Source organism: Candidatus Nucleicultrix amoebiphila FS5, assembly GCF_002117145.1.
Taxonomy (GTDB): Bacteria; Pseudomonadota; Alphaproteobacteria; order Caedimonadales; family Nucleicultricaceae; genus Nucleicultrix; species Nucleicultrix amoebiphila.
In genome coordinates this window covers 230,687-346,029 of record NZ_CP008743.1, presented here as the reverse complement: position 1 = coordinate 346,029, position 115,343 = coordinate 230,687, and the positions used below count along the sequence as shown (strand labels likewise).

The 115,343-nt window shown below is 39.0% G+C and carries 105 protein-coding genes, 4 tRNA genes and 1 pseudogene (2 of these 110 running past the window's edge); 76 read left to right on the top strand and 34 right to left on the bottom strand.

The genetic code is table 11. The features are described 5' to 3' along the window. Window positions 1–324, top strand: the 3' end of a protein-coding gene (locus GQ61_RS01570) for a glycosyltransferase family 4 protein (RefSeq protein WP_085783612.1). It extends 786 nt beyond the left edge of the window; the window shows 324 of its 1,110 coding nt (coding positions 787–1,110); its start codon lies beyond the left edge, outside the window; its stop codon occupies window positions 322–324. A gap of 10 nt (window positions 325–334) precedes the next feature. Further along, entirely contained in the window at window positions 335–1,192 is an 858-nt protein-coding gene (locus GQ61_RS01565) for a class I SAM-dependent methyltransferase (protein ID WP_085783611.1), read from the top strand. A gap of 9 nt (window positions 1,193–1,201) precedes the next feature. On the opposite strand, the gene uvrA is transcribed toward GQ61_RS01565, so the two are convergent. Further along, the gene (uvrA, locus tag GQ61_RS01560) at window positions 1,202–4,033 is read right to left on the bottom strand and encodes an excinuclease ABC subunit UvrA (protein WP_085783610.1); all 2,832 of its coding nucleotides are present in this window, start codon (window positions 4,031–4,033) and stop codon (window positions 1,202–1,204) included. 139 nt (window positions 4,034–4,172) lie between these two features. Between uvrA and GQ61_RS01555 the strand changes: the two genes are divergently transcribed. The 12 genes from GQ61_RS01555 (at window position 4,173) to rfaH (ending at window position 17,560) form a co-directional block, all read left to right on the top strand. Beyond that, complete coding sequence (locus GQ61_RS01555; protein ID WP_085783609.1) at window positions 4,173–5,084, top strand: lytic transglycosylase domain-containing protein; 912 nt, start codon at window positions 4,173–4,175, stop codon at window positions 5,082–5,084. A 161-nt stretch (window positions 5,085–5,245) separates the two neighbouring features. After that, window positions 5,246–6,319 (top strand): hypothetical protein, encoded by a 1,074-nt coding sequence (locus GQ61_RS01550; protein WP_085783608.1) that lies wholly within the window; start codon window positions 5,246–5,248, stop codon window positions 6,317–6,319. A 21-nt stretch (window positions 6,320–6,340) separates the two neighbouring features. Beyond that, window positions 6,341–7,564, top strand: coding sequence for an alpha/beta fold hydrolase (locus GQ61_RS01545; RefSeq protein ID WP_085783607.1), 1,224 nt, complete (start codon window positions 6,341–6,343; stop codon window positions 7,562–7,564). A gap of 119 nt (window positions 7,565–7,683) precedes the next feature. Beyond that, the gene (locus GQ61_RS01540) at window positions 7,684–8,613 is read left to right on the top strand and encodes an NADH-quinone oxidoreductase subunit J (protein WP_085783606.1); all 930 of its coding nucleotides are present in this window, start codon (window positions 7,684–7,686) and stop codon (window positions 8,611–8,613) included. Between the two features lies 1 nt (window position 8,614). After that, window positions 8,615–8,923, top strand: coding sequence for an NADH-quinone oxidoreductase subunit NuoK (gene nuoK / locus GQ61_RS01535; RefSeq protein ID WP_085783605.1), 309 nt, complete (start codon window positions 8,615–8,617; stop codon window positions 8,921–8,923). 4 nt (window positions 8,924–8,927) lie between these two features. Further along, window positions 8,928–10,823, top strand: coding sequence for an NADH-quinone oxidoreductase subunit L (gene nuoL, locus GQ61_RS01530; protein WP_085785046.1), 1,896 nt, complete (start codon window positions 8,928–8,930; stop codon window positions 10,821–10,823). 27 nt (window positions 10,824–10,850) lie between these two features. Then, the gene (locus tag GQ61_RS01525; RefSeq protein WP_085783604.1) at window positions 10,851–12,374 is read left to right on the top strand and encodes an NADH-quinone oxidoreductase subunit M; all 1,524 of its coding nucleotides are present in this window, start codon (window positions 10,851–10,853) and stop codon (window positions 12,372–12,374) included. Between the two features lie 11 nt (window positions 12,375–12,385). Beyond that, complete coding sequence (gene nuoN, locus GQ61_RS01520) at window positions 12,386–13,840, top strand: NADH-quinone oxidoreductase subunit NuoN (RefSeq protein ID WP_085783603.1); 1,455 nt, start codon at window positions 12,386–12,388, stop codon at window positions 13,838–13,840. A gap of 13 nt (window positions 13,841–13,853) precedes the next feature. After that, on the top strand, window positions 13,854–14,609 hold the full coding sequence (locus tag GQ61_RS01515; protein WP_085783602.1) for a biotin--[acetyl-CoA-carboxylase] ligase: 756 nt from the start codon (window positions 13,854–13,856) through the stop codon (window positions 14,607–14,609). 18 nt (window positions 14,610–14,627) lie between these two features. Continuing rightward, window positions 14,628–16,277, top strand: coding sequence for a ribonuclease J (locus GQ61_RS01510; RefSeq protein WP_085783601.1), 1,650 nt, complete (start codon window positions 14,628–14,630; stop codon window positions 16,275–16,277). Between the two features lie 147 nt (window positions 16,278–16,424). Continuing rightward, entirely contained in the window at window positions 16,425–17,063 is a 639-nt protein-coding gene (locus tag GQ61_RS01505; RefSeq protein ID WP_232317330.1) for a winged helix-turn-helix transcriptional regulator, read from the top strand. Then, a complete protein-coding gene (gene rfaH, locus GQ61_RS01500; RefSeq protein ID WP_085783600.1) occupies window positions 17,060–17,560 on the top strand; it encodes a transcription/translation regulatory transformer protein RfaH in 501 nt (166 codons plus the stop codon). The genes GQ61_RS01505 and rfaH overlap by 4 nt, the downstream gene beginning before the upstream one ends. 42 nt (window positions 17,561–17,602) lie before the next feature. Here the strand turns inward: rfaH and crcB are convergent, their stop codons facing one another. Continuing rightward, window positions 17,603–17,983, bottom strand: coding sequence for a fluoride efflux transporter CrcB (gene crcB / locus GQ61_RS01495; protein WP_085783599.1), 381 nt, complete (start codon window positions 17,981–17,983; stop codon window positions 17,603–17,605). Window positions 17,984–18,221: 238 nt separating this feature from the next. After that, window positions 18,222–18,977 carry a COG4705 family protein gene (locus GQ61_RS01490; RefSeq protein ID WP_085783598.1) on the bottom strand — a complete coding sequence of 252 codons (756 nt, stop codon included), beginning with the start codon at window positions 18,975–18,977 and terminating at the stop codon, window positions 18,222–18,224. Between the two features lie 525 nt (window positions 18,978–19,502). Between GQ61_RS01490 and GQ61_RS01485 the strand changes: the two genes are divergently transcribed. From GQ61_RS01485 to GQ61_RS01475, 3 genes are read left to right on the top strand one after another with little or no spacing between them, the layout of a single operon-like run. Continuing rightward, window positions 19,503–20,723, top strand: coding sequence for an efflux RND transporter periplasmic adaptor subunit (locus tag GQ61_RS01485; RefSeq protein WP_232317329.1), 1,221 nt, complete (start codon window positions 19,503–19,505; stop codon window positions 20,721–20,723). Window positions 20,724–20,735: 12 nt separating this feature from the next. Continuing rightward, the gene (locus GQ61_RS01480; RefSeq protein ID WP_085783597.1) at window positions 20,736–23,954 is read left to right on the top strand and encodes an efflux RND transporter permease subunit; all 3,219 of its coding nucleotides are present in this window, start codon (window positions 20,736–20,738) and stop codon (window positions 23,952–23,954) included. Between the two features lie 50 nt (window positions 23,955–24,004). After that, window positions 24,005–24,886: a cation diffusion facilitator family transporter gene (locus GQ61_RS01475; RefSeq protein ID WP_085783596.1), complete on the top strand. Its 882-nt coding sequence runs from the start codon at window positions 24,005–24,007 to the stop codon at window positions 24,884–24,886. Window positions 24,887–25,469: 583 nt separating this feature from the next. On the opposite strand, the gene GQ61_RS01470 is transcribed toward GQ61_RS01475, so the two are convergent. After that, the gene (locus tag GQ61_RS01470) at window positions 25,470–26,225 is read right to left on the bottom strand and encodes a COG4705 family protein (protein WP_085783598.1); all 756 of its coding nucleotides are present in this window, start codon (window positions 26,223–26,225) and stop codon (window positions 25,470–25,472) included. A gap of 525 nt (window positions 26,226–26,750) precedes the next feature. On the opposite strand from GQ61_RS01470, the gene GQ61_RS01465 reads away from it, so the two are divergent. From GQ61_RS01465 to GQ61_RS09130, 4 genes are all read left to right on the top strand, one after another. After that, entirely contained in the window at window positions 26,751–27,971 is a 1,221-nt protein-coding gene (locus GQ61_RS01465) for an efflux RND transporter periplasmic adaptor subunit (protein ID WP_232317329.1), read from the top strand. A gap of 12 nt (window positions 27,972–27,983) precedes the next feature. Next, a complete protein-coding gene (locus tag GQ61_RS01460) occupies window positions 27,984–31,202 on the top strand; it encodes an efflux RND transporter permease subunit (protein WP_085783597.1) in 3,219 nt (1,072 codons plus the stop codon). Window positions 31,203–31,252: 50 nt separating this feature from the next. Further along, window positions 31,253–32,134 carry a cation diffusion facilitator family transporter gene (locus GQ61_RS01455; protein WP_085783596.1) on the top strand — a complete coding sequence of 294 codons (882 nt, stop codon included), beginning with the start codon at window positions 31,253–31,255 and terminating at the stop codon, window positions 32,132–32,134. Window positions 32,135–32,519: 385 nt separating this feature from the next. Continuing rightward, window positions 32,520–32,693, top strand: a complete 174-nt coding sequence (locus tag GQ61_RS09130) for a hypothetical protein (protein ID WP_157111108.1) — start codon at window positions 32,520–32,522, stop codon at window positions 32,691–32,693. Window positions 32,694–32,767: 74 nt separating this feature from the next. Here GQ61_RS09130 and GQ61_RS01450 read toward each other — a convergent pair whose 3' ends face one another. The 5 genes from GQ61_RS01450 to GQ61_RS01440 all read right to left on the bottom strand — a co-directional run bounded on the left by GQ61_RS01450 (window position 32,768) and on the right by GQ61_RS01440 (window position 34,996). Further along, the gene (locus tag GQ61_RS01450; RefSeq protein ID WP_085783595.1) at window positions 32,768–33,616 is read right to left on the bottom strand and encodes an AraC family transcriptional regulator; all 849 of its coding nucleotides are present in this window, start codon (window positions 33,614–33,616) and stop codon (window positions 32,768–32,770) included. 111 nt (window positions 33,617–33,727) lie between these two features. Continuing rightward, the gene (locus GQ61_RS09380) at window positions 33,728–34,081 is read right to left on the bottom strand and encodes an IS1 family transposase (RefSeq protein WP_198157280.1); all 354 of its coding nucleotides are present in this window, start codon (window positions 34,079–34,081) and stop codon (window positions 33,728–33,730) included. After that, on the bottom strand, window positions 33,997–34,272 hold the full coding sequence (locus GQ61_RS09220; RefSeq protein WP_198157290.1) for a hypothetical protein: 276 nt from the start codon (window positions 34,270–34,272) through the stop codon (window positions 33,997–33,999). The genes GQ61_RS09380 and GQ61_RS09220 overlap by 85 nt, the downstream gene beginning before the upstream one ends. A gap of 78 nt (window positions 34,273–34,350) precedes the next feature. Then, a complete protein-coding gene (locus GQ61_RS09375; protein WP_157111104.1) occupies window positions 34,351–34,440 on the bottom strand; it encodes a transposase-like zinc-binding domain-containing protein in 90 nt (29 codons plus the stop codon). Window positions 34,441–34,516: 76 nt separating this feature from the next. Further along, on the bottom strand, window positions 34,517–34,996 hold the full coding sequence (locus GQ61_RS01440) for a TspO/MBR family protein (protein WP_198157366.1): 480 nt from the start codon (window positions 34,994–34,996) through the stop codon (window positions 34,517–34,519). 458 nt (window positions 34,997–35,454) lie between these two features. On the opposite strand from GQ61_RS01440, the gene GQ61_RS01435 reads away from it, so the two are divergent. Beyond that, window positions 35,455–35,841, top strand: coding sequence for an SMI1/KNR4 family protein (locus GQ61_RS01435; protein WP_085783593.1), 387 nt, complete (start codon window positions 35,455–35,457; stop codon window positions 35,839–35,841). 346 nt (window positions 35,842–36,187) lie between these two features. Here GQ61_RS01435 and GQ61_RS01430 read toward each other — a convergent pair. Next, a tRNA-Ser gene (locus tag GQ61_RS01430) sits at window positions 36,188–36,277 on the bottom strand. A 140-nt stretch (window positions 36,278–36,417) separates the two neighbouring features. Here GQ61_RS01430 and GQ61_RS01425 point away from each other — a divergent pair. Further along, a tRNA-His gene (locus tag GQ61_RS01425) sits at window positions 36,418–36,494 on the top strand. A 33-nt stretch (window positions 36,495–36,527) separates the two neighbouring features. On the opposite strand, the gene GQ61_RS01420 is transcribed toward GQ61_RS01425, so the two are convergent. The 3 genes from GQ61_RS01420 to GQ61_RS01410 form a co-directional block, all read right to left on the bottom strand. Next, on the bottom strand, window positions 36,528–37,211 hold the full coding sequence (locus GQ61_RS01420; RefSeq protein ID WP_198157365.1) for a DsbA family protein: 684 nt from the start codon (window positions 37,209–37,211) through the stop codon (window positions 36,528–36,530). 74 nt (window positions 37,212–37,285) lie between these two features. Then, complete coding sequence (locus GQ61_RS01415) at window positions 37,286–38,728, bottom strand: M48 family metalloprotease (protein ID WP_085783591.1); 1,443 nt, start codon at window positions 38,726–38,728, stop codon at window positions 37,286–37,288. Next, window positions 38,715–40,997, bottom strand: coding sequence for an Rne/Rng family ribonuclease (locus GQ61_RS01410; RefSeq protein WP_085783590.1), 2,283 nt, complete (start codon window positions 40,995–40,997; stop codon window positions 38,715–38,717). The genes GQ61_RS01415 and GQ61_RS01410 overlap by 14 nt, the downstream gene beginning before the upstream one ends. Before the next feature lie 490 nt (window positions 40,998–41,487). On the opposite strand from GQ61_RS01410, the gene GQ61_RS01405 reads away from it, so the two are divergent. The 4 genes from GQ61_RS01405 (at window position 41,488) to ruvX (ending at window position 46,079) form a co-directional block, all read left to right on the top strand. Next, window positions 41,488–43,968 carry a penicillin-binding protein 1A gene (locus GQ61_RS01405; protein WP_085783589.1) on the top strand — a complete coding sequence of 827 codons (2,481 nt, stop codon included), beginning with the start codon at window positions 41,488–41,490 and terminating at the stop codon, window positions 43,966–43,968. Between the two features lie 108 nt (window positions 43,969–44,076). Further along, a protein-coding gene (gene prfB / locus GQ61_RS01400; RefSeq protein ID WP_157111106.1) for a peptide chain release factor 2 occupies window positions 44,077–45,193 on the top strand; the annotation gives its coding sequence in 2 pieces (ribosomal slippage) (window positions 44,077–44,145 and window positions 44,147–45,193; 1,116 coding nt in all). Beyond that, window positions 45,193–45,609 (top strand): cupin domain-containing protein, encoded by a 417-nt coding sequence (locus tag GQ61_RS01395; protein ID WP_085783588.1) that lies wholly within the window; start codon window positions 45,193–45,195, stop codon window positions 45,607–45,609. The genes prfB and GQ61_RS01395 overlap by 1 nt, the downstream gene beginning before the upstream one ends. After that, entirely contained in the window at window positions 45,606–46,079 is a 474-nt protein-coding gene (gene ruvX, locus GQ61_RS01390; RefSeq protein ID WP_085783587.1) for a Holliday junction resolvase RuvX, read from the top strand. Before GQ61_RS01395 ends, ruvX begins: the two co-directional genes overlap by 4 nt. Here ruvX and GQ61_RS09370 read toward each other — a convergent pair. The 3 genes from GQ61_RS09370 to GQ61_RS09365 all read right to left on the bottom strand — a co-directional run bounded on the left by GQ61_RS09370 (window position 46,069) and on the right by GQ61_RS09365 (window position 46,781). Beyond that, on the bottom strand, window positions 46,069–46,422 hold the full coding sequence (locus GQ61_RS09370) for an IS1 family transposase (protein WP_198157364.1): 354 nt from the start codon (window positions 46,420–46,422) through the stop codon (window positions 46,069–46,071). The two genes, ruvX and GQ61_RS09370, sit on opposite strands and share 11 nt — an antisense overlap. Then, window positions 46,338–46,613, bottom strand: coding sequence for a hypothetical protein (locus GQ61_RS09215; protein WP_198157290.1), 276 nt, complete (start codon window positions 46,611–46,613; stop codon window positions 46,338–46,340). Before GQ61_RS09215 ends, GQ61_RS09370 begins: the two co-directional genes overlap by 85 nt. Window positions 46,614–46,691: 78 nt before the next feature. After that, on the bottom strand, window positions 46,692–46,781 hold the full coding sequence (locus GQ61_RS09365) for a transposase-like zinc-binding domain-containing protein (RefSeq protein ID WP_157111104.1): 90 nt from the start codon (window positions 46,779–46,781) through the stop codon (window positions 46,692–46,694). A 143-nt stretch (window positions 46,782–46,924) separates the two neighbouring features. Between GQ61_RS09365 and GQ61_RS01380 the strand changes: the two genes are divergently transcribed. From GQ61_RS01380 to GQ61_RS01370, 3 genes are all read left to right on the top strand, one after another. Continuing rightward, window positions 46,925–48,058, top strand: coding sequence for a patatin-like phospholipase family protein (locus GQ61_RS01380; RefSeq protein ID WP_085783586.1), 1,134 nt, complete (start codon window positions 46,925–46,927; stop codon window positions 48,056–48,058). A 105-nt stretch (window positions 48,059–48,163) separates the two neighbouring features. After that, window positions 48,164–49,711 carry a transporter substrate-binding domain-containing protein gene (locus GQ61_RS01375; RefSeq protein WP_085783585.1) on the top strand — a complete coding sequence of 516 codons (1,548 nt, stop codon included), beginning with the start codon at window positions 48,164–48,166 and terminating at the stop codon, window positions 49,709–49,711. Between the two features lie 172 nt (window positions 49,712–49,883). Next, a complete protein-coding gene (locus tag GQ61_RS01370; RefSeq protein ID WP_085783584.1) occupies window positions 49,884–50,555 on the top strand; it encodes a hemerythrin domain-containing protein in 672 nt (223 codons plus the stop codon). A gap of 36 nt (window positions 50,556–50,591) precedes the next feature. On the opposite strand, the gene GQ61_RS01365 is transcribed toward GQ61_RS01370, so the two are convergent. Both GQ61_RS01365 and GQ61_RS01360 read right to left on the bottom strand, forming a co-directional pair. Next, window positions 50,592–51,551 (bottom strand): hypothetical protein, encoded by a 960-nt coding sequence (locus GQ61_RS01365; protein WP_085783583.1) that lies wholly within the window; start codon window positions 51,549–51,551, stop codon window positions 50,592–50,594. A 119-nt stretch (window positions 51,552–51,670) separates the two neighbouring features. Beyond that, window positions 51,671–52,237: a DUF2147 domain-containing protein gene (locus GQ61_RS01360; protein WP_085783582.1), complete on the bottom strand. Its 567-nt coding sequence runs from the start codon at window positions 52,235–52,237 to the stop codon at window positions 51,671–51,673. Window positions 52,238–52,410: 173 nt separating this feature from the next. Between GQ61_RS01360 and GQ61_RS01355 the strand changes: the two genes are divergently transcribed. The 10 genes from GQ61_RS01355 (at window position 52,411) to GQ61_RS01315 (ending at window position 65,298) form a co-directional block, all read left to right on the top strand. Further along, window positions 52,411–53,772, top strand: a complete 1,362-nt coding sequence (locus GQ61_RS01355; protein WP_085783581.1) for an OmpP1/FadL family transporter — start codon at window positions 52,411–52,413, stop codon at window positions 53,770–53,772. Between the two features lie 62 nt (window positions 53,773–53,834). Continuing rightward, a complete protein-coding gene (locus GQ61_RS01350; RefSeq protein ID WP_232317328.1) occupies window positions 53,835–55,631 on the top strand; it encodes a long-chain-fatty-acid--CoA ligase in 1,797 nt (598 codons plus the stop codon). 30 nt (window positions 55,632–55,661) lie between these two features. Continuing rightward, window positions 55,662–56,807 (top strand): thiolase family protein, encoded by a 1,146-nt coding sequence (locus GQ61_RS01345; RefSeq protein ID WP_085783580.1) that lies wholly within the window; start codon window positions 55,662–55,664, stop codon window positions 56,805–56,807. Between the two features lie 2 nt (window positions 56,808–56,809). Continuing rightward, window positions 56,810–59,134, top strand: coding sequence for a 3-hydroxyacyl-CoA dehydrogenase/enoyl-CoA hydratase family protein (locus GQ61_RS01340; protein ID WP_085783579.1), 2,325 nt, complete (start codon window positions 56,810–56,812; stop codon window positions 59,132–59,134). A gap of 3 nt (window positions 59,135–59,137) precedes the next feature. After that, window positions 59,138–60,931 carry an acyl-CoA dehydrogenase C-terminal domain-containing protein gene (locus GQ61_RS01335; protein WP_085783578.1) on the top strand — a complete coding sequence of 598 codons (1,794 nt, stop codon included), beginning with the start codon at window positions 59,138–59,140 and terminating at the stop codon, window positions 60,929–60,931. Window positions 60,932–60,991: 60 nt separating this feature from the next. Beyond that, a complete protein-coding gene (locus tag GQ61_RS01330; RefSeq protein WP_085783577.1) occupies window positions 60,992–61,549 on the top strand; it encodes a thioesterase family protein in 558 nt (185 codons plus the stop codon). Next, window positions 61,542–62,342, top strand: coding sequence for an enoyl-CoA hydratase/isomerase family protein (locus GQ61_RS01325; protein WP_085783576.1), 801 nt, complete (start codon window positions 61,542–61,544; stop codon window positions 62,340–62,342). The genes GQ61_RS01330 and GQ61_RS01325 overlap by 8 nt, the downstream gene beginning before the upstream one ends. Then, window positions 62,342–63,163, top strand: coding sequence for an SDR family oxidoreductase (locus tag GQ61_RS01320; RefSeq protein WP_085783575.1), 822 nt, complete (start codon window positions 62,342–62,344; stop codon window positions 63,161–63,163). The genes GQ61_RS01325 and GQ61_RS01320 overlap by 1 nt, the downstream gene beginning before the upstream one ends. Window positions 63,164–63,281: 118 nt before the next feature. After that, entirely contained in the window at window positions 63,282–63,443 is a 162-nt protein-coding gene (locus GQ61_RS09115) for a hypothetical protein (protein WP_157111103.1), read from the top strand. A 106-nt stretch (window positions 63,444–63,549) separates the two neighbouring features. Further along, window positions 63,550–65,298: a hypothetical protein gene (locus GQ61_RS01315; protein WP_085783574.1), complete on the top strand. Its 1,749-nt coding sequence runs from the start codon at window positions 63,550–63,552 to the stop codon at window positions 65,296–65,298. A gap of 20 nt (window positions 65,299–65,318) precedes the next feature. On the opposite strand, the gene GQ61_RS01310 is transcribed toward GQ61_RS01315, so the two are convergent. Further along, window positions 65,319–66,095: a DUF599 domain-containing protein gene (locus tag GQ61_RS01310; RefSeq protein WP_085783573.1), complete on the bottom strand. Its 777-nt coding sequence runs from the start codon at window positions 66,093–66,095 to the stop codon at window positions 65,319–65,321. Window positions 66,096–66,224: 129 nt separating this feature from the next. Here GQ61_RS01310 and infA point away from each other — a divergent pair, with 129 nt between their 5' ends. The 11 genes from infA (at window position 66,225) to lpxB (ending at window position 75,271) form a co-directional block, all read left to right on the top strand. Then, window positions 66,225–66,443: a translation initiation factor IF-1 gene (gene infA, locus GQ61_RS01305; protein ID WP_085783572.1), complete on the top strand. Its 219-nt coding sequence runs from the start codon at window positions 66,225–66,227 to the stop codon at window positions 66,441–66,443. Between the two features lie 5 nt (window positions 66,444–66,448). Continuing rightward, window positions 66,449–66,646 carry a DNA gyrase inhibitor YacG gene (locus GQ61_RS01300; RefSeq protein ID WP_157111102.1) on the top strand — a complete coding sequence of 66 codons (198 nt, stop codon included), beginning with the start codon at window positions 66,449–66,451 and terminating at the stop codon, window positions 66,644–66,646. An 84-nt stretch (window positions 66,647–66,730) separates the two neighbouring features. Further along, window positions 66,731–66,806 (top strand) — tRNA-Phe (locus GQ61_RS01295). A gap of 105 nt (window positions 66,807–66,911) precedes the next feature. Beyond that, window positions 66,912–68,036 carry an RIP metalloprotease RseP gene (gene rseP, locus GQ61_RS01290; protein ID WP_085783571.1) on the top strand — a complete coding sequence of 375 codons (1,125 nt, stop codon included), beginning with the start codon at window positions 66,912–66,914 and terminating at the stop codon, window positions 68,034–68,036. 15 nt (window positions 68,037–68,051) lie between these two features. Further along, window positions 68,052–70,340 (top strand): outer membrane protein assembly factor BamA, encoded by a 2,289-nt coding sequence (bamA, locus tag GQ61_RS01285; RefSeq protein WP_085783570.1) that lies wholly within the window; start codon window positions 68,052–68,054, stop codon window positions 70,338–70,340. Between the two features lie 20 nt (window positions 70,341–70,360). Then, window positions 70,361–70,924, top strand: a complete 564-nt coding sequence (locus GQ61_RS01280; RefSeq protein WP_198157363.1) for an OmpH/Skp family outer membrane protein — start codon at window positions 70,361–70,363, stop codon at window positions 70,922–70,924. Between the two features lie 12 nt (window positions 70,925–70,936). Next, window positions 70,937–71,977: a UDP-3-O-(3-hydroxymyristoyl)glucosamine N-acyltransferase gene (gene lpxD / locus GQ61_RS01275; protein WP_085783568.1), complete on the top strand. Its 1,041-nt coding sequence runs from the start codon at window positions 70,937–70,939 to the stop codon at window positions 71,975–71,977. Then, window positions 71,974–72,450 carry a 3-hydroxyacyl-ACP dehydratase FabZ gene (gene fabZ, locus GQ61_RS01270; protein WP_085783567.1) on the top strand — a complete coding sequence of 159 codons (477 nt, stop codon included), beginning with the start codon at window positions 71,974–71,976 and terminating at the stop codon, window positions 72,448–72,450. The genes lpxD and fabZ overlap by 4 nt, the downstream gene beginning before the upstream one ends. Then, complete coding sequence (gene lpxA, locus GQ61_RS01265) at window positions 72,447–73,259, top strand: acyl-ACP--UDP-N-acetylglucosamine O-acyltransferase (protein WP_085783566.1); 813 nt, start codon at window positions 72,447–72,449, stop codon at window positions 73,257–73,259. The genes fabZ and lpxA overlap by 4 nt, the downstream gene beginning before the upstream one ends. Further along, entirely contained in the window at window positions 73,240–74,085 is an 846-nt protein-coding gene (locus tag GQ61_RS01260; protein WP_198157361.1) for an LpxI family protein, read from the top strand. Before lpxA ends, GQ61_RS01260 begins: the two co-directional genes overlap by 20 nt. Continuing rightward, a complete protein-coding gene (lpxB, locus tag GQ61_RS01255) occupies window positions 74,066–75,271 on the top strand; it encodes a lipid-A-disaccharide synthase (protein ID WP_085783564.1) in 1,206 nt (401 codons plus the stop codon). Before GQ61_RS01260 ends, lpxB begins: the two co-directional genes overlap by 20 nt. Here lpxB and GQ61_RS01250 read toward each other — a convergent pair. Next, complete coding sequence (locus GQ61_RS01250) at window positions 75,204–75,656, bottom strand: 23S rRNA (pseudouridine(1915)-N(3))-methyltransferase RlmH (protein ID WP_085783563.1); 453 nt, start codon at window positions 75,654–75,656, stop codon at window positions 75,204–75,206. The two genes, lpxB and GQ61_RS01250, sit on opposite strands and share 68 nt — an antisense overlap. A gap of 7 nt (window positions 75,657–75,663) precedes the next feature. Further along, complete coding sequence (locus GQ61_RS01245; RefSeq protein WP_085783562.1) at window positions 75,664–76,566, bottom strand: EamA family transporter; 903 nt, start codon at window positions 76,564–76,566, stop codon at window positions 75,664–75,666. Window positions 76,567–77,547: 981 nt separating this feature from the next. On the opposite strand from GQ61_RS01245, the gene GQ61_RS09110 reads away from it, so the two are divergent. From GQ61_RS09110 to phbB, 3 genes are all read left to right on the top strand, one after another. After that, window positions 77,548–77,718: a hypothetical protein gene (locus tag GQ61_RS09110; RefSeq protein WP_157111101.1), complete on the top strand. Its 171-nt coding sequence runs from the start codon at window positions 77,548–77,550 to the stop codon at window positions 77,716–77,718. 144 nt (window positions 77,719–77,862) lie between these two features. Next, window positions 77,863–79,032, top strand: a complete 1,170-nt coding sequence (locus GQ61_RS01230; protein ID WP_198157360.1) for an alpha/beta fold hydrolase — start codon at window positions 77,863–77,865, stop codon at window positions 79,030–79,032. Continuing rightward, window positions 79,025–79,750 (top strand): acetoacetyl-CoA reductase, encoded by a 726-nt coding sequence (gene phbB / locus GQ61_RS01225; RefSeq protein WP_085783558.1) that lies wholly within the window; start codon window positions 79,025–79,027, stop codon window positions 79,748–79,750. Before GQ61_RS01230 ends, phbB begins: the two co-directional genes overlap by 8 nt. A gap of 5 nt (window positions 79,751–79,755) precedes the next feature. On the opposite strand, the gene GQ61_RS01220 is transcribed toward phbB, so the two are convergent. Continuing rightward, window positions 79,756–80,256, bottom strand: a complete 501-nt coding sequence (locus GQ61_RS01220) for a TlpA family protein disulfide reductase (RefSeq protein WP_085783557.1) — start codon at window positions 80,254–80,256, stop codon at window positions 79,756–79,758. 143 nt (window positions 80,257–80,399) lie between these two features. Between GQ61_RS01220 and GQ61_RS01215 the strand changes: the two genes are divergently transcribed. The 6 genes from GQ61_RS01215 (at window position 80,400) to GQ61_RS01190 (ending at window position 87,229) form a co-directional block, all read left to right on the top strand. Beyond that, window positions 80,400–81,167, top strand: coding sequence for a hypothetical protein (locus GQ61_RS01215; RefSeq protein WP_085783556.1), 768 nt, complete (start codon window positions 80,400–80,402; stop codon window positions 81,165–81,167). 67 nt (window positions 81,168–81,234) lie between these two features. Further along, entirely contained in the window at window positions 81,235–82,515 is a 1,281-nt protein-coding gene (locus GQ61_RS01210; protein WP_085783555.1) for a DUF3570 domain-containing protein, read from the top strand. Between the two features lie 14 nt (window positions 82,516–82,529). Further along, complete coding sequence (locus GQ61_RS01205; RefSeq protein ID WP_232317341.1) at window positions 82,530–82,790, top strand: DUF4266 domain-containing protein; 261 nt, start codon at window positions 82,530–82,532, stop codon at window positions 82,788–82,790. An 18-nt stretch (window positions 82,791–82,808) separates the two neighbouring features. After that, a complete protein-coding gene (locus GQ61_RS01200; RefSeq protein ID WP_085783554.1) occupies window positions 82,809–83,717 on the top strand; it encodes an FAD:protein FMN transferase in 909 nt (302 codons plus the stop codon). A 45-nt stretch (window positions 83,718–83,762) separates the two neighbouring features. Continuing rightward, window positions 83,763–85,061: a DUF3570 domain-containing protein gene (locus GQ61_RS01195; protein ID WP_085783553.1), complete on the top strand. Its 1,299-nt coding sequence runs from the start codon at window positions 83,763–83,765 to the stop codon at window positions 85,059–85,061. An 11-nt stretch (window positions 85,062–85,072) separates the two neighbouring features. Beyond that, a complete protein-coding gene (locus GQ61_RS01190; RefSeq protein ID WP_085783552.1) occupies window positions 85,073–87,229 on the top strand; it encodes a protein-disulfide reductase DsbD family protein in 2,157 nt (718 codons plus the stop codon). On the opposite strand, the gene GQ61_RS01185 is transcribed toward GQ61_RS01190, so the two are convergent. Together GQ61_RS01185 and GQ61_RS01180 are read right to left on the bottom strand one after the other, a co-directional pair. Further along, window positions 87,222–87,968 carry a 3-deoxy-manno-octulosonate cytidylyltransferase gene (locus GQ61_RS01185; RefSeq protein ID WP_157111099.1) on the bottom strand — a complete coding sequence of 249 codons (747 nt, stop codon included), beginning with the start codon at window positions 87,966–87,968 and terminating at the stop codon, window positions 87,222–87,224. The two genes, GQ61_RS01190 and GQ61_RS01185, sit on opposite strands and share 8 nt — an antisense overlap. Window positions 87,969–88,020: 52 nt before the next feature. Then, complete coding sequence (locus GQ61_RS01180; RefSeq protein WP_085783550.1) at window positions 88,021–88,272, bottom strand: hypothetical protein; 252 nt, start codon at window positions 88,270–88,272, stop codon at window positions 88,021–88,023. Window positions 88,273–88,751: 479 nt separating this feature from the next. On the opposite strand from GQ61_RS01180, the gene gpt reads away from it, so the two are divergent. Further along, the gene (gene gpt, locus GQ61_RS01175; protein ID WP_085783549.1) at window positions 88,752–89,303 is read left to right on the top strand and encodes a xanthine phosphoribosyltransferase; all 552 of its coding nucleotides are present in this window, start codon (window positions 88,752–88,754) and stop codon (window positions 89,301–89,303) included. 32 nt (window positions 89,304–89,335) lie between these two features. Here gpt and GQ61_RS09105 read toward each other — a convergent pair whose 3' ends face one another. Continuing rightward, complete coding sequence (locus GQ61_RS09105; RefSeq protein ID WP_157111098.1) at window positions 89,336–89,488, bottom strand: hypothetical protein; 153 nt, start codon at window positions 89,486–89,488, stop codon at window positions 89,336–89,338. 59 nt (window positions 89,489–89,547) lie between these two features. Between GQ61_RS09105 and GQ61_RS01170 the strand changes: the two genes are divergently transcribed. Next, a tRNA-Thr gene (locus tag GQ61_RS01170) sits at window positions 89,548–89,622 on the top strand. A gap of 121 nt (window positions 89,623–89,743) precedes the next feature. Here the strand turns inward: GQ61_RS01170 and GQ61_RS09360 are convergent. Both GQ61_RS09360 and GQ61_RS01160 read right to left on the bottom strand, forming a co-directional pair. Then, window positions 89,744–89,995 (bottom strand): annotated as a pseudogene (locus GQ61_RS09360) (MazG nucleotide pyrophosphohydrolase domain-containing protein); the annotation flags it as partial. 22 nt (window positions 89,996–90,017) lie between these two features. Then, the gene (locus tag GQ61_RS01160; protein ID WP_085783548.1) at window positions 90,018–92,603 is read right to left on the bottom strand and encodes a PAS domain-containing sensor histidine kinase; all 2,586 of its coding nucleotides are present in this window, start codon (window positions 92,601–92,603) and stop codon (window positions 90,018–90,020) included. A gap of 291 nt (window positions 92,604–92,894) precedes the next feature. On the opposite strand from GQ61_RS01160, the gene GQ61_RS01155 reads away from it, so the two are divergent. The 5 genes from GQ61_RS01155 to GQ61_RS01135 all read left to right on the top strand — a co-directional run bounded on the left by GQ61_RS01155 (window position 92,895) and on the right by GQ61_RS01135 (window position 99,525). Beyond that, window positions 92,895–93,701, top strand: a complete 807-nt coding sequence (locus tag GQ61_RS01155; RefSeq protein ID WP_085783547.1) for a TatD family hydrolase — start codon at window positions 92,895–92,897, stop codon at window positions 93,699–93,701. Further along, window positions 93,691–94,470: an MBL fold metallo-hydrolase gene (locus tag GQ61_RS01150; protein WP_085783546.1), complete on the top strand. Its 780-nt coding sequence runs from the start codon at window positions 93,691–93,693 to the stop codon at window positions 94,468–94,470. Before GQ61_RS01155 ends, GQ61_RS01150 begins: the two co-directional genes overlap by 11 nt. 85 nt (window positions 94,471–94,555) lie before the next feature. Next, on the top strand, window positions 94,556–95,341 hold the full coding sequence (locus tag GQ61_RS01145; protein ID WP_157111097.1) for a rhomboid family intramembrane serine protease: 786 nt from the start codon (window positions 94,556–94,558) through the stop codon (window positions 95,339–95,341). Window positions 95,342–95,464: 123 nt separating this feature from the next. Then, a complete protein-coding gene (locus tag GQ61_RS01140) occupies window positions 95,465–98,251 on the top strand; it encodes an AMP-binding protein (protein WP_085783544.1) in 2,787 nt (928 codons plus the stop codon). Between the two features lie 2 nt (window positions 98,252–98,253). Further along, the gene (locus tag GQ61_RS01135; protein ID WP_085783543.1) at window positions 98,254–99,525 is read left to right on the top strand and encodes an MFS transporter; all 1,272 of its coding nucleotides are present in this window, start codon (window positions 98,254–98,256) and stop codon (window positions 99,523–99,525) included. On the opposite strand, the gene GQ61_RS01130 is transcribed toward GQ61_RS01135, so the two are convergent. Continuing rightward, window positions 99,522–101,081, bottom strand: coding sequence for an MFS transporter (locus GQ61_RS01130; RefSeq protein WP_085783542.1), 1,560 nt, complete (start codon window positions 101,079–101,081; stop codon window positions 99,522–99,524). The two genes, GQ61_RS01135 and GQ61_RS01130, sit on opposite strands and share 4 nt — an antisense overlap. A gap of 114 nt (window positions 101,082–101,195) precedes the next feature. Next, window positions 101,196–101,843, bottom strand: coding sequence for a phosphoribosyltransferase (locus tag GQ61_RS01125; RefSeq protein WP_085783541.1), 648 nt, complete (start codon window positions 101,841–101,843; stop codon window positions 101,196–101,198). Between the two features lie 177 nt (window positions 101,844–102,020). Between GQ61_RS01125 and GQ61_RS01120 the strand changes: the two genes are divergently transcribed. From GQ61_RS01120 to GQ61_RS01110, 3 genes are all read left to right on the top strand, one after another. Beyond that, window positions 102,021–102,206 (top strand): DUF1059 domain-containing protein, encoded by a 186-nt coding sequence (locus GQ61_RS01120; RefSeq protein ID WP_232317326.1) that lies wholly within the window; start codon window positions 102,021–102,023, stop codon window positions 102,204–102,206. 22 nt (window positions 102,207–102,228) lie between these two features. Then, window positions 102,229–104,241, top strand: a complete 2,013-nt coding sequence (locus GQ61_RS01115; RefSeq protein ID WP_198157358.1) for a copper-translocating P-type ATPase — start codon at window positions 102,229–102,231, stop codon at window positions 104,239–104,241. Between the two features lie 102 nt (window positions 104,242–104,343). Then, window positions 104,344–104,538: a hypothetical protein gene (locus tag GQ61_RS01110; RefSeq protein ID WP_085783538.1), complete on the top strand. Its 195-nt coding sequence runs from the start codon at window positions 104,344–104,346 to the stop codon at window positions 104,536–104,538. A 70-nt stretch (window positions 104,539–104,608) separates the two neighbouring features. Here the strand turns inward: GQ61_RS01110 and GQ61_RS01105 are convergent, their stop codons facing one another. Next, on the bottom strand, window positions 104,609–105,418 hold the full coding sequence (locus GQ61_RS01105) for a pentapeptide repeat-containing protein (protein WP_085783537.1): 810 nt from the start codon (window positions 105,416–105,418) through the stop codon (window positions 104,609–104,611). A 270-nt stretch (window positions 105,419–105,688) separates the two neighbouring features. On the opposite strand from GQ61_RS01105, the gene acs reads away from it, so the two are divergent. Beyond that, window positions 105,689–107,644, top strand: a complete 1,956-nt coding sequence (acs, locus tag GQ61_RS01100; protein WP_085783536.1) for an acetate--CoA ligase — start codon at window positions 105,689–105,691, stop codon at window positions 107,642–107,644. Here acs and GQ61_RS09210 read toward each other — a convergent pair. Next, complete coding sequence (locus GQ61_RS09210; RefSeq protein ID WP_198157357.1) at window positions 107,627–108,940, bottom strand: anhydro-N-acetylmuramic acid kinase; 1,314 nt, start codon at window positions 108,938–108,940, stop codon at window positions 107,627–107,629. The two genes, acs and GQ61_RS09210, sit on opposite strands and share 18 nt — an antisense overlap. Before the next feature lie 55 nt (window positions 108,941–108,995). On the opposite strand from GQ61_RS09210, the gene GQ61_RS01090 reads away from it, so the two are divergent. Then, complete coding sequence (locus GQ61_RS01090; RefSeq protein ID WP_085783534.1) at window positions 108,996–109,382, top strand: hypothetical protein; 387 nt, start codon at window positions 108,996–108,998, stop codon at window positions 109,380–109,382. A gap of 31 nt (window positions 109,383–109,413) precedes the next feature. Here GQ61_RS01090 and upp read toward each other — a convergent pair whose 3' ends face one another. The 3 genes from upp to GQ61_RS01075 are packed head-to-tail and all read right to left on the bottom strand — an operon-like array spanning window position 109,414 to window position 112,166. Continuing rightward, window positions 109,414–110,136 carry a uracil phosphoribosyltransferase gene (gene upp / locus GQ61_RS01085; protein ID WP_320408933.1) on the bottom strand — a complete coding sequence of 241 codons (723 nt, stop codon included), beginning with the start codon at window positions 110,134–110,136 and terminating at the stop codon, window positions 109,414–109,416. 60 nt (window positions 110,137–110,196) lie between these two features. Then, the gene (locus GQ61_RS01080; protein ID WP_085783533.1) at window positions 110,197–110,937 is read right to left on the bottom strand and encodes a hypothetical protein; all 741 of its coding nucleotides are present in this window, start codon (window positions 110,935–110,937) and stop codon (window positions 110,197–110,199) included. Window positions 110,938–110,993: 56 nt separating this feature from the next. Then, complete coding sequence (locus GQ61_RS01075) at window positions 110,994–112,166, bottom strand: multidrug effflux MFS transporter (protein WP_198157356.1); 1,173 nt, start codon at window positions 112,164–112,166, stop codon at window positions 110,994–110,996. A 390-nt stretch (window positions 112,167–112,556) separates the two neighbouring features. Here GQ61_RS01075 and GQ61_RS01070 point away from each other — a divergent pair, with 390 nt between their 5' ends. The 4 genes from GQ61_RS01070 to GQ61_RS01055 form a co-directional block, all read left to right on the top strand. Beyond that, window positions 112,557–113,861: an MFS transporter gene (locus GQ61_RS01070; protein ID WP_085783532.1), complete on the top strand. Its 1,305-nt coding sequence runs from the start codon at window positions 112,557–112,559 to the stop codon at window positions 113,859–113,861. Between the two features lie 129 nt (window positions 113,862–113,990). Further along, complete coding sequence (locus GQ61_RS01065) at window positions 113,991–114,743, top strand: glucose 1-dehydrogenase (protein ID WP_085783531.1); 753 nt, start codon at window positions 113,991–113,993, stop codon at window positions 114,741–114,743. A gap of 118 nt (window positions 114,744–114,861) precedes the next feature. Next, window positions 114,862–115,041 carry a hypothetical protein gene (locus GQ61_RS01060; RefSeq protein WP_085783530.1) on the top strand — a complete coding sequence of 60 codons (180 nt, stop codon included), beginning with the start codon at window positions 114,862–114,864 and terminating at the stop codon, window positions 115,039–115,041. A 75-nt stretch (window positions 115,042–115,116) separates the two neighbouring features. Next, on the top strand, window positions 115,117–115,343 hold the start of the coding sequence (locus GQ61_RS01055) for a hypothetical protein (RefSeq protein ID WP_085783529.1). Its footprint extends 877 nt past the window's final position; 227 of the gene's 1,104 nt are visible here — the first part of the coding sequence; the start codon lies at window positions 115,117–115,119; its stop codon lies off the right edge, out of view.

Sequence of the window (115,343 nt, the reverse complement as noted above, 5' to 3'; positions counted from 1 at the left end):
TTGAAAAACGCAGATATTTTCGCCTTTCCTTCATACTTTGAAGGATTTCCTAATGCGTTAGCCGAAGCTATGTCAGTTGGTCTTGCGGTAGCGTGCACTGATTGTTTGGGAAATCGAGACCTTGTTCAACATCAAAAAAATGGTTTAATTTCTAAAGTTGGTGATGTTGAGAGCCTGGCAAAAAATTTGCAGATGCTTATGAATGATCCAAAGTTAAGGGAAAATCTAGGTATAGAGGCACAAAAAATCTTAAAAACTTATAATGAAAAAGATGTTTTTCAAAAATGGTTGAGTTTAGTAAAAGAGAACCTGAACGAAAAGTAATAGGAATGTGATGGCTAAAGAATGCACTGCAAGAAATCAAGAAACCCTTCAGAATGATGAGTATCGTTTTGGGTTTGGTGAGAATTGGTCTCACTATCTTTCTTTACTTTCTGAAGAGAGAATCCTCAGAGCTGAAAAGTCATTGAAGGATTTTCTGGGCCTAGAAACTCTTCAAGGACTAAAATTTTTGGATGTAGGATGCGGAAGTGGCCTTTTTTCCTTAGCAGCAAAACGATTAGGGGCTCATGTTTATTCCTTTGATTATGATCAAAAGTCGGTTGCGTGCACTCAATATTTAAAAAGTAAATTTTTAAAAAACGATGAAAATTGGGTGATCGAACAAGGATCTGCTCTAGACAAAGACTACCTCAAAAAATTTAAAGGGTTTGATATTGTTTATTCTTGGGGCGTATTACATCACACTGGAAATATGTGGCAAGCTTTAGAAAATGTTGCTCAATTGCCCGCAAAAAATGGTTATCTGTTTATTGCGCTCTATAATGATCAAGGTCGCGGAAGCAAATTGTGGTCATGGATTAAAAGGCTCTATAATAAACATAATCGTTTCATCAAATATTTAATTTTATCTTTGTGTTTTTTACGACTTTGGGGGCCAAGAACCTTGATAGATTTTATGACAACAGGCAATCCTTTGAAGACATGGAAAGAGTATAAAAAACAGTCGCGCGGTATGTCAGCTTGGTATGATCTTATTGATTGGGTAGGAGGTTATCCTTTTGAAGTCTCAACGCCCCATGAAATTTTTGAGTTCTATTATAACAAAGGATATGGGCTCATAAAACTTGTCACTATGGGAGGTGGACACGGTTGTAACGAATTTGTCTTTAAAAGACAATCTAGTCTGTAAGATCCTCTATTACTTTTTTAAATAATTTTTTAAATAATAGCCCGTATGACTAGCTTTAATCCTGGTGATATTTTCAGGAGTTCCTTCAGCTACAATCTGACCGCCACCATCACCACCTTCAGGACCTAAATCAATGACCCAATCAGCAGTCTTGATAACTTCTAGGTTATGTTCAATGACGATAACTGTGTTGCCTTGATCAACTAAGGAATGCAGAACTTCAAGTAGCTTACGAACATCTTCAAAATGTAGGCCTGTTGTTGGTTCATCCAAAATATAGATAGTTCGTCCAGTAGCGCGCCTTGAAAGCTCTTTTGAAAGTTTAATACGTTGTGCTTCGCCACCTGATAGAGTCGTAGCGCGTTGACCAATATGGATATAACCTAATCCTACTCTATTTAAAGTTTCTAATTTATCTCGAAGGCTCGGCATGGCTGAAAAAAATTCTAAGCCTTCTTCTACGGTCATTTCCAGGACGTCAGCTATTGATTTATCTTTATGTTTGACTTCCAGAGTTTCACGATTATAGCGCTTGCCCTTACATTGATCACACTCAACATATACATCAGGTAAGAAGTGCATCTCAATTTTAATGACGCCATCTCCTTCACAGGCTTCGCATCGTCCTCCTTTCACGTTAAACGAGAAGCGCCCAGCTTTATAACCTCTTGCTTTTGCTTCGGGAAGACCAGCAAACCATTCTCGTATAGGAGTAAAGGCACCTGTATAAGTAGCTGGATTTGAACGCGGTGTTCGACCGATAGGGGATTGGTCAATATCAATAATTTTATCGATATGTTGAATCCCTTCTAAATGATCATACTCTCCAGGAGCTTCGCTTGCTTTATTGAGTTCACGTGCCAAAGCTTTATACAGAGTTTCAATCACAAGAGAAGATTTTCCACCACCTGAGACACCCGTAACGCACGTTAAAGTTCCTAAAGGAAAGTTGACGGTCAAATTTTTTAAGTTATTAATTTTCGCGCCGATTAGCTTCAATGTCTTTTTTTTATCAATCGCGCGCCTCTGTTGTGGAACAGAAATAGATCGTAGACCATTAAGGTATTTTCCCGTTAAACTGTTTTTAGATTTCATAATTTCTTGTGGAGTACCCTCAGCCACAATTATGCCACCATGGATTCCTGCACCAGGCCCCATATCGATTACATAATCCGAAGCACGTATAGTGTCTTCATCGTGCTCTACAACAATCACTGTATTTCCGAGATCGCGTAGATGTCTTAGTGTGTCGAGGAGTTTGTCGTTGTCTCGTTGATGAAGACCAATGGATGGTTCATCAAGAACGTAAAGAACGCCTGTTAACCCTGAACCAATTTGCGAGGCAAGGCGAATTCTTTGGCTTTCGCCTCCAGATAGAGTGCCTGCAGATCGTGCAAGAGTTAAGTATTTTAAGCCTACATTTTCAAGAAACCCTAAACGCAAATTTAATTCTTTGAGAATGCGAAAGCTGATGTTTTTTTCTTTTGGAGTAAGCTTATCCGAAAGTTCTCTAAACCAAGAAGCTGCAGTTTCTATCGAAAGGGCTGTAATCTCACCAATATGTTTTTTATTAATCTTAACTGCTAATGCTTCAGGTTTAAGACGATAGCCATTACATGCTTGGCAAGGACTGGACATTTGATAGCGCCCTAACTCTTCTCGCTTCGAATCACTTTCACTTTCTTTCCAACGTCTTTCAAGATTAGGAATCACACCTTCAAATGGTTTGTGACTCCGATAAGTCCGCGATTCATCGGAGATCACCATTGAAATTTCTTCATCTCCTGATCCATAAAGTATCATCTCTCGGCATTTTTTCGAAAGTTGATTGAAAGGTTTATTGACATCTTCACGACAATAGTCTGCGACTCCTGCGAGTGCTTGCAAATAATAAGGAAAAAATCCTCCGGCCCAAGGTTGAATAGCGCCTTCCTTTAAGCTTTTAGTAGGGTCAGGTACTATAAGGTTAGGGTCAAAAACAATTTTCACGCCCAAACCATCGCATTCAGGACAAGCACCAAAAGGACTATTAAAAGAAAAGAGACGTGGCTCAATCTCATCAATCGTAAAACCTGAAACAGGACAAGCGAATTTTGCGGAGAAAGTTGTTTGTTCTGCAGTATCTGCGTTTTCTGCATAAAGCAAACCATCACTTAAACCAAGGACCGTTTCGATACTATCCGCTAAACGTGTTTTAATCTCTGATTTAATGACAACACGATCAACGACTACCTCAATGGAATGCTTGAGTTTTTTATCGATATTTGGCAAGTCTTCATAAATATAAAATTTACCATCAACTTTAAAACGTTGAAATCCACGCTTGTGAAGATCGGACAATTCTTTACGATACTCTCCTTTGCGGCCGCGTACAATTGGAGCTAATAAGTAAAGACGTGTTCCTTCTGCCATAGAGAGAAGGCGATCGACCATTTCTGAAACTGTTTGTGATTGGATGGGGAGGCCGGTTGCAGGAGAATGAGGAACACCAATGCGAGCATAAAGAAGCCTTAAATAATCATAAATTTCAGTAACGGTACCCACGGTTGAGCGAGGATTTTTAGAAGTGGTTTTTTGTTCAATAGAAATTGCTGGAGAAAGGCCTTCAATGGTGTCGACATCTGGCTTTTGCATCAATTCAAGAAATTGACGTGCATAAGCTGATAGGCTTTCCACATAGCGACGTTGACCTTCTGCGTAAATTGTATCAAAAGCTAAAGAAGATTTACCAGAGCCGCTGAGGCCGGTAATCACAACAAGTTTTTCACGGGGGATCTCAACGTTAATATTCTTGAGATTGTGTTCTCTGGCCCCTTTAATAATAAGACTATTCTGTGTCATAGGATTCCTTAAGCTCGATAGTTATAAAAGGTTTAACCTAAAAAGGTCAATTTTAAAACAGAAGCAACGATAATAAGACTTTATTAAGCTTTGTCTCTTAAATTTGTTGAGTTGGTATAAAGGTTGCATATAATAAATTATGATGAAAATAATAAATCGATCCTTAATATTTATTTTGTTGTTCCTTGCAGGAAATCAAGAGCTTGTAGCGTTTCGTCCAGTGTCTGATTATTTGCCTCACAAGGCATGTAACTATCATATTGAGCGTATTGAACGCACCCAAGGTATTCCCCAAAGATTATTAGCGGCGATTGCAAAAGTTGAATCAGGGCGTCCTTTGCCTGGAACTAAAGCAAAGGTAGCCTGGCCATGGACAATTAATGCCGAAGGAAAGGGGCAATTTTTCCCTACAAAGGAAGCCGCTATTAAAGAGGTAAGGAGATTGCAAGCAAAAGGTATTAAGAGCATTGATGTAGGCTGCATGCAGGTTAACTTAAATTATCACGGAGAGGCTTTTAATAATCTTGAAGAAGCGTTTGATCCAAGAGCCAACGTCGAATATGCCGCGCAGTTTCTTAAAGACTTAAAGGATGCTCATACGTCCTGGAACAAGGCTGTAGCCCATTATCACTCAGCTACTCCTGAATTTCATAATCCTTACAGACAAAGAGTTTACAACGCTTGGATAAAAGAACGTCAACAAATTGGAGAACCTTATTTTCAAAATGCTGTATGGGGATCCCCTGGTATTGAACCTTGGTCAAATCGAGTGCGTACGTTCTCTTATAGAAATCCTCTCCATAATCGTTATGGTCGGCCAAATGTTTATAAAGGGGTGAAAGTTGTAAGACCACAGTCTTCAAGACTACTTAAAGACACGGGGCCTGTTCCTTCAAAGATTATGGATGTACCAGCGCGTAATTCGTTAAAGTTACAACCTCATCTCGTACGCTTTACATCTCCAAAGAATTATCGCAATCAATTTAAACCGCGTGTCTTTCGTCTTGCCCAACTTGGAGCATCGTCTAAAGGATCACGATTAATGCGCTAAATGCTTTGATTAAAGGCTCTTCATATAAAATTTTAGTTTTCAGTGTTGCTTGTTTTGCAAAAATGATACGGGTGTTACATTATTGCTAAACCTTTTGCCTTAAATGTTGACGTGAACCTCACGATCTAACAAATATCATAGAAAAACATATATGGAAAAAAATGCGTCGCTTTTTTTGTTTGATGTTAGGGTTAACACCTCCTGTTTTCGCTGAAGAGGCAATGGTTCCCATTCAAATAACCATTGATTTTTGCGAAAGCCTAAATATTGCAAAGCACAAGAAAACTAAGGCTCTTGATATCAGCAATGAGGAGGGGAACGAAATTATTGTTCCTTCAGATTTTGGAGACGATGTTTCTACGGAACTTCCAAAAGTTATGACTTTTCCTTTGAAATTGGATTTGAAAAAGTATTTTGGGATACCCGTCACTCAATCCGAAGAAAATCATCGTACCATTGAGACTAATTTAAAGCTAATTGATGAAATTTTGCGATCTTTTCAGGTGACCTTTCAAGAAATTTCAATGAAATGGGCTCAAATTACAGAGAATATTAAAAAGCTACAAACGAATTTGAATCATAAAAATCATAATCATCAAGAAATTCGTTCTATTTTTTTGATGCTGATAAAAGATATTCAAGTAGCTTTTGATGGCTTTGAAACTCATCCAGCAAATTTAGAAGATGGTCTCGACCTTTTAAGTAAAAATTTGAGTATATTGACGCAGCAATATACTGCCTATGAAGATAATGCTGAAATTATGAATAAAAACAATCAGCTGCGTACAGAAACAATTGCTGCAACAGATAAGATGCAAGATAATTTAGAGCAGTCAGTGAGGACGTTTCCTGAAATAAAGCGTATGATGGACGAATCTCGCAATCTTCTTTTAAAGCATCCTTCTTCTGTAGCCAAAGAATTTGATTTATTTTTGCGCAAATTTGAAGAGCTTGAAAGTGAATATATGCAAACTTTCAGCGAATTTACGCAACTTGAAGTGTTGCCGAGTCCTAACATTGAACATCTTGAAGATGAAGGGATTATGAAAAAGGACATGCTCTCGGATATCCGAGATGATCTTGAGAAGCTCAATTTTAATAAAGGTCGGTTTGTTGATACTTTAGAAATTGGCGATATTGAGATTGTTGATGGTAAACTTTATTTCAATAGTGAACCCCTTGGTCTAGATCAAGAGAAAGTCATCCGTCAGAATTGCAAAAAGTTAATGTCTTAAAAACTTCAAGGATTAAGAAGAATGGCGACCATTACGGATCGTGTTTCTTTTAAGGCGAGGGACGGAAAATCTATAGCTGGTCGACTCGATCGGCCCTTGGGACCAATCAGGTGCTTTGCACTGTACGCCCATTGTTTTACGTGTACCAAGGATATTTTATCAGCAACTCGGATATGTCGATTTTTAGCTGAAAATGGCATAGCCACTTTACGTTTTGACTTTAGAGGCCTCGGTGATAGCGAGGGCGATTTTTCTCAAACAACTTTTACAGACAATGTCGAAGATATTTTATCTGCCTACGATTTTATGCAGAGAGAGTATAAGGTTCCTGAGATATTGATTGGTCATAGTCTTGGAGGCACCACCGCGTTGGTAGCGGCTTCAAAATTCAAAGAGATTAAAGCTGTAGTGACTATTAATTCTCCGTGTCATCCTATTCATGTGAAAAGACATTTTGTTGATGTAGAAGATGAAATTCTCTGGAGTGGCGCAGGAGATGTAATGATCCAAGGTCGGCCGTTTAAGCTACAGCGTGAATTTTTTGATGATCTTGAAAAACAAGACATGAAGGAAGTTTTTAAGAATTTGGATGCAGCTTTATTAGTTCTTCATTCACCGAACGATGAAACAGTTAATGTTAAAAACGCAAATTATATATTTTCAATGGCACGCCATCCTAAAAGTTTTATTGCTCTCGATGGCGTTGATCATCTTATTACAAAAGAACCTGATGCACGTTATGTTGCACAAGTGATTCATGCTTGGGCATCTCGGTATGCTTTACTTTATAACGATAAGAAAATGCCCAATATTGAAGGTCAAGTTATGGTTTTAGAATCAGGTGAAGGAAAATTTCGTGAAGAAATTTACATGGGCGTTCATAAAATGATTGCGGATGAGCCGCCGAGTGTTGAGGGAGGACAGGGGTTGGGGCCTTCTCCTTATGATATTTTGTTAGCTTCACTCGGTGCTTGTACAGCGATGACAATGCGCATGTATGCTGACTATAAAAAGTTGCCGGCCTATCATGCACGCGTCAATCTTACCCATCGCAAAATCCATGGAGAAGATTGTGCCGATTGTGAACATAAAGAAGGTAAGATCGATATCATTGATCGTGAAATTGTATTGGAAGGCGATTTATCTGCGGCTCAAAGACAATCTCTTCTCGAGATTGCGAAAAAATGTCCTATTCATAGGACGCTTCTTGGTGAAGTGAAAATAAAGTCATATTTGAAAGGTTAATGGAGAGGAGTGTGTCTTCATTTCAACACTTAAGTTAATGTCCATAACTTAAAGGCAGAACCGTTGGAAACCAGCATTAACCCTGATACACTTACTAAAACATAATTAAGATCGGGTCGATGATAGCACCATTTTTTTATTTATTTTCAATACTCCTATTGAGCTCTGGCCTTATGGTAGTCTTTTCGAGGAATTCTGTGCACTCAGTTTTGTTCTTAATTTTTGCATTTTTTAATGCAGCAGGCTTATTTCTCTTAATGGGGGCTGAGCTCTTGGCTATGTTACTGGTGATTGTCTACGTTGGTGCAGTAGCAGTCCTCTTTTTATTCGTTGTGATGTTGCTGGATGTTAATCCCATGCGCATGCGTTCTTTTATTGCAAGAAATCGTTTAAAATCTGCTTTTATACAATTGATGAAGTTCTTGCGGTATCTTATGGTCTTTACTGCCGTTCTTTTTGTAGCTGTTTATCTTTTTAGTTACACTGGACATTGGGCTCTAAAGTTCATGCATATTCAAGACGATTTCCTTATATATAATCATAGCCCTCAGTTATTGTCCGATCTTTTTCGTGGAATTTTACCCCATGTCACATGGAAATTATTGGTGGCTTTGTCTATTTTTGCGCTAGGACTTTTTTTAGCAAGATACTATGCAAGGCGGATTACACAGATTTTGTTTATGGATACGGTCTCAGAAGTAATGGCTTCTCCTCCTATTTTGCTTGCAATTTCTGTCTTATTGCTGACAGGTCTAATGCAAGTTATGAAGAAATGGCAATCGTCTCCCGCAGCCCTTAATTTAAGGCTCAATGCTATGCCTAAAGCACCAATAACCAACACAGAGGTAATTGGGAATGTTTTATATACGGATTATTTTTTGATTTTTCAGCTTTCTGGCTTGGTTTTATTGATTGCGATGATTGGTGCAATTGTTTTGACATTACGTAAACGTGAAGTAGTCAAGCGTCAGGACATTAATAAACAATTGCTCCGAACAAAAGAAAATAGTCTTGAAATTCGTAAAATTCCCATAGGAAAAGGAATTTAAGATGGAAGTGAGTTTGATCCACTATTTAAGTGTTGCAGCGCTTTTATTTGTCATAGGTGTTTTTGGGCTTTTTGGGGGACGTCGTAATGTGATCACGATTCTTATGTCCATTGAGCTGATGCTTCTCGCAGTGAATATTAATTTTGTGGCTTTTTCGAATTTTCTCCATGATTTAACAGGGCAAATATTTGCTATTTTTGTTCTAACAATTGCAGCAGCAGAAGCTGCTATCGGTCTAGCGATCCTTGTTGTGTATTACCGCAATAAGGGGGGCATCGATATTGAAGATATGAGCTCTATGAATGGATAGTTCCATGATTCAAATTTTAACTGTTTTTCTTCCTCTGCTTAGTTTTATTCTCGTAGGGACTCTAGGACAGCACTTATCGAAGAAAGCGATGAATATTTTGTCCTGTGGTTTACTTGGACTTTCAGCGCTTTGTGGATCCCTCACATATGTGGAAGTTGTGCTGCAAGGGAAGAGTCAAGTGATTAATTTATTTTCTTGGATTGCGGTTGGAAAGTTGACTGCAAACTGGTCTATTGTTCTCAATCCTCTTACAGCGACGATGGTAGGGATGGTGACATTAATTTCATTTCTGATTCACGTTTATTCTGTGGGTTATATGGAACATGATAAAACCCCTGCTCGTTTTATGGCTTATCTTGGTCTCTTTACTTTTATGATGTTAATTTTAGTAGTTGCTCAAGACTTAATCCAGTTATTCTTTGGATGGGAAGGAGTAGGGTTAGCTTCATATTTACTTATTGGTTATTGGTATGAACGCCCCTCAGCGAACAATGCTGCAATAAAAGCTTTTGTTGTCAATCGCGTAGGAGATTTAGGATTAATCTTGGGGATAGGGTGCATCTTTTATCTTTTTCAAACTGTGAATATCGATAAATTGCTGACAATGGCTCAATTTCAACCAAAACCTTTCTTCAATTTCTATGATTTATCAATTCCAGCATATGAAGTCGTAGCGTTACTGCTGTTTTTTGGTGCTATGGGAAAATCTGCTCAACTCGGTCTTCATACGTGGCTTCCCGATGCTATGGAAGGTCCGACACCGGTATCTGCATTAATTCATGCTGCAACAATGGTGACAGCAGGGGTTTTTCTTTTGGCGCGTCTTTCACCATTGTATGAATTGGCACCTTTTGCACGCTCTGTTGTAGTTGTGATTGGTGCAAGTACAGCGCTCTTTGCTGGAACTGTAGCTCTTACACAAAATGATATCAAACGTGTTATTGCTTATTCTACATGTAGTCAGCTGGGCTATATGTTTTTTGCAGCAGGTCTTTCGGCTTATAACGCAGCTATCTTTCATCTTGTGACCCATGCATTCTTTAAAGCGTTACTCTTTTTGGGAGCAGGCGCAGTTATTCATGCCATGTCTGACGAACAAAACATGCAACGCATGGGAGGGCTCGCCAAATATATTCCAGTTACTTTTTCCATGATGATTATCGGCAGTCTTGCATTGGGAGGTACGCCTTTCTTTTCTGGTTATTTTTCAAAAGAAGCTATCTTAGAAGCTGCATTACACACAGAAGGATTGATTGGCAATTTTGCTTATACGATGGGCTTAGTCGCCGCATTTTTAACCGCTCTCTATTCTTGGCGTTTAATTTTTCTAACTTTTACAGGAAAATCTAGAGCTGATGAAAAAGTGCAAAGTCATGTACATGAACCTTCTCTGATTATGTTAACACCGTTGCTCTTTTTATCTGTTGGTGCTGTGTTTGTGGGTTTTATTGCGAATTCTGCATTCTTGTCTAAAGAATATTGGATGCAATCTATTGTAGTTAATCTTACACATGAAGAGAGTTCTTCAATTATTCAACAGTTGCCAATTCTCGTGAGTTTCTTAGGCATAGGTGTTAGTTTTCTTTTATATGTGCGTTTAACGAGATTACCTCAGCTTCTCGCTCAAAAATTATCAGGATTATATACGTTCCTTTATAATAAATGGTACTTTGACGAACTCTATAATTGGATTTTTGTTTCTCCCGTTAAAAAAATTGGACTGATCTTTTGGCGCCGAGGCGATGAAATAACCATCGATGGTTATGGACCTGATGGTGCGGCAGATATGGTGGGACGCATAGCGCATCGTTTGCGTTATATGCAAACGGGGTTTGTGTATCACTATGCATTTGGCATGGTGATAGGTGTTGTTGGCATTTTGTGGTGGTGCTTGAAATGAAGTGTTGTGTTTTTATAGGAAAAAGTCATGAGTGATTTACCGTTGCTCTCTATCACGACTTTTCTGCCGCTTTTAGGGGCGTTTTTTATTTTGCTGATTCGCGGTGAAGAGCAGATGGTTATGAGAAATGCACGTGCGGTAGCGATCTTAACATCTTTCGGTACCTTCATCAGTAACTTGGTTGTTCTTTTCTTTTTTGATTCTTCCAAAGCAGACTTTCAGCTCGTCGAAAAACATATGTGGATAGAGCGCTTTAATATTTCCTATCATTTAGGCATTGATGGAGTTTCTCTGCTCTTTGTTTTGCTTACAACTTTTCTTACCCCTCTCGCTATACTCTCAAGTTTTCGTGCAATTGATAAACGTGTGAAAGAATATATGATTGCATTTCTCGTGCTTGAGACTTTAATGGTTGGAACTTTTGTCGCTCTTGATTTTGTTCTTTTTTATCTCTTTTTCGAAGCAGTGTTAATCCCAATGTTTTTGATTATAGGCATTTGGGGAGGAGAGAACCGAGTATATTCGGCATTTAAATTTTTTCTTTATACATTTGCGGGATCAGTGTTAAGTCTCATCGCTATTTTAACCATTTATTTTTCTGTTGGATCAACGAGCATTGAAGCTGCGCAAGCGCATAGCTTTTCGCATACGATGCAAATTTGGCTTTGGTTAGCTTTCTTTGCGTCGTTTGCGATCAAAATTCCTATGTGGCCTGTTCACACCTGGTTGCCTTATGCTCACGTTGAAGCGCCAACAGCAGGGTCAGTCGTTCTTGCAGCGATTCTATTAAAAATGGGTGGTTATGGTTTTTTGCGATTTTCCTTGCCCATGTTTCCCGAAGCAAGTCAGTTTTTTGCACCGTTTGTTTTTATTCTTAGTATCGTGGCTGTTGTGTACACCTCTCTCGTTGCTTTAGTGCAGTCTGATATGAAAAAACTTATCGCTTATTCCTCTATAGCTCATATGGGATTTGTTACGTTTGGATTGTTCACTTTTTCATTACAGGGGCTTCAAGGGGCTATGTTTCAAATGATTAGTCATGGAATAATTTCGGGAGCGCTTTTCTTGTGTGTTGGTGTTTTGTACGACCGTTTGCATACACGACTTATTGACCAATACGGCGGTGTTGTGCATGTGATGCCTTATTTTAGTGTTCTTTTTATGATTTTCATTCTAGGCGCTGTTGGATTACCTGGAACGAGTGGGTTTATCGGAGAACTGCTAGTGATGATTGCTGCTTTTAAAACTAATGGTTGGTTAGCTGCCGGTATGGGATTGGGAATAATTTTAGCTGCAGCCTATGCTTTGGGACTTTATAAGAGGCTTTTTTATGGAAAACCCAATGGTGAGAAAGTAAAGAAACTTTTTGATCTTTGTTGGCAAGAAAAAATTGCTCTCGTGCCATTAGCTGTTCTTACGATAATTTTAGGTATATGGCCAAAACCTTTACTTAGTCTGAGTGAAGAAAGCTTAAAACGTATTGTGATGCTCTATAAATCACAAAGAGATACAGTTCAAAAGAGCCATATTCAACACGAACAGGTTCTTTAAAGAGGATATATATGTTGTTTGCACTCAATCCTGGACTTCCTGAAATTTTTCTAGCTGTAATGGCTCCAGCTCTATTAATGATGGGGGTCATGAGAAGCAATGAAACTTTAAAGATCATTAGTTATGGTGCTCTTTCAACTCTCATATTGACTGCAGTAATGTCATTTTTTGTTGTCGTTGAAGGACAGCTTTCTTTCAATGGGCATTTTCTGACCAACAGTTTTACACAGTTTACCAAGATCATCGTTCTCATTTCTGTTGTATTAGTGCTTCTGATGTCTTTCCGGCATTTGGAACGCGAAGAAATTGGTCGGTTTGAATATCCAGTGCTTATTCTTTTTGCAACTCTCGGTATGCTTGTGTTCATGTCTGCAGCTGATTTTATGACAGTTTTTGTTGGACTTGAGATGCAAAGTTTAACGTTATACATAATTGTTGCTTTACAGCGTGACAAGCTCTCATCTAGCGAGGCTGGTCTTAAGTATTTTATTCTAGGTGCTTTATCAACAGCTTTTCTTCTCTATGGTATCAGTATGATCTATGGATACGCAGGTACAACCGATTTCCATGGTGTTGCGCGAGCAATGACTTTGGATCCTGAGTCTCAACCGATCGCTGTAGCTGTGGGGTTAGCTTTTATTCTTGCTGCCATGGCTTTTAAAATTTCTTTAGCGCCTTTTCACATGTGGACACCTGATGTTTATGAGGGGAGTCCCACACCAGTCACCGCTTTTTTGACATCGGCACCTAAAATCGCAGCTTTTGTATTATGGATTCGTCTCCTTATTGAAGTGTTTGGAGAATATGTAGCTCTTTGGCAACCATTGATAATGCTTCTCTCTATTGCTTCTATGCTGTTGGGAGCTTTTTTCGCTTTATGGCAAAGCAATATTAAACGTCTTTTAGCGTACAGTACAATTTCACATATGGGGTTTGCATTACTAGGAATGCTTACTGGTACTCCCCAGTCTATACCAAGTGTTCTTGTTTATTTAATGATTTACGCAATTCTTTCGATAGGTGTCTTTGCGACGCTTCTTAACATGAGAAGGCATGGAGTATTAGTTGAGGATGTAAAGGATTTATCTGGATTATCCAAAGACGCTCCAAAAGTAGCAGCATGCCTTGCAATTTTTCTATTTGCACTATCGGGTATTCCTCCTTTAGCTGGCTTCTTTGCTAAGTTTAATGTGTTTATGATTGCTATTGAAGGAAAGTTTTATAAAACAGCGATTATTGGTTTAATCGCGAGCATCATTGCTTCTGCTTATTATCTACGCATTATTAAAGTGATGTATTTTAATAACGCAGTGCGTGAAGGAACATTTCGAATGGATCGCGTGATGCGGCGTGAAACTGTTTGGGTGATGCTTGCAGCGGCTGTTTTTGCTTTAGCGTATATGATTTTTCCCGATACTTTCTTAAATCTCGCTGAAGATGCTTGCCAAAGTCTAATAAAGAATTGAAGAGGTTCTTCGGATGACATCTTACAGAGATTGGCAAATTAAAGAATATCAAGCGATTGATTCGACAATGACTGAGGCTCATTTATTATTAGAGAAGACAGAAGTTGCTTCCAAAACAGTTTTAATAGCTGAAACTCAAACAAAAGGTCGTGGTCGTGAGAGCAGATCTTGGATTTCATTAAAGGGAAATTTTCATGCTTCTTTAATGATTCGTCCTGATATCTCAGAAAATGACTGGCCTTTATTATCATTCGTTTCTGCCCTCTCGGTTGGAAGAACCCTGCAAAAATATATAGGTTCAAACAATATATTAAATTATAAGTGGCCTAATGATGTTCTTTTGAATAGCAAAAAGATTGCAGGCATTTTATTAGAGGCTGAAAAATCATCTCTTAATAATCAAAATTGGCTGATTATTGGTATAGGTGTGAACTTAATTGCTGCGCCACAAGAAACAAGCTATCCAGCAAGTCATATGCAAGCTGAAACGGGACACGCATTGCAACCGCTTCAGTTATTGCGAGAACTTTTGGCAAACTTTGATATTGTTGAAAGGATCTTGAAGACTCAAGGGTTTGAGCCCATATGTAAAGAATGGCTCGCCTCAGCTGCTCATGTAGGGAAAGATATTCGTGTGAATATAAAAACTTCTCACGGCTCACAGGAAATCCTAGGACGTTTTCTTGACTTGGATAATCTAGGACGATTATTGATAGAAACCCCCGAAGGTGTGCGTCATGCACTGACTGCTGGAGATGTCTATTTTTAAGGATGATTAAAGAATACTATGATTAAAAAAACAAAGCACAATACTCCTCTTTATTTTTTGCCTCTTGGAGGCTCTAACGAAATTGGGATGAATTTGAATCTCTATGGTTACAATGACCAATGGATTATGGTTGATTTAGGCGTCACCTTTGGAAGTGATCTCGGCGTTGAAGTTTTAATGCCTGATCCAGCTTTTATTGTCGAACGCCGCAAAAAGCTTCTTGGACTTGTTCTCACCCATGCTCATGAAGATCACATCGGGGCCGTTCCTTATCTTTGGGAACGATTGAAATGTCCGATTTATGCTACCCCATTTACGCTTTGGCTAGTCAAAGAAAAGCTCAAAGAGGTCGGTCTACATAAAGAAGTTCCTTTAATAGAAATACCTTTGGGAGGCTCATTACAGCTGAGAGAATTTAATATTGAATTTATTGATATTACCCATTCTATCCCAGAACCAAATGTTTTAGCCATAAAAACTCCTTATGGAACGATCGTACATACAGGCGACTGGAAAGTAGACCCAGCACCTATGTTGGGAAAATCAACAGACATTAAAGCTCTAAAAAATCTTGGAGATGAGGGAGTTTTAGCGCTTGTGTGTGATTCTACGAATGTATTTGTTGAAGGCAGATCTGGTTCAGAAGCCGACGTACGCGAAAAACTCATAGACTTGGTTGCAAAACAAACAGGGCGTGTTTTTATTGCTTGTTTTGCGAGCAATGTGGCACGTCTCGAAACATGCGCGTTGGCCGCAAAAAAATCTGGCCGTAAAGCCGCATTGGTTGGACGTTCCTTAAGTCGTATGGATCAAGCAGCAAGGCAGAGCGGTTATTTAAAAGATATTGATAGTTTCTTCGGAGAAGAAGACGTCAAAAAAATTGAACGTTCCAAGTCATTGGTTATTTGTACAGGTTCTCAAGGCGAACCTCGGTCTGCTCTGGCCCGTATTGCGAGTGGCCAGCATCCGCGTGTAAAGATTGAGGAAGGCGATTCCGTCATATTTTCCTCTAGAATGATTCCTGGCAACGAAGATGCGATCAAGCGTTTGCAGGAAAATTTGATCGAAGCGGGTGCTTTTGTTATTAACGCGTCTTATGAAGACGATATCCACGTTTCTGGTCATCCAGCACGTGATGAACTCAAAGATATGTATAAATGGGTGAAGCCAGAAATTCTTGTTCCTGTGCATGGTGAGCAAGCTCATTTAAGAGAACATGCTGCCTTCGGACATGAAAATGGTATTAAAAATACCATTGTTCCTCACAATGGTTCTTTGATTCAGCTTGCTCCAGGCAAACCAAAAATTGTTGATGATATAGGCGCTGCTCGTTTGGCGCTTGATGGTGAAGTCATCGTACCCTTCAGTGGAATCCAAATGAGAGATCGCCATCGTCTCATGAATTCGGGGGTTGTTTTTGTCTCAGCCACATTGTCGCGGTCTCATATGCTGAAAGGCATACCAGAAATTACAGTGCTGGGTGTCGTTGAAGAGGGAAGTGAAGAATCAACGATCGAGGTTATCCAAGACGCTCTTCAACATGCTTTTACAAAAGCTGAAAATATCGAAGATAGAGAAGATGCTCAGGAACTGATTCGTATAACAACCCGTCGTGTAATTAATAGTTTAAGAGGCAAAAAACCACCCGTGGTGGTCCATTTGCTTTAATATATAGTAATTTATAATACTTAAACTGACCATTATTGAACTGTTGCGAAGATTTAATTCTATCATTTACGCGTTGTACGCTCTGAAATTAAGAATCTTTCATCAACTCCCTTGACGGACCATCCCATGGGGTGTAGTGTTCTTATTATGAACGCAATGAAAAAAGAGCAAAAGCTAGAGAAAGAAATGGCTGCCTTTCAGAAGAATAAAGAAAATACTGAAAATAAGGTAATGTTACGCCTTATGTCTCATATTGAAGCGAATCCTTCTGTTTCTCAAAGGGCGCTCGCTTCAGAACTAGGGATAGCTCTAGGACTCATGAATAATTACATTAAACGCTGCATTAAAAAGGGATGGCTCAGGGCAAGCCAAGTTCCTGCAAAGCGTTTTGCTTACTATCTAACACCTGAGGGTTTTCGAGAAAAAAGTCGGATGGTGGCCCATTATGTTTCCAATTCCCTAAGCTTTTTCCGTGATGCAAGATCTCAATGCCAGTCTGTTTTCGAACAGTGTAAAAATCATGGCTGGGAAAAAATTGCATTGGTTGGCGATGGGGATTTATCAGAAATCGCCCGATTAGTGGCCCATGGATTTTCTCTCCAGTTATCCCTTGAGGCACTTTCGGGCGATTTCAATAAATATGATGCTGTTCTTATCACAGATATTATGGATCCACAAGATACCTACGATTGTCTGAAGGATGTCATAGACGACCAAAGGCTTTTGACTCTAAACGTTCTTCATATTTCCCGCGCCGAAATAGGCGCAATGGAGAAGGCTTCATGAAGAAATGGTATTTAGTCTATTGCCAACCTTCAAAAGAATTACAAGCGAAACAAAATCTTGAGCAGCAAACATATGAAGTCTATTTGCCACGTTTTAAGCGTACACGCCGTCATGCGCGTCGAGTCGAAACAATATTAGCTCCTCTTTTCCCAAGATATTTATTTGTTCGTATGGATTTGGAAATCGATCGATGGCGGAGCGTTAATGGTACGCGGGGAGTCTCTTATCTTTTAGTCAATGAAGAGCGTCCCATGGAAGTTCCTGAATTCATTATTCAATCCCTTAAGAACCGTGAAACTGCTGAAGGAGGGGTTGCTCTCGATACTTTATGCATGTTCATCAAAGGAGATGCCGTTCAAATCACTGATGGGGCTTTTCAAGGATACAAGGCGATTTTTGAACGGATGGGAGACCAGGAACGTGTTCATTTGCTCTTAAACTTCCTTGGCCGTGACCTCAATATAGCTCTACCCGCGTATGCAATAGAAGCAGCATAAAACAAACGACTCATACAAAGCCTGTTCTTCTTTTTTATGAGGTTAATGAAAGAATTTTATGAGTTTCATCCCTGAGAAAAATCCGAGGAGGCTAAAGATAACGCTGAGACCAGCATAAAGAGTTGCCCAAATCATTAATCCCCGATCAACAAGCAGGGCAAATTCTAAAGCAAAAGCTGAAAAAGTAGTAAATCCCCCAAGAAATCCAACGGTGAGAAAAGTTTGGAACGTAGAGGAGGGAGGCCAATAAAAAGCAAAAATCTCCGCTAAGAGACCCATCATAAAGCAACCAATGACATTGATAGCCAACATTTGAAACGGTAAATGTATTAAAAATGTTGCTGGAAGAGCTTTACTAATTGCCACTCTTGAAACTGCGCCTAACGCGCCCCCAATGGCGACTGCCGTGTATGTTAAGATCATGGGCTTCCCGTTTTAATTTTTTATTTTAGCAGCATAAACAATGAAAAGCCTGCTTATCAAGAGGGATGACACAAAAAATATGAACAATATAGTTGATAAGATGATAGCCGGTTCTGAGTCTTTTTCCGACAAGCGTCAAGTCTTTATCAATAAAGCAGTTGATTATCGAGGGTTTTAATTATCTGTTGAATTAGCTGACAGACAAGCGCGCAGCACCCCAATGGAGCAAGAGGAATCTTTAATGAGCCTTTCCAGCTCTTTGTTTAAAGACAAAAGTGCAAACGATTATTGCGATCAATAATAAAATCGAAGCGGTATAGCGGCTCAATTCAAGGCCTCCGTGATCTATTGGTTTATCAAGAAAATCGCCTACAACTGCACCCAAGGGGCGCGTTAGAATGAAGGCTGTCCAAAAAAGCGCCGTACGTGAGATATTAGTTTTAAAATAGATTAAGACAATGATAGCCAAGAGACCGCTAAATATGCCGGCAGCGGCAGTATAGCCAAGCCCAGCTGTATCAGCTGTCCAATCTCCTAATGCTGTGCCTAATGTTTGGGAAAACATAATAGTTACCCAGTAAAATATCTCTGCTTTGTATGTCGTAATGCTTTGAACAGAAATCGTTCCCAAAGCGCGATGCCATATAAATAGAGATAAGAGCAATAAAGTCAGAAGAAGCAAAGATCCTCCAGGGTATCCGATACCTAGAGATCTATCAGCAAAATCAGCCAAAGTTGTGCCGATTGTGGTCGTAGCGATGATAGTTGTCCAATATGTAAAAGGAGAAAAATGCGTGGCTTTTATTTGTACCCAGACGACCGTAAGAAAAATGATTGCAAAAATAGCAGTACCTGCAAGATATCCAAATCCCATAGACATTGAAACTGCATCACCGCCCGTTTCACCTAATGTCGTTGCAAGAATTTTTATAATCCAAAACCCTAAAGTAACTTCAGGAACCTTACTTAAGGCCTTTTCCAGATCCGTATTCATAACAATGACTCTTCTTACTCAATTTTTTATTTCACCTTAACAAATAAAGATCAACATGTCATTCTACGAAATCCGTTTTCAAGGTTATATAACCTATAGCGTGATGGGCGAGCTGGCCTTTTCCACACCCATCATTGTCAAGATCTCCGGCTACGAACAGCGAAATATCAACTGGTCGTCGACACACCAAGTAGCGCCTTCAGCCGACAGCCTAAATTACATAGATCGAAAGACATTTCTATATGACCTTTTATTCGAATAACATCGCGGATAGGTTGGGCGAGGAGTACAATCCTATCTAATCTGATCGGACGCCCCATCAAGCTCTATGCGAATCCAGAAATCAAAGTATGGGGAAAATTCATCAAGGATTAGTTTGTAGTAATAGTGGCGGAGATCAGTTAACCGTTGACTAACCGCCTCCAAACTGAGTTGTTTAACAAAACCATTAGTAAATTCTTAATGCTTTGCAAGCTAATTATGTATAGAAGTGGGGCTTAAATTAAATGATTGTTAGGATCGAATATGATGAATAAAAGGAGGCTACTCATTGCTATTAGTGTAGCGCTTGTGCTAGTAAGCTTTGCGGGAGGCTTTTTCTTAAAAAATTCGATTTCTTATTTTAGTAAAAGCATTGAAAAATATCCTCAAGATGATAAGTCTAAAAAAGAAAATAATCACGAAGAAAGAAAAGTGATTAAATTAACAAATGAGCAAATAAAACGCTTTGATCTTCAAACAATAACTCTCAAAAAAAATCATTTTCAGCATCGCATCACCTTTCCTGGACAAATTGCATTGAATGAAAACAAGATCACTCACGTGGTTGCATCTGTACCTGGTGTTGTGAAAGAAATATTTAAGGGGCTAGGAGAGGTAGCAAAATCTGGTGAACCTCTAGTCACGTTACAAAGTCGAGATATGGCTGAAGCAAAATCATCTTATATTTCAGCTTATAAAAACTTAGGTTTACAAAAAGATTTACTTGGAAGAGAAGAAAAACTTTGGAAACTAAAAGTTAGAGCTGAAGTCCAGTTTATTCAAACAAGAAACAATTACGAAAATGCTAAAATTAACCTTGAAAAAGCTAAACAAAATCTTTTAGCTCTCAGTATGACGGAGAAACAGATACAAAAACTTCCCACACAAGAATCCCCCCTTAATATATACACAATTGATTCCCCAATTGATGGAAAAATTATTGAACGTCATATCACCCTTGGTGAGGTTATTTCCAGCGATAAACAAATCTTTGTAATTGCAAACTTAGATACGGTTTGGATCAATCTCGCAATTTCTGCAGAAGAGTTACCAAAAATTAAAAAAGATCAAAAGGTAGATGTATTTGCTCATCAAGGAGAGCTTATCAATTCTGGTCTTATTATGTATGTTAGTCCCGTAATTAATGAAGAAAGTCGAACGGGGCGTGCTGTTATTCAAATGAGTAATCCTCAGCATGCATTACATCCAGGAGATTTTATAAAAGCCCAAGTGGTTATAGATGAGAATTCAGCCCTCTTGAGCTTACCCAGTTCAGCCATACAACGTATTGATGGAAAAATTGTAGTATTTATAAAAACCAATGAACATTCCTTTGAAGCAAAATTGATTAACATAAAAGGATCAGAAAAAGGTGAATTTTTAGAAATTATTGATGGATTAAAAGAAGGAGATGAAGTGGTTATCAAAAATTCTTTTCTTCTTAAAGCTGAATTTGGAAAAAGTGAATCTGAAGATTCCCATTGAGAGAGGTAATTTATGCTTGAGAAGATCGTTCAATGGGTAACAAAAAAACGTTTTTTTGTTGTGTTTTTGGTTTTTATTACCTCTATCTTTGGTATCATTAGTCTTAAGTATCTGCCCATTGATGCAGTTCCTGATATTACAAATAACCAAGTTCAAATTAATACTATTGTTTCTGGATTCTCTCCTTTTCAAATTGAAAAGCAAGTTACCTTTCCTATTGAAACCGCTCTTTCTGGAATTCCTGGCCTTCAATCAACCCGGTCATTATCTCGGAATGGTTTTTCTCAAGTTACGGCTATTTTTAATGATGATGTTAATATCTACTTTGCAAGACAACAAGTCAGCGAAAAATTGACCGAAGCAAAAGAAAATCTGCCTGCGAATGTTGCTCCTAAAATGGGGGCTATATCAACAGGCCTTGGCGAAATATACATGTGGACTTTACAATATGAACATCCAAAGACAGCTAAAATCGTAGATGGAAAGCCAGGATTTCAATCAGATGGTAGCTATTTGACACCTGAAGGCTATATTCTGAAGAAAGATTATGAAAAATCTGGCTACTTAAGAACTATTCAAGATTGGATTATTAAACCTCAGCTAAAAACGGTTCCTGGTGTTGCAGGTATAGATTCCATAGGAGGTTATGTAAAACAGTATCACGTTCAGCCAGATCCCTATAAATTGATTGCCTTAGGGCTAAGTTTTACAGATATTCAAGAAATTGTAGAACGAAATAATCTTAGTCTGGGCGCTGGATATATCGAGAAAAATGGAGAGTCTTTAACTGTTCGCGCAGATGGCAGAACAGAAACAATTGAACAAATTCAAAATATTGTTGTTTCATCGAAAAACAGCACTCCGGTTTACTTAAAAGATGTGGCGAGTGTAGAAATTGGTAGAGAGCTGCGGACGGGAAGTGGTAGCGAAAATGGATCAGACGCGGTAGTGGGAACAGCGCTTATGTTGATTGGTTCAAATAGTCGGATTGTTGCCGATGCAGTTGATCAAAAATTTAATGAGATTGTTAAAACATTACCTCCAGGTATTAGTGCACAAACAGTTCTAAATAGAACAAAATTAGTCGAAGCAACTGTTAAAACTGTGGCTAAAAATTTAAGCGAAGGCGCTTTACTTGTTATTGTTATCTTATTTCTCATGCTCAAAAATTTTAGAGCAGCTCTTATTACAGCATCTGTCATACCTATTACTATGCTGATGACGTCCATGGGTATGCTGGGAACACGAACAAGCGCAAATTTAATGAGTTTAGGAGCTTTGGATTTTGGTCTTTTGGTAGATGGATCGGTCATCATTATTGAAAATTTTTTAAGAAGATTAAATGAGAAATCCCATGAATTAAAACGCCCTCTCAATTTAGCCGAAAGGCTAAAAGAGGTTGTCGATGCTACAAAAGAGATGAGTCGTCCTACCCTCTATGGACAAGCCATTTTAGTCTTAGTCTATATCCCACTTTTAACTTTTACAGGTGTTGAGGGGAAAATGTTTCAACCTATGGCCATTACGGTCATCATGGCCCTTATTAGCGCTTTTATTCTATCGATCACTTTTATTCCTGCTATGACTGCTCTTTTTGTAAAAGGGGGGCATGATGAAACGCAAGGTTCATTTATGACACGAGCAACTCAATATTATGAAAAAGCTCTTGATTATGCGCTAGAAAAGCCGAAAAATGTCTTATTATCCACAATTGTCGCATTTGTTTTTTCTGCCATAATCTTTTCACAGTTGGGGCAAGAATTTGTGCCAACGCTCGATGAGAAAGATTTAGCTATGAATGCTATGCGCATACCAAGCACTTCTTTAACGACTTCTCAAGTTATACAATTTGAAATAGAAAGAACAGTGGCCTCCTTTCCAGAAGTTTCATTTGTTTTTTCAAAGACTGGTACTGCTGAAATGGCTGCTGATCCTATGCCTCCTAATATTTCAGATACTTTTATTATTTTTAAATCTCGATCTGAATGGCCCAATCCAGAACTTAAAAAAGCTGAATTAATTGAGAATATTCAGAAAGCAGTTGCGTCTATTCCTGGAAATACCTATGAATTTACTCAGCCCATTCAAATGCGATTTAATGAACTGATAGCAGGTGTTCGTAGTGATGTTGCTGTAAAAATTTATGGAGATGACTTTGATATCATGAATCAAACTGCCAGTCAAATTTCTGGCGTTTTGAAAAAAATTTCTGGAGCTGCTGATGTTAAGGTTGAGCAAACTACAGGATTACCTGTTCTAGATTTTAAACTTAATCGTGACCGTATGGCGCGCCTTGGACTTAATGTGAATGATATTTTAAATGTTATCAGTATTGCTATTGGTGGTCGTGAAGCAGGTGTTGTTTTTGAAGGAGATAGAAAATATGACATCATCGTTAAGCTTTCAGGAGAACTAAGAGAAAATTTTGCACTTCTTGAAAACCTTCCAATTTTTCTTAAAAAACCATTCTCAGAAAAAGATACAATCTCTGGTAATTTAAAAGACAAAGTTGTTTCCATCCCGATGAAAGAAGTAGTGGAACTTGTTATAACAGATGGCCCTAATCAAATCAGCAGAGAGAATGGAAAAAGGCGCGTTGTAGTTCAAGCAAATGTCCGTGGGACTGACATCGCAACTTTTGTAAAAAATGCGGAGTTATCTATTAAGCAGTCTATCCAAATACCGGTCGGATATTGGTTGGAATGGGGAGGACAATTCAAGAATCTTATGGAGGCAAAAGAAAGACTCTATTGGGTAGTACCTGGTTGTTTCTTTATGATTTTTATGCTTTTGTTTGCTGCTCTTAATTCCGTTCAAGGAGCGCTTTTTATTTTTACAGCTGTCCCACTTGCTTTAACTGGCGGGATTTTAAGTTTATGGCTCCGCGGTATCCCATTTTCGATTTCTGCTGCAGTTGGTTTCATTGCTCTTTCTGGAATAGTGGTTTTGAATGGCCTTGTAATGGTTACAACTATTAATGATAAACTTAAAAAAGAAAGTCTGGAAATTGCCATTAAAGATGGCGCATTGACAAGGCTTAGACCTGTGCTCATGACTGCTCTTGTGGCATCTCTCGGGTTTGTACCTATGGCAATTGCAACTGGAACGGGGGCGGAAGTACAAAAACCTCTTGCAACGGTTGTCATTGGAGGGCTTATCACGTCAACTCTGTTGACTATGCTCATTATTCCTGTTCTTTACAAGCTGTTTTCAAAGCATAAAACAATATAATGCTTGCTAAATATTGATCAATAATTATCCTGGTAAAGGGGTATTGAAACATGGATCATTCTCATGATCATAGCATTAATAAAAAATTTATCATTGGAATATTTTTAAATTCGATTTTTATCATCACTGAAATATTTTATGGATTGCAATCTCAATCATTAGCTCTTATAGCGGATGCGGCTCATAATGCTGGGGACGTTTTTGGTTTATTGATAGCTTGGTTTGGGTATTGGCTTACCTATAAAAAAGCTCCTCAAAAATTTACTTATGGTTATAAAAATGCAACAATTATAGCGGCATTTATTAATGCTATCCTATTATTCCTGGCAGTGGGCGGAATTATATGGGAAGCAATTCAACGTTTAGGGATTGATCAGCCTATAGCATCAACTACCGTGATTATAGTGGCATTTATAGGAGTGATTATAAATGGAATGACTGCCTTTTTCTTTTTTCATGATCGTCACACTGATATTAATATTCAAGGCGCCTTTTTGCATATGCTTCTGGATGCATTAGTTTCTTTAGGCGTGATTTTTGCGGGTTTATTTATTCTTTGGAAATCTTGGTTTTGGATAGATCCAATAATAAGTTTGGTCATTGCGGCAATAATATTAATTAGCTCTTGGGGATTGTTTAAGGAGTCTTTAAATCTCATGCTTCTTGCAGTCCCAACTTCTATTGATATGGAAAAGCTAAAATTAAATTTGATGGAGAATGCAGAAGTAATTGCTATACACGATTTACATATTTGGCCAATTAGCACTAGAGAAACTGCCCTATCTGTTCACATAAATGTTGATTTTGATCACTATCATGATAGCCTCACTGAGAAATTATCAGAAATTATTAAAAGAAATCACGATATATCTCATGTAACTATTCAACTTGAGTCCAGCAAGAGAAAATCAAACTGCGAAACAAATTGCTAAAATTTCATGATTAATGATCATGATCTTTTTTCATCATATTTTTATGCGCATCAGCGTTTGGTATAGATATAACACCAAGGGGCCATCCTGTACACTACTTCTGCTTCTTTCCATCTAGGGATGAATAAAAGAGAAGTTGCTATAATCAAACATCCAATAAAAACAAACTTCTGTTTTTGATTAGCTTTATATAGCTTGATAGACAAAATAGTTAGAAGTAGAAAAATAGAAGCGGTTATCACTGCCCAATTTTTGTAATCCGTCATAGCTGCATGAGATGGTTCATCATGCGTGCGGTGTTATACGCATAGAGCCCCGCCGCGGCGACTGCCGTGTATGTTAAGATCATGGGCTTCCCGTATTTTTTATTTTAGCAGCATAAACAATGAAAAGCCTGCTTATCAAGAGGGATGACACAAAAAATATGAACAATATAGTTGATAAGATGATAGCCGGTTCTGAGTCTTTTTCCGACAAGCGTCAAGTCTTTATCAATAAAGCAGTTGATTATCGAGGGTTTTAATTATCTGTTGAATTAGCTGACAGACAAGCGCGCAGCACCCCAATGGAGCAAGAGGAATCTTTAATGAGCCTTTCCAGCTCTTTGTTTAAAGACAAAAGTGCAAACGATTATTGCGATCAATAATAAAATCGAAGCGGTATAGCGGCTCAATTCAAGGCCTCCGTGATCTATTGGTTTATCAAGAAAATCGCCTACAACTGCACCCAAGGGGCGCGTTAGAATGAAGGCTGTCCAAAAAAGCGCCGTACGTGAGATATTAGTTTTAAAATAGATTAAGACAATGATAGCCAAGAGACCGCTAAATATGCCGGCAGCGGCAGTATAGCCAAGCCCAGCTGTATCAGCTGTCCAATCTCCTAATGCTGTGCCTAATGTTTGGGAAAACATAATAGTTACCCAGTAAAATATCTCTGCTTTGTATGTCGTAATGCTTTGAACAGAAATCGTTCCCAAAGCGCGATGCCATATAAATAGAGATAAGAGCAATAAAGTCAGAAGAAGCAAAGATCCTCCAGGGTATCCGATACCTAGAGATCTATCAGCAAAATCAGCCAAAGTTGTGCCGATTGTGGTCGTAGCGATGATAGTTGTCCAATATGTAAAAGGAGAAAAATGCGTGGCTTTTATTTGTACCCAGACGACCGTAAGAAAAATGATTGCAAAAATAGCAGTACCTGCAAGATATCCAAATCCCATAGACATTGAAACTGCATCACCGCCCGTTTCACCTAATGTCGTTGCAAGAATTTTTATAATCCAAAACCCTAAAGTAACTTCAGGAACCTTACTTAAGGCCTTTTCCAGATCCGTATTCATAACAATGACTCTTCTTACTCAATTTTTTATTTCACCTTAACAAATAAAGATCAACATGTCATTCTACGAAATCCGTTTTCAAGGTTATATAACCTATAGCGTGATGGGCGAGCTGGCCTTTTCCACACCCATCATTGTCAAGATCTCCGGCTACGAACAGCGAAATATCAACTGGTCGTCGACACACCAAGTAGCGCCTTCAGCCGACAGCCTAAATTACATAGATCGAAAGACATTTCTATATGACCTTTTATTCGAATAACATCGCGGATAGGTTGGGCGAGGAGTACAATCCTATCTAATCTGATCGGACGCCCCATCAAGCTCTATGCGAATCCAGAAATCAAAGTATGGGGAAAATTCATCAAGGATTAGTTTGTAGTAATAGTGGCGGAGATCAGTTAACCGTTGACTAACCGCCTCCAAACTGAGTTGTTTAACAAAACCATTAGTAAATTCTTAATGCTTTGCAAGCTAATTATGTATAGAAGTGGGGCTTAAATTAAATGATTGTTAGGATCGAATATGATGAATAAAAGGAGGCTACTCATTGCTATTAGTGTAGCGCTTGTGCTAGTAAGCTTTGCGGGAGGCTTTTTCTTAAAAAATTCGATTTCTTATTTTAGTAAAAGCATTGAAAAATATCCTCAAGATGATAAGTCTAAAAAAGAAAATAATCACGAAGAAAGAAAAGTGATTAAATTAACAAATGAGCAAATAAAACGCTTTGATCTTCAAACAATAACTCTCAAAAAAAATCATTTTCAGCATCGCATCACCTTTCCTGGACAAATTGCATTGAATGAAAACAAGATCACTCACGTGGTTGCATCTGTACCTGGTGTTGTGAAAGAAATATTTAAGGGGCTAGGAGAGGTAGCAAAATCTGGTGAACCTCTAGTCACGTTACAAAGTCGAGATATGGCTGAAGCAAAATCATCTTATATTTCAGCTTATAAAAACTTAGGTTTACAAAAAGATTTACTTGGAAGAGAAGAAAAACTTTGGAAACTAAAAGTTAGAGCTGAAGTCCAGTTTATTCAAACAAGAAACAATTACGAAAATGCTAAAATTAACCTTGAAAAAGCTAAACAAAATCTTTTAGCTCTCAGTATGACGGAGAAACAGATACAAAAACTTCCCACACAAGAATCCCCCCTTAATATATACACAATTGATTCCCCAATTGATGGAAAAATTATTGAACGTCATATCACCCTTGGTGAGGTTATTTCCAGCGATAAACAAATCTTTGTAATTGCAAACTTAGATACGGTTTGGATCAATCTCGCAATTTCTGCAGAAGAGTTACCAAAAATTAAAAAAGATCAAAAGGTAGATGTATTTGCTCATCAAGGAGAGCTTATCAATTCTGGTCTTATTATGTATGTTAGTCCCGTAATTAATGAAGAAAGTCGAACGGGGCGTGCTGTTATTCAAATGAGTAATCCTCAGCATGCATTACATCCAGGAGATTTTATAAAAGCCCAAGTGGTTATAGATGAGAATTCAGCCCTCTTGAGCTTACCCAGTTCAGCCATACAACGTATTGATGGAAAAATTGTAGTATTTATAAAAACCAATGAACATTCCTTTGAAGCAAAATTGATTAACATAAAAGGATCAGAAAAAGGTGAATTTTTAGAAATTATTGATGGATTAAAAGAAGGAGATGAAGTGGTTATCAAAAATTCTTTTCTTCTTAAAGCTGAATTTGGAAAAAGTGAATCTGAAGATTCCCATTGAGAGAGGTAATTTATGCTTGAGAAGATCGTTCAATGGGTAACAAAAAAACGTTTTTTTGTTGTGTTTTTGGTTTTTATTACCTCTATCTTTGGTATCATTAGTCTTAAGTATCTGCCCATTGATGCAGTTCCTGATATTACAAATAACCAAGTTCAAATTAATACTATTGTTTCTGGATTCTCTCCTTTTCAAATTGAAAAGCAAGTTACCTTTCCTATTGAAACCGCTCTTTCTGGAATTCCTGGCCTTCAATCAACCCGGTCATTATCTCGGAATGGTTTTTCTCAAGTTACGGCTATTTTTAATGATGATGTTAATATCTACTTTGCAAGACAACAAGTCAGCGAAAAATTGACCGAAGCAAAAGAAAATCTGCCTGCGAATGTTGCTCCTAAAATGGGGGCTATATCAACAGGCCTTGGCGAAATATACATGTGGACTTTACAATATGAACATCCAAAGACAGCTAAAATCGTAGATGGAAAGCCAGGATTTCAATCAGATGGTAGCTATTTGACACCTGAAGGCTATATTCTGAAGAAAGATTATGAAAAATCTGGCTACTTAAGAACTATTCAAGATTGGATTATTAAACCTCAGCTAAAAACGGTTCCTGGTGTTGCAGGTATAGATTCCATAGGAGGTTATGTAAAACAGTATCACGTTCAGCCAGATCCCTATAAATTGATTGCCTTAGGGCTAAGTTTTACAGATATTCAAGAAATTGTAGAACGAAATAATCTTAGTCTGGGCGCTGGATATATCGAGAAAAATGGAGAGTCTTTAACTGTTCGCGCAGATGGCAGAACAGAAACAATTGAACAAATTCAAAATATTGTTGTTTCATCGAAAAACAGCACTCCGGTTTACTTAAAAGATGTGGCGAGTGTAGAAATTGGTAGAGAGCTGCGGACGGGAAGTGGTAGCGAAAATGGATCAGACGCGGTAGTGGGAACAGCGCTTATGTTGATTGGTTCAAATAGTCGGATTGTTGCCGATGCAGTTGATCAAAAATTTAATGAGATTGTTAAAACATTACCTCCAGGTATTAGTGCACAAACAGTTCTAAATAGAACAAAATTAGTCGAAGCAACTGTTAAAACTGTGGCTAAAAATTTAAGCGAAGGCGCTTTACTTGTTATTGTTATCTTATTTCTCATGCTCAAAAATTTTAGAGCAGCTCTTATTACAGCATCTGTCATACCTATTACTATGCTGATGACGTCCATGGGTATGCTGGGAACACGAACAAGCGCAAATTTAATGAGTTTAGGAGCTTTGGATTTTGGTCTTTTGGTAGATGGATCGGTCATCATTATTGAAAATTTTTTAAGAAGATTAAATGAGAAATCCCATGAATTAAAACGCCCTCTCAATTTAGCCGAAAGGCTAAAAGAGGTTGTCGATGCTACAAAAGAGATGAGTCGTCCTACCCTCTATGGACAAGCCATTTTAGTCTTAGTCTATATCCCACTTTTAACTTTTACAGGTGTTGAGGGGAAAATGTTTCAACCTATGGCCATTACGGTCATCATGGCCCTTATTAGCGCTTTTATTCTATCGATCACTTTTATTCCTGCTATGACTGCTCTTTTTGTAAAAGGGGGGCATGATGAAACGCAAGGTTCATTTATGACACGAGCAACTCAATATTATGAAAAAGCTCTTGATTATGCGCTAGAAAAGCCGAAAAATGTCTTATTATCCACAATTGTCGCATTTGTTTTTTCTGCCATAATCTTTTCACAGTTGGGGCAAGAATTTGTGCCAACGCTCGATGAGAAAGATTTAGCTATGAATGCTATGCGCATACCAAGCACTTCTTTAACGACTTCTCAAGTTATACAATTTGAAATAGAAAGAACAGTGGCCTCCTTTCCAGAAGTTTCATTTGTTTTTTCAAAGACTGGTACTGCTGAAATGGCTGCTGATCCTATGCCTCCTAATATTTCAGATACTTTTATTATTTTTAAATCTCGATCTGAATGGCCCAATCCAGAACTTAAAAAAGCTGAATTAATTGAGAATATTCAGAAAGCAGTTGCGTCTATTCCTGGAAATACCTATGAATTTACTCAGCCCATTCAAATGCGATTTAATGAACTGATAGCAGGTGTTCGTAGTGATGTTGCTGTAAAAATTTATGGAGATGACTTTGATATCATGAATCAAACTGCCAGTCAAATTTCTGGCGTTTTGAAAAAAATTTCTGGAGCTGCTGATGTTAAGGTTGAGCAAACTACAGGATTACCTGTTCTAGATTTTAAACTTAATCGTGACCGTATGGCGCGCCTTGGACTTAATGTGAATGATATTTTAAATGTTATCAGTATTGCTATTGGTGGTCGTGAAGCAGGTGTTGTTTTTGAAGGAGATAGAAAATATGACATCATCGTTAAGCTTTCAGGAGAACTAAGAGAAAATTTTGCACTTCTTGAAAACCTTCCAATTTTTCTTAAAAAACCATTCTCAGAAAAAGATACAATCTCTGGTAATTTAAAAGACAAAGTTGTTTCCATCCCGATGAAAGAAGTAGTGGAACTTGTTATAACAGATGGCCCTAATCAAATCAGCAGAGAGAATGGAAAAAGGCGCGTTGTAGTTCAAGCAAATGTCCGTGGGACTGACATCGCAACTTTTGTAAAAAATGCGGAGTTATCTATTAAGCAGTCTATCCAAATACCGGTCGGATATTGGTTGGAATGGGGAGGACAATTCAAGAATCTTATGGAGGCAAAAGAAAGACTCTATTGGGTAGTACCTGGTTGTTTCTTTATGATTTTTATGCTTTTGTTTGCTGCTCTTAATTCCGTTCAAGGAGCGCTTTTTATTTTTACAGCTGTCCCACTTGCTTTAACTGGCGGGATTTTAAGTTTATGGCTCCGCGGTATCCCATTTTCGATTTCTGCTGCAGTTGGTTTCATTGCTCTTTCTGGAATAGTGGTTTTGAATGGCCTTGTAATGGTTACAACTATTAATGATAAACTTAAAAAAGAAAGTCTGGAAATTGCCATTAAAGATGGCGCATTGACAAGGCTTAGACCTGTGCTCATGACTGCTCTTGTGGCATCTCTCGGGTTTGTACCTATGGCAATTGCAACTGGAACGGGGGCGGAAGTACAAAAACCTCTTGCAACGGTTGTCATTGGAGGGCTTATCACGTCAACTCTGTTGACTATGCTCATTATTCCTGTTCTTTACAAGCTGTTTTCAAAGCATAAAACAATATAATGCTTGCTAAATATTGATCAATAATTATCCTGGTAAAGGGGTATTGAAACATGGATCATTCTCATGATCATAGCATTAATAAAAAATTTATCATTGGAATATTTTTAAATTCGATTTTTATCATCACTGAAATATTTTATGGATTGCAATCTCAATCATTAGCTCTTATAGCGGATGCGGCTCATAATGCTGGGGACGTTTTTGGTTTATTGATAGCTTGGTTTGGGTATTGGCTTACCTATAAAAAAGCTCCTCAAAAATTTACTTATGGTTATAAAAATGCAACAATTATAGCGGCATTTATTAATGCTATCCTATTATTCCTGGCAGTGGGCGGAATTATATGGGAAGCAATTCAACGTTTAGGGATTGATCAGCCTATAGCATCAACTACCGTGATTATAGTGGCATTTATAGGAGTGATTATAAATGGAATGACTGCCTTTTTCTTTTTTCATGATCGTCACACTGATATTAATATTCAAGGCGCCTTTTTGCATATGCTTCTGGATGCATTAGTTTCTTTAGGCGTGATTTTTGCGGGTTTATTTATTCTTTGGAAATCTTGGTTTTGGATAGATCCAATAATAAGTTTGGTCATTGCGGCAATAATATTAATTAGCTCTTGGGGATTGTTTAAGGAGTCTTTAAATCTCATGCTTCTTGCAGTCCCAACTTCTATTGATATGGAAAAGCTAAAATTAAATTTGATGGAGAATGCAGAAGTAATTGCTATACACGATTTACATATTTGGCCAATTAGCACTAGAGAAACTGCCCTATCTGTTCACATAAATGTTGATTTTGATCACTATCATGATAGCCTCACTGAGAAATTATCAGAAATTATTAAAAGAAATCACGATATATCTCATGTAACTATTCAACTTGAGTCCAGCAAGAGAAAATCAAACTGCGAAACAAATTGCTAAAATTTCATGATTAATGATCATGATCTTTTTTCATCATATTTTTATGCGCATCAGCGTTTGGTATAGATATAACACCAAGGGGCCATCCTGTACACTACTTCTGCTTCTTTCCATCTAGGGATGAATAAAAGAGAAGTTGCTATAATCAAACATCCAATAAAAACAAACTTCTGTTTTTGATTAGCTTTATATAGCTTGATAGACAAAATAGTTAGAAGTAGAAAAATAGAAGCGGTTATCACTGCCCAATTTTTGTAATCCGTCATAGCTGCATGAGATGGTTCATCATGCGTGCGGTGTTATACGCATAGAGCCCCGCCGCGGCGACTGCCGTGTATGTTAAGATCATGGGCTTCCCGTATTTTTTATTTTAGCAGCATAAACAATGAAAAGTCTGCTTATCAAGAAGGATGAAACAAAATGTAAATTGGATTTAGATGACGATGAAGAAGTCACTGTTTGGTATAAGAAGGGAACCCAGAGACTGACCTTGACTCTTAAAGGTTCTAGCCAAATTAAATATATGGAAATGACAGAAGACACTATAAGACAGAATTAATTTTAGAAACTTGATTTAAATATATTAAGTGAGGTGCCAAGCGTGCACCTCACTTATTCCTATACGCTGTCCCATTATTTTAAAAGCACCCAAATTTCTGTCAGAAGTTCTGTTTCAGCAACCTCATGATCAAAATTGTAGTAACAAAATATGCAAGGTAGATCACCAAGTTCTTCTTTAGATTCGGGCAACCAATCGCGATAGAGGTTGTAAATCGTATCACCAATAGTGTCACGAGACCCCTTGTGGGTGGTGACCGCATATCGCCCGGCAGGCAGAACCCTTTCTATAACCTGATCATTCAATTTAAAATCTTTAGGAACAGCCAAGGCTAAATCAAAACGGAAGTCTTCCGGCTTCACTTCTCTCGGATCATGGTAACCAAAACCAAAAGCCTCTCCTGGCTTTGGTTTCAAATCAATTGGTTGTGATTTTGCCCATCTCATGAGTTTATCCAATGTATCAGATAATCTCATGGGATCTCCATGATGTTCCATAACAGCAAGCTTTCTAGAGGGTAGTTCTTTAATCGTAATTGTCATAATTTTCTCGCCTTTAATATTCAGTGGATGCGGCGGATTTTCCCATTTATTCCAATTAGCTTTGCTTCTAAATTCGCTAGGACTTTGCCCGCAAATTTGTTTAAAAGCTCGACTAAATGATTCATGGGATTCAAACCCTGCATCCAAAGCAATGTTAATAATTGTATCCTCTTTATGCACAATCAGTTGATGAGCAGCGCGTTTAAGCCTCAGCCACTTGATATAGCCTCTCAGAGGTAAGCCTGTGTAAACCGTAAACAGTCTGTGAAAATGGTATTTTGAAAAACAAGCGATACGGCAAAGCTCATCCAGTTCGAGATCCTGATCAAGATGCGCGCCTATAAAATTTACTACTCTATCGATTCGTTCTTTATAATTCATAATACCCATATTCAAAAAACGTTTCAGTTGTACGCATTTACATGAATAAAAATACGATGATTATATCTTGTATGCTTGACCGCCGTTGCTAATTAAAAAAGGGAGTATTAATTAAAAGATAGACGAGAATTTTTCTCTGATTATTTCAAAATGGGTGGGTTCCTGCAGAAACCGCGAAAGACGCAAGGAAAGATCAACCATATCTTTGCTTCTTGAGACAATTCTCGTTCTTCTTGCCATGCGCCCTAAGTGATGCCTGGTATTCGCGTTATCACTTTCAATACGAGTCGTTCCTGACTTTCCAATGATATGCCTCTCTTGAGGAAGAATCTGGGAGTAAACCTCCCAATCATCGGTGTAAAAGTTTCCTTTGACGTGCTTTACTTTTTCATAAAGTCTTTGGAAGGTTTTAGCATTACGATGGCCTGTAACCCAGGCAAGGGTTTTCCCTTCATGACGATCCAAGGCTTTCCAAATCCAGAGTTTGTTTTTTTTGAAGTGACATAATGCCACATCTCATCAAAGTCAATATCATAGGTCCCTTCTGGCACTTGAGGGGGCGGAAGGTCCTCACAAAAATTACGAATCCAGTGGTAAACAGCTGTTCTCGAAACCTTAAAAAGTTTTGCTATGAATCCATAACTTGATTTTCCCATTCCATACAACAGGACAGCTAAAGCCTGAGCTTCAACAGGCGTTTTCTGTCTCCGATCACCTTCGATAAACGACAGACCTCATTCTTTGCATTTATATCTTTGATGTTTTCTTGCCTTCCCATTTCTTACAAGTTTAAAGCTTCCACAATCCTTACATCTAACTTGCATTTCTGCCTCCTATCTTTGTTTGAAGGCTGTATATCATGTCTCTCTTTTAATTAACACTCCCACAAAAAAATACTATTCAATTATGCTGCCATATATAAAAATTTAAATAGCTCGCAAATAGAATCCACGCTAAATAAGGAATCATAAGGAGCGATACCGCTCTGATCTTTGAATAGGATGAATAAATAATCATGCTAACGACGATATCCATAGCCCCCAAAACGACAAGGGAAAAACCGCGCGCGTGATAGTGGAAAAACAAGGGCGTCCAACTCCAGTTTAAAATTAACTGAAGCGCATATAAGGACTTGATGAGACGTAAACCTGGAAATGACGATGCGCGCCAAATGATCCATCCGCAAACACCGATTGTCGCGTACAAAATAGTCCACGCAATCGGAAATACATAGTTTGGGGGTGTAATGGCTGAACGATTTAAGGTGCTATACCAAGTGCTAATCTCAGGTTTCGTTAAAGACCCAATGATCGATCCAATCACGATAAGTGATACGATCCATACAGCTAAAGAGAGATAATTTTTATTTCCTGCATTCATCAACGATAGACTCATCTTGGTTAAACAGTTTCTTAAAGTGGTCAAAATCTTTGAGAGTTCTAATATAGCTAAATCTTGCGGCTTTTAGTATTTCTTTTAAGTGATCTTGTGTAAAAATCCTAGCTTTTAGCTCTTCAGTTTTTGGATGAATAGTCCTACCTTCTTCTATAAGTTTATATACGTATGGATGTACAAATTCGCTTCATATTGTACCGAAGTGACTTAGGATGATTTTTTACCATTAAGTTTAGGTTATAATAAAACGTCTCTCTTCACTATAACTTAACCAACTCCAAAGAGATGTAATTAGAGAATATAAAATTGGCTCTCTGTACATAAGATGAAATTCATCATGTACTCTCTGTTTCTTTTTTTAAACCAAAGAACAAGTTTTTTTATGTTGGATTGACAATCATCTAAATAATCGACATCATGAGCAAATTATTATGGATAAACACATGGCTTTTCCTACTCAAGAAAATATAATTTTAGAAAATGAAAAAGAAATAGGCTGTAAATTTCCTTCATCATATCGAAACAAAATGATGAATGAAAATGGCGGAGAAATTGAGTTTTCTGATGATCATTGGCAGCTATTTCCATTTTTTGATAAAACAGATAAAAAAACTATTAGCAGGACGTGCAATAGCATTTTCAAAGAAACAAAATTAGCCCGCGAATGGAGAGGGTTTCCAGACAACGCAATTGCTATAGCAACTAATGGCTGCGGTGATTTTTTAGTTTTTATCAAAGAAAATACTCATTTGAAAAATGAAGTGTATATATGGCTCCACGAAACAACCGAGCTAAAGAAAGTCGCCGTTGATTTTTCAGAAATTTTCTAAAGATATTTTTTTGTCAAAAACTAATTAAACGAGATAATAATAAGAGTTAGTTTAATCTGTTTTCTACCTCGGTCTTCTTTCTTTAAAACCCAGGTAAATCAAAAGGTTTAGAATATTTATACCTTTGACCAGAGTGTTCGCATGTATCGGAGATAAAGGGGGGCAATAATAGAGATTTTGAGGAGTGAAACAACTAAAATAGAGAAAGTGAAGTACGTATCTCAATCGCTATCGCTTGCCCTGCAAGAACCTGGTGATCCAGGTGTTTACTGAACTTCTTTGTCATCTGTGATTTCTTGTGATGACGGTTTTTGATGACGCATATAAAACGCAGCCTCAAAAAATCTGGCGGAGGGGGAGGGATTCGAACCCTCGGTACGCTTACACGCACAACGGTTTTCGAGACCGCCCCGTTCGACCGCTCCGGCACCCCTCCTTGGTTTAGCAGCTATAACAAAAAAGAGCGCTGGACAAAAGCATCTTAATTTTGAAAAAAGTGATTTTTAATTCAGGAACTTTCGTCGCATTTCCTTGACGATGGGAAATGAATAGGTTAAAAAAACCCATTCTTAGGTGGCGGGTGTAGCTCAGTTGGTTAGAGCGCCAGTTTGTGGCACTGGAGGTCGTGGGTTCAATTCCCATCACTCGCCCCAGTTTTCCTTCTTATCCAGCGCTCTAGTGTCCAGTTAAGCCTGCTGACTTTTGGTCAGAGCAATGAGCTGTTCAAGCGCATCTCCTGATACGCCCCCTTCAATAAGAACACCATCAATAATAGATGTTGGCGTGGCATTGATCCCCATCACTTCAGCTAAACGGCTATTTTCGTGTAAAAGCTGTGCAACTTTCGGTGAATTCATATCTTTCAATAATTGATCAGGATTAAGGCCCACTGACTTTGCTAATCCTGGGATGCTTTGTTCATTCGCTGCAGGACCCATTTTGTGAATCAATTGAATAAATTTTTCATATTTATCAGGGTCTTGAAAAAAAGCAGCTTGCGCAGCGCGTTCAATGAACACAGAAGGTTCTCCAAAAAGAGGAATAGAGCGTACAAGAATACGAACGTCAGGATGTTTCGCTAAGACTGCTTCAGCAGTCGCGTAAAAAGTTTTACAGTGTCCACAGAGATGATCAACAAACATAACGCCAATGACTTTGCCTGCTGAAGCCCCAACAAAGGGTACATTAGCAGCTGCAAAAAGCTTTTCACGATTCGCATTAATCTTTTTTTGCACGTCCTGTGATGTGCCAGTATCTACTTCAGTATGCGTGCTCTTAGCTTGTTCAGACCATGCAGCCTTAAGAGACGTAACATTGTTTGTCATTAATAATGCTGTGCTGAGTGCAAAAATTTTGAGTGATTGGTACATAATTCTCCCCATTAAATAATTATCTCGGAAAAAACAATACAAGGATGATGCGCGGACGTCGATATAAAAAGTGCTTAATCATCCTCAGAAGAAGGAGAATCCTTTTTCACGGCATCGAGTCCTTTGAGGATATCATTGGCTTGAAGCTTATCGACGTCATTTTTTAGCATTGTGAGTGCGCGTTTAGCTTGCTTTTCAGCAATCTCGTATTTTCGTTCACAAAGTGCTTTTTCGGCCAGATAAAGAGCGCTTTTTCCCATATCTCCTTCGCGACCGTAAACCACGGATAAAGAATACCAGAGATTTGGATTAAAACGTTCACGATCCATGATGCCGAGCAGCTGTTCCTTGGCCTTGGTTAAGGATGCAGGGTTCTCAGATTCTATAAGTGCTTGTGCGTAAAATAAACGAATGATAGGAGAGTTACGGTGATCCCGTTCGACAGCTTGATGAAAACAGTCAATGGCTTGTGGAAGCTTTCCACTTTCATAAAGGATCTGTCCTTTTTGCTCATAAAAGTAAGCATTATTTGGAAAATCCTTAATCAATCCATCCATCAAAGTTAACGCTTGCTCCATATTGCTGTTTCTGAAAGCTGCAATGGCGCGCGCATAGCGCGCTTCTGGTGACGTATCTTTGCTTGGATATTTAATAATAACCTGAGCAGGTTTTAGGAAAGCAATAAGCTTAGCCTTGATAAGTTGAAATTCAGTTTCAAATTTATGGGGAATTGCTTTGGTCTGAGGAACTTTAGCAATTGCTTGTTTAAAAGCTTCAAGACGCTCTGTTGTCAAAGGATGGCTAAGCATATAGGGGTCTTGCATCTCAGGTGATAAAAGTTCTTGTTGATGTAATTTTTTCATAAAGTCAAACAAACCTTGAGGGGACCAATCAAGCTTATTTAAAAATTTAATGGCTGCTTGGTCGGCTGAACCTTCTTGTCCTCGGCTATATTTCATAAGGTTTTTTAGTCCAAAAGCCATGCCAGTGCCTACTATCGCACTTGCATCATTTCGATAAGCATCAATAGAATCATACATCACAGAACCACCTTTGTTCGTGACGTCTGACCCTATACCTGTTCCACTTTGTGGTCGACCAACATAAGCCGCAGCTGCAGCTAAAGCCATAGCGCCAAGGCCTAAAAGTTGTGATTTTGCCATTGCAGACTCAGACCGGGCAATATGTCCATCCGCGATGTGGCCTGTTTCGTGAGCAAGAACTCCGATGATCTCAGAGGCATTGTTAGCACCCGTTAAAAAACCAGTATTTAACAGAAAAGTATAATTTGTTGTAGCAGCCGCATTGATTGTATCGTCCACGATCACAAACAATTGAAGATCTTTTGGGTTTAATCCCGCAGCTTCAAAGATAGGCTTGGTGAAATCCCTCAAGACTTGTTCAATTTCTGCATCACGAATGATTGTACCTTCTTTAAAGACAGTCAAAGCTACTGCGGAATTTTGAATTCCAAACCAGAGAGCACAGAAAAGAAGAATATGTTTAATTGTTTTCATCTGTTTTTTTAATCAATCTTTTAAGCCAGCTTTTACGACCCTTACCTTTTCCCTTCGTCGTGCTCTCAGGGCCTTCATGAGAAGCAGTATCACTCACAGGAATATTTTCTTTCGATTTCTGTGTAGGTGCTTGCGTATGTTCATGGGTAGGAGAGGGGGAAGCTCCCTCTGATTGTGAAGCTCCTTGAGCCTTCTCATCTCCTTGTTGTGGATTATGAGGACGGTTCTTATGACGGTGCCTAAAATGACGATGGCGGTGACGATGTCGATGTCCACCGCTACCTCCTCCTGATCCTGTCGTCGCACCCTCTGATTGGCTGGATTCATCTTGCTTCTTCATAGGCATTTCATCGGTGTGAACTTCGTTTTGAACAGGAGGCTTGATGTTTCCATTTGGTTCAGAAGGTTGATGTGCGTCTTCACCATGATGCGGTTGATTAAAATTTTGAGTATGATGCTGATGTTTTGAACGACGACGATGACGATTACGTCCTCCACCTTTCTTTTGTTGGTGAGGATGTTGGGGAGTAGGAGTCTCTTCTTGAACTTCCTTTTGTTCCCGGGGTTCTTCTGAGACTTGTGGTTTTTTTGTCTCGACTTCTTCAAGACGTGTGATCGTATAATTAGGTGTTATAATTTTAGGATCACTTTCAATAACAACAGTGAATCCATGGCGCTTTTCCATTGAAGATAACTGTAAACGCTTATTGTTCAGGATATAAAAAGCAACAGCTTCTGGAACCTTCAATAAGACTTTTTTAGCTTTCTTTGCAAAACCTTCTTCTTCAAGGATACGAATGATCATGATCGCTACAGATTCAGTTGACCGAATAAAGCCTGTTGCTTGGCAGTGCGGGCAGGGTACAGAAGCTGTTTCCAAAATGCTTGGCTTGAGACGTTGACGTGATAATTCTAAAAGTCCAAAGGGGCTTATTTTACCAATTTGTACACGGGCACGGTCATTACGGAAAATCTCACGTACACGTCTCTCTACATTGGCAGTATTCTTATTATTGTCCATATCAATAAAGTCAATAACAATCAGTCCTGCCAGATCTCTTAAACGCACCTGACGATAGATCTCTTCAGCGGCTTCCAAGTTTGTCTTATAAGCTGTTTCTTCAATATGGCGCTCTTTTGTCGCTCGACCAGAGTTAATATCAATGGAAACTAACGCTTCTGTGGGATGAATAACGATTGAACCGCCCGAGGGTAAGCGAACCATGGGGCTATGCATTTCATCAATTTGCTTTTCAATCTTTGCATGATAGAAAAGAGGCACGCCATCGCTACTATAAAGTTTCACCCGCTTCACATGACTGGGCATAAGGCTTTTCATAAAGGCTTTTGCGACTCTATGACCTTCTTCGCCTTCTACCAAAACTTCTGCAATATCCTTAGTATATAGATCTCGAATAGCACGCTTCGTAATATCGTCCTCTTGATAAATTAAAGAGGGGGCAATGGATTCAAGCGTACTTTTACGAATAGAATTCCATTGACGCATTAAATACTCGGCGTCACGCTTAATCTCAACTTTGGTTCTTTCCATTCCGGCTGTACGAATGATAAGCCCCATTCCTTCTGGTGTTTCTAAGGAATCTAGAATACTGCGTAAACGCTTACGATCTGTGATATTCGATATTTTTCTTGAAATACCACCACTTCTAGGAGAGTTGGGCATAAGAACACAATAACGACCTGCCATGGAAATATAAGTAGTGAGCGCAGCCCCTTTACCGCCACGTTCTTCCTTTGTGACCTGTACTAAAAGAATCTGATTTTTCTTAATAACTTCTTGGATTTTATAGAGACGATGGAGAGAAGGACGGTAGTGTTCCTCTTCTTGATCATCCGCATCACTGACATCTAATTCGCCGCCAATTGTTGAAACTTCTGTTTCCCCGTCAGTTGTTGCTTCTTTCTTCTCTTCTTCTAAAGCTATTTTGGCATTTTCTTGTTCACGAAGTTGTTCAACTTCTTCGTTGAGTTTTTTTTCTAAAGCTTGGCGATCAGAGATGGGAATGCGGAAATAATCAGGATGAATTTCATTGAAAGCTAAAAATCCGTGCCGTTCAGCACCATAATCAATGAAAGCAGCTTGTAACGATGGTTCAACTCTAGCTACTTTAGCCAGATATATATTACCTTTTAGCGTTTTCTTTGTAGCAGATTCAAAATCATAATCGATAAGTCGCTTATTCTCATCGATAATTGCAACGCGCGTTTCCTCGGGGTGGGCCGCATCGATCAACATCTTTTTTGCCATAGTCTACAACTCCTTGTGCCTTTATGCACATAATAATGGGAAGAGCTGCAGCACCAAGGTCCTGATTGGATCTAAGCCCAATTAAGGGGAAAAATGCTGGAGAGGTTATTTTATCTAAATTCTCAGCTTGAATTCTTATCATTATATTCAAAACCTACAAGTTTTAACCAAAGTTAGTGGCGCAAGCCAGCTCTTCAAAATTCATATACGCTTCGCTAGAAGGGGAAACCTGTTAATATTGTATGTCTCCCATTAAACTAGCATTCAATACAACTATAGGATAACGATTGTTTATTTTAAGAACAACTCTTTTCTTTTTTGAGTTAAAAATCATAAAAAGTAACCAATTTGGTCATATTCTGAACTAAGATACAGTATAATACTCTTGAAACAAAATTGAGGTTTTGGCATAAGCAAGATATACTCTTCTTTGAGTTTATATCCGTGATGGGTAGATCTCCCAGTTGAAACGTACGAAGGATACCAGCTTTTGCGTCGATTTTTTGTTTCTTTATTAAGCTTTGTTCTTATGCTGGGCTTCTTAGGTATCTTTGCTGCATTTGGCCTCTTTTATTTTTTCGGTGCAGGCCTCCCCAATTATCAAGAACTGGCTAACTATAAACCCCAAGTTGTTACAAGATTATACGCTAATGACGGACGCTTATTTGCTGAATATGCTGCACAAAAGCGTGTGTATTTGCCTATTCAATCCATTCCTCAAAAAGTAATTAATGCTTTTCTTTCAGCTGAAGATAAGAATTTTTATAGTCATTTCGGTCTAGATATTCCCGGAATTATTCGGGCGAGCATCACGAACGTACAACGTCTAGGACAGCTTAAAAGACCTATTGGTGCTTCAACCATTACGCAACAAGTTGCAAAAAATTTTCTTCTTTCAGATATTTCCAATAACATTTCTCTCGAACGTAAAATTAAAGAAGCAATTTTAGCTTTTCGTATCGAAAAGGCTTACACAAAGGACTACATCTTAGAACTTTACCTAAATGAGATTTACCTGGGAGGGGGGTGTTATGGCGTAGCGGCTGCGGCGCTCAATTATTTTAATAAAAGCCTTGATGAATTAACTGTGGCTGAGCTTGCATTTATTGCAGCTTTGCCAAAAGCTCCAACACGTTATAATCCTCAAAAATATACTGAACGTGCTAAAGCGCGTCGTGATTGGGTGATTAGCCGTATGTACGAAGACGGCCATATTACTCATGAACAGGCAGTAGAGGCTATTCAAACACCTCTCACCGTTATTCAACGCACAGGAGCTGAATTGGTTCAGGCAAATTATTTTGCGGAAGAAGTGCGCCGTGACTTGATTAAAAAATTTGGTGAGTCGGTACTATATAAAGAAGGTCTCGTAGTGCGCACAACCCTTGATCCTCGATTGCAGAATATTGCTCGTGAAGCTTTAAAAATGGGACTTCTTACCTATGATCGTCGTCATGGTTGGCGGGGGCCAGTTATCCATTTAGATGTCCAAATCAAGGATTATAAAAAGGATAAAGATCTCTGGATTCAACACCTAAAAAGTCTCGTAAAGCCCTCTGGTGCCGGTAATTGGCAGATGGTTTTAGTCTTAGCTGTAGATCAAAAACACGCTGTTGTAGGGACTGAAGAAGGAAACATTGGGACTATTGAACTAGCGGATTTAAAGTGGGCAAGAAGATGGATTTCAGATCGTGCCTTAGGTCCACAAGTGACTTCTGTGCATGAAGTTATGAAGGTTGGTGATGTTGTCCTTGTTGATAAAAAAAATGCGGAGGCAAATGCAAGAAGCTTTTATCTTCGTCAAATTCCTCAGGTTTCTGGAGCTATCGTTGCTATGGATCCTCATACGGGACGCGTGTTGGCAATGCATGGTGGATACAGCTTTGAAATGAGCCAATTCAATCGTGCTACGCAAGCTCAACGTCAAGCAGGTTCTGCTTTTAAGCCATTTGTTTATTTGGCAGGTCTTGAACAAGGATTGACGCCTTCAACGACCCTTCACGATGATCCGTTTGAACTCAACATAGGTTATGGCCAAGGTATTTGGCGACCTCAAAATTTTCATAAAGACTTTGTGGGGGTACTTAGTTTTAGACGCGCGTTAGAAGTTTCGCGTAACGTCCCGACCATTAGGATGGTTTATGAAAAAGTTGGGATTCAAGCAGTGGCAGATGTCGCGCAGAGATTTGGAATCTTAGATCATATGCCTGCTCAATTAGCTATGGTTCTAGGAGCGGGAGAGACCACTCTCATGAAGATGATGGCGGGTTTTTCTGCATTTGCTAATGGCGGTAAAAGAGTTGAGCCGACGATGATTGAACGTATTCAAGATCGACAGGGGCGTACTCTCATGTTTAATACCTTTAAAACATGTGTAGGCTGTGACGCAGCGCGTACGAATCCTTCAATGCCACCTCTTTTAAAAACGCGTACGATGCAACTTGCAGATGAACGTATGATTTATCAATTAAATTCTATTTTAGAAGGAGCTGTTCAGCGTGGTACAGGTCATAAGTTGCGTGGTTTGGGACATACGATTGCTGCGAAAACTGGAACGACCAACGATTGTCATGATGCCTGGACCATTGCTTATACACCTGATTTGGTCGTAGGCGTCTATGTAGGTTTTGATGTGACGCGAAGCCTGGGTAAAGATGAAGGGGGTACGCGCGCTGCTAGCCCTATCATTGCTGATTTCTTAAAAGATGCTTTAAAAGGGGTGCCAGATGTTCCTTTTAGAACACCCTCAGGAATCAAATTTGTTCGTGTTGATTCTCAAAGTGGTAAGCAAACAGAAACTGGACATCAAGGGACTATTTTAGAAGCATTTTTGTCGGAAACAGAAATTCAAGATGACGATGAAGAGAGTCATGAAGATAAAAAATTATCCTATGAAGAAGAGAATCAAAGTGATGCTTGGTTAACGCCATCGCCTACTGAACCTCTTGTTGCAACAGAGGGAGTTTATTAAAGTTTCTCGAATTTTAGCAAGAGCTCCTTAGACATTGCGCTAATTATACTGGCTTTTTTCATTATTTTATGTAACAAAATCACTAGTTTTAAATTGCATGAGGACTAGATGCGTACTGAATTATTGCATGTTAAAGAGGACATCGAACAAGTGATTAGCCTCTTAAGGAGGCATCTTTGACTGGGATACAACGACGCGTAAGCTTGATGAATTAAACAAGCAAGCTGAAGATCCAAATCTTTGGCAAGATCCAGAAGCCGCCCAAAAGATTATGAAAGAGCGTGAACGCCTCACAACATCTTTGGCGCGTGTGCAAAAGTTGGATGGAGACTTAAAAAGTTTCGTGGAACTCCTTGAATTAGGAGAGGCTGAAGGAGACACTGACATCGTTAAAGAAGCGGAAGAGGGGCTTCTTAAATTACAATCTATAGCAGCAAGGGCACGATTGGAAAGCTTATTGTCTGGCGAAGCCGATAATAACGATTGCTTTATAGAAATCAATGCTGGTGCAGGTGGTACGGAAGCTCAAGATTGGGCGTCCATGTTGGCGCGGCTTTATAGCCGATGGGCAGAAGCCCATGGTTATAAAACTGAGTGGATCGAAGAATCCCCTGGCGAAGAAGCCGGTCTAAAGTCATGTACGTTTAAAGTTATTGGTCATCAAGCTTATGGCTGGCTTAAGACTGAAAGTGGTGTTCATCGTTTGGTACGTATTTCTCCTTTCGATTCAAATGCGCGACGTCATACCAGCTTTGCTTCTGTCTGGGTATATCCTGTGATTGATGACAGTATTGACATAGTTATTGAAGAAAAAGATCTCAGGATTGATACCTATCGTGCATCTGGTGCAGGTGGTCAACATGTCAATAAAACTGAAAGTGCAATTCGCATTACTCATATTCCAACAAATATTGTGGTGCAGTGCCAAAATGACAGATCACAGCATCGCAATAAAGCTCAAGCAATGTCCATGTTAAAAGCACGTCTTTATGAAGCAGAACTTAAAAAGCGCGAAGAAGCCACCCAGGCTCAAAATGCTGTGAAGACAGAAATTGGTTGGGGGCATCAAATTCGATCGTATGTTTTGCAACCGTATCAAATGGTAAAAGATTTGCGTACTCACGTAGAAAAGGGCAATGCGCAGGGAGTTTTAGATGGAGACATTGATGACTTTCTTGAAAGTGCTCTTGTCATGCGTGTAACCAACAAAAGAATGGAAAGCTAATGCAGCAGATTTATGATCTTTTGGATATTAAAGATTTAACTCAATTAGAACCTCATCTTGATGATCAGAAGCCTTTTGGTTATTTAGAGAAAGAGCGCGGCTTTATGGCCTATTTGAACCAGCCCAAAGATTACAAATTTTTAGCAATCTTAGAGATTAAACCCGGACAACCCAGAGGTCGTCATTATCACAAAGAAAAAATAGAGATATTTTACATCATTTCTGGTCTGACGCACGGTCAGTATTGGCTGCCTACAATGAAACAAGACGAAGGTATCAAACATGTGCATAAGCCTGGTGATTTCATAACAATTCAACCTGGATTATGTCATGAGTTTTCTGCTCAAGAGCCCACACTAGCTTTAGAGATGACCTATCAGCCTTTTACTTTAAAGGATACGTTTTATCCTCAATGAGTATGATGACGCCTCAAGAGTTACGAATATTAAAAACTTCCAAAAATCGTCTTTTAGGGCTTGATGTTGGAACGAAGACGATTGGCTTGGCTTTATCGGATATAAGTTGGAAAGTAGCTACAGCGCGTGAGACCATTGAGCGTAAAAAATTTAAAAAAGATGCAGAAACTCTTTTTCAATTGATCGATACAAATGACGTTGTGGCTTGTGTGATTGGATTTCCTATCAATATGGATGGGAGTGAAGGTCCTCGTTGTCAATCAATTCGTCAATTCGCACAGAATCTTTTAGCTATAAGAGATTTTCCTATTGTTTTGTGGGATGAGCGTATGTCGACTATGGCGGTGACAAGAATGATGATTGAAGCTGATCTATCACGCAAGCGTCGTGATGAACTCGTGGATAAACTCGCAGCCAGTTATATTTTGCAAGGTGCTTTAGATTTTTTGGGAGTGTTAATTAAAAGATAGACGAGAATTTTTCTCTGATTATTTCAAAATGGGTGGGTTCCTGCAGAAACCGCCAAAGACGCAAGGAAAGATCAACCATATCTTTGCTTCTTGAGACAATTCTCGTTCTTCTTGCCATGCGCCCTAAGTGATGCCTGGTATTCGCGTTATCACTTTCAATACGAGTCGTTCCTGACTTTCCAATGATATGCCTCTCTTGAGGAAGAATCTGGGAGTAAACCTCCCAATCATCGGTGTAAAAGTTTCCTTTGACGTGCTTTACTTTTTCATAAAGTCTTTGGAAGGTTTTAGCATTACGATGGCCTGTAACCCAGGCAAGGGTTTTCCCTTCATGACGATCCAAGGCTTTCCAAATCCAGAGTTTGTTTTTTTTGAAGTGACATAATGCCACATCTCATCAAAGTCAATATCATAGGTCCCTTCTGGCACTTGAGGGGGCGGAAGGTCCTCACAAAAATTACGAATCCAGTGGTAAACAGCTGTTCTCGAAACCTTAAAAAGTTTTGCTATGAATCCATAACTTGATTTTCCCATTCCATACAACAGGACAGCTAAAGCCTGAGCTTCAACAGGCGTTTTCTGTCTCCGATCACCTTCGATAAACGACAGACCTCATTCTTTGCATTTATATCTTTGATGTTTTCTTGCCTTCCCATTTCTTACAAGTTTAAAGCTTCCACAATCCTTACATCTAACTTGCATTTCTGCCTCCTACCTTTGTTTGAAGGCTGTATATCATGTCTCTCTTTTAATTAACACTCCCGATTTTTTATCTTCAGTCCTATAAATCAATTGATGGGCCTAAGACAGTGTGATCTATAATACTCTTAAATAAAAGGGAGGTGATGATGACACTTCAAAAAACAAAAAAAAATTATGATCATTATGCTCTGATTCTACAAGGTGGAGGATCTCTTGGTGCGTATCATATTGGTGTTTATGAAGCGCTGAACAAAGCTGCTATTAAACTCGATACTATTGCAGGAATCTCAATTGGGGCTTTTACGGCAGCGATCATTGCAGGTAATGAACCAGAGAATAGGCTTGAGCGTCTTCACGCTTTTTGGGAAAGTATTTCCTGGCCCGATTTTCCTAAAACACCTGGAATTGATCAGATGCGTACGTTGCATCATAAAATCACGTCTCTTCAAGGCGTACTCTTCGGACAACCCAATTTCTTTGTACCAAGGTTTCCAGGGCCTCAATTGCATCCTAGAGGAAGTATTGCGGCAACAAGTTACTACGATACAAGTAGACTTAAATCGACTCTTAAAAAATATATAGATTTTGATCGGATTAATGCAAAAGAAATGCGTCTTATCCTTGGTGCTACGCGTGTTAAAGATGGCGAACATGTCTTTTTTGATAACGCTAATATGCGTATTACACCGGAACACGTGATGGCGAGCGGTGCAATGCCCCCAGGATTTCCAGGAGTGCGTCTTGAGGGTGACCTATATTGGGATGGGGGGTGTGTTGCTAATACACCTCTTGAGCAACTTTTTCGCAGTAAAAAAGATGAGAATACGCTTGTTTTTATGGTAGATCTTTTTACGCCTTTCGGTGATGAACCTCAGGATATGGAAGACGTTACTATTCGATCAAAAGATATACTTTATACGAGCCGTACTTCTCATCACATTGACCATGTGATAGATCGGCATAATCTATCAGTTGCATTGCAAGAAGCGCTGAACTCTATGCCTGAAACACAAAAAAAGATTGAATTACAAAAAAGCTTAAGAAAAATTGGCAATGAGTATGGGCATTTTGATATTGTTCATATTATTTATGATTCAACGAAACATAAAATTTCTTCAAGGGATTGTGAATTTTCTAAGTCGTCTTTAAAAAGTCGTTCGAAGTATGGATTTGAGGACACTGAGAAAATTTTAACACAAGCGCCTTGGTTAAAAGATCGCTCGATCAATCAGGCTGCACGCGTTCATAAATTCATTGGCGGAAAAGTAGCATCTTAGTCAAATTTTTGAACAAGAAACGCGTACGCTAATATCGGCAGGTGATGAGCTTAATTCTTGTTAAATTTTAAAGAAATTTTAATATTAATATCGCAAAATTGTCGTATGAAAATGAATTTTCTACAACATAATAAATACTATCAGTATGTATTGATGGTTAGCCTTTATGTGGCTGTGGCCATTTTTTTATGCGCTCCTTTAAAAGCCCAAGATGAAGTGATTAAGACAGGTTGGTTTCCATTTGAACCCTATATGTACGTAAAGGAAACTCAAGGTTTTTCTCAATTGACAGGACTCGATATTAAAATGATTGAGGCTTTGTCTCAGCATTTAGGCGTAAAACCAGATTTTTCAGTGGTGCAATGGAAGCAATTCTTATCCGATATAAAAAGCGGACAAAGGCTCATAGCGCCTTTTGCTACGAAAACAAAAGAGCGTTCCGAATGGGCCTATTTTTCAATTCCTTATCGTTTTGAAGAAAATGCCTTATTTGTTAAGTATGGCTCTTCTTTAGAGTTTAAGAATGTCCAGAGTTTTGTTGATATGGCGAAAAAAACAGGGTTTCGTCTGGGGATTATGGACGGTTTCGTTTATGCATCTGATGCCATTAATGATTTTATTAATGATCCACAATATCAGCATCAAATCATGCGCGCGAAATTCGAAAATGATAACCTGAATAACCTGCTTAAAGATAAAATAGATGGATTCCTAACGGATAGACTCGTAGGGGCAACACTTATTTGGCGTTCAGGTCATAGCAAAGATGTGGAAGAGCGTTATTTAGGAGTCAGCACACCGATCCATTTTCTAATTAGCAAAAAATTAGGATCCCCTGAATTTTTAGAAAAAGTAAATAAAGCCATCCAAGAAATGAAGGCTTCCGGTGAGCATCGAAAAATAATGCGTGAGTATATTCTGCCCGTACTTTTAATGCAAACCATTGATCGTCCCTGGTTTTTATGGATTGAGGTATTGGCTATTATTGCTTTCGTGATTGCGGGGATGATGATTGCTGATAAAGAAAATTTTTCAGTGCTCGCAACTTTTGGGCTAGCCATCGTACCGTCTTTTGGAGGCGGTCTCATACGTGATATAATTGTTGGACGTACTCCTGTGGGGATTCTTGTAACACCGCGTTATGTCTATATCGTAATTATAGCATTTTTAACTGTGCTATTTTTTATTAATGTCTACGACTTTCTTCGTCACAAGATGAAATTGTTTGTGATTGATAAATATGTACCTTCAAAGGCCGAAATTACGCGTTTGATTCAACTGTTAGATGCCATGGGTACATCTGCCTTTACTGTGATTGGTGTGTTGGTAGCCGTTCTTGGTAAAGCTGATCCTCTTTGGATTTGGGGACCGTTATTTGCAGTAATGACGGGTGTTGGGGGCAGTACTATGCGTAATGCTCTTGCTGGGTATCGTGCGTTAGGGAATGAGCTGACCTATGCAGAAATTCCACTCTTGTGTGGGTTGGGACTATCTCTCTATTTAGATAACCAGGTAGAGCACGTTGATCCAACACAGATACTCCTTGTTGTGTTGTTAACAATTTTTATTGGATTTTTGATGCATGTGTTTGTTTACCATTGGAACATTCCTTCTATTAAAATCCATTTGTTTAAGAAAATTCCTCCTTCTTAAAATACGGTTATGATAAATCCTTCCATGGATTACTTTTATCTTGTGTACATTCTTGAAATCTTTATAGAATTAACATAGACGATATCGATGAACGATATATGCTGAAAAAAAGTTTTTTTTATAAAAACTTGCTGGAAAAAATACAAATACGTGAACAAAAGTATGAGGTAAAATGAATAAACGTTTGGATCTTCTCAGTACTCCCCATCAAGAACAACGCTCACGTATTTATGATCTGGGAAAACAGTTGGGTACTATAGAATACTCAAACACTGAGAATTTTTTAGATTTTAAGCAGAAACTAGAGAATTTTATTAAAGAGCTAAAACAGCATTCATTGAATGAAGGTGTTTTTATAATGCCACTGATTAAACCTTTTGACAAAGAAACAGTGGAACTTTTTGAAATAGAGCACTCTCTTTCCGAAAGACGATTTCATGAATTATTATCATTGGCAGATAAAATTGAAAATGCAGATAATCCTGAACAAAAGAAAGAGCTAGGGCTACAATTATATCGACTCTTTAATCTTATGGTAGGTGAATATTTAGTCCATATTTTTCAAGAAGAAAACACAATATTAGATACCCTTTGGAAAAATTATAGTGATCTTGATTTAACAAGTATTCTGGTGGCGTTTAAGTGCTGGGCTCCTCATGAACGAGCCATGGCACCCCTCTTTGTAAAATCTACTTTGGCTAATTTGAGTGCGCAGCAAATAGATTATATGTTGCAGTTTATCCAAAGCCATTTACCCAATGATATCTATACTTTGGTAGCTCACTGCGTTCAACAACAGCGTGGGGAACAAAACCTTACCCGCAATCTTACGCGTCGCGGGTAGAGTCTTTTACGACCGATTTTTCAAAGATATCAACACCTAGTCTTTGATCTCTAGAATGGTTCGCAAATCTTTCAATGTTGGCAGATCTTCGGGAGTTAGATGAGTCGTTCTTTTCTTAATATAACTCTTAAGCCACTCTGTTTCCTGTTTATGGAGGTGCTTTAGTTGCAAAGCTTTCAAAAGATATATAAGTGCATTTACATCCATTCCTTTGTTGAAATAGGAATCAGCAAAAAGAGCATATTTAAAAAACGCCAGAACGTGTTTGCGGCAAATTTGCATTTCATTAATTAACGTCTGAGGGGGGCTTTTCTTTATTAAATGGTCTATCAGTTCTGCTTCTTCACCTTGCTCTTGGGTCAGCTTTAAAACGTCCATATGTTGGTGATCAATTTCATTCAAAAGCAATTTCCAAAGTGTTTCAAGATGCCCAGGATGCTTCTTACTTTTTAATTTCTTAATCTTTGCACTTAAAGCAGCAATATCTTCAATTGGTAAAAACTTATAAGAGCGATCATATTCTTTAATAGGAGAAAGGGTGAGAGGCGTTACAACAGATTTTTTTGGCGTCGATAGGGGCGTGCAAGATTCAGTTTTTTCTTTTTCATCCAAAACTATTGTAACTTTTTCTTTATTCCGGTATTTGCTGTCGATACGATGATACATATTGTCAGCTCTAAGCTCGTGATGAATGATAAATGACTTTTCCAAACCTTCAGAATCAATATATTTGTAATCTTCCTCTTTTTTTCCCGTACGTGCCGCGGCTAGATGGTGAACATGCTCCAACCAAAAATGCAAATGACACTCATGTTCGTCACGTATCATTACTTTTGAGTCTAGTGAATTTTTAGTTGGATCTTCTAGATAGTGAACACGATACTTTCCTGGTTGATCTTCAATCTTCTGAAAATCATAATCTTCATAAAAGCCTGTAGAACTTTGAACAGAATGAGAGACGGAGAAAATAATAAAAAAATAAATCCAGTGGCGCATTAAAGCCTCCTTGACTGTATGAATAATAAATTAGTTAATAGGTATTTTTTCCAAAATCATCAGTACGACGTGCAGAAAGTTTTTCTGCAAGAGGAATAACTCTCATCATCTTCTTTACATTATTCGTCTGATTCTTGATTACTATGGCCAACATTCTCATGATTGTTAGCAGCTTCGTGAGGTTGGCTTTCTAATTGAGCACGTGTCCAAATTTGTGTCTTTCCTAAAGCGGGAAACAGAACATATCCGCGAACGCGTAGTTTGTTGGGGTTCTCTTCTAAAAGATTAATTTTACAAGAATAAGTCGACCCTTCTTTGGGGCTATAGATTGTTCCATCTACCCATTCATTACTGTCTTCTGATTGTACGAAGTCCTGCAATATTTCAAGTCCCATAAGAGGACGGGATTGGAGTGATTCATCAGGATTTTCTTTGTCTACCTTAGGCTTTCCTGCTTTGTCTAAAGGTTCCTTTAGCCAAACTATTTTGCCACAAAGTGCTGCAGGGTTATTAGCACAACTGCCAATATTAACCTTAGCGCGTCCGTCCTCAGTGAGCCAAATGTCCTTTATAACAGCTTGCTTTTTGCTATCTGCATGGGATTGTCCGTTAGGGTCGATAGCATAAACTTGTGATTTTAATGCAACGATTGTTACTAAAAGTGTGAAAAGTCTAAGGAAACGCATGCCATTCTCCTAAAAATTTATAATATCTGTAGATAAGGATGCCCTAAAAACCGTTAACGGTCAAAGCATTTATAAGGGGAGTGTAAATATATTGATTGCATTTTCCTTAAATATATCTTTAATTAGGGTCTTTATTGAATAAATTTTTAGGTAACCAAAACAAGGAGCAGGGTATGAAAAAACTAAATTGGCGTTTGGCGTCGATGTTCTCAATAGTGGGGGCACTTTCCGCAAACCAAGCTGTACAAGCTGCTGGATTCGCCCTCAGCGAAACAAGCGGAAGTTTTGTGGGAACAGCATTTGCTGGTGCTGGTTCAGCTAAAGGCGATTTATCCACTATGTATCGTAACCCAGCGACGATGATGAGCATTGAAAAGCGTCATGCTGCTGCAGCACAAGTCAGCTTAATTATGCCCAATATAAAATTTACCAATGCGAGTTCCTACTTCTTTAATGGTGCACTTATTTCCGGCACAAATAGTGGTAATGCTGGATCCGCGACACCCATTCCTTCAGCATACTTAATGTATAATGCAGGTCACAATTTGAGACTTGGTGTTGGTGTTACAAGTCCTTGGGGTCTTAAGACTGAATATGATTTGAATTCTGTTATGCGTTATCGCGCAGTACGTTCACAAATTGAGACTGTGAACGTAAATCCAAACGTAGCTTGGCGCTTTCACAGACAATGGACTGTTGGTGCAGGTTTGCAAATCCAGTATATGAAGGCTAAGCTTTCAAGGGTCGCAGATGTGGGTGGTATAATCAACCAAGCTGCGCTCGGTTTCACGCCAGGCTCTAGAGATACTCTTGTTGATGTTTATGGAAACGACTGGGGATATGGTGGTGTTATCGGGTTTATTTATGAACCTGTAGAAAGCACACGTCTCGGCTTAACTTACCGTTCACACATTGCCCATCGTTTAGAGGGTAAAGCGACGGTTTATAACAAGCCTGCGAGCCCTATAGCTCTCATTCAAGCTGGATTGGATCGTCTGCCTACTTCTGGCGATGCCGTCAGTTCATCTCTCACAACGCCTGAAACAATCAATTTCAGCTTTACGCACGAAATCGATCCAAAGTGGACAGTGATGGGAGATGCGGTGTGGACCAATTGGGCCCGTATTGAAGACTTAAAAATCAATACTACAAACCGTTTTGGCGTTTCATTGCCCACATCTATTGAAAAGCAAAGCTGGCAAAATACCATTATGGTGTCTTTGGGAACAACCTATAAGCCACATCAAGATTGGAAGTTGAAGTTAGGTTTGGCTTATGACCAATCTCCTGTTCACACTGAGTTCAGAAGCCCACGTTTGCCTGATGCTGATCGTTATTGGACAGCTATTGGTGCAACCTATAGTCCAAACCATTGGGTTGATTTGGATTTGAGCTACGCTCACTTGTTCGTAAAAGATGGTACAAGCAGCTTGGCATCAACTAAACTTGCTGGTGGAACAACAACTGATAACTTAATGGGTAACTACAAGTCCCGTTTGGATATCGTTTCCCTCCAAGCACGCGTTAAGTTCTAAAGATTTAAGGGCTGCCCCAGAGCAGCCCTTTTTTTTATAAAAAAAATGATAGGTTTTCAGGGATGGCAAAGAAGAGTGTTGCGAAAAAAACGATAAAAAAAGTCACAAAAGTTAAAGCTCGCATTAAAAAGCCTCCTAAAAAAACGAAGATAAAAGCTGTAAAAAAAACGACTGAGTATCCCTGGTTTAAAAGTTATCCAAAGACCATCAACTGGGATATGAAATTTAAAGAAGCGCCTATCCATACTATTCTAGATGAAACCGCTGCAATTTTTGGAGATCGTCCTGCCATTGATTTCTTAGGTAAGAAATACACTTATAAAGAAGTCATTGAAATTGTGAATCGATTGACGGAGGGATTACAAAATCTTGGTGTAAAGAAAAACACCAAAGTTGGGCTCTTTTTGCCCAATGCGCCCTATTATATTTTCTTTTATTATGCAGTTTTGAAAGCGGGCGGTATCGTCGTTAATTTTAGTCCCCTTTATGCTGATCGTGAAATCGTCAATCAAATTGAGGATTCAGAGACTGAAATTATGGTAACGTTGGATTTGGAAATGCTCTATTCCAAGCTCTATCCAATGCTTGCTAAAACGTGCCTTAAAAAATTAATAGTTTGTCCTCTCAAAGATTGTTTACCATTTCCTAAAAACATTCTCTTTCCTATCTTAAAATTTAAAGATGTCGCAAAAATAAAATGGGATAAGCATCATGTGTGTTTTAGGGATTTAGTAAAGAACAATGGTCAACCTAAACCAATAATGATTGATCCTTCAGAAGATATTGCACTTCTTCAATATACCGGTGGTACAACAGGGATCCCTAAAGGGGCAATGTTGACCCATAAAAATGTTTATGTGAATGCTCAACAAGCTTGGAGTTGGTTCGAAGCAGTGCAACCGGGACAAGAGCGCATTTTGGCAGCATTGCCGTTATTTCACGTATTTGCCATGACGGCAGTGATGAATTTTGGCATTATTACTGGCTCTGAAATTGTCATGATGTTTCCGCGTTTCCATGTTGATGAAGCGATGAAGTTGATTGATAAACATAAGATTACGTTTTTCCCGGCTGTGCCGACGATTTACACTATGATCAACCATCATCCAAATGTGAAAAAATTTAATCTTTCAACTTTGAAAGCATGTCTTTCAGGTGGCGCGGGATTACCCGTTGAAGTAAAACGTCAGTTTGAACATCTGACAGGGTGTAAGCTGATAGAAGCCTACGGTCTAAGCGAAACTTCACCAGCAGTAACCTCTAATCCTATGACAGGATTTAATAAAGCTGGATCAATCGGTATTCCCTTTCCAGGAACAATTGTTAAGATTTTTGATCTTAAGAACAAGAAGAAGGAAGTGCCTCTTGGTACTAAAGGAGAAATCTGCGTTATTGGACCACAGGTTATGAAGGGATATTGGCATCGCAAAACAGAGACAAACGACGTGTTGATAGGCAATATTTTTCATACGGGTGACGTTGGCTATATGGATAAAGATGGTTACGTTTTCTTAGTTGATCGTATTAAAGATTTGATCATCACGAGTGGCTATAATGTTTATCCGCGTCATGTAGAAGAAGCAATTTATCTCCATAAGGCGGTTGAAGAAGTAACGGTTATTGGGGTGAAAGATGTTAAACGTGGAGAGATCGCTAAGGCATTTATTAAATTAAAGTCAGGGATGACTTTAACGCAATCTGATCTTATTTCTTTTCTGAAAGATAAGCTTTCCCCTATTGAAATGCCGAAAGAAATTGAGTTTAGAGCAACACTTCCAAAGACGATCATCGGCAAGCTTTCAAAAAAAGAACTTGTAGAAGAAGAGTTGCAAAAAGCTCAGAAGAAAAATAAAAGATAATATAAAGAAAAATAATTTTTGGGAGCAATCATGTCTTTATCAAAGAATGTTGTCATATGTGGTTATGCGCGATCACCTTTTGATTTCGCCAATAAGGGTGCTCTGATTAAGGTGCGTCCCGATGATCTGGCTGCACAAGTTATTAAAGCCCTTCTAGAACGAACAAAGGTTAGAAAAGAAGATATTGAAGATGTTTTGATGGGCTGCGCTTTTCCGGAAGGAGAGCAGGGATTAAACGTAGCGCGTCTCATATCCTTTATTGCTGACGTTCCTCTTACTGCAGGAGGAGCAACAATCAATCGTTTTTGTGGCTCTTCTATGCAGTCGATCCATACGGCAGCAGGTGCTATCAACTGTAATGCTGGTGAAGTGTTTGTTTGTGCTGGCATTGAGTCTATGACCCGTGTGCCCATGGGGGGATATAATCCAATGCCAAATCCTGATCTGTATGAAAAAATGCCAGAAGCATATATGTCCATGGGGGATACAGCTGAGAATGTCGCCAAGAAATACAATATAAGTAGAGCAGATCAAGAAAAACTTGCTGTTGAAAGTCATAGAAAAGCCGCAGAAGCACAATCTTCAGGTAGGCTAAGCGATGAAATCATCCCTATTAAATTTAGAGATCAACTCATTGAGAAAGATGGGTGTATACGACCAGAGACAACGGCCGAAGTGTTGGCTTCTTTAAAACCAGCGTTTGAAGAGGGAGGGTCTGTGACTGCAGGTACATCTTCGCCTTTGACTGATGGGGCAGCAGCAGTCTTAGTGTGTTCTGAAGATTATGCGAAAAAGAATAATTTGCCGATGTTGGCGCGCATTAAAAGTTTTGCAGTGGCAGGGTGTGCCCCTGAGATTATGGGCATCGGACCGGTAGCTGCTTCTAAAAAAGCTTTGGAGAGAGCAGGGCTTACTATCAATGACATAGATATTATTGAATTGAATGAAGCTTTTGCTTCACAAGCTCTGGCTTGTGTTCATGATCTTGGTATTGATATGAAAAAAATTAATATCGATGGTGGAGCTATTGCTCTTGGACATCCCTTAGGTGCTACGGGTGCACGCATTACTGGCAAAGCCGCTTCTTTGTTGAAACGAGAAGGTAAAAAATATGCACTCGCCACACAATGCATTGGTGGCGGTCAAGGCATTGCTACAATTTTGGAGGCTATTTAAATATGCAAGAGATTAAGCGCGCCGCAGTTATTGGCGCAGGTGTCATGGGATCAGGTATAGCTGCACACTTTGCTAACGCAGGAATACCAGTAATACTTTTAGATATTCCGCAAAGCGGGTTTGGTAAAAAAAATGCGCTTGCTGAAGGTGCCATTGAAAAAATGCTCAAGGCTGATCCAGCGCCTTTTATGCTTAAAAAGAATGCTGATTTGATCACACCCGGCAACACAGAAGGCGATCTTGAAAAGCTTAAGGATGTTGATTGGATTGTTGAAGCTGTTGTTGAAAAACTTGAAATTAAACAAGACCTTTATGCAAAACTTGAGAAAATCAAAAAAAAGGACGCCGTTGTTTCTTCTAATACATCGACAATACCTTTGGCAAAGCTCCTTGAAGGACGCACAAAAGAGTTTCAATCAACTTTTATGATCACCCATTTTTTTAACCCGCCTCGTTATATGCGCCTACTTGAAGTGGTAAAAGGCCCTGAAACGCGAGAGGATGTCTATCAAGCGATTACACACTTTGCTGATTTTAACTTGGGCAAAGGTGTTGTAGAAACTCATGATACTCCAGGGTTTATAGCGAATCGAATTGGTGTATATTGGTTGCAAACAGCTCTTGTTGAATCTTTAAAAACTGATCTTAGTGTAGAAGAAGTTGATGCTCTCTTTGGAAAACCTATGGGTATTCCAAAGATGGGAGTTTTTGGTTTGCTTGATTTAGTTGGGTTAGATCTAATCCCGCTCATAGGTGGCATTATGAAAGCCAGCTTGCCAAAAGATGATCCCTATTGCCTAGGGTATGAAGAACCTGAACTTTTGAAGAAAATGATTAGTGAAGGTTATACAGGTCGTAAAGGCAAGGGAGGCTTTTATCGACTCGCTGAAAGCAACGGTAAAAAAGTAAAAGAATCGATCAACCTAAAAACAGGGGAATACAGCGCCTCCAAAAAAGCGTTTCTGGCGAGCTTAAACACTGGTAAGAATGACTTAAAAAAGCTGCTCAGTTTTGGAGATAAGGGAGGTGATTTTGCTTGGAAAGTACTTTCTAAAGTTTTGACTTACGCAGCTTCTTTAGTTCCTGAAATTGCTGATGACATAGTGGCCATAGATACAGCTATGCGTCTTGGATATAATTGGAAAATGGGGCCTTTCGAAATTCTTGATAAGATCGGTCCAAGTTGGTTTAGAGAAAAACTCCAAAGCGAGAGAATTTCAATCCCATCTTTACTCGAAAAAGTTGGAGAGGGGACTTTTTACAAAATTCAGGATAATAAAGTTCACTATTTAACGACGAAGGGGATATATCAACCCATTGCCCGTAAAGCTGGTGAGTTATTTTTATCTGATATTAAATTGGCAAGTAAACCAGTAGCTAAGAATTCTTCAGCCAGTCTTTGGGATATTGGAGATGGCGTAGCTTGCCTTGAATTCCATACAAAAATGAATGCTCTTGATCCAGAGATCATGAAGATGATCCAAAAATCAATTGAGATCGTGCAAAAGGATTATAAGGCTCTTGTCGTTTACAACGAAGCCTCTCACTTTTCAGCGGGGGCAAATATTGGATTAGCCTTATTTGTTGCTAACCTTGCCTTATGGAACTTGCTTGAGGATATTGTCAAAGAAGGACAGTCAACCTATCAATCTCTTAAAAAAGCACCCTTTCCTGTTGTCGGAGCACCTTCTGGAATGGCACTAGGAGGAGGGTGCGAGATTTTGCTTCATTGCGATGCAATTCAGGCGCATGCTGAGTCATATATAGGTCTTGTCGAAGTTGGTGTCGGTCTTATCCCTGCGTGGGGCGGCTGCAAGGAGATGCTTTCTCGTTGGGTTAACAATTCAAAGCGTCCTGGTGGTTCAATGGTAGCAGTAGGTAAAGTCTTTGAGTTAATTGGCACGGCACACGTCAATAAGTCTGCTTTTGAAGCGAAGGAAAATTTATATCTGAGGTCCAACGATGAAATCACGATGAATCGTGATCGTTTATTGTTTGATGCAAAACAAAAAGCTCTTAAACTTGTGCCAAATTACAAAGCACCTGAAGATGAATCATTCTCTCTGCCTGGTAGCGTTGCACGTGTAGCTATGTCCATGGCTGTGAAGGGGTTTGTCAAGATTGGCAAAGCCTCACCATACGATGAAGTTGTTGCTAAAAAATTGGCCAATATCTTAAGTGGTGGCGATACAGACATTACGGATGATCAAACCAGTGAACACATTTTAAAATTAGAGCGAGAAGCTTTTATGGAACTTTTAAAAAACCCAAAAACCTTAGCGCGTATGGAACATATTCTCGAAACAGGAAAACCATTAAGGAACTAAATAATGCCAAGTTATAAAGCCCCAATTCGCGATATAAGCTTTGTGCTCAAGGAACTTTACGGACTTGAGGTTTTACAAAAACTTAAGGGTGGAAGCGAAATCACAGATGATTTGATTGATGCGATTTTAACTGAGGTTGGTCGCTTTTGTGAAAATGTTCTTTTTCCTCTTAACCAGACTGGAGACAAAGAAGGATGTCGCTATGAAAATGGAGAGGTGAGAACCCCTAAAGGTTTTAAGGAAGCTTATAATTCAATTGTTGAAAGTGGTTGGGCAAGTCTTTCGTGTGAAACTGAATGGGGTGGTCAAGGTCTTCCCCATACTCTAAATACAGTTGCTGAAGAGATGATCTGCGCTGCTAATATTGCTTTCGGGTTGTATCCGGGGTTGACGAGGGGTGCCTATGCGCTTTTATCACGTCATGGTAGCGAAGAGCTGAAGAAAAAATTTCTCCCTAATATGGTGAAGGGGAAATGGAGCGGCACTATGTGTCTTACCGAAGCACATTGTGGAACTGACCTAGGTATGTTGAGAACAAAGGCAGTGCCCGATGGGGCTGGGGCTTATAAGATATCGGGTACTAAGATTTTTATTTCTTCTGGCGAACATGATTTAACAGAAAACATTCTCCATTTTGTTATCGCGCGTGCTGAAGGTGCTCCTGCTGGTATTAAAGGAATTAGCTTGTTTTTAGTTCCAAAGTTCATCGTAAAGGGTGATGGATCTCTTGGAGAAAGAAACAACGTTCAGTGTGCATCCATTGAGCATAAAATGGGTATAAAAGGTTCTGCGACAGCCGTGATGAACTTTGATGGTGCAGAAGGGTATCTAGTTGGAGAGCTGAATGAAGGGGTGAACAAAATGTTCACCATGATGAACCTTGAACGTTTATCCGTGGGGAATCAAGGCCAAGGTGTTGCAGATATTGCTTATCAAAATGCTCTTAGTTACGCAAAAGAACGTTTGCAAGGTCGCGCTCTGACAGGCGTAAAATTCCCTGATAAGGCTGCCGATCCTATCATCGTGCATCCCGATGTTCGCCGTATGTTGTTGACCATGAAAACTTATATTGAGAGTAACCGTATGTTGGCGCTCTGGGTAGCAATGGAAGTCGATAAGTCTGAACGTTCTGAAGATCCTGAAGTGCGACAAATTGCTGATGATTTAGTGCATTTAATGACACCTATTGTAAAAGCATTTCTGACTGATGTGGGCTTTGACATGACAAACATCGCTCTTCAAGTGTTTGGGGGACATGGTTATATCCAAGAACATGGGATGGAGCAGTTTGTTCGAGATTCACGTATTACACAAATTTATGAGGGGACCAACGGCATTCAAGCTCTTGATCTCATGGGAAGAAAGATGCCAGCGCATTTTGGTCGCTATTTAAGAGCGTTCTTTCATCCAGTCCAACAATTTATAGAAGGACATCAAAATACACCCGAGTTAGCTGAATTTATGCCTTTATTGGCAAAGGCCTTTGGTCGTTTGCAACAGGTGACTGCAACGATAGCGCAAAAAGGGATGTCTAATCCTAATGAAATTGGCGCTGCAGCAACGGATTATTTGCACCTCTTTGCTCATGTTGCGGTTGCATATCTTTGGGCGAGAGCTGTGCTTGTTGCAATGCCAAAAGTGAACTCAACGGAGTCTGCCTTCTATCAAGGAAAAATTGATACGGCACGGTTTTTTTATCAAAAACTCTTGCCAAAGACATCTAGTCTGTTTGCCTCCATCATGGCTGGTTCTGAAACCTTGATGAAATTTAAAGATGAGAGCTTCGGTCCTTTTTAACATAAAAAGGAATGGGCTTACCACACGCGGAGAAACTTATATACAAACAAGGAGCTGAGAATGAATCTTTTATTACGCTTCTTAAGAGTCGTCCTGCACGGTTTTTTTAGGTCTAAAATTGGTATATTTGATGATTCTGAAGTACATTTCCATGTCTGGCCCAATGATCTTGATCTCAATATGCATATGACTAATTCGCGGTATTTAAGCGTTACGGATTTAGCGCGCATTGATCGAATTGTTAGGCAAGGAATTTTTACGCATCTCGTCAAAAGAAAATTAGCAACTGTTCTTGGTGCCTCCTATATACGTTTTCGTCAAAGTTTGAATATGTTTCAACGCTATACAATCAAAACGAGGCTTATCGGTATTGATGAAAAGTGGTTTTATATAGAGCATCGCTTTACCAGCAAAGGCAAACTTATAGCTTTTAGCATTGTGAAAGGGTTGTTTATAGAAAATGGAAAATCAATTCCAACTTTAGAAGCAATAAAACACTTCTATCCTGATCATGAGATGCCAAAAAAGCTTCCCAAACTACCCAAATATGTCGCTCAATGGATTGAGATGGAAGATACTGTTAGGTACACAATAAATAAAGAATATAAAAATGACTGAACCCGTAATTCTTGTTGATAAGAAAGATAACATTGCTCTTGTAACATTAAACCGGCCTTTAGCCCTCAATACAATGAATGTGCAAATGGCTACAGGACTTAGGCAGACCTTTGCTGATTTGGAATATGATGAGGGTGTCCGCTGCGTTGTTATAAAGGGGGCTGGCGAGCATTTTTGTGCGGGTGGAGACGTTCAATTCTTTGCAAGCTTGATTAAAGATTCTTCTGAAGAACGTAAGGGAATTATTCATTCACTCATAGCAGATATCCATGATGCTATAATCTCTATTCGGCGCATGCCTAAGCCTGTGCTCACATCAGTAAGAGGTGCCGCGGCTGGCTTTGGCGTGAGTTTAATGTTGGCTGCAGATTTGGCAGTGGCTTCTAAAAATGCTTATTTTAAGTTGGCCTATACCGATATAGGGCTTTCACCGGATGGGGGGGCAACTTTTGCACTACCCAGGATTTTGGGACAGAGAAGAGCGATGCAGCTTATATTAATGAATGATTCGCTGAATAGTGAAGCAGCATGTAACATTGGTATGATTAACTGGGTCGTTGAAGACGACGTCTTAGAAGAAAAAACTTTAGAAATCGCAAAAAAGCTTGCCAAGGGTCCCACAGAAGCTTTCACGCATGTGAAGGAAGCTCTCAACAATACATTTCATAATACGCTTGCACAGCAGCTCGATCTCGAGAAAAATCTTTTCTTATCTTGCTTAGAGACCCAGGACTTTGCAGAAGGCGTTATGAGCTTTCTAGAAAAACGTAACCCTAATTTTAAAGGTGAATAATGTCTGATCTTAAAGGAAAAACGCTATTTATTACCGGTGGTAGCCGAGGGATCGGTCGAGAGATAGCTCTCAAAGCCGCGCGAGACGGTGCCAATATTGCATTTATTGCAAAAACTGCAGAAGCGCATCCAAAATTGCAAGGCACCATATACTCAGTGGCGAAAGAAATTGAAGAAGCAGGGGGAAAAGCACTGCCTATACAAGGAGATATTCGCTTTGAAGATCAGATTGTCAGTGCAGTTGAAAAAACTGTTCAGACCTTCGGAGGGATAGATATTTTGGTAAATAACGCCAGTGCTATCAATTTAACTGGGACTCTTGCCACTGAGATGAAGCGCTATGACCTCATGTTTGATATTAACGTTCGAGGGACTTTTGCGACTACCCAAGCGTGTATTCCCTATCTTAAAAAAGCAGCCAATCCCCATGTGTTAATGCTTTCCCCCCCATTAAACATGAATGCTAAGTGGTTTAAGCCTCATTGTGCTTATACAATGTCTAAGTATGGAATGAGCATGTGCGTATTGGGGATGGCCGAAGAATTTAAAACTGATAAAATTGCTGTCAATGCGCTTTGGCCACGTACGTGTATCGCTACCGCAGCCATTCAAATGTTGGGGGGAGAGAGCTTTCTGAAAGCTTCAAGGTCGCCAAAAATAGTGGCAGACGCTGCTCATATAATTCTTACTAAAAATAGTCATGAGTGTACGGGGAATTTTTTTATAGATGATGCCTTGCTGAAGAGTGAAGGGGTTACAGATTTTGATCAGTACGCTATGACTCCTGGAACTCAATTGATACCAGACTTCTTTTTGGATTAAGAAAAATGCGTTTGCTTTTATTTTTAAATATCCTAAGTCTTGGTACTATTGGCTTCCCACTCTTGGAATTGGTACATCCATAAGTTATGGGATAAGCGGTTATTTAGGGTGGGGGAGTATGCTTGCAACGCTAGCTTCTTCTTTCTTGGCGGCGAATGTTCCTGCTATTAATGAAATGATTTGGTATGATTTTAGACCAAAAGGTACCCAGTCTCATTTTACAAAGATAGCCGATTGGTTTAATGATATAGTTCAAGTTGTTACATCCCAAAAAAAATAATTTATTAAATAATTAAATACACGTATCTATTTTTTCATTGATTATTTCCAAATGGTCATGTATTTTCCCTAAACTTATTCAATCTATATTTTATGGTGATAGTCCGATGAAATTTAATAGTTTTACTTCCCCCCTCATACTCTCTCTTTCTGTGGTCTTACTTTGTTCAACAACATTGAGTGCTTCTAAGAGCGATTCTGAAGACGCACTTGAGGAAATTTTACATACAGGCAGTCTTAGATACCATTCCGATGGCGAAACTTATGTAAGTGCTAAACAACGTCGGAAAAAGCTCAATAAGAAATCGTTCGATCAACTTCTTAAAGAAATGTCTGAGGTGCAAATAACACCGCCGAGTACAATTGAACTAGGAAAAGATGGTAATAATGAAGGTCTATTACCCTCGAAAAAAAAGAAGAAAAAAACGTCGGCAAAAAAATCTCGTAAACACTTCAATGCTTCGGCCCATAAAGCCATGGATAAAGATGAGAAAACTCATTCATCTGGAGATCTCAGTCAATTGTTACCAATTGATGAAGGTCTTAATCAAGTGATGGAGGATCTATTATCAAAAACAGCGACGCATCAATCGTCTGAGAGCGATCAAACGACGGAAAATTTGCTAGAAAAATTAAATAATCTCAGCATTACTCAGCTAACTCCTACAGGTTCTCTTGTCGTGCAAAAACCACAAGAAGAAAGCACTCAACCAACACTCAGGAAAAAACCTAAGCGCTCTCATCTATTGGGAAAAAAAGTAGCTTTTAAAGGATCTATAGAAGTAAAGTCTACAGAAGACGCAAAAAAAGCCGCTCAAGTTGGTGGTTGGATTGATCCAGATACGCACCCTGTGCATGCTCAAGTTGTCTTGTACAGAAAAGATTCTGCTCCTATTAGTGTTGGAGAAGATAAACAAAACCCAGAAAAAGTGACAACCTTAAGAAAAATCTATAAGGACAAAGGAAGAGCAAAGCATGAAACTGGGCTTGGCGCTATAGCGTCATCAGCAACGAGTACGGCACAACCTCTTGTAAGAAAAAAACGTCGTTCTTCTCACCATTCTGTTCAGCCTGCCTTACCACGTCTAAAGAAGAAAGATTTAGGGAGTGACCCGTATAAGACCCGTATGGTCTACCTGACTGATTCGAAACGATATTACTACATCGATGGGGTCAGAGAAATTGCTGCGCATAAGGATAGTCAGACTTCAGAAAAAACCTATAAACTTGAGGATACGCGTGAGCTCCTTAAAAACCAATTACAATATCCGGATGTTACTATTGTTGGTCAAAAAATAAATTCCCCTATGCAAGTTCTCAATGAGGAATTATTTCAAAGACAATTTGTAGTGTTTCATCAGGAGCCTCAATCAGAAACTCTTGAATACTTACTTAATGCTGGAAATCGACAATTTAAGCTCATAATGCGTGAGCCTTATTTTGATGAGTTTTATCCTCATATTTCAGCAAACATTGATTTACAAAATCTTGTAAACACCGCTCTTAAGGAATCAGAGAAGGAAAAAATTAAGCGTGATGAGTGGGGTAACTATATTCTTGAAGGGATCACGACACTCGATTCAAAGGAAGAATTTAACTATAGGATAGTGGTCAATCTTGCTTTAATTCATAGAAGTCTTGAGAAAAAATCACAGAAGCTGACAGATCAGGTTCTTCCTGAAAATTTAATGGGAACAATATTTTCTCAACAATGCACCTTTAAACCTCAAGGTAATGGGAATAACCCCCATCATTTTTCTTTTAGAATATTTTCCAAGGAAGTGGATGTCTCTGTTGAAGACAAAAAGCAGCCGCTTGCTTTTGGAACTGTTTTTTTAGATAGAAGAATAGGGTAAGCGATCTAATTCTAGGTTGCTTATTTTGCAGAATGGTGGGTGGGGATATCCGAAAGGGGCTCCTCACCCGGCATATTGAGTAACTTGACAACGTGTGACCGGTATTCTCGCCGATACATCACCAGCACGATGGCGGTGGTTGCAATCATAAAGAGCCAAGGGTTAATAAACCAAGCAAGGGTAGCTATGCCAAAATAATAGGTCCGGAGACCTCGATTTAAATGCTTGGCAGCCTGCGTGGCGATCATTGCACATCTTCTGGCTGAAGGAATAAAACGGTCATCGGCTTCGTTTGCAAGAGGAATTGAACCCATCAAAATTGAAGCATAGTTAAGTTGCCTTAAAGCCCAAGTATGCTTGAAGAACGCGTATACAAACAGACTTATTAAAATCATTACTTTTAAATACCAAAGATTTTTAGGGGCCTCGATAGAAAAAGGGAGGTGTTTAATAATATCAAGGGCTGTATCTGAAGCGCCCAAAACAGCTAAAAGACCAGCAATAATTAGGATAGATGTTGAAGCAAAAAAGGAAATACTTTGCTGTAACCCATTGATGATATTAATGTCCAACATTCTATTGTCACGTCTTAAAGTCGTTGTCATCCATTGAACGCGGTATAAATGCATACGCGCTGGCAAGCTACGTGAGCTTTTTACTATATTATCTGTGACAAAGTTATAGCCAATCCAACAAAATAAGAACCAAATCAAAGCAATCAATTCCGAAGGGTATTGAATCAAAAAATTGTAAACAGCAGCCAATTCCTTGAAAACAATGGTCAGTTCTTCTGTCATGGGTTTATAATTTTCAAGTGGTTAAAACCTAAAGGGTTGGCGAAATAATTAAAATGGATTATACAAGATTCACAAATTAAACTAAATAGCAAGTTTTGCTGTTGTTAAAAATTATGATTAGGAGAAGGAATGGCGAAAGAAGACTTACTTGAATTTCCAGGAGTTGTAACGGAAGTTCTTCCCAACGCAATGTTTCGCGTAAAGCTTGAAAATGACCATATTATTTTGGCTCATACTGCAGGTCGCATGCGCAAAAATAGAATTCGTGTCTTGGCTGGCGATAAAGTAATTGTTGAAATGACCCCTTATGATTTAACGAAGGGCCGCATTATTTTCCGCGAGAAATAAATCTCATGGGGATGTCCCCGTCTATGAAAAATGTTAAGTGTCCAATCTGTAAGAAACCTTCAGTTGAAAAGTACCGACCTTTTTGCTCTGAACGCTGTAAAATGATTGATTTGGGCAAATGGTTAGGGGAGGCTTATAGTATTCCTATTGCTTCTGAGGACACTAAAAAAGAGCCTCAAAAATTAGAGGACGAAAACGATTAGCTGAAAAATCATCACAATGTTCATATTTTTTTTCACATGCTATGGACAAAGTTTAAAGAATTGATTATAGACCATATATCTTACGGCTGGGTAGCTCAGTTGGTAGAGCAGAGGACTGAAAATCCTCGTGTCGGGGGTTCAATTCCCTCCCCAGCCACCACCTTCTTTTTTCATTAAAAAATTAATAAAATAAGCCCCTTGCCAACAAGGCGAAGGCTTCCTAATATGCAGGCCAAAGATTTGACTAGAAAAAGGGGTATGGCTGATGGACATTCTGCAAACACTTTACGTTAATTTAATTCCGTTTATCCTTATTTTATCACTATTAGTTTTTGTCCATGAATTGGGCCATTACTTAGTTGCTAAGTGGAATGGCGTGAAAGTTGAAGTCTTTTCCATTGGGTTTGGACGTGAAATTCTGGGGTGGACAGACCGCTCAGGAACACGCTGGAAAATATCTTGGTTGCCCCTTGGTGGCTATGTGCGCATGTTTAGCGATCTTAATGCAGCAAGCCAGCCTGATACGAAAACAATCAAAGAAATGAGCGATGAAGAAAAGAAAATGTCCTTATTTCATAAAACAGTCTGGCAACGTATTGCTGTTTCAGCGGCGGGTCCCCTTGCGAATTATCTTTTTGCTATTTTAATTTTTGGGATTATTTATATTGTTTCAGGTCAAAGGATGCCCTCTACAGAAGCCAAAATTGGATTCATTATGCCTTCATCCCCTGCGGCTGAAGCAGGACTAAAGGTTGGCGATAAAGTTTTATCTGTGAACGATAAGAATGTGACAACCTTTTCTGAGTTGCACGATATTATTGTTAAGAGCCCTGATGTCCAACTCCATCTTAAAATTGATCGTCTTGGCGAGAACTTGACGATTTCTGTTAAACCAACGGTTGTTGAGATAAAAGATCAAAAGATTGGACGCTTGGGGATTCAGCAGGGATTTGATCAAGTGAAACGACCTTTTTATTCAGCTTTCGGTTATGCACTGCATGATGTGATTCATGTGTCTTATGCTACGCTTGAATCTGTGGGGCGCATCATAGTACGTAAGCAATCAGCAGATGGATTAAGTGGACCTATTGGAATTGCAACAACTATAGGTGAAGTTGCTCAAAAGAATTGGATAGATTTAATCTGGTTAACAGCATTCCTGTCACTCAATCTGGGCTTAATTAATCTTTTTCCAGTCCCTATGTTAGATGGTGGACATTTGTTGTTTTACTTTATAGAAGCCGTTCGCGGTAAACCGTTAAGTGAAAAAGCGCAAGAAATTGGATTTCGCATAGGTTTTGCCTTGCTCATGGGACTTGTATTGCTTACAACTTGGAATGATCTTTCCAGATTCAAATTCTTTATGTATATCAAAAACTTATTCAATTAATTTTCGGAGGTTCTGTTGCGTATTTTTAAGGCGGGGGCATTCTACATTGCGTTAACCATGTTTGCGAGTATGCATCCTTGCACAAGCGTTATTGCTCAAGAATTTTCAGGTTCTATAATTAATCAAATTGAAATCGAAGGTAATAAGCGTATTCACAAGGAAACGATTGTTGCACGCCAAAATCTTCGCATAGGAAATTCTTATACGAAGAGAATGCTCGATGATTCTTTGAAGAGTCTTTATGCAACTGAATGGTTTGAGCATGTTACCTTAGAAGTTGATAATGGCATCTTAAAAATTTCTGTTGTGGAAAATCCTACAGTGAACCAAGTGGGCATTGAAGGTAACAATGAAATTTCCGATGAAATTATAAAAAGCGAACTAAAGTTAAAGCCCCTAGAAGTTTTTACCAGCACGCGTGTGAAGAATGATACAAAGCGTGTTCAAGACTTATATCGTCTTAAAGGTTATTTCTCAGCTCTTGTGACGCCAAAGGTTGTTAAAAAAGATCAAAATCGCGTTGACGTTGTGTTTGAAGTGCAAGAAGGTGAGGCGACTAAAGTCAGCAAGATATTCTTTATTGGTAATAAGAAATTTAATGAAGGAAAACTAGAATCCGTTATTCAAACGAAGGAGTCTCGTTGGTATCGTTTCTTTACATCCGATGCGTATTATGACCCTGATCGTCTTGGTTACGACCGTGAACTACTGCGAAAGTTTTATCTCGAACATGGGTATGCAGATTTTCGTGTGAAATCTGCGGTCGCTGAATTAACTCCCGACCAAAAGGAGTTCTTTATTACATTCACAATCGAAGAAGGTGAGCGTTATACTTTTGGAGATATTGAGGTTGCTTCTGAAATTGAGGATGTGAAGGCCGATTCTTTGAAAAAACTGCTGACCATGAGTTCAGGTGATTGGTACAACTCAAAACTTGTTGAGAAAAACATCACACTTCTCACAGATTCTTTAGGAAACAGCGGGTATGCTTTTGTTGATATCAACCCAAAAATTGAAAAAGATGAAGAAAATCACATTGTAAAACTTACCTTCCAGATTGAAGAAGGACCGAGAGTGTATATCAATAAGATTATTATTATTGGTAACACCAGGACAGATGAAGATGTTATCAGGCGTGAATTTCGTTTTTATGAGGGGGATGCTTTTAACACGAGCAAGCTGAAGGACTCAGAAAAGCGTCTTAAAAACCTTGGCCATTTCAAAGATCTAAAGATCAAAAAAGAACCAACCCTTGAGCCAGATAAGATTGATATTATTGTGGACGTTGAAGAAGAACGTACAGGTGAGCTTTCCGTAGGAGGCGGTTTCTCAACGATTGACGGACCATTGTTTGAGACGCGCTTTAACGAAAGAAATTTTAGAGGGCGCGGACAAGATCTTTCTGTCAGTTTTACATTGGCAAGACGATCAAATAGCTTTGATATTGGGTTTACTGAACCTTACTTCTTAAATCGCGAATTGGCAGCTGGCATTGATTTGTATCGTACTGAACAAAAGCAACAGCAGAATGAATCCTATCGTCAGAGAATTTATGGAACGACCCTGCGTCTTGGCTATCGTTTGACCGAAGATATTATCCAAAAAGTTTATTATAGCTTACGTCGAGATGAGGTATTCGGTATTTCTCAAAACGCATCGCGTTATATTAAGGAACAAGCCGGTATTAATACTGTTTCTGCGATGGGCCACGACGTCGTGTATGATCAACGAGATAGCGCTCTTGATCCGACAGAAGGATACTTTTTAGGTTTTGGTAACGACTTAGCGGGTGTTGGTGGAACTGTGCGTTATTTTAAAACGCGTGTGTTTGGCGGTTATTTTTATCCAGTACACGATGACTGGGTGCTCGCTTTCGTGGGGCGTGGCGGTATGATGAATCGTTTAGGCAAGAATGTTCGTATCGTTGATAGATTTGCTTTAGGTGGCGATTCTTTGAGAGGTTTCGAGATACAAGGTGTAGGACCGCGCGATCTTACTACCAATGACTCGATGAATGGATTGCGCTATTTTACTGGAACCGCGGAACTTACGTTTCCTGTAGGTTTGCCCAATGAGTTTAGCGTTAAGGGGGCGGTGTTCACGGATGTTGGTAGCTTGTGGTATACAGGTGAGAGTAATGTGAACGTTGTGGATAAAGCATCTCTCAGAGCTGCAGTAGGTGCGGGTATTCGCTGGAAAACACCATTTTTGGGTACCATTCGTGTGGACTTTGCAAAGGCAGTCAAAAAAGAGAAGTATGATAGAACCCAATTTATCTTGTTTGGCTTTAGTACAAGATTTTAATAAAAGGTTGTATGAAGACGATGACGATAAAAACTATTTTACGCGCTTTTTTAGTGATTCTGTTTGGTACTCAAATTATCCATGCCGAAAAGGATAATAGCGCCAAACCTTTGAAAATTGCTATTTTAGATTTTAATCGTGTTTTGCAAGAATCAAACGCGGCTATTGAAGTGCGTAAAGAGATTGATGGGTATAGGGCTCAATTTCAAGATGAGATTCAAAAAATTGAAGATCAATTGAGAGATCTAGAAAAAACCCTTCAAACGGAAGCACAAAAAAAATTGAGTCAAGAGATTGAGTCGAAGCGTAGCGATTTTGAGAAGAGGGTCTCTGAGGTTCAAGAAAAGACCACTGAACGCAGCAGTCAGTTAGGTAAAGCCTTAGATGATGCTTTTAATACGATTCAGGAAAAAATAAAAGAAATTCTCATTGAAATTTCAGAACGCGATCATCTGACAATGGTGTTTCCAAAATCCGTCGTTATCTTACATGAACCGGACGTCGAAATAACACAGGAAGTTCTTACAAAGTTGAATACAGTTCTACCAAAAGTAAAAGTTGTTATTCCAGGTATTTCCAAGTAAAGTACGGATAAGATGATAGATCATAATTTTTTTGAATACAAAGGCCCTTTACCTTTAAGTGCAATTTTAAGCTTAACAGACATAAAGGAAGTCAGATATGGCCAAGGAGTGACGAAAGACACTTCTGTGGGCGGTATTGCACGACTGGATGAAGCGCAAGCAACCCATTTAGCTATGTTACATAATAAGAAATACATTTCCCAATTGCAATCGACACACGCTGGATTTTGCTTTGTAGAACCAGACATGGTTCAGCATTGTCCGGAAACAACGACGGCTCTCATAACAAGGTCTCCTTATCGTTGTTTTGGGATTGTGGCAGACGCGTTTTATCCTCACCATGAAAGCCGCTTTTCTATCCAAGAAACTGCTATTCACCCGACAGCGAAAATTGGTGAAAATTGTGTTATTGAATATGGTGCTGTAATTCAGGCCAATGCTGAAATTGGATCTGGAACTAAGATTGGAGCCAATGCAGTTATTGGACCAAGAGTAAAGATAGGCAAAAACTGTCTTATTTCCGCAGGTGTGCGCATATGTTTTTCAATTATTGGTGATCATGTCGTGATTTATCAGGGAACTTGTATAGGACAGTCAGGATTCGGATTTTTTATGGACGAGAAGGGGCATGTCAAAGTTCCTCAGTTGGGTCGTGTCATTATTGAAGATCATGTTGAGATTGGAGCCAATACAACCATTGATCGTGGCAGCATGGATGATACGGTAATTGGTAAAGGCTCTAGGATTGATAATTTGGTGCAAATTGCACACAACGTAAGACTTGGCCAAGGATGCGTTATTGTAGCGCAGGTGGGTATTTCTGGAAGTACGCGTATGGGGAATTATGTAATTGCCGCAGGTCAGGCAGGTATTACAGGGCATTTAAATATTGGTTCTCGTGCAAAAATCGCTGCTCAAAGTGGCGTAATGCGCGATATCCTTGAAGGAGAAGCTGTTGCTGGAAGTCCGGCTGTTCCTGTGAAACAGTGGCATCGGCAAACGATTTCTCTTGCGCATATGGTAAGTGCAACTAAAAAGCGTGGATCACAATGACTATGACTGCAACAAATTTGAATTATGAAAGTTTAGACATAGAACAAATTAAAAAGTTGATCCCTCATCGTTATCCCATGCTTATGGTAGACCGTATTGAAAAAATTCAATCAGATGAAAGTGCCGTTGGTATTAAGGGAGTAACAGTGAATGAGCCTTTTTTTCAAGGCCATTTTCCTAATTATCCTGTAATGCCAGGTGTATTGATTGTTGAAGCTATGGCGCAAACTGCGGGGGTGATTGTAAGTAAATTTTTGAAATCTGAAGACAAAGAAAAATTAGTTTACTTTATGTCTATTGATGAAGCACGTTTTCGTAAGCCTGTTCTTCCAGGGCATGTGTTAGAACTGCATGTTACAAAAATACAAAACAGACGTAATGTTTGGAAATATAAGGGGGAGGCCAAGGTTGATGGTGTTTTGCACGCAGAAGCCATCTTTACAGCAATGATTTCAGTAAGTGAGGCAAAATGACGGCAAATATCCACCCTTCGGCCATAGTGGAAAAATCAGTTCAACTGGGGACCAATGTCGAGATTGGTCCATTTTGTCATGTAAGTGGAAATGTGACGCTGGATGATGAAGTAAAACTGCACTCTCATGTTGTGATTACGGGCAATACGACAATTGGTAAAGGAACAGTGATTTATCCATTTGCTTCCCTAGGACATCGCCCTCAAGACCTTAAATACCAGGGAGAGCCATCAACGCTGACGATTGGTGAGAAAAATATGATTCGTGAGTATGTCACAATGCAGCCTGGTACTGAGGGTGGTGGTATGAAGACGCTTGTGGGCAACAATGGACTTTATATGGCCAGCTGTCACGTAGCCCACGATTGTATCATTGGTAATAACGTGATTATGGCAAACAACGCTACTTTAGCAGGTCATGTGGTTGTTGAAGATTTTGCAATTATTGGCGGTCTTGCAGCTGTACTCCAGTTTGTGCGTATTGGACGTTATGCGATTGTTGGCGGTATGAGCGGTGTCAGTCATGATGTTCCTCCTTATGCCTCAGTTCGTGGAGAGCATGCATTTTTATCTGGTCTCAATCTTGTTGGTTTACGTCGTAGAGGAGCAACGCGCGATGAAATTCAGGCATTACAAGATGCCTATCAAAAAATCTATAGTCCACTGGGAACTTTGGAAGAACGCATCAAAAAACTGGTCGCTGAATCGACAAATGACAAAGTTTCTGAAGTCGTTCAATTTATAATGAAAGATACAAAACGTAAACTGTGTGCACCCAAAAATGGTCTTGATGAACTCGCAGCCTCCTAAATTAGCTATTTTATGTGGACGCGGAGCACTTCCAGAACGACTCGCTCATTTCTGTGTCAACGAGGGACGTGACTATTTAATTTTAGCGTTTGAGGGGCAGGCAGATAAAGAATTTATATCAAAGCATCCCCATGCATGGTCGTCTGTTGGACAAATACAACAATGTTTGGAAATTTTAAAGGACCATCAAGTTGGAGAACTTGTCTTTGCTGGTAAATTTAACAGACCTTCGTGGGCTGAAATTAAGCCAGATCGATTGGGCGCTCAATGGATGGCAAAACTTGTCGGTAAAGTTTTTGGCGATGATTCTTTATTAAGAGGTTTAATAAAACTTATTGAAGAAAACTCTCAAATTAAAGTCCTGAGTCCAGAATCTATTATTGGTCATGACTTGCTTGCGCCAAGAGGCGTATTGGGCAAAGTAAACCCTGATGAGAGTTATTTTCAAGATATTATCCATGGTAGAAAAGTTGCTCAAACTTTGGGCATCGTGGATGTCGGTCAGTCTGTGATCGTGCAACAGGGCTTAGTGATAGCTGTTGAAGCTATAGAAGGCACAGATAATCTCATCGAGAGATCTATTCCTTTGCTTAAAAAGGGGCCAAAGGGGATTCTCGTTAAAATGGTCAAACCCCAACAGGATACACGCGTTGATCGTCCTACCATAGGATTGAAAACTGTTGAACAATCCTTAAAGGCAGGTCTGGGTGGTATTGTTATGGAAGCAGAGGGAGTAATCTTGATGCAGGCTAATGATTCCATCAAACTAGCTGATCGTGAAGGACTTTTTCTTTTAGGGGTTACGGATGATGAAGAAATCTCTTAAAGTTTATATAGTTGCAGGAGAGCCATCGGGCGATATCTTAGGGGGCCATCTTATGGCGGCTTTAAATAAGCTGACATCTGTTCGATTTTTTGGTGTTGGCGGCACGCACATGAAGGAAGCAGGACTTAACAGTCTTTTTCCAATGGCTGATCTTTCCATCATGGGAATTTTTGAAGTTATTCCCCACATACCAAGGATTTTAAAACGTTTAAATCAAACATATCAGGATGCGATTGATAAAAAGCCTGACGTGGTGGTAACGATCGATAGCCCAGGATTTTGTTTAAGATTAGCAAGAAAACTTAAGAAATCGGGTATTCCTGTCATTCACTATAGCTTGCCTACAGTTTGGGCGTGGCGACGGGGAAGAGCAAAAAAATGTCGGCATGTTCTTACGCATGCGTTAGCTCTTTTACCGATGGAACCGCCTTATTTTGAAGTTGAAGGGTTACCGACGACTTTTGTGGGGCATCCGCTTGTTGAGGCTCATATAGAAGAAGCAGACGGAAGCTTGTTTCGTAAGCGTCATAAAATCCCCCCTTCTGCAACGGTTCTTTGTCTTTTACCAGGGAGCAGAGAAGGTGAGATTACGAAATTGCTGCCAACGTTTTCTGAAACCATTAAGAAGCTGAAAAAACAGATTCCTAATCTTTTTGTTGTTGTTCAAACTTTTGAAAAATATATCCCCCTGATTGAAAAGCATAGAAAAACCTGGGAATGCCCTTCTGTGATCTCGGTTAATTCGGCAGAAAAATATCAAGGTATGAAAGCATCAAATTTTGCGTTGGCAGCCTCTGGGACAGTAGCTATTGAACTGGCTTTAGCTCAAATACCAATGGTCATTGGTTATAAGATCAACCCTCTGACGTATTGGATTGTGAGAAGTATGGTTTACGTAAGACATGTATGTCTTGTTAACATCTTGTTGAATCGTTCAATTGTACCAGAATGTTTACAAGATGCTTGCAGTGCTTGCAAACTCTCTGAAAAGCTTCTTGGGATCTTAAAGAACCCCCAACAACAACTAGAAGCCTTTGTGAAATTTAAACAAATGCTGAGATATCGAGACGAGATACCTAGTGTGCGGGCAGCAAAGACTATTTTGAAAGTTTTAGAGATCAAGCCCGATGATAAGGATGTCCACTCAAAATCTGCTGAACGCGATAAATCTGCTCTAAAAGCATAAGCCGCACCATTTGATGGGGCCAGGTTAAACGTCCAAAGCTAAGGTGCAGATCCGCATTTGAAAGAATCTCTTGTGCAAGACCATCAGCGCCGCCAATAATAAACACAAAGTGGCTATGACCTTTTACTTGTTGATCTTCAAAATGTTTTGCGAGTTCAGGACTCGTCATATGCTTACCTTTTTCATCTAAGGCAACAATGTAAGCGTTTGAAGGAAGAGCTTTTTGAATCAAGAGTGCTTCATGTGTCTTTTGACCATGCACTTTTTTTTTGAACTCAATTTCTATAAACTGAACCGTATAGTTTATTCTTGTAAGATACTCTTTTATCAAGGGGATAAAGGGGGATGTTTTGAAGGAGCCAACACTTAAAATACTTATTTTCATTAACTCTTTAGGCCTTTTCTATTCTGGATTCCTTTGCCGTAATAAAACGATTTGTAAGTCTTCTTGATAGTTGGTTCACGAATAATCCAATGATCGTAAGAGCGCTGGCGAGAATGGATGTTGTCGTTAAAGTCTCGCCAAAAGCAAAGTATGATGAAATCATGGCAAACACTGGGATAAGCAACATAAAAGGAGTTATTTTGGCAGGCTCATAATTCTTAAGTAATATCCCCCAAAGAGGTGTTGCGACAATCGTTGAGAAATAAGCTGTATAAAGAAGGCTAATTCCTGCATTAACCGTAAGTTTTGAAAAACCTTCAAAAACAGCCTGTGGACCTTCAAAGAACCAAGAAAGGCCATACATGGGGAGAATAGGAAATATGCAACTCCAAATAATAATCTGAAACATATTCAAATTGCGTTGCCCCCTAAGAATCATCGTAGAGCAGGCAATGGAAAGACCTGCAAATAATACGCAGAGAAACCCTCCAATAAAAATAGCCCCATCAATTTGAGAGCCTATGAGGGAAAAACCAAGGACCGCGATGCAGATTCCTAATAGTTCTATCATCTGTGGTTTGTATTGATAAAAAAAGATAGAAATAAGTAGGGTGAAAATAATGTGAGATTGAAGAAGAAGAGCCGTAAGTCCGGGGGTTAACCCAAGATAAATTGCGCTATAGCTCATGCCGAATTGACCAATCCATTGAAATAGGCTGATCTTAAAGAGCAACCCCCATGAACATTTTGGTCGTGGAACAAAGAAAATAAGAGGAATCAACGTTAAGATAAAACGAATCGTCAAAGAGGCAAAGGGGGGAAAAGACTCGTAGCTATATTTAATAGCGATAAAATTGCAGCCCCAAAGGAAGCATACGGCGAGTGCCATCAAAATATGTGTAAAAGCCACGTTTAAAGCCTCTTAGTTTCATTCTTGTTTCACATATAATGTAGTTTCGTCAAAAAGCAACCTTTGATCCAAAGATTGAAAATAATTAAAATAAGTTTTTGGCCCTGGGCTAGACTGCCGCGGCCAAGGGGCCTCGCAGGGGCCTCTCTTGTCATCACGAGCGAAGCGACGTGATCCAGTTAAATAAGCAATATGGACTGCCGCGGCCAAGGGGCCTCGCAGGGACGTGGTTTGGTTACCAATAAACACGCTGAATCGCCCCGCGGTTCTGAAAGAATCGGCGCGATGACGGCCTATAGAAGTGCGTCATCACGAGCGCAGCGACGTGATCCAGTTAAATAAGCAAGATGGACTGCCGCGGCCAAGGGGCCTCGCAGAGACGTGGTTTGGTTACCAATAAGCACGCTGGAGCGTCGCGGTTCTGAAAGACCAGCGCGATGACGTTTTCTGACGATGTTTTTTATTGTTCTTGGGTGATGACTCTTTCACTCCCCCATCGCCTGGGTGGCTCAGGACGCTGAGGGAGGAAAGAGCATGATACCGTTTTTCACCGGGGAAAAATTCTTTTAACACTCTAAAAATCTTCTTAAAAGGTCCTGGGCCGGCGGGCAACTAACCCTGTTCCTTCTAAAAGATCGTTTACTGTGTGGTCTTAAGATCTTAATGACCTCTTTAACTTCTTTCACGTATCCTTACGCCCATCCCTCTTGTTGGGGGAGAGAGGCAAGCGTAAATGTTATTCTGCAGAACAAACATAAGTCATATATATTATTAAATTACTCATATGTCAAGAAAAAAGATGTAAATATAGTATAAATTATTTTCATAAAATTATAACTATATAATAAAATAAATTTTTTTACTTAAAACTAAAGAGTCGGATGCAAATGTCTTTAAGGAGAAATGCTCAGAAGCAGTCTAAAAAACAAGCGTATTTATTTCTGCTGAGTTTTGGGTTAAGTTTTCAAACGGAGGCAAAATATGGACAAAAAACTAGAAGAATCCATTGGGCTTTATTTAGATGTTTTTGAAGCCTATTATCAAGAAATGATGCTCTCGCCTAGCTTTATGACAGCGACGGAAGAGTTTATGAAGCATGCCATAGATGTATGGCAAGAGGCTCTTGAGCAAGGGAAAGCTTTTAATCTATGAAGCGTCTTATGTCCTCATCCCCCAAAGATTTTGAGCAGGTTGCCATTGCCCTTTGAAAAAAAAAACAAGCAGAACGCCAGGTTTCGTTTAAATCCTTTCCATCATATAACGGCCATGCATTTGTGGGCAGGTGCTTTACAGACGATGATGGTTTCTTTACTTGAAAAAAATGTTGAGCCAATTTTCTTTTCTAAACAGCTTTTAAATGCCATTCAGCACATTAAAAAGTATCCAGATCAAGCAAAAGTTATAGAGAATCTGCAACGACAGGCTTTTGAAAGATATGGTACCTTTATGCAAGGAGCTATGGAGTATTATGAATCGCCCCGAAATAACGCGTTTGTTGAGGCTCCCACACTGTTGCAAGTAGGATCTGTGCGTGTAAAGGATTATGGCCAAAAATATAATCTAAAAGCTGGCACAGAGAAGGGGGTCATTTTATTTATCCCCTCTTTGATTAATAGATCACATGTTTTTGATATTCCTGAAAAAAACAGCTTGATGGCTTACCTTTCTAAGAATGGATATCGATGTTTGTTGGTTGAATGGGGAAATTATTCTGAAGAGCAAAAAGATTTCAGCCTCAGAGAGTATGTTCTGAATTATTTAAAACCTCTTATGAGCTTATCCAGACAACACTTTCCTGACTTGCCTTTTTATCTAACAGGGTATTGCATGGGGGGCATTTTAGGGCTGGGAGCGTTGATGGAAAGTAAGATAGACATTGATGGGATTATTCTCATGGCAACGCCGTGGGACTTTTCACAGCGATCATTTAAGAACAGGTCGTTTTTAAAATTGTGTGCAAGAATGGTTGAAATCGAAATTCAACACTCAGGTAAAGTGAGCGGATTTTTTCTCAATATGCTCTTCCACTGTCTTAATCCACTTGCGGGTATTCAAAAATTTCGCCGTTTTCAAAATTTGGAGCCTGCAGAGAAAAAGAAGTTTGTTGAACTCGAAGATTGGGTAAATGATTGTGTCGATCTAGCACCGAAGGTAGCAAAAGAATGTTTTGTGAATTGGTACTTAAATAATGAATTAGCTGAAACTTCTACACTTTCTTCTCTCAAAATTGATTTAGAGTCTTTAGACTTTCCTGTTTTAACGGTGATTCCAAAAAATGATCGCATTATTCCTGAAGCATCAGCCCTAAGTCTGGCAAAACAGTTACGGCAAGTTACAGTTTTGCAACCTCTTCTTGGCCATGTGGGAATGATTACAGGACGTAAGGCTAAAAAAAATGTTTGGCAACCGTTGCTAAGTTGGTTAAATACAAATCAAAAAATAACACAGTGGAGGAAATATGGCTAAAAGGATTGCGCTCGTAACTGGGGGCACACGTGGAATTGGAGCAGCGATTTCTAAAGAGCTGAAAAATTCAGGATGTACTGTTGCTGCGATCTATCATGGTAATGATGATGCTGCAAAAAAATTCAAAGTTGAAACAGGTATTAATATTTATAAATGGGATGTGAGCGATTACAAAGCGTGTTCAGCGGGCATTGCTCAAGTGCAAAGAGACTTGGGAAGCATTGATATCCTGGTGAATAACGCTGGAATTACTAAAGACGCCATGTTTCATAAGATGACCGAAGAACAGTGGCACGTTGTGATGGAGACGAATCTTAGTTCATGTTTTAACATGACGCGTTTGCTGATCGAGCCTATGAGGGAGAGGCAATTTGGACGCATTATTAACATTAGCTCAATCAATGCGCAAAAGGGACAAATAGGTCAGGTAAATTATTCAGCGGCCAAGGCTGGTATGATTGGATTTACAAAAGCTTTAGCGTTAGAAAATGCAAAAAAAGGTGTGACAGTCAATGCTATTGCTCCAGGCTATATCGAAACGGATATGGTGCGGGCTGTGGCTCCTGATGTCTTAGATAAAATCGTTGCGCAAATCCCTGTGGGACGCTTGGGTCATCCAGAAGAAATTGCTAGGGCCGTCGTGTTTTTGGCTTCTGATGACTCTAGCTTTATTACAGGTTCAACGTTTTCACTGAATGGTGCTCAGTACCTGAGTTAGAGGCTCTATTTATTAACAAGCTCTACAACTTTTGGTTTGATCTCCGATTCAAAAGTGTCCTCATAGAACCCCCCATGGGTGGACACAATATTGCCTTGGCGATCGAGTAAAAGTGCATAGGGCATGGTTGAAGGATTAAACTGTGATACAACCTGTGCATCAGGATCTGAAAGAATAGGATAGCTGACGCCTGTCGCCTTTAAAAACTCCTTGGCTTTATTCAGATCTGTATCGGTGTTAATCGCAAGAATAACAAATCCTTTTGATTTTAATTCTTTATAGAGTTGATCATAAAGGGGGAATGAGACGCGACATGGCCCACACCATGAAGCCCAAATATCAATGAGCACAACTTTTCCACGATAATCACTTAAACTAATGTGTCCCGATTGATTTAAGAGAGGAAGTGTAAAATTGGGGGTAGCGGATGCTGGGAGGCTATAAAATAAAAATACCCCAACAAAGACATATCTTATTGTTTGCAAGGTTAAACATTTAGTGATCATGATTCTCTCCTTTGTAAGATCTGTCGGTCGACTTCTGTTTAGGAGTGAAGTACTTGTTTTTATAACTGTTTACATTCTACTTAAAAAAAGTTAATAATTCATAAAAAGTTATTTTATAAAAATTAAAAACAGGGCTAACTTGAATGCGTATAACAAAAAAAATCTTTCCCTTAATTGGATTTATATCCCTCTCTATTGCTTCTTTACCTGTTAAGGCTATTTCTTATCCCCAAGGGACGTTTAGTATAAAGCCATTGACTATGAACTTTGCAAATATGACCTTCAATCTTCGTAAGCAAGACAGTATTATCAATGGAACAAGTCGTAACGCCTATAAAGGCTTTCGAGGCCTGGGGTTTAATGAATCGGTTCGTCAAGGAATAGGATATAGCATTGAGCTTGGTCTTACAGCCTTAGACGATTTTGAAGTTTTTACTGTCTTGGGCGTCTCATACGAAACGGGAATCAGTAACGTTGAAGTGAATCCTGCCGTGCCAGCTGCAGCCAGCCAAAGGTTTCTTAGTTTTAAATCCCGGACGAATTTTAATGCAGCTTTAGGAGCACGCTATTATTTTGATTGGAAAAAAAACTGGGTGCCTTTCATTTCAGGATCGCTTGGTGTTGATTTCCAATCACCCGTAAAAGCAACGGCACTCAATACAGTTGCAGGCCCTATCATCGGTGATTTTACAATACAAGGCAGTAAAGCTCTTTTAAAAGGCGCAGTTTTAGTCGGTGTCGATTATCGCTTTGATAAGCGATGGGCCATCACTTTTTCTACGGGCGCTCAATATTTACAGAGAACGAGAAGTGAAACGACCACGAATCTGTCGGGCATTAATGTGCGCTATAAGGACGGCAGAAATGAATGGTCAATGCCTGTTTTAGTAGCCCTTAAAATTTCATTTTAATTAAAAAAAGGTTGTTTATCTGGCTCGAAATAGTCAGACGAAGAATAATTGCAGACAGGGATAAGAAATGAAAAAAAATGAAAAAAAAATGAGTGCCCTTTCTTCATTGACGGCCATTGCCATGACCCTTCCGGGAATTGCGTTTGCACAAGAAAATGCTGTTTTACGGCCGGAAACAGCCCTTAAGTATACGCACTATGACGAAACAAAAAATCGTTATCAAATAGATGTTTACAATGGCTTCTTAAGCGTTCCCATCACAGAGAAGCTTGCTCTTAATCTTAATTTTAATCGTGAGACCATGTCTGGAGCATCAACGTCTCTTATGGCGCCAGGCGATTTCTTTGGTCATGGAGGTTCTCCTAATCAGCTCATCGAAATCAAAACTGGGGCTACTATTCAAGATCAACGCAGTGAAGCGAAAGCTAAATTGCTTTATAAGGGAGAAGGCTTTGATTATGGTGTGGGCACTTCTTATTCCGTTGAGAATGATTATCGTTCAACGACTCTTTTTGGTGATACGACACTCTATTTTAATAAAAAAAATACGGCGGTAACGTTGGCTGCGAGTCTATCGGGGGATAACGTTGATCCATCCTCAAAACCACCCACTATCTCTAGATTGGCGGCTACACGCGTGTATTGGAACATGGGGCATAAAAACACCCAGAAATATCATCTTGGTGTGCGTCAGGATCTAACAAAGCAATCTTTTATCCAACAAAACTTTGAATATGCTGTGGATACGGGCTTTTTATCGGATCCTTACAAAGCAATTTATATTTTTGGAGATGCGCGAACCGCCATAAGACCTGGAGCGATTTTTCTAGGTGCTTTTTCGCTTGATTATGATCGTCGTCCGAATTTTCGGGAAGCCTATTCGGCGGTCACCCGTTACGTTCATTATCTTGAGAGTTTTGGATCGTCTGCTCACTTTGATTACCGTTTCTCAGCCAATAGTTGGAAGATAAAGTCCCATACCTTTACGTTGGCCTATTATCAGCCTTGGGAGACATGGGAATTTAACCCATCCGTGCGCTTCTATACACAAAGTGAAGCAGATTTTTATGGAATGGCCTTTACGAATGCTCCTGGTGCCCCTGTCCCAGCGAGGCCTCTTCTACAAAATGGAAACGGTTCCTCTGATTATCGCTTAGCCAGTTTTGGTTCCATCAATGGAGAGTTTAGGGTTTCTAAGAATTTCACACCCGATATCAAAGCCAGTATCCTGGTAGGATATAACCATCGTAGCTATCGTTATGGATTTAACAGTAAGGATGTACAAAAAAATACGGGAAATCTATTTGCAACACGCTATGCATCCATAAGTATAAAAGTCCTTTTTTAAGGGAGAGAAAATTGATGAGACAGTTACAATCTTTAAAAAGAAACAGAAGAAGCCAAAAAATAAACATGAGTTTTGTAATCCTTGGTCTGTTAAGTGTTATTTTCTTGCAAGCCTGTACAAATATCGAACCCTGGGAACGGAATTACATGGCGGAATCCCATATGCTGTTAGATCCTTACCCCTTAGATTCAATATTATCAGATCATATCTATTTTAGTCGCGAAGGCACGTCGGGGGGGTATGGGCTGGGAGGAGGAGGGTGTGGATGTAATTAGAAGGTGTATTCCTCAACGATGAATTTGACCCTTTACAAATATTCCTTTGGTTGCATGGGGTGCCCTTGCGCACTCTCGCTTTATTCTAGCACTCCACAAATAGCTGAAAAAGTGGTAACGGCGGCTAGATATGAGTTAGATAGACTTGACCAGTATTACACCGACTATGCTGACACGAGTTTTACGGCAGAAATTAATCGCAGTGCCGGCCGTAAAGAGGGCATTGTTGTTGATGATGAAACAGCCATTCTTTTGGATTATGCCGATGAATGCTATCGAATCAGTGATGGCTTATTCGATATCACCGCGGGTGTGTTAAAAGATGTATGGAATTTTAAGATTAAAAATCCTAAGCTTCCCGAAGAATCGCGCATCAACGATTTATTGAAACGAACGGGGTGGGATAAAGTCATTTGGAAGAAGCCCCGTCTTACTTTGCCTATCAAAGGAATGAAATTGGATTTTGGAGGCGTTGTCAAAGAATACGCCGCAGACTTTATTGCTAATATTTGTCGCTCCCACGGGATCTACTATGGTCTTGTCGACTTAGGTGGAGATTTAGGCGTCATTGGTCCCCATCCCGATGGAAGACCGTGGGGAATCGGTGTTCAACATCCAAGGAAGCCTGGTGAAGAGATTGCCATCATCCAGCTAGAAGGGGGAGGCCTTGCCAGTAGCGGGGATTATGAGCGCTGTTTGGAAATTGAGGGAACACGCTATTCCCATATCCTGAATCCTAAAACAGGGTGGCCTATGGAAGGCTTAAGCGCGGTAAGTGTGGTTGCTGATTTGTGCATTATTGCTGGAAGCGCTTCTACCATCGCTATGTTAAAGGGAAAAGAAGAAGGGATTCAATGGCTGGAATCAACCGGATTACGTTATTTTTGTGCTGATCTTGATGGGCAGCCGCTTTCAAAACTCCAGTAAGAGAATTTATACACGCAAAAATATTTAATAAAAAAACGCAGAAAAATGATGAAAAATAAAAAAAAACAAACGAGTCTTTCTTCGCTTACCGCCATTGCCATGACCCTTCCAGGGATTGCATCTGCGCAAGAAAATTCTGTTTTACGGCCGGAAACAGCCCTTAAGTATACGCACTATGACGAAACAAAAAATCGTTATCAAATAGATGTCTATAATGGCTTCTTAAGCGTTCCAATCACAGAAAAGCTTGCTATTAATCTTAATTTTAATCGTGAGACCATGTCTGGGGCTTCACCGAGAATGAACGCTTCTGAAGCTTTTTTGAACCCTAACGCCTCCACTCATAAACTTGTGGAAGTAAAATCAGGCGCTACGATTGAAGATCAACGTCATGAGGTGAAGGCGAAATTAATTTATAAGGGGGATGCTGATTATGGTTTAGGAAGTGCCTATTCCATTGAAAAAGATTATCGTTCAACAACTCTTTTTGGCGATACGACACTCTATTTTAATAAAAAAAATACGGCGGTAACGTTGGCTGTGAGTCTGTCAGGAGATAACGTTGATCCTTCAGCAAAACCCCCCACACTTTCATTATCATTACCCTCTCGTGTGTATTGGAACATGGGGCATAAAAACACACAGAAATATCATCTTGGTGTGCGTCAAGACCTAACAAAGCAATCTTTTATCCAACAAAACTTTGAATATACCGTGGATACAGGCTTTTTATCGGATCCTTATAAACTTATTTTTACGTATGGTGATGCAAGAACGTCCATAAGGCCAGGAACACTTTTCGTTGGACCTAGCCTTACATTTCCTGTGGGATTTAGTATTGATTATGATCGTCGTCCGAATTTTCGGGAAGCCTATTCCGCAGTCACCCGTTACGTTCATTATCTTGAGAGTTTTGGATCGTCCGCTCACTTTGATTACCGTTTCTCAGCCAACAGTTGGAAGATAAAGTCCCATACCTTTACGTTGGCCTACTATCAACCTTGGGAGACATGGGAATTTAACCCATCCGTGCGCTTCTATACACAAAGTGAAGCAGATTTTTATGGGATGGCCTTTACGAATGCTCCTGGTGCCCCATTCCCAGCGAGGCCTCTTCTACAAAATGGAAACGGTTCCTCTGATTATCGCTTAGCCAGTTTTGGTTCCATCAATGGAGAGTTTAGGGTTTCTAAGAATTTCACACCCGATATCAAAGCCAGTATACTGGTGGGATATAACCATCGTAGCTATCGTTATGGATTTAACAGTAAGGATGTACAAAAAAATACGGGAAATCTATTTGCAACACGCTATGCGTCCATCAGCATAAAAGTTCTTTTTTAAGGGAGAAGAGATTGGCGACACACTTGCGATTTGTTAAGAAGGAAAGAAATAGGCACTTTTCATATCTTCTCATTGCACTTCTAATATGTCTATTTCCGCAGGAATCCAAAGGAGAAGTTGCCCAAAACAAAGAAACAACAAGATTCTCACAAGCTCAATTGATTACAGGAAAGAATAGTATTGGTTCTGAAAGTGATATTTTTGTAGGCTTGGAAATTGTAACCAAACCAGGCTGGAAAACATATTGGCGCTCACCAGGGATCACAGGCTATCCCCCCAAACTTAACTGGGATCAGTCGAAGAATTTTGAGTCCTTTCGTATCTATTGGCCTAAACCACATAGATTTTATGTGAGAGGAATTGAAGCAGTTGGTTATCTTGAAAAAGTACTCTTGCCCATTAAAATTACTTTAAAAAATCCTAAAGAAGCTTTCCATCTTGGACTTCGCGTAAATTACTTGGTTTGTGATATTGGAAACTGTGTTCAGGAAAAGGCTAGTTTTAATCTTGATATTCCAAAAGGTGATGGCTCGATAAGTTCTGAAAATTCTCTTATTGAAACGGCCTTGAAAGAAGTGCCCCATCTTGATACGGGGAAAGGGATGACCTTTGAGAGAGCTATACTTCATGCAAAAAGCAATGAACAGATTCTCGAGGTGATTGCTCATAAAGCGGATGGTTTTAAGCATCCAGAACTTTTTATCGAATCGAATAATAAGATTTTCTTTGATTTGCCTCAAATTGCGTTATCAAAGACCGCGACAATTGCTCAATTTCATATTCCTGTTTATGAAAATGAATCGAAGAAAAAACCTCCTTTTGAAAACCTTGCGGATAAGATGATTATTTTAACCTTGGTGGACGGCAACCAAGCTGTGGAAACTCAAAAAATAGTTGAGCCTGAAGGTAAACCATTCATAGGATATCTTTTGATTCTTTTGAGTGCATTTATAGGGGGGTTAATCCTTAATTTTATGCCCTGCGTTTTACCTGTTCTTTCTTTAAAAGTGTTAGGAATTGTGAAATCTGTTGGCAAACCAAAAGCGACTATTAGAAAAGAATTTTTTGCAACAGTGTTAGGAATATTAAGTTCTTTTGTTATTCTTGCTTTGATTGCGATCCTTCTTAAGGAACTTGGTCATGCAGTCGGCTGGGGTCTGCAATTTCAGCAACCCATTTTTCTGCTCGCAATGATTTTTATACTAACACTGATAGCATGTAATTTGTGGGGATTTTATGAGATTACGACGCCAGCCTTCATGAGTCGTTTTTTATCGGGAATTGGCTTATCAAGTACTGGTTTAGAAAGTCACTTTTTCACTGGTTTATTAGTGACAGTTTTAGCAACACCATGTACGGCACCATTTTTGGCTACTGCTCTTGGTTTTGCTTTATCGCGAGGCTCCCTTGAAATATTAATTATTTTTATGTTCATGGGATTAGGACTTTCAAGTTTATACATCATCTTTATGGCTTTTCCTCAGTTGATTCAGAGGTTACCAAAACCAGGAAGTTGGATGGTATGGTTAAAAAATATATTTGGTGGCTTCCTAATTTTAACCGCTGGATGGCTTTTTATATCTTTAACGTATCTAAAGGGATATGTTATTTCCGCATTGACTGCCGTATTGATGTTGGTAGTAGTGCTGATTCTGTCTCAATTATCAAAAATCAGACATTCTAAAAAATTATATGTTTGGATGTTTGTTGGGGCTGTTGGTTTTACGATAACTGTTTTACCTTACATAATTGGTGCACAAAATCCTCACAAGCATTTAGAGGCTCCTTGGCAGCCTTTTGAACCTGAAAAAATCGCGCGTCTAGTGAACGAAGACAAAATAGTTTTAGTCGACGTTACTGCTGATTGGTGTTTAACCTGTAAGACTAATGAAACATTTGCCTTCAAAAGAGAAAAAGTTAGGAAATGGCTATCCAATGAAAAAGTCGTTGCTATGCAAGCTGATTGGACAGCACCGAATGAAGCTATAGAGGCCTATATGAAGCAGTTTAATGTCTATGGCATTCCTCTTACTATTGTTTATGGCAAGAACTTTCCAGATGGTATAAAGCTTCCACAAATTTTAACGCCTGAAATAATAAAGAAGTTTTTAAATAAAGCATCTGATAGACCGATCATTGCGCTTCAAGATGTTCAGAGTGCTAATTAGAAGCTTTTAAAAGGGTTCTCATACGTTCTAGATCTTCAGGAGTGTCAACCCCCCAGGGAGCTTGGTCAATCAGAATCGCATCAATTCTCATGCCTGCTTCAAGAGCTCTTAATTGCTCTAAACGCTCTTGGATTTCTAAAGGGGAGGGAGCAAGCTTGATAAATCTCTCAAGAGCCGTTCGTCGATAAGTATAGATACCCACATGATGGTAATGGGGACCTGGTCCGGACGGAATAGGATGACGGCTAAAATAAAGAGCGCGTTCACTTCGATGGTCGATATTTCTTGCTAGTACAACTTTTACAACATTAGGATTATCACGTTCTTCAGTACTTTTTATTTCGGTCGCCATCGTGACAATATCAACGGTTGAGTCTTCAAGAGGAGGCAACGTTTCTTTGAGAAGCTTGGGCGGGAAATTGGGCAGATCACCTTGTAAATTAATGATGGTATTAAATTGATGATCAGAATCGAAGCTTTTTAAGGCTGCATAAATACGATCGGATCCAGAAGGTAAGTCTGGATCGGTCATGACAGCGGTCCCTCCTAAGTTTTGAATAATACTTTTGACAGGCTCGCTATCACATGCAACAACAACGGGGCCAAGCTGTGCGGACACTGCCTGTTCCCAAACATGCTGGATCATGGGTTTACCACAAATATCCTGCAAAGGTTTTTCTGGTAAACGTGTCGACTTTAAACGTACGGGAATGATAATGATTGGTTTCATATTTCCTATTTAAAGAAAAAAGGATCTTCTGTCACCTGATTTGATTAACTTTATAAAAGAGCTATTTGTCGAAGGCTTGAAGAAATTTAATTTGTTGAATGCAGAGCAAAATACGCTCGAGTATATCCTGTGGTCCACCCCCCATATTCTCTTCTTCTGCAATTTCCATGAGTTTAGCATCATTGGCCCAAAGTCTGAGAATGGCAAGTTTTTGTTCATAGTCGAGCTCTGTATCTTTGACGACAGCTTCAGGTGTGCCAAATACTTTGGCTGGATCTATAAGGGCACGCTCATATTTTAAATTGTAAATCATCACAATTTCCCCCTTAATACTTATATTAATATTTATTAATAAAATAAGTATTAATGGAGTTATTATTTACGGTTAATAAAAGTTATAAAAATAAATCTATCGTTTTGATGTTGAAAGGGGTTTTTTAGCATAAACCATGAGAGAGGCTAGGGGAGCGGAATATCCAAAGAAGGATTCGTCTCGGAGTATAATTTTCACGTGTCTTAATCCTGCGCGGCGAAGTACATTTCTGTAATGTTTTTTTGAAGCTAAAAGCTGCTCTGTTACAAAAAACAAGGAAATAAATAGTAAGTTTAACAGAAAGTTTTTCACCGTATGGGAATCTCAAAATCTTATTGAAAACTATGGATCATATAGGGTGGGTTTTTAAAAAAATCTAGGATTAATGCTGAGCATTGAAAAAATTATTTAATTTCCTTGCATATGCTATTTTAAGTTGCTAAAAAGCCTGAAAATTTTTAATCAGGGGGATTCAAACAATGCAATTAAAGAATTTACTTATAACTTTAAGTTTACTCAGCATGCTTAATGTATCATCTAATTATCTACACGCCAGTTGTCAAGTGTTGGAGACTAATGAAGAAAGTCTTCCGCAATCTAAAAAACTTTACATCAAAGGAAAGCAGTTGGCGGCTCTTTCTGATGTGCTTAAAGAAAAATTGGCGCAACAGAGCTTCAAAGGGATTGTGGCTGTTACGAGAGGTGGCTTGGTTCCAGCAGGCTATTTAGCACATCGTTTGGGGATTCGTACGATTGAGACTCTGGGGCTTTCGAGCTATGATGATCAGAGCAAGCAACAGAAGGTTCTTAAAGTAGAAAAGCCCTTGGATTTACAGGATGGAGGAGAAGGTTGGTTGATCGTTGACGATATATCTGATACGGGCAAGACCTTTGAGTATATTCAAAACCTTTTTCCAAAAGCCCATCGTTTGGCCTATATCGTAAAACCGCAGGGTGAAAAATTTGTTAATGTTTATGCCATGGATGTAGCTCAAGACACTTGGGTTGTGTTTCCTTGGGAAATTGACTGAGCAACCCTAGGCAGAGTAAATGCCTAAGAAGATTATTTCTTCTTGGGCTTTGCCTTACGACGGAGCAAGTTTTTCCTTAATGCTGCAGCTTCGCGTTTGAGGCGAATACTTTTCCTGTCGGGAAGAGTTTCCTTACCTGATTCTTTTGTCTCAGTTTTCGTATCTGTGTTTGAATTTTCTTTCATTTGATTCCTTGAATATACCTCTTGAATCGTATATGAACTAATACGAAAAAAACTTCAAGGCCGCCGTGGCTCAGTGGTAGAGCACACCCTTGGTAAGGGTGAGGTCGAGGGTTCGATTCTCTCCGGCGGCACCATTTTTACTTGCTCTTTTGCTTTTTTCCATAGACCATAGAGTTCTTCAGGAGTGAGATCATGCAATGATTTCTGAGATTCGCTTTGATGTATTTTCATTAAGATCTCAAATCTGGCTTTAAATTTTGTATGGGCGTAGATGATGGCTTTTTCAGGATCAATTGAGAGAAAACGACAAATTTCTAAGGCCCCTAAAAGCAAATCTCCTACTTCTTCCAGGAGTCTTTCGTCCCCTTCGTTATGAAGCAACGCTTCTTTTATTTCTCTTACTTCATCAATCACATTCGCCGACAAAGGGTCAAAAGATGGCCAACGAAACCCTTGTTCATCAACATTTTTGAGTGTTTTTAAAGCCGATTGCCATGGGTCATTCATAATATTTACCTGCGTTCAAAGGTTATCTAGTGAGGGCTTTAACCTTTGAAGACACTTGCTCTGGCGTTTGCGCATAACGAGGAAACATCACTGTAAAGGTTGAGCCCTTATTATACTCAGTATCAACTTCAATCTTTCCACGCAAGAGCTCTGCAAAACGTTTCGTAATACTGAGTCCTAGACCTGTTCCACCGAAGCGTCTGGTGGTGGATGAGTCTGCTTGGGAAAAGGGTTTAAATAGTTTTTTCAATTGTCCTGGGCTGACCCCAACGCCTGTATCTTTTATTGCAAAGCATACAAACTCTTCATTTCTGAGGCTTTTGGTATAAACTTTTAATGTAATTTTTCCTTTCTTTGTAAACTTACAAGCATTGCTAAGAAGGTTCAGCAAACACTGCCGAATGCGTGTAAAATCTGAGTGCATTTTTCCAATAGTGTTTGGGCACTCTAAAATTAGTTTATTGCTATTGTTTTTTGCAGCAGGTTTAACTATTTCAATAACAGTTTTAGCTAATTTATTGATATCAATCTCTTCTGTATAAATTTCTAATTTTCCCGCTTCTAACTTTGAGAAATCCAAAACACTATTAATGAGTGTTAAAAGGTGCTGGCCTGATAATCGTATTTTATGAAGATCTTTATAATTACTGGACCGAGGATTCATATCTTCCATGAGCAGTTCACTATACCCGATGATCGCATTTAATGGTGTTCTGAGTTCATGGCTCATGGTTGCAACAAACTCATTTTTTGCTGTGTTTGCTCGTTTTGCTGTTTCAAGTGCTTTTGCTAGTTCACGCTCTCTTAAAACGCTTTCTGTCACATCTTGAGCAAAACAATAGTTACCTTTAAAATAACCTTCGTCAGAGAAGATTGGAATCATAACAAAGTGCTTATAAAAAGTACTACCATCTTTGCGTAAGGCTCTAATTGTTGATTCATAACGCTTATCGTGGCTTTTTTTATAAGTAGATTCGAAATTTTTAGCCTCATCCGGGTGAATGCCATTCACACAAATCATGCCCTCCATCTCTTCTTCAGTGTAACCGTACATATCAGCGTAGGCCTTATTAACATTAGAGTAAGAGTGCTTTTGATTAATAATAGCTATTCCTTCCACTGCATTTTCAAGAGCAAGTCTTAAATTTCTTGTGTTTTCACGATGTTCTCTACTTTCAGTGATATCAAAGACAATGCCAATGACGTGAGTGCGCAGACCTTGATGGCTTATAATGCGACCAGTTTCTGACACCCAGCGTATCTTTCCATTGGCACATTGGATTTTATGCTCTATTGAAAACGAATGACCTGGGATCGGTTTATGTCCAATAGCCTCAAGCATATATTGATGGTCTTTCTTATCTATAGCCATAGAACTTATAAGATTTTTTCCTATAAAGTGTTTTGCATTGTATCCGGTGATTTCGTGGATGGCATCGCTCATAAATTCAATGACCCAGTTACCATTTTCATAAAAGGATCGATAAACGGCTCCAGGAATATTAGCGACAATACTATTATTTTTAATTTGCGTGAGATGCAGATCATAACGGATCTTTTCAGCTAAATTTTCTGCATTCAAGCGTTCTTTATTCACTGACCACAGTAACCAGGCTAAAAGAAAACTAAGGATCACACCTAGGGCAAAGGCAATATAAATGACAATAGGTTGATGAAAGAGAGCAGAGTCAGCGTCGGCTATAACTTTTATTTGAAGGACATGATTACCGATAAAAATCGGAACAGTCTTTTCGATTTTCGATTCTGTTTGTGTCCCTCTGTTAGAATAAATCAACCTAGTGTTATCTTTCATATCGTAAATTTCTACGATAAAATCTGGAGGCATAATTTTTTCGAAAAAATCTTTAGTTTTTACGGATAATAAAACCCAGCCTCTAAATTTATCTTGTGCAATATTCTTAGAAAGATTTTTTGGATAAGAAACTGAGGAAATGAAGTGAATATTTGGATTTTTAGCATCTTCTCCAGGGTAGTGATCTATACCTATCAGCTGATAGATGTCTCTTTTTTCTTGTGTTAAAAGTTCATTTTTTAAAACTGTATTACTGCATGCATTATAGCCTAGTAGATCTTTATTTGTACCATAAGCAACAATGCAATAATCTGATACGGGTGTTTTAGGAAAGAAATCGAAGATCTTTTGAGGATAGTATTTCTTTGCCCAATCATTAAAAATTTTTTTATAAGACACGAGATGTTCAGGATTGACGTATTTAATATATGATACATCATAAAGCCCTAGATATTCTTTGTTTGAAAATATTTTAGAAACGTAATCCATCCATTCATCTAAGGTCACCATCTCTTGGGCTGTGAAGAAATTTGCTGTTGATTGTGTTAAAAGCCCAAAAGTATGATAGCGATTTCGGATGCCATTTTGGATTTTAGTCACTTCTTTTTCAAAAACTGCGTTTTGATATTGTACTTGTTGGGTAAAGTTTAATAAGCAAAGAAAGGCAGTGAGAGCGATGCCACAAAAGAAAGCGTAATATACAGATCTAGATGGACGCACAAAGGTTTTATCTTCTCTACTATTAAATAAAGAATTGATAGATTCTTTTATAAAAGATGGGCGTGATTTGTTCAAAAGAACCTCTAAAATATTGCATCAAAGCCTCATTTTTAATAAAAAACCTTACTATAAAGTTAGCAAGAAGATTTTTGACGAATTCCTGAAATCTGATGTTGCACAAAAGACTCATTCAATACTTTCGTTAAAAAAATGTTATCCGCAAAACCTGGGGATATTTCTTGGGATAGGAGATGAAATCCATGAGTGACTATGGTTTTGACGGTCATGCCTAAATTTTAATCATCTAGATTTTTCGGAGATTTCCAGGTAATCTCTTTTTAAAACGAGCTTACATTAAGATGATTCATGTTTATCGATAGCCATTGCCATTTAAATTTTGAAGACTTTAGTACAGATCTTGAACCGACAATTACCCGTGCCCGTGCCGAGGGAATAGATACTTTTTTGACCATTTGCACCAAATTAGAAGAAGCGGGCGATATTTTAGCTGTTGCTGAAAAATATCCCTATGTTTTTGCATCCGTTGGAGTGCATCCTCATGATTCAGGACCAACATTAGAAAAATTTGGTGCAGAAGGCATACGAGAAACTTTGATGCGTTTTTGTGAAGAAAAGAAAATAGTAGCTTTAGGCGAAACAGGTCTTGATTATTATTATGACAATAGTGATAGAGAGTCTCAAAAAGATTGTTTTCGTCTCCATCTTCAAGTGGCATTAGAGAAAAACCTGCCTCTCAGTATTCACACCAGAGATGCTGAGGAAGATACCATTAAGATATTAAAGGAATTTCCTGGCGTGCGTGGCGTGATTCATTGTTTTACAGGTACGCCCTGGTTAGCAGAAGAAGCTCTTAACCTTGGTTTCTATATTTCAGTTTCTGGGATCGTTACTTTTAAAAAGGCCGAGTCTATTCAGGAAACCATTCGTAAAGTCCCCATTCATAAACTTTTATTAGAAACAGATGCGCCTTTTTTGGCACCGACTCCTTTGAGGGGCAAAAGAAATGAACCTGCCTTTATGAAACATACCGCTGAATTTGTGGCTCATTTAAAAAATATGTCCTTGGAAGAATTGGGCAAGAGAACCACGGAAAATTTTTATATGCTTTTTAATAAAGCAGTTAGATCTGGAGATCCTAGGAATGCAGTCTAAGGCAATTATACTTGGATGTGGAGGCTCAGGAGGTGTTCCGTCCCTAGGGCCCAATGGTGGATATTGGGGAGCTTGTGATCCTAAAAACCCCAGAAACATACGATCAAGAACTTCCTCATATATAGAAATGTCTGGAGTTCGCATTCTCATTGATACATCAACGGACTTGCGTCAACAGTTTTTAAAAAACAATTTGACAGATTTTGACGCTGTTTTGTATACGCACGCACATGCAGATCATACCCATGGTATTGATGAATTACGTGCCTTGTTTTTTGTTCGTAATGAAAAATCAATTCCAGTTTATGGGACAGCTGAATGCATGAAAGATATTGAGCGTCGATTTAACTACCTTATCACTCCAACGTCGGATGTTTACCCTAAGGTCTTGATTCCAAATGTCATTCAGTGTGATACTTTTTATGTTCAAAATTTAGAAATTCTGGCTTTTCAACAAGGCCATGGCAATCAGCCTAGTACAGGTTATAGATTTGGAACGATGGCATACTCTACAGACTTTAATTATTTAAGTGAAGAAAGTATTGAAAAGCTTAAGGGATTGAAAATATGGATTGTGGATTGTCTTTCAAAAGAGCCTCCAAGAAGAACTCATAATCATTTAGATCTTACGTTGCATTGGATTGAACGCGTGCGACCTGAACGTGCCATTTTAACGCACATGAATGCGACTTTAGACTACGACTGGTTACAGTCTGTTCTGCCTCAAAATGTTGAACCAGCCTTTGATGGAATGATAATTGAGTTTTAAAGAAGGGGTTGATGAAAAAGAAGCTCTTGCTTTGTAAGAGGCTGAAACCCAAAAGAATAACATCCGAAGATTAGGAAAAAGAAGAGTGTTACAATTTCTCCGTGCTATAAAACCGATGCCATTAACCACTGGTTTTATAGTATTTCATGCGCTCTATTTTTTTGCTCAAGTTTTCTTTCCTGTCCTTCCTTGGACAGGTTTTTTGCAATCTGACATCTCAACATTGATCGCTTTTGGAGGAATTTTTCGAGGGATGTTCGATTTTCCCATCCTAGCGGAAAGTGCACTCTATAGATTCCTTACTGCAGGTTTTGTTCATGGAGATTTTATTCATTTCATCTTGAATATGCTCTGTCTTTACATGGCTGGAGGCATTGTTGAGGTATTCTTTGGTCGACTTTGGTATGTCGTTGTTTATTTTTTGGCAATCCTTGCTGGCGCCAGTTTTTCATTGATTTTTAATGCACCTGAAACAGTTAGTGTTGGTGCTTCAGGAGGGATCATGGGGCTCCTTGCAGCCAATATTATGATGGCTAAGTTTCGTCTCTATGATCCTAAAGGACATTTAAGAAATGCTATTTTTAGAGAAAATTTGTCGATCTTAATTCCAAGCTTATTGCCATTTATTGGTGAATTAACCAGTGGTCATGCTGTGGATCTTTCTGCGCACTTCGGAGGAGCCATTGGAGGTAGCCTTGTTGCAGGATTTATATTTTTTGTGTTTTGGCCTAAGGTAGACTTGAGACCGAAGGGAAAATGGTTCTCAGGAATAATTGCTCTTGGTCTTATTCTTTTTGCCGCTCAAGGCATTCATATTCTTTCATCACAGTATTCTGTGATTAAGAAAGATTTTTTACAGCATAATAATTAATAAGCTGTGTTTTTTTGTGAGAGATGGCAAAGTTGAATAAAAATTAACCTATCTGATTAAATATTATATGAAGAAATTTAATTCTTTTTATACTACACTACAGAAAAACTAAGAATAAATGTAATGAAACAGGGATATCAAGATCAACAGAGTCGTCTGATTAGATTGACTGAAGAATATCTCAAGGAAATAGGTGTTCATCGACCAATCCTAGAAATCACTCTGCAATCAAAATTAGAGCGGGATTTAGGGATCGATAGCCTTGGGCGTGTAGAACTTTTTCATAGAATTGAAGAAGAGTTTAAAGGACACTTGCCTGAAAAATTCCTAGGCGAAATTGAATGTTTAGAAGATATTTTAAGGATTCTTGCTGAGCAAAAAATTATTGCTTCACAAAACAGGCCTTCAAACAAAATTAAAAAAATTATCAATCGAAAAGAACATCATTTCGACAGCGATACACTTATTGGAAATTTGAGGAAATATGCTCTTGATCATCCTGATCGTCCTCATATTTATCTCTTAAATGAACATGGAGAAGAACTGGTTATTACCTATGGTGCACTTTATGAAGATTCTCAAAAGGTTGCGCGAGGCTTGATTTCTAAAGGACTTAAGCGGGGACAAACAGTTGCGATTATGTTGCCAACGTCGGAGGATTTTTTCCCAGCTTTTTTGGGTATTCAACTCGCAGGCGGGATTCCTGTGCCCATCTATCCACCCTTTAGAGCTAGTAAAATTGAAGAATATATTAAACGTGAAGCTAAAATCTTATCTAATGCAGAAGTTCAGTTCCTTATTACATTTGAGCAAACAAAAGGCATTAGCAAAATTTTACAATCCTTTATTCCTTCTTTAAAAGGTGTTTTTACCGTTGACTCTCTAAAGAAAAAGACAAGCCCTTATTCTAATAATCATGTGTTGTCATCAGATCCGGCTATGATTCAATATACTTCTGGGAGTACGGGTGATCCAAAAGGAGTTTTATTAACCCATGGTAATATCATTGCTAATCTGAAATCCGCTCAAGAGGTTATATCCCTAAAGCCATCTGATGTTATTGTCAGTTGGCTTCCGCTTTATCATGATATGGGCCTCATTGGATCATGGTTGGGAAGTTTATATTTTGGGGCTCCTTTGGTTTTAATGTCGCCTCTTACATTTCTAAATCGTCCGGATCGTTGGTTGTGGGCAATCCATGTTTATCGAGGAACTCTCTCTGCTGCACCAAACTTTGCTTATGAATTGTGTTTAAAGAAAATAAAAGATGAAGATATTGCGGGACTTGACCTCAGTTGTTGGCGTTTAGCACTTAATGGCGCTGAGAGTGTCCAAGCGTCAACGTTGGATAGGTTTTACAAGCGTTTTAAAAGTTGCGGACTAAAACAAGAAACACTCTATCCTGTTTACGGTCTTGCTGAGAGTACAGTTGCACTTACATTCCCGCCTTTAGGTCATAAACCTAAAATCGATATAATCGATCGGGAAATTTTTGAAAAGCAAGGCAAGGCTATGCCATCAAAAAAGAATAGCGGTGTGACAAGAATCGTTTCTTGTGGAAAACCTATTCCTCATCACTCTGTGAAAATCGTCGATGAAAAGGGGAGAGAATTACCTGAACGAAAAGTGGGGACTCTTTGGTTCAAAGGGCCTTCCAGCATGCAAGAATATTATCATAATCCTGTAGCAACCAAAAATATTAGCCATAATTCTTGGTTGGATTCAGGGGATCTGGCCTATAAGGTTGATGACGAAATATACCCAGTTGCACGAAAAAAAGATGTCATTATTAAAGCTGGACATAACCTTTATCCACAAGACATTGAAGCAGCGACAGAACTTGTTTCCGGTGTTCGTAAAGGCTGTTCTTGTGCTTTTGGAGTAAGCAATCCTGAGCAAGGAACAGAACGTTTAGTTATTGTTGCGGAAACGAATTCAAAAGAGAAATTTGAACGAGATAGAATTGTTCAAAACATAACCGCACGTATTTCTGATGTGTTAGGTTTTCCACCCGATGAAGTGCTCCTCACAAATCCAGGAACGATACCTAAAACATCCAGTGGAAAATTACAACGATCAGCGTGTAAAGCAGCCTATCTGCGTAATGAGCTGAAAAGAGCGCGAATTCCCTTATGGATTCAGATTGTTAAATTATCAGTCTTTAGCTTTCTTCTTAAACTCGGTAAAGGCGCAAAAGAGAGTATGAAAGCAATTTATACTCTCTATGTTTTTTGCGTTCTTTTAATAATCGTTGGACCTTTTATCATCAGTATCGCTTGTGTCTCTAATAACCTAGCACCTAAACTGGGCAAACTATGGTCTAAAATTATCCTGCTCTTATGCGGGATGTTTTATAGAGTAAGAGGTCATCAATATTTAACAAAGTGTCATCCCACAATTTTTGTGGCCAATCATGCCAGTTACATTGACGCCATTGTTTTAACCGCTGTTCTACCTGCTGGGACTATTATGATTGCCAAGGAAGAATTGCTGCACTTCGCACCTTTAAAATGGCTTTTAACAAAGTTAGGGCATGTAAGTATTCATCGTCAGGAATTTAAGCAGAGTGTACGCGATTATCACAAGATTGAAGACATTTTAAAGTTTGGTCATTCAGTACTTATCTTTGCGGAAGGGACGTTTACTTTTGCCCAAGGAATTCGACCTTTTAAAATGGGCGCTTTTCAATTATCGGTTGATAAGAAAGTTGCTTTATGTCCTGTTTCCCTCAAAGGAACGCGTCAGGTATTAAGAGACGAAAGTTATTTTCTAACCCCTCATATGATTGAAATTTATGCGCATCCTCCCATTATTCCTACAACAAAGGGTTGGAGAGCAGCGCTTAAACTGAAGAATATCGTGAGACAGATTATTGGTGAATCATCAGGCGAACCGCTCTTAAGACATTAATTATGAAAAAATTTAAAGAATTGTTTAATCTATCGATAGGCGCTTGGTGTCTTTATGATTGGGCTCTTGCTGCGTTTCCTACGGTGATCATAACTTTTGTGTTTGCTACATATTATACTGAAAAAGTGGCAACAAATAACATTATTGGTACTCGAGAATGGGGGGTAATGATTGGTATTGCTGGATTAATTATAGCGGTTCTTAGTCCAGCTTTAGGAACTCTTGGTGATTATTATCGACGACGGAAACCTTGGCTTGCGCTCTTTACTGTACTGATTGTGCTGGCTTCAGGTTTATTATGGTATTCTTACCCAAACTCTGCATTCGCCCATCGTTCTTTAATGGTCGTAGGATTGGGCCTGTTAGGAGTTGAGTTAGGGATGGTGTTTTACAATGCTTTGTTGAACGATATAACCCCTAAGAAATTTATTGGAAGGATTTCCGGGATAGGCTGGGGGGTAGGGTATTTAGGAGGAATTCTATGTCTTTTGATTGTATTTAGTGTTTTTATTAAAGGAAAAGGGGCTTTTTTCAATCTTAATAATGCAGTCTATGAAAACATTAGAGCGGTAGGTCCTTTTGTCGGATTGTGGCTAACTTTGTTTTCTATACCGTTGTTTCTCTTTACAAAAGAAAGAGACCATCAAAACTTTTCAAGAAAAAATCCTTTAAAACAAGGTTTTTTTATTCTTATTACTTCATTAAAAGAATTACGTCACTATCCACAAATCGCCATTTTTTTGTTAGCAAATATGTTCTATATGGACGGATTAAAGACAATTTTTGCATTTGGGGGGATATTTGCGGCAGGTACTTTTGGGTTTACTTTGGATCAAGTCGTCCTTTTGGGAATAAACATGAATATCCTTGCAGGAATTGGAGCCATTACGTTTGCATGGCTTGATGATTTGTGGGGGACAAAGAAAACAATTCTACTTTCCCTTATCTTAATGATTTGTTTTTCTATTGCTGCTTTGATGGCCCATACAAAGACTTTATTTACTATTGCAGCGCTAGGGCTAAGTTTGTTTGTAGGGCCTATTCAAGCGGCGAGTCGATCTCTTATTCTTAAAATGTCTCCTCAAGCGATTACTACAGAAATGCTTGGTCTTTTTAACCTATCTGGTCGTGTCACTGCCTTTATGGGACCATGGCTTTTTGGTAGTTTAACCTTTGCCTTTGGAAGTCAACGATATGGGATGATTGTCCCGCTCGTTTTTCTTATGCTGGGTTTTGTAACATTAAGTTTTTTGCGTCCACAGAGACCATTCTAAAGAGGAACGACTATATGTTCTTCTTTAAGATGGCGTGTTTTTAAGTGTTTTAAACCCCAATAAACGGGGATAATTCCACAGAGTGTGAAAATTGTTCCAACCCACATATCAATCGATAATCCATGGAGAAAAGCTTTATCTATTATCTCAAGAAAATCTGGAATTTGTTCAGCAGTGAAGTTCTGAAGTTGTTTCGGACTATGTTCAACCTGCGCAATAATAGAGGTCAGTGTTTGATATTGCTCAGCATTAACCTCTAGTCCTTTTTGATTCATGAGAAAAGAAAGTTTCTGCCGCCCAAAAATAACCATAAGACTGGTCGCTAAAATTACACTGAGGCTATTAGCAAGCATTGTTGCCATCGTAAAAATCCCCGATGCAGTGTTTATTTCTGTGGGCTTTACGGCTCTAAACATAGCCGTATTTAAATTGGGCCAACTTTGTCCCAAACCAAATCCGGCAAAGAAAAGAGCAATGCATACATACAGTAAACTGCTTTTCTCGTGTAGAAAGCTCATCATACACGTGGAAATACCAATCATGATGAAACCGCTAATGATCGGAATACGAATATCCATGCGATCAGCAAACTTTCCCCCAATTGGTGAGAGAATGCCAATAGCAAGTGTCATGGGTAGAAAAATTAATCCCGTCTCATAACTCGTATAACGTAGGGTGTTTTGTAGATAAAGACTCATCATCACGAGAATGAGCGAGAAATTAAATACGTTGAACGTGATCGCATAAACCGTACTCATAAGGCCAGAATTACGAAGTAATGTCCGCGGGAGTGTTTGAGTTTTTCTATTACCATCCCAGAACCAAAAGACACCAAGACTTATCAATCCCAAAAGGCCAAAGCCCCATAATCTTGGTTCTGTGAGCCCCCAAATTTCAATTTGGTTGACTGCAAACATAAAGGAACCAAGCCCTAAGGAGAGCAATGCAATGCTTAAAGCATCTAGTTTCGCTGAAGTTTCTTGTGGTTTGTCTTTTGCCACAAACCCTAAAATAAAGAGGATGACTAAAATACCTAAAGGAATATTAATGTAAAAAATCCAACGCCAAGAAAGATATTTGATAATGTATCCTGCCATTGAGGGGCCAGCAGCAAGACCAAATCCAGCAACCCCAGCAATAACTCCCATGCCAAAGCCTTGCTTACTCTGAGGCATGGCCGTAAATATCAGACCATAGGCTGCCGGAGAAAAAATAGCAGCCCCAATCCCTTGTAGGATCCGGCCTATAATTAATATTTCGATAGATTGACCAATTCCTGTAATACCAGAACCTAACAAAAATATGACAATGCCAGCCAAAAGAGTTGTGCGCTTTCCATAAAGATCAGCAAGACGACCCGCGGGGACCACAAGAGCCGCCCAGGCAAGAACATAACCACTTAATAGCCATTGAAATGAATTTAGATCTGCAGGAACTTCCTCTGATATTGCAACTAAAGCTAAATTGACAGAGGTGTAGTCGATATTCAAAAGAAATACGAGAATAGCCACCGCGCTTAAAACGAGCCACATGGATTTACTTTGATTTTGGGGCATATGAGACTTCCTTTGTCATAATTTTTGATTTTATAACATTCAAATAAAAGTATTGCTATGAACAGATTGAAAGAGTTTCTAAGAAAATTAGTGTTTTATCAAAATGATGTATTTTTAGCACAATTTTTGAGGAGATGATTTGAGAAGGTCTATAACTTCTTTGTCGCTCGTTTGATGAAAGTCTAGGTACCATTCTCCCACACCATAAAAAACTTGGGGTACTTCAAGACAAATAAGAACGTCTACCTGAGATTTTATATCTTCATAAGTTGCTTGGGAAATTACAGGCGTTGCAACGATGATGGCTTTTGGCTTTTGTGTTTTGAGTAACTTAATAGCTGCTTTAATTGTGGCGCCCGTCGCAATACCATCATCGACCAAAATAACTGTTAAATTCTTAACGTCGGGGATGGGGCGATTGTTTCTATATAGACGATTTCTTTCTTTCAGGATCTTAACTTCTCGATCAATAACTTTCTGAAGTTTTTCCTCATTAATTTCAAGGCTTTGCAGAATCTCTTGGTTTAATACTTTTATTCCATTTAAAGTAATCGCTCCCATGGCAAGCTCTTCTTCGCCTGGTACGCCGAGTTTACGAACTAAAAGTGCATCAAGAGAGGTTTCTAATGCCTTCGCAATTTCAAAGGCTACTGGAATACCTCCACGAGGCAAACCCAATACTAAAAGGTTTTTATCACTTTTATAGTGTAAGAGCTTTTGAGCAAGTAATTGTCCCGCGTGCTGGCGGTTATGGAAAATCATGCTACCCTCTCATTGTTTGAATATGTTTTTATCATACTATCGAACAGTAAAATTACTTATGAACATATTGAGTAATATAAGTAACTGTTTTCGGTACACAACAAAGGTCTAGGGATCAATTGAAATTTACGTTATAATAATAAAAATTCCAGATAAAAACAACTATGGGAGGTTTCTGTGTCGAGTAAACGAAAAGTAATGGATTGCAGGCTTTATCCTAGCGTTAAACACTGCAGCCTTTTTATTTCAGGTACTGAAGAAGAAGTACTAGAAGCGGCTGTGCATCATGCCATTACCGCTCATGGTCATAAGAATTCACCTGCTTTGCGTGAAGAGTTACGTAAAATACTAAAAGAAGAATAAATTTAACACTCAAGGATTTAATTTGCATCACACTCACCAAGATATGAATGACCAGTGTCATAAGCATCATAACTCTCATTCTCATCACAATAATCATCAGCATCATACAGCTGATTACAAAAAGCGCTTTTGGATAACTCTGATCCTTACAATCCCTGTTTTACTTTTTTCATCCATGACAGGTGAATTATTTAGTTTTGCTAAGCAGCTTCAATTTCCAGGAGTGAATTGGTTTTTACTAAGTCTTTGTACACTCATTTTCTTTTATGGTGGTTGGCCGTTTTTAAAGGGGTTAAAAGAAGAGCTCCATCGTAAGCAGCCTGGGATGATGACTTTAATTGGGATCGCTATTAGTACTGCTTATGTATATAGCTCGCTTGTCGTCTTTGGTCTCCCCGGAATGGAAGTATTCTGGGAGCTGGCAACCCTAATAGATATTATGCTTCTAGGACATTGGGTTGAGATGAGGTCGGTAATGGGGGCAGGGCAAGCTCTTGAAAAATTGGCCAGTCTTTTACCGCAAGTTGCCCATAAAATTGTTCAAGGAGGCGATGTTCAAGATATCATTTTGGACCAGATAAAAAAGGGAGATCATGTCATGGTAAAACCTGGAGAGAGAATTCCAGGTGATGGCATTGTTGTCTCAGGTCAAACAACTGTCAATGAAGCGATGTTGACTGGAGAGTCAATTCCAATCCTAAAACATATTGGAGATAAAGTCCTCGGAGGTTCAGTGAATGGTGAAGGTTCTCTGGTCATAGAGATTCAAATGACGGGAGAAGATGGTTTTATAGCAAGAATCATCAAATTGGTGAAAGAAGCTCAAGAAAATAAATCACAAACTGAGGAAATCGCTCAGTATGCTGCCCGTTGGCTAACTTTTATAGCGATCGGAGGGGGTATTTTGACGCTGATTTGGTGGACAGTTTTTACCATCAATGGATTTGCTTTTGCTTTAGAACGCATGGTTGCGGTGATGGTAATTACCTGTCCTCACGCTCTTGGTTTAGCGGTTCCTCTTGTTGTGGCGGTCTCTACAAGCTTAGCTGCTTCTCATGGGTTGTTGTTGCGTAAACGTAGTGCCTTTGAGCATGCTCGAAAAATTCAAGCTGTCGTATTTGATAAAACAGGGACGCTAACCAAGGGAGATTTCGGCGTAACTGATATCGTATGGTTTGATTCTCAATATACGGAGAATCGTTTGTTGCTTCTTGCTGGTTCCATTGAACAGCATTCTGAACACCCCATTGCTAAAGCTATTGCTAAGGCATCCTCAAAACTTTTAGAGGTAAGCGATTTTAAAGCAATCCCTGGAAAAGGTGCAGAAGGTTTAGTCAACGGTCAAAGAGTAAAAGTGGTGAGTCCGAGTTATCTTGAAGAACAACACATAAATATTCCGCAGAAAAAGATAAATCATTTGATGCACTCATCTAAGACCGTTGTGTTTGTCCTTGTGAATGATGTTTTAGCAGGCGCTATAGCCTTAGCCGATGTCATTAGAGAAGAATCAAAGAATGCAGTAAGAGAACTCAAAGCAATGGGGATTCGCTGTCTTATGCTGACGGGGGATGCTGCTCAGGTCGCAAAATGGGTGTCTGATGAGATTGGGTTGGATGAATATTATGCGGGTATTCAACCCCATCAAAAAGCCAGCAAAATAAAGGAAATTCAAAAAAGGGGGTTCATTGTTGCTATGGCGGGTGATGGCATCAACGATGCTCCAGCATTAGCGCAAGCTGATATAGGTATAGCAATTGGAGCGGGGACTGATGTGGCGATTGAAACCGCAGACATAATCTTGGTGAAGAATAATCCTTTGGATGTGGTTTCTTTGATAAAGCTTGCACGCGCTTCTTATCGAAAAATGATCGAAAATCTTATCTGGGCAACTGGTTACAATGTTTTTGCGATTCCTGCGGCTGCTGGCGTTTTGTACGCTTGGGATATTGTTTTAAGTCCAGCCTTGGGAGCAGTTTTTATGTCTTTGAGCACCGTTGTTTGTGCAGTTAACGCGCGTTTACTGAAAATCAAATAATAATATAGTTAATAAAAATACAGCAACGTATTAATTAGGTTAACTTCTTTTTAAAATTTAAACGTTATTATTATTTAATATAACGATTACATGGAGGGAAAAATGTTAAAATATTCAGCCCTATTTGTTTTGATGATTATTTTTTCAGTTTCGTCTGCTTCATCCTACGCATTTTCTTCTCATAACGATGTGCTGAATGCAACGAAAAAGGAACAGTCAAAAAAACAAAAGAAAACAAAAGATCAGTCTAAAAAAGTTGATGATGATTACATCCCCATGTTCGGAGCACCCTATTAAAATTATTTGTATACAACTAAAGGAGCGATGCTTTTATCGCTCCTTTAAAATTTCAGCTCAGAATAGTGAGCTATTTTTTTCGCCAAATGCTGCAGTACTGAAGAGCACTTTCTAACATTTTATAGGCTTGTTGGGTTAAGCCTGTAGCTTGACTGAGATCATCAAGGCCTTCAACATCAACGAAATTCTGAACTTTTAATGGTTTAATATAGAGCCCACACGCATTAGCTTTATCCAGGTTAACGAGATCATTCGCTTCTAGGGCACTTATTTTTGAGCCATGAAAGAATGCTCTTTCAACATTCGCTCCTTTTAAAGAAGCTTTCACCAAATTTAAACCTTCAAGCGAAGCACCAGTCATATTTGCATTATCGAAAACAGTGTTTACTAAGTCTTCAGGCAGGATGCTTATAAACTTTGCTTCTACTAAAATAGCACTATCAAACTTTGTCGATTCAAGTCGGCTGCCAAGAAAATAGGCTTTTCTGAGATTTGTTTTTATCAATTTAGCTGCTTGAAGATTTGCTTGACTAAAGGTCGCCTCCGCTGCATTTGCTTCTGAAAGATCTGCTCCTCCTAACATACTTCCTGTAAAATTAGCTTTTTCAAGGTTAGCTTTCTTTAAATTTGTATCTCCTAATTGCAACTTTTTGAGATTCGCCCCATGTAAATCACATCCTTCACATGCACGTGTTTTTATAAGTTTATTAACATTTAAGGCAACAATATCTGGAGAGGCAGGTTTTACCGTAAGAGGATCTTTCTTGAGCGTAGAGAGTTCTGGTTGTTTATGGGGAGGCTCTGTGGCAGGATCAGCAGCGTGACACTGGAAACTGTTAGAAAATAATAAAACAAAATAAATAAAATAGATTATATTCATAGTAATCCCCAATGATAATTAATGTAAATATATAACAATATTAGCCATTAATTCGTTAAAATTTTATGAATTATATAATTGGATATTTTTTATAGAATTATTATATTGGTAATAAGTAGACACTGTAAATGTTTTATTTTGAGTCATTAGACAGCTTTGATATTTCTTCCATCACTCTATAGAGAATTGCAATGATTTTGATTTCAGTGTGTTGACAAATCTTTGATTCCGCACACAATGCTTCTTAAAACAAATATAACAGGAACAGGCATGAATCATTCTGAACAGTATGCAATCAAACAGAATATAGAAAAATCTGCATGGATTAAGAGAAATCAATATCAAAGCCTCTATCAACAATCCATAGACGATCCAGAAGGCTTTTGGCGCGAGCAAGCCAAATGTATTGATTGGATCAAACCATTTACCAAAGTTAAAAATAGCTCTTTTGCTTTTGATGATTTTCGAATTCGGTGGTTCGAAGATGGCACACTGAACGTATCAGTAAACTGTTTAGATAGAAATTTAGCTTCTTTAGGCGACCAAGTAGCAATTATTTGGGAACCTGATGAACCGACACAGCCCTCTAAAAAATTAACTTATAACGATCTTTATAAAGAAGTTTGTCGATTTTCCAATGTCTTGAAATCTCAAGGAATAAAGCGCGGCGATCGAGTAACCATATATCTTCCAATGATCCCAGAGGCTGTTGTGGTTATGTTAGCGTGCACTAGAATTGGAGCGATTCATTCAGTAGTATTTGGTGGCTTTTCTCCAGAATCATTGGCTGGACGAATAATCGATTGTGGTTCAAACATTATCATTACTTCAGATGAAGGCCGGCGTGGTGGAAAAACAATTCCCTTGAAAGAGAATGTTGATAAAGCCCTGACCCATAAGGATATTCATTCGGTTGAAAAAGTGATTATCATTCAGAATACAGGTGCTTCTGTGAATATGAAGGCCGGACGTGATATTTGGTATCATGATCTCATGTCTAAAGCTGACTTAAAGTGTGAGCCTGAAGAAATGGGAGCGGAAGACCCACTCTTTATTCTCTATACTTCGGGTTCTACGGGAAAGCCAAAGGGGGTTCTTCATACAACTGGGGGGTATCTTGTTTTTTCTGCTATTACCCACCGCTATATCTTTGATTATAAACCTGGAGAAGTTTATTGGTGTACAGCAGATATTGGATGGGTGACAGGTCACACCTATAGTATTTATGGTCCTCTATGTAATGGTGCTACAGTTGTATTGTTTGAAGGAATTCCTAACTATCCTGATTATTCACGGTTCTGGCAAGTCATTGATAAGCATAAAGTAAACATTTTCTATACTGCTCCGACAGCCATTAGAGCCTTAATGAGAGAAGGAAATGAACCTGTTTTAAAAACAAGTCGCGCATCATTGCGAATCTTAGGAACTGTGGGAGAGCCTATTAATCCTGAAGCCTGGCAATGGTATTATTCAATTGTTGGTAATGCGCAATGTCCTATTGTAGATACTTGGTGGCAAACTGAAACGGGGGGCATCTTAATTACCCCCCTGCCAGGCGCTATTGATTTAAAACCAGGATCCGCAACTTTTCCCTTTTTTGGAATACGTCCAGGCATTGTGGATAACGATGGCAAACTACTTGAAGGTGAAGCAGAGGGAAATCTCGTAATCCTTGATTCATGGCCTGGGATTATGCGATCGGTTTTTGGTGATCATGAGCGCTTTATCAAAACTTATTTCACAACTTTTAAGGGAATGTATACCACTGGAGATGGCGCAAAACGTGATCGTGATGGTTACTATTGGATCACTGGGCGTGTTGACGATGTGATCAATGTTTCCGGTCATCGATTGGGTACCGCTGAAATAGAAAGTGCATTGGACTCTCATCCTCTCGTTGCTGAAAGTGCTGTTGTTGGATATCCTCATGAGATTAAGGGGCAGGGGATCTACGCGTATGTTCTGCTTGTGGCGCATGCTGAACCCTCTGATCTTTTAATGAGAGAATTGATTGACATAGTGCGTAAAGAAATTGGATCTATCGCTAAACCTGATATTATTCAATGGGCGTCCAATCTGCCAAGGACTCGGTCTGGAAAGATTATGCGTCGTATTTTAAGAAAAATAGCGGCTAAGGAATTTGATTCTCTTGGCGATACGTCGACACTTACTGATCCCAGTGTTGTGGAAACACTCATCAATGACTCTTTAAAGATGCATCGCTGAGGTTTTATTAGGAAGAGAGAGCGTTCCTCCTGTCAATGGCTTTGGAACACGTGTAATATTAGGATAACTAATTGGAAGTTTTCGTTGACTTCTGACGGCGAGATAAGCAAAAATTTGTGCTTCCAAAGCTTGACTTTTCCAGCCAATTTGATCGGCCGTTTTGATGACTGTTTCCAATCCTAAATGTTTGTGAACTCGTGATTTTAACTCTTTTAGAATAATAGGATTATTCCATCCTCCACCAGCTAATACAATCTGTAAAAACTTGGGAGGGTCTATTTGACAAAGACCTTGAACAATAGAATCAGCAGTAAAGGCTTCTAATGTTGCGCACCCATCTTGAAGACTTAACGTGTCAAGCTCTGGAATAAGACGCATCTCGTTGATGTCCAAAGATTTTGGAGGCGGCAAATCAAAATAATTCATTCCCTCGACCAGAATCGAATGAGAGTAAAGCTGATCAAGAACAATTTGTTGTACATTGCCCTTTACGCCATATCGACCATCCATATCCATCAATTCTTGTGATCGCGTGCGTTGTTTTACAAAAAGATCAATCAATCCATTTCCTGGGCCTGTATCGAAACCAAGAACATCTGAAGGAGAAGGACCCATGATAAGGGAGAGATTAGCAATTCCGCCACAATTAATAACAGCAAGGGGGAAGAGATTATCTCGAGCAGCAAGTGCTTGATGAAAGAGAGGCGCAAAAGGAGCTCCTTGTCCCCCAGCTTCAACGTCCTGACGACGGAAATCATTGACCACAGAAATATTAGTTAAATTAGCTAATAATTGCCCAGATCCTATCTGGATACTCGTGTGATTTGCAGGATGGTGAAAAAGCGTTTGACCATGATACCCAACAACATCAATAGCCTCGTGTGGATAATTTGTGCAATCCAAGAGCTTTTGAACTGCTTGTGCATGGAGCTGAGTGGAATGCAGTTCTATACCTTGAATGGTAAATGCGCAGTTTGCTGTTGCATTTAGATAGTATTCTGCCTCCTTTAAGAGGAGTTGTGACTCCTCTATTTCTAATGCCAGACGATCAGTCAGATAAGAAAGAAAGTAAGAATTTAGGGGAAGTTGATCCAAATTCTTTAAATTACCTGAATGTTTATGAACAGCATATTCTGCAGCTTTTAATATAAAATGAACTTCTCGTGGGTAAGAAAAAGAGAGATGCGTCAGCTCTTTGATGTGAAAATTACCATCAGTTTCAATGAGAGCGGCATCAATTCCATCCATTGATGTACCGCTCATAAGGCCTATAGAGAGAGCAGGGGTATTCTTCATGTTATCTGCTTCATTCGTTAACTGACCATTAACTATATACAAAGATAATTAACATATGACTATGAAGAATCCTATAAAAGTTAATATCAACAGACTTGTTGTATTTCTTCCTATGCTCTTTTTCACTTCAGAAGTTAATAGCATTAGGGACCTACAAAAAATTGAAGTTGAACATACTTCTCAAGTTGAGCCCAAAATAGATTCGCCTCAATGTGCAAAGGTTGATAGAATTGGCCAAAAAAGTGAAGACAATGCTGGGGGAGGGAGAGAAGATCAACTCGTTACTTATAAATTTCGCATAACCTATTCTGTCAGCTGTCAAGGCGCCGTCATATTGACCAGTAACTATATTACTCGCCAAGACAGGAACATCGTTACAACAGTCACGACGGTTAATCTTCCCGAAGGAACTGTACATCGCTTGGATTCATCTGGGGGATAATGATTGAATCAGCAACGCCAAATTTATAAGCTTATTCAGTGCCGTAAAGACGATCACCTGCGTCTCCTAAGCCTGGGATGATATAAGCATTCTTATCGAGTTTATCGTCTAAAGCTGCTGCATATACAGGAATCGTTGGATGTGCTTTTTGAAACGTACGCATTCCTTCCGGTGCGACCAAAAGGGCCATAAAACGAATTCTCTCTGCTGGGACTCCTGCTTTTATAAGTTTATCAACGCCATAGACTGCAGAATTACCCGTAGCAAGCATTGGATCCACAACGATAAAAAGCTGATTTTTAACTGGTGGGATTTTAAAAAGATACTCTACGGGCTTTTTAGTTTCATGATGACGATACAATCCTATATGTCCAAAACTTGCTGCAGGAAGGAGCTTATGTAAACCTTCAGCCATTCCAAGTCCTGCTCGTAAAATGGGCACTATCACTATCTGGCTTTCATCGACAACACGCCCTATCGTTTTGCTCATAGGTGTTTCAATTGAAATTTGTTTTGTATCAAGAGAACGTGTTATTTCATAACCAATAAGAAGAGCAATCTCACGTAAGAGCTGACCAAATTCGTGAGGCTTTGTTTCCTTTTTACGCAAAAGAGTCATTTTATGATCAACAAGGTCATGTTGTAAAATAGTAAGAGTAGGAAATTCAGACATTTCTTGGGCACTCTTTGCTTTGATGGAGGAAGAGGCGAATAGGATACATCCCGCAATTATAATTTTCTTTAACAGGCGCATTATAAATTTCCTGCGTATTTTTTATTTTTTTAACTATATATTGTGAAGCAGGCCATTTGTCTAGAGCGTTTCTTCTCCACATTTATGTTCCTGAGCATTAGAACGTTTTAAAACGCGTTCTGTTTTTACTTCTTCCGAAACTAACTCTTTGCCATCTTCATTGTCTTGACTTGGTTTTGTCCAAATAGATATTTTAGTCTCTTGAACATCGTAATAATTTATAAAGTGTCGCGTAACCCATTGAAATTTGCATAATTGCGACTTTTCGTTAACGCAAACGCGTAGATCAGATTTTATAATACTTGTTTTTTTTTCGCGCATTTGAAAATGTAAAGGACCCGTGACCTCAATAAATTCCTTACCATCGGGACGTTCGTACGTTGTATAGCGCATAACCTGAACCCACTGATTCACAAGATCTGATTCAGGACGCTCTTGTTTAGAAAGTTCTTTATAAGATGTTGTTGCTATTGAAACATAAGAAGGATCCACTTCAACGAAATCTGCTCCGGTAAATGCGGATAATGCGTACTTCTTTCTAGAAGTCTTACTTTTGTCATCACACTCATATCCAAGAAAATTGGCTTCCAGTTCAATTGGCTTTGCCTTTTTTCCTTGTTCTGGATGCTCTCCTTTCATGGCAGCTTTAAATTGTCCAGTAGTTTCAACCACTTTGCCAAAGGTTATTTTTGTGCTTTCATCTTGCCAATATTCCTCCGTGGCAGTTGCAGTGCCATAGGAGAAAGTTATTAAAGAAATGAAGGTTAAAAATACGATACGTGATTTTTGAATAATATTCATTTTAGTTCCTTTGTGAAAGAGGTGCTCTCTTAAAAAGACTTAAAAAATAATTTTAGTCAATGTCTTAGAAATTTTTTCCATATTGCATAAAGGATAACTCCTATGCAACTTCCAATAAAAATTAAAAGTCCAATACTGAAAATATGATCATTATAAAAATATCCAGAAATGCTTATCAATGCTGAGCATATGAGCGCCCGCATGGACATAATGGCAGAGGAGGCTGTCCCTTTTATCTCTGGAAATATTTCAAGTGAAGAAGAAAATATCACTGGATAACACAGAGCAAAACCTATTGAAAAAATAGTCATTGTGAATGTGATGAAATTTGGAGTGTTTGCCGAAATAGAAACACTTAACCACATTGCTAACCCTCCTACAAAAGTGAGGGATAACCCCAAAATTGTAACAAAGTGCGAACCCAAATTTGATGTAATCTTTGGAGCAAAAATGCTGATAATAGCAAAAGAAAATACGATAATTCCTTGATGTGCTACATAAAGTCTAAGAGTCATCTTAAATGTGTCTTGGTATAAAAATGGAGCCGCTGTAATAAAAGTCAGATAGCAGGCATAAAGTATGCTTGGGATTATCGAAACACATAAAAATTTTCCATCGGTGAAAAGCTTTACGTAATCTTTCACGACAGGTTTCAAAATAACGGTTCTACAAGATGTTATCGTTTCAGGTAGTTTTAAGATAATACTTCCCCAAGACAGACAAGCAATAATCGCCACGATACCGTAATTACCACGCCATCCAACGATTTCAGTGATAAAGCCTCCAACGATTGGGGCTATAGTTATAATAATCGTTAAAACTGCATTCATAATAGAGATGATTTTTATAGATTGTTTCCCTTGGTAGACATCTGCAATAATTGCAAATACAAGTACCGCCGAAGTACTTGCTCCGATTCCTTGCACAAATCGTGCACATAAAAGAAATGGAATATTGGGAGAGATCACGCAAGCAATTGAGCCTATCAATAAAAGTGTATTGCCAATGATCATTATTGGCCTGCGCCCAAAGGCTTCCGATAATGGCCCATAAAAAAGGCTAGCAAGACAGAATCCAATAAAATTATAGGCTATCGTAAGTTGGATAGTCCCATCATTTACTCCGAAATAATGAGACATTTCAGGAAAACCAGGGACTGATATATCAACTTCGCTAGCACACACAACAAGAGATAAAATACATATAAATGGCAAGAGAATTTTCGCCATGGAGGTGCTCCTTATTTTAATATTGGAAAAACAAATAAAAATTAAGAGGGGGGAAAATAGGATTAATTGAATGTAAAAGAAAAAGGCAAAGAAGCTCGGTAGGAGGGAGAAGAACTGGGGAATAACTTTATGATATATGGTGATGAAAAGTTATTTTGTCAATAGAAAGAGAAAAAATAATATTGATTTTAACAGATAGTAGAACAATCATTGACAATTCGTGCAAGACATCCCATAACTACTTAAGCATGAAATTATATCTCATTCAACAAAAACTATTTATTAAATCAGCACGACCTAGAATCTCGTAGGGCTGGTTTTTTCTATCTATCGAGTCCTATGCGTAATTTTCAAGGTAGAGTGTTTATTTGAATTGTAGGATTTGTTTTTATGAAAACTCTAAAACTTAATGCTAATACACGTACCACATACTACCTTGCTTGGTTTATCATCTCTTTGTTCTATCTATATCAGTATATTCTAAGGGTTTCACCAGGGATCATGGTCGTGGAACTTCGAGAGATTTTTAAATTAACGGCTGAACAGTTTTCGTCTCTTGGAGCTATTTACCTCTATGCTTATTCGTTTTTGCAAGTCCCTTTGGGATTTATCCTAGATCGAATTGGCGTCAAGAAGGTGATAGCCTTTTCAATTTTTCTCTGTCTTTTGGGCACGTTACTTTTTGCTTTTTCAACACATGTATGGATGCTTCAATTTGCGCGGTTTTTAATAGGGATTGGTTCGGCACCTGCATTTATCTGCGCTCTTAAAATAGTATCAGATCATGTGCCTTTAAAAATGCGAGGATTGCTCATGGGCGCAACGCTTTCTCTAGGAACAATAGGGGCGTTACTTTCTGGAAAAGTCTTGGTTAAATTGATTGACGGATTTGGATGGAAGAATAGTTTATTTCTATGTGTCGTTTTGGGACTCTTTTTACTGTTAATAGTGATGATTTTTGTACCAAGCTGGCGCTATAGAGAAGGAGTGAAAAGCAATTCTCTTATGGATTTAACAAGAGGAATCGGTGCAGTATTAAAAAAAAGAGAAATAGTCCTTTACTCTCTTATTGCTATCAGTGTTTACACACCGCTTTGTGTCATTGCAGATCTCTGGGGAACTGCCTTTTTAATGCAAAAATTTTCTCTTGCACGCGCAGAAGCAGCTCAAATTACTCTTTCTATGTATGGCGGATTAACCATTGGAAGTCTTTTGTTGCCTTGGATAAGTTTGAAATGGCACGTCTTAAAAGGAAGTATTCTTGTTTCTGCAATAGGGTTATTTTTAGCCCTTATCATTTTGCTTTATACTGATCTTTTATCAATCACTGGATTGGTTATCTTGCTAACTTTGATTGGTATTTTGTGTGGTGCTGAAATGGTATGCTTTGCAGGTGCTGCACAATATACATCAGCTAAAGATTCAGGTCTTGCACTTGGTGTAGTGAATACGCTCAATATGCTTGGAGGTGCAATGATCCAACAAATCATAGGCTGGTATTTAGATTATAAATGGCAGGGTAACTATGGAATCGATGGCGCTCGTTCTTATGGTACAGATGAATTAACTACTGCTTTTATGATTCTGCCTATTATAATTTTACTCTCAGGCTTGTTGACTTTTAAATTACCTAAAACGAAGAAAATAAAAGAAGATATGGAAGTCAAAGATGCTAGTACTTATGTCCACGGTTAATCTAATCTGTACGCATCAGTACATACCTATTGTTTTGTGTTAGTATCTGAAAATTAATGACTTTTTTAAGATTTATTAAATTTTATCCTATACTTATAGCCTACGTACATTCATCTGTGGAGAATAGGCATGGGTAGGCTTGCAGGCAAGGTAGCATTAATAACTGGTGCAGGTATGGGGATGGGCAGAGAAGAAGCTATACTTTTTGCTTCAGAAGGAGCAAAAATTATTGTTGCTGACATTAATGAAAAAGCAGGACAGCTCACCACTCATGACATTATTAAAGCTGGTCATCACGCAAGTTTTGTGAAGATAGACGTTGGGAATGAAGATGATTGGAAAAAATCTATCTCATTTGCGCTAGAGACTTATGGCAAAGTGGATGTCTTGGTAAACAATGCAGGTATTCTTCTTTTTAAAACTATTGATGAAACAACGAGTGATGAATGGGAAAAAATTTTTCGTGTCAATGCACGGGGAGTTTTTCTAGGGTGTAAATATATTGTGCCTGCAATGCAAAAAGCGGGGGGCGGATCTATTATTAATATTTCTTCGATCTATGGTATTATTGGCGCTCCTGCTGCTGCAGCCTATGAAGCCTCGAAAGGGGCTGTGCGAGAGCTGAGTAAAGCAGCTGCTGTAGATCTTGCTAAATATAATATTCGCGTGAACTCGGTGCATCCAGGTCTTGTGGATACCCCGATGACTGCAGACCTTATTAAGGATACTGAACATACCAAACAAATCCTAGCGAGTACAATTATGGCACGCCCAGCCCATGCCAGCGAAATTGCCCGTCCAGTCCTAATGTTGGCATCTGATGACTCATCTTACATGACAGGTTCAGAGCTCGTTGTTGATGGGGGATATACGGCTCATTAGCGCTCAACAAGTTGATTTAAAACCCCCTTGCGGTAAAAATTTTAACCAAATAGTAACCTATGACTGCTTCAATCAGCAACTTATTGATAAAATTACTAAATAATAATTGTAGATGAAGATGCGTCAATTTCTTAACGTAACTGTTAAAGACGATGTGGTTGCAAAAAAAGAAATAGAGCATGGAGATAAAATTGAAATTCATACTATCCAAGGAATGCTTGACTTAGATCATGAAATTATTTCAACAACTGTTGTTACCAAGAAAAACGAAAAAAAGGGAAGTTGTGTAATACAATAAAATTTTTCCTGAGTTGTTGGTTGCTTGGATCGTGGTTGGTCTAAGCAACTTAATTTTTAGAAAGAGAGTCCTTGTTTGAAGCAGATAAAATATATATTAACTCTTATTTTTCTGAGCGCGATTAATATCGCTGCAGTGTCGAAAGAGGCGTCCGAAAAGGTTACAATTCCTCTTAAACTCACAAAAGATCTTTGCAATGAACTCGTCATTGATGCCTTGCCTCAAGAAGATGTAGCCTATAAAGAAGGGGTAGATGTCGATGGTAACAAAGTTGAATCCGCAGAGCTCTCTGGGGGAATTAA

Bases quoted from the DNA above. Each gene is read 5' to 3' on its own strand.
- GQ61_RS01565 (WP_085783611.1), top strand. From the start codon at position 335: ATGGCTAAAGAATGCACTGCAAGAAATCAAGAAACCCTTCAGAATGAT.
- uvrA (WP_085783610.1), bottom strand. From the start codon at position 4,033: ATGACACAGAATAGTCTTATTATTAAAGGGGCCAGAGAACACAATCTC.
- GQ61_RS01555 (WP_085783609.1), top strand. From the start codon at position 4,173: ATGATGAAAATAATAAATCGATCCTTAATATTTATTTTGTTGTTCCTT.
- GQ61_RS01550 (WP_085783608.1), top strand. From the start codon at position 5,246: ATGCGTCGCTTTTTTTGTTTGATGTTAGGGTTAACACCTCCTGTTTTC.
- GQ61_RS01545 (WP_085783607.1), top strand. From the start codon at position 6,341: ATGGCGACCATTACGGATCGTGTTTCTTTTAAGGCGAGGGACGGAAAA.
- GQ61_RS01540 (WP_085783606.1), top strand. From the start codon at position 7,684: ATGATAGCACCATTTTTTTATTTATTTTCAATACTCCTATTGAGCTCT.
- nuoK (WP_085783605.1), top strand. From the start codon at position 8,615: ATGGAAGTGAGTTTGATCCACTATTTAAGTGTTGCAGCGCTTTTATTT.
- nuoL (WP_085785046.1), top strand. From the start codon at position 8,928: ATGATTCAAATTTTAACTGTTTTTCTTCCTCTGCTTAGTTTTATTCTC.
- GQ61_RS01525 (WP_085783604.1), top strand. From the start codon at position 10,851: ATGAGTGATTTACCGTTGCTCTCTATCACGACTTTTCTGCCGCTTTTA.
- nuoN (WP_085783603.1), top strand. From the start codon at position 12,386: ATGTTGTTTGCACTCAATCCTGGACTTCCTGAAATTTTTCTAGCTGTA.
- GQ61_RS01515 (WP_085783602.1), top strand. From the start codon at position 13,854: ATGACATCTTACAGAGATTGGCAAATTAAAGAATATCAAGCGATTGAT.
- GQ61_RS01510 (WP_085783601.1), top strand. From the start codon at position 14,628: ATGATTAAAAAAACAAAGCACAATACTCCTCTTTATTTTTTGCCTCTT.
- GQ61_RS01505 (WP_232317330.1), top strand. From the start codon at position 16,425: ATGAACGCAATGAAAAAAGAGCAAAAGCTAGAGAAAGAAATGGCTGCC.
- rfaH (WP_085783600.1), top strand. From the start codon at position 17,060: ATGAAGAAATGGTATTTAGTCTATTGCCAACCTTCAAAAGAATTACAA.
- crcB (WP_085783599.1), bottom strand. From the start codon at position 17,983: ATGATCTTAACATACACGGCAGTCGCCATTGGGGGCGCGTTAGGCGCA.
- GQ61_RS01490 (WP_085783598.1), bottom strand. From the start codon at position 18,977: ATGAATACGGATCTGGAAAAGGCCTTAAGTAAGGTTCCTGAAGTTACT.
- GQ61_RS01485 (WP_232317329.1), top strand. From the start codon at position 19,503: ATGATGAATAAAAGGAGGCTACTCATTGCTATTAGTGTAGCGCTTGTG.
- GQ61_RS01480 (WP_085783597.1), top strand. From the start codon at position 20,736: ATGCTTGAGAAGATCGTTCAATGGGTAACAAAAAAACGTTTTTTTGTT.
- GQ61_RS01475 (WP_085783596.1), top strand. From the start codon at position 24,005: ATGGATCATTCTCATGATCATAGCATTAATAAAAAATTTATCATTGGA.
- GQ61_RS01470 (WP_085783598.1), bottom strand. From the start codon at position 26,225: ATGAATACGGATCTGGAAAAGGCCTTAAGTAAGGTTCCTGAAGTTACT.
- GQ61_RS01465 (WP_232317329.1), top strand. From the start codon at position 26,751: ATGATGAATAAAAGGAGGCTACTCATTGCTATTAGTGTAGCGCTTGTG.
- GQ61_RS01460 (WP_085783597.1), top strand. From the start codon at position 27,984: ATGCTTGAGAAGATCGTTCAATGGGTAACAAAAAAACGTTTTTTTGTT.
- GQ61_RS01455 (WP_085783596.1), top strand. From the start codon at position 31,253: ATGGATCATTCTCATGATCATAGCATTAATAAAAAATTTATCATTGGA.
- GQ61_RS09130 (WP_157111108.1), top strand. From the start codon at position 32,520: ATGAAAAGTCTGCTTATCAAGAAGGATGAAACAAAATGTAAATTGGAT.
- GQ61_RS01450 (WP_085783595.1), bottom strand. From the start codon at position 33,616: ATGAATTATAAAGAACGAATCGATAGAGTAGTAAATTTTATAGGCGCG.
- GQ61_RS09220 (WP_198157290.1), bottom strand. From the start codon at position 34,272: ATGGGAAAATCAAGTTATGGATTCATAGCAAAACTTTTTAAGGTTTCG.
- GQ61_RS09375 (WP_157111104.1), bottom strand. From the start codon at position 34,440: ATGCAAGTTAGATGTAAGGATTGTGGAAGCTTTAAACTTGTAAGAAAT.
- GQ61_RS01440 (WP_198157366.1), bottom strand. From the start codon at position 34,996: ATGAATGCAGGAAATAAAAATTATCTCTCTTTAGCTGTATGGATCGTA.
- GQ61_RS01435 (WP_085783593.1), top strand. From the start codon at position 35,455: ATGGCTTTTCCTACTCAAGAAAATATAATTTTAGAAAATGAAAAAGAA.
- GQ61_RS01420 (WP_198157365.1), bottom strand. From the start codon at position 37,211: ATGTACCAATCACTCAAAATTTTTGCACTCAGCACAGCATTATTAATG.
- GQ61_RS01415 (WP_085783591.1), bottom strand. From the start codon at position 38,728: ATGAAAACAATTAAACATATTCTTCTTTTCTGTGCTCTCTGGTTTGGA.
- GQ61_RS01410 (WP_085783590.1), bottom strand. From the start codon at position 40,997: ATGGCAAAAAAGATGTTGATCGATGCGGCCCACCCCGAGGAAACGCGC.
- GQ61_RS01395 (WP_085783588.1), top strand. From the start codon at position 45,193: ATGCAGCAGATTTATGATCTTTTGGATATTAAAGATTTAACTCAATTA.
- ruvX (WP_085783587.1), top strand. From the start codon at position 45,606: ATGAGTATGATGACGCCTCAAGAGTTACGAATATTAAAAACTTCCAAA.
- GQ61_RS09215 (WP_198157290.1), bottom strand. From the start codon at position 46,613: ATGGGAAAATCAAGTTATGGATTCATAGCAAAACTTTTTAAGGTTTCG.
- GQ61_RS09365 (WP_157111104.1), bottom strand. From the start codon at position 46,781: ATGCAAGTTAGATGTAAGGATTGTGGAAGCTTTAAACTTGTAAGAAAT.
- GQ61_RS01380 (WP_085783586.1), top strand. From the start codon at position 46,925: ATGATGACACTTCAAAAAACAAAAAAAAATTATGATCATTATGCTCTG.
- GQ61_RS01375 (WP_085783585.1), top strand. From the start codon at position 48,164: ATGAAAATGAATTTTCTACAACATAATAAATACTATCAGTATGTATTG.
- GQ61_RS01370 (WP_085783584.1), top strand. From the start codon at position 49,884: ATGAATAAACGTTTGGATCTTCTCAGTACTCCCCATCAAGAACAACGC.
- GQ61_RS01365 (WP_085783583.1), bottom strand. From the start codon at position 51,551: ATGCGCCACTGGATTTATTTTTTTATTATTTTCTCCGTCTCTCATTCT.
- GQ61_RS01360 (WP_085783582.1), bottom strand. From the start codon at position 52,237: ATGCGTTTCCTTAGACTTTTCACACTTTTAGTAACAATCGTTGCATTA.
- GQ61_RS01355 (WP_085783581.1), top strand. From the start codon at position 52,411: ATGAAAAAACTAAATTGGCGTTTGGCGTCGATGTTCTCAATAGTGGGG.
- GQ61_RS01350 (WP_232317328.1), top strand. From the start codon at position 53,835: ATGGCAAAGAAGAGTGTTGCGAAAAAAACGATAAAAAAAGTCACAAAA.
- GQ61_RS01345 (WP_085783580.1), top strand. From the start codon at position 55,662: ATGTCTTTATCAAAGAATGTTGTCATATGTGGTTATGCGCGATCACCT.
- GQ61_RS01340 (WP_085783579.1), top strand. From the start codon at position 56,810: ATGCAAGAGATTAAGCGCGCCGCAGTTATTGGCGCAGGTGTCATGGGA.
- GQ61_RS01335 (WP_085783578.1), top strand. From the start codon at position 59,138: ATGCCAAGTTATAAAGCCCCAATTCGCGATATAAGCTTTGTGCTCAAG.
- GQ61_RS01330 (WP_085783577.1), top strand. From the start codon at position 60,992: ATGAATCTTTTATTACGCTTCTTAAGAGTCGTCCTGCACGGTTTTTTT.
- GQ61_RS01325 (WP_085783576.1), top strand. From the start codon at position 61,542: ATGACTGAACCCGTAATTCTTGTTGATAAGAAAGATAACATTGCTCTT.
- GQ61_RS01320 (WP_085783575.1), top strand. From the start codon at position 62,342: ATGTCTGATCTTAAAGGAAAAACGCTATTTATTACCGGTGGTAGCCGA.
- GQ61_RS09115 (WP_157111103.1), top strand. From the start codon at position 63,282: ATGCTTGCAACGCTAGCTTCTTCTTTCTTGGCGGCGAATGTTCCTGCT.
- GQ61_RS01315 (WP_085783574.1), top strand. From the start codon at position 63,550: ATGAAATTTAATAGTTTTACTTCCCCCCTCATACTCTCTCTTTCTGTG.
- GQ61_RS01310 (WP_085783573.1), bottom strand. From the start codon at position 66,095: ATGACAGAAGAACTGACCATTGTTTTCAAGGAATTGGCTGCTGTTTAC.
- infA (WP_085783572.1), top strand. From the start codon at position 66,225: ATGGCGAAAGAAGACTTACTTGAATTTCCAGGAGTTGTAACGGAAGTT.
- GQ61_RS01300 (WP_157111102.1), top strand. From the start codon at position 66,449: ATGGGGATGTCCCCGTCTATGAAAAATGTTAAGTGTCCAATCTGTAAG.
- rseP (WP_085783571.1), top strand. From the start codon at position 66,912: ATGGACATTCTGCAAACACTTTACGTTAATTTAATTCCGTTTATCCTT.
- GQ61_RS01280 (WP_198157363.1), top strand. From the start codon at position 70,361: ATGACGATAAAAACTATTTTACGCGCTTTTTTAGTGATTCTGTTTGGT.
- lpxD (WP_085783568.1), top strand. From the start codon at position 70,937: ATGATAGATCATAATTTTTTTGAATACAAAGGCCCTTTACCTTTAAGT.
- fabZ (WP_085783567.1), top strand. From the start codon at position 71,974: ATGACTATGACTGCAACAAATTTGAATTATGAAAGTTTAGACATAGAA.
- lpxA (WP_085783566.1), top strand. From the start codon at position 72,447: ATGACGGCAAATATCCACCCTTCGGCCATAGTGGAAAAATCAGTTCAA.
- GQ61_RS01260 (WP_198157361.1), top strand. From the start codon at position 73,240: ATGAACTCGCAGCCTCCTAAATTAGCTATTTTATGTGGACGCGGAGCA.
- lpxB (WP_085783564.1), top strand. From the start codon at position 74,066: ATGATGAAGAAATCTCTTAAAGTTTATATAGTTGCAGGAGAGCCATCG.
- GQ61_RS01250 (WP_085783563.1), bottom strand. From the start codon at position 75,656: ATGAAAATAAGTATTTTAAGTGTTGGCTCCTTCAAAACATCCCCCTTT.
- GQ61_RS09110 (WP_157111101.1), top strand. From the start codon at position 77,548: ATGGACAAAAAACTAGAAGAATCCATTGGGCTTTATTTAGATGTTTTT.
- GQ61_RS01230 (WP_198157360.1), top strand. From the start codon at position 77,863: ATGATGGTTTCTTTACTTGAAAAAAATGTTGAGCCAATTTTCTTTTCT.
- phbB (WP_085783558.1), top strand. From the start codon at position 79,025: ATGGCTAAAAGGATTGCGCTCGTAACTGGGGGCACACGTGGAATTGGA.
- GQ61_RS01220 (WP_085783557.1), bottom strand. From the start codon at position 80,256: ATGATCACTAAATGTTTAACCTTGCAAACAATAAGATATGTCTTTGTT.
- GQ61_RS01215 (WP_085783556.1), top strand. From the start codon at position 80,400: ATGCGTATAACAAAAAAAATCTTTCCCTTAATTGGATTTATATCCCTC.
- GQ61_RS01210 (WP_085783555.1), top strand. From the start codon at position 81,235: ATGAAAAAAAATGAAAAAAAAATGAGTGCCCTTTCTTCATTGACGGCC.
- GQ61_RS01205 (WP_232317341.1), top strand. From the start codon at position 82,530: ATGAGACAGTTACAATCTTTAAAAAGAAACAGAAGAAGCCAAAAAATA.
- GQ61_RS01200 (WP_085783554.1), top strand. From the start codon at position 82,809: ATGAATTTGACCCTTTACAAATATTCCTTTGGTTGCATGGGGTGCCCT.
- GQ61_RS01195 (WP_085783553.1), top strand. From the start codon at position 83,763: ATGATGAAAAATAAAAAAAAACAAACGAGTCTTTCTTCGCTTACCGCC.
- GQ61_RS01180 (WP_085783550.1), bottom strand. From the start codon at position 88,272: ATGATTTACAATTTAAAATATGAGCGTGCCCTTATAGATCCAGCCAAA.
- gpt (WP_085783549.1), top strand. From the start codon at position 88,752: ATGCAATTAAAGAATTTACTTATAACTTTAAGTTTACTCAGCATGCTT.
- GQ61_RS09105 (WP_157111098.1), bottom strand. From the start codon at position 89,488: ATGAAAGAAAATTCAAACACAGATACGAAAACTGAGACAAAAGAATCA.
- GQ61_RS01155 (WP_085783547.1), top strand. From the start codon at position 92,895: ATGTTTATCGATAGCCATTGCCATTTAAATTTTGAAGACTTTAGTACA.
- GQ61_RS01150 (WP_085783546.1), top strand. From the start codon at position 93,691: ATGCAGTCTAAGGCAATTATACTTGGATGTGGAGGCTCAGGAGGTGTT.
- GQ61_RS01140 (WP_085783544.1), top strand. From the start codon at position 95,465: ATGAAACAGGGATATCAAGATCAACAGAGTCGTCTGATTAGATTGACT.
- GQ61_RS01135 (WP_085783543.1), top strand. From the start codon at position 98,254: ATGAAAAAATTTAAAGAATTGTTTAATCTATCGATAGGCGCTTGGTGT.
- GQ61_RS01130 (WP_085783542.1), bottom strand. From the start codon at position 101,081: ATGCCCCAAAATCAAAGTAAATCCATGTGGCTCGTTTTAAGCGCGGTG.
- GQ61_RS01125 (WP_085783541.1), bottom strand. From the start codon at position 101,843: ATGATTTTCCATAACCGCCAGCACGCGGGACAATTACTTGCTCAAAAG.
- GQ61_RS01110 (WP_085783538.1), top strand. From the start codon at position 104,344: ATGTTAAAATATTCAGCCCTATTTGTTTTGATGATTATTTTTTCAGTT.
- GQ61_RS01105 (WP_085783537.1), bottom strand. From the start codon at position 105,418: ATGAATATAATCTATTTTATTTATTTTGTTTTATTATTTTCTAACAGT.
- acs (WP_085783536.1), top strand. From the start codon at position 105,689: ATGAATCATTCTGAACAGTATGCAATCAAACAGAATATAGAAAAATCT.
- GQ61_RS09210 (WP_198157357.1), bottom strand. From the start codon at position 108,940: ATGAAGAATACCCCTGCTCTCTCTATAGGCCTTATGAGCGGTACATCA.
- GQ61_RS01090 (WP_085783534.1), top strand. From the start codon at position 108,996: ATGACTATGAAGAATCCTATAAAAGTTAATATCAACAGACTTGTTGTA.
- upp (WP_320408933.1), bottom strand. From the start codon at position 110,136: ATGCGCCTGTTAAAGAAAATTATAATTGCGGGATGTATCCTATTCGCC.
- GQ61_RS01080 (WP_085783533.1), bottom strand. From the start codon at position 110,937: ATGAATATTATTCAAAAATCACGTATCGTATTTTTAACCTTCATTTCT.
- GQ61_RS01075 (WP_198157356.1), bottom strand. From the start codon at position 112,166: ATGGCGAAAATTCTCTTGCCATTTATATGTATTTTATCTCTTGTTGTG.
- GQ61_RS01070 (WP_085783532.1), top strand. From the start codon at position 112,557: ATGAAAACTCTAAAACTTAATGCTAATACACGTACCACATACTACCTT.
- GQ61_RS01065 (WP_085783531.1), top strand. From the start codon at position 113,991: ATGGGTAGGCTTGCAGGCAAGGTAGCATTAATAACTGGTGCAGGTATG.
- GQ61_RS01060 (WP_085783530.1), top strand. From the start codon at position 114,862: ATGCGTCAATTTCTTAACGTAACTGTTAAAGACGATGTGGTTGCAAAA.